We start from the raw sequence: 86,481 nt of genomic DNA on the forward strand, positions 1-86,481 counted from the left end.
GAATATTTGTCCGTGATGGAATCCAGTGTCACAGGGACGATTGTTAGTTTAGTAGTTGACATAAAGAAGCACCCCCAATAATTGATACGTCTATCGTACTGGAAGTGCCTAGTTATTTATATGCGTTATTTGAATACGGGCTTACGGAGTGTCTAGTGCATATTTACACTAACACTCCTTTTATGTTTATTCTAAAACACCCTTGTCTTTTAAATCAGCAATTTCTTCTACACTAAAGCCAAGAGCAGATAACACTTCCTCATTATGCTCTCCAAGCTTGGCACCTACATGCTTATATTCAGGTTGGGCTCCGTCAAATTTAAAGGCAGATGCAATTTGTTGTTGCGTCGTACCATCGCTTTTGGGAATATCAACAATCATGCCGCGAGCTTTCAGTTGTGGGTGCTCGCACGCTTCAGGAAAAGTTAAAACGGGTTCCACACATCCCTCGAAGTCCGCGTTGAACACTTCTAGCCATTCATTATAGGTTTTTGATAAAAAAGCATCATGAACTGCCTCTTTAAAACGAATTTGTGTATAGTATGAATCATTAAAAGTATTATCAATGAGCTCAGGAATATCAAGTGCTTCACATAGCAGCTTGCGGAATTGAGGCTCCAGACTTCCTACTGAGAAAAATCTGCCATCTTTTGTTTTGTAAAAATCATAGTAGCTGCCACCATTTAAAATTTCCTGCTCTGGCTGAGGCACTCGTCCACCTCCAATGTATGCAGCTCCATACATAGCATTAAGTGAAAATACAGCATCTGTCATACTAATATCGATATATTGCCCTTCCCCTGTTTTTTCACGATGTAATGCAGCTGCTAGTACGCCGATTGCAGCATGCATGGTGCCTCCTGCAATATCAGCTAGCTGAATTCCCATTGAAACGGGTTTTTTGTCCTTATGGCGAGAGTAATCCAGTAAACCAGCTAATGATAGATAGTTATTGTCATGTCCTGGACGATTGCTATAGGGTCCCGTTTGACCATAACCTGTAATTGCACAATAAATAACCTTTGGATTGATTTCCTTAAGTGTCTCATAGCCAATGCCAAGTCGTTGCATAACGCCAGGGCGAAAACCTTCAATAATAACATCGTACTCTTTAACGAGTGACTTGACGATTTCCACAGCCTCTGGCGATTTTAAATTTAACGTTAATGACTTTTTAGAACGATTTAAATGTTGGTGTATATATGCCTCTTGATTTTCATCATAAGGAGGCATGATTCGTGTTAAATCCACACGTTTCGAAGATTCCACGTGAATAACCTCCGCACCTAAATCAGCAAATATCATTGTCGCCATTGGCCCTGGTAGTAATGCAGAAAAATCGAGAATTTTTAACCCCTTTAAAATACCCAAATCTCCCAACCCCTTTTTGTGTAGGCTGCTAATGCCATCTATTTAAAGATGCCTAGCAACACTTTTCTCTTAACCCCATTTTGTGAAAAAAGCCTGTATTGTATCTGTATTAATACAGTGTTGTATAAATTTATCAGTATTATAACAGAAGAATCAATGGCTTGACTATGTTAAATTTTATTATAAAATAATTAGTCTGAAAATTATATGTCAGAATAACAATAAAAGTAAAAAAATTTTGAATATAGATTTACTGTCAAATTTCAGAAAATAACCACCTTTTGTTTGAAAATTCCGTAAATATGAAGGCGAAAAAATCTCTATGCAATAAATTACACATAGAGATTTTTTAGTGTTAAAAGTAACATAGTCAAGAAAAAGGTAAGTTTCGTTTCAAGCCATTACACGAACGTTGAGAGCCATTCATTTAAGAAATATTACGCTATGACTTTGAATAGAAATTCACTGTAAAATAAGGTAAACCATTGTTTTTAAAGCAGATGCCAACAAAAACATGCGTAAATTCTTTTCTTAAAATATTCCTACGATGTCCTGTAGAATTCATCAGTGCCTCGTGAGCAAAAATGCTATTGCATTGACCAGAGGCGATATTTTCACCATACCAAAAATAATCTACATTACCAGCAGTAAGTCTATCATTAGAATGATGACCTATATGATCCTCATGGCTAAAAAATTGATAAGTTATCATATTACTACTATGCTGGCGAGCAATAGGATTGTATCTATTATCATAAATAAGTGGTTGCAATCCTTCTACGGCTCGTTCATGATTAATGAGTTCAACCATTAAATCTTCAAATCCTGTACGTAATTCATTGGAAGGTTCTCCATAGAATCCGTTTTTGTTTAATTCTGTAGCAGCACGGATCCAAAGAACGGAGCGAACTATATTGTTTTTGTGTAGATCATAGAAAAAAGTGACATAGTGTTGATTAATTAAATAGGTACCATGTGCTTCATTGTCTGTACAATCCATATAATTTAGCAAATAACTTGTTTTTTGATAGTGAATAGCTTTGAGAGGAGACCCGTATTTTTTAGTGACCTCTATTCGATTAGCACCTATTTTAATACCAAATGCTATATGCTCTAACCTTGTCTCGTATCCACCAACGACTTGAGAATTATGCCTTCCTACAAGAGAGAATTGGGAATCATCTGTCCCTATTCGATGCCATTCCATTTTGTATTCACTTTGAAAGCTGCTCTTCGAGAAATCTTTTTGCGTAAATGCACTCGAATAAGTTTTTTTATTTAAGTTGATAGAGGCATTAGCCCATAATCCCATACCGAAGCCCAATAAAATTGGAGCTGTTTTATAAATCAACATACTTCAATCCTCTTCTGTTTAAGTAAAAAATCTATCAGAAAAATTGCGTTTTATTACTATAAAAATACTACATTTTTTATCAAAAAACGAGAGGATAAATTTAGTTACTTACTCTATAATGTTACTTTAGATATAATATATCTTTAAAAAATATACTGTTTCAACAAATTATTTCTAATAAAATAAGAAAATGTACTCATTAAGAAAAATAGGGGTGTGAAAGTTGAAATCAAATCAGTTAAAGTTAAAACATTTAATTATGGGAGTAGCAATGGCTGCTTTTTTCCTTACAAGTATTGGTAGCCTATGGAGCGGTTATCGAATGAATGTTGACTCAATTAAGGAAAATACATTGGAAACAAATCGAGTGTATGCACAAAAATTAGCATCTACCGCAGATGCTTACCTAGAGGAGGCTTTTCAAATTTTAGGTTATAGTGCTGGCAATATGAGTTCAAAGATGGATGATGAAAATGCATTGGATCAGGAAACGGATCGTTTAAAAATGCAAAATAGTATGTTTAACTCTGTCGTTATAACGAATGCAGATGGCCGTGTGCTTTCTATTTCACCTCCTTCTATAGAAATAAAGGGTGATGTTTTAACATCAGTTGGTGCTAAAGATGCTTTAACTAAAAAGGAGCCGCTTATATCAAAACCTTATGAGGCAATTACAGGACGTCTAATTATTTTTATATCCTATCCTATATTCTCAGCGTCGAATGAATATCTAGGAATGGTAGCTGGGACCATTTATTTGAAGGAAAAAAATGCTTTCAATACTTTATTGGGAGAACATTATAGCCATGATGGTTCTTATGTATATGTAGTAGATGAAGATGGTCGAGTTATTTACCATCAGGACCCAAGTAGAATCAATGATATTGTTACTGATAATAAAGTCGTGAAGGCTGTGATTTCTGGAAAGAATGGCGCACAGCTAGTAGAGAATACAAGAGGCATTGAAATGCTCGCTGGCTATAGTGCAGTATCTTTAGCAGGGTGGGGAGTTGTTTCTCAAAGACCTTTAGATGTAGCATTAGCGCCTTCTTTTGACCGGGTACAGGATGTGGCTATAAAATCAATACCACTTATGCTGGTTTCAATCTTTATTGTGCTTTGGGCGGCAGCACGTATCGCTAGTCCTTTACAGCAACTAGCTACTTTAACAGAGGAGAGCCTAGATACTAAAAATGTTGAAGGCCTAAAATCAGTTCAGGGCTGGTATTTTGAAGCGTACTCTTTAAAAAGTGCCTTAATAAGGAGCTTGTCCTTTTTACATGGACAGGTAATGTTTTTTAAGGATCAATCTACCACTGATCCACTAACAGGGGTAACAAATCGCCGTACGATGGATGCAATGCTGACAGAATGGCAAGAAAACAAGTTACCTCACGCGATCATTATGTTAGATTTAGATCATTTTAAAAGTGTGAATGATACATATGGTCATGCTGTGGGGGATAAGGTTTTGCAATTCTTAGCGAAGAATATGGAAGCTGTAGCTCGAGAAGGAGATGTGTGTTGCCGTTATGGTGGGGAAGAATTTGTTATGCTATTGCCTAATACTGCAGCAGAGGAAGCTGCTTCTGTTGCAGAGCAGCTGCGTAAGGTTTTAGCTAACACGATTAGTCCTTGTGGCCGACCAGTGACATTATCGGCAGGTGTGGCTGTCTATCCTCAAATGGCTGACTCAACTGAAGCATTATTTGAAGCCGCTGATGGTGCATTGTATCTTGCTAAGCAAGCAGGGCGTAATCAAGTAATGGTAGCTGGGCAAGAAAACCAGTGAAAAATTTATGACAGATAGGCATACATTGCTATTTTTAGGGTACATGATTAATGTAGAAATCATTTGGGTAAGCTACTCTTAAATGATTTGACATATAACCTCTAAATCATGTTCAACTAATATGCAAACTCGGGACACATCTCTTGATCGACTTGACAAGACGTAAGGTTACCCCCCTTTTCCCTTATGACATTTACAAGAACGACTAGATGTATGCCTATATATCGTTAAAGCCAAGAGAGCACCGATGCTCCTTGGTTTTTTTATGCAGGAATCTCATTAAACAATGAATGATGCTCATATGTGAAGGAAGAGTATTTAAAAAAGGAGTAAATAGCCATCAATTGGAGAGGGGAAATCTCAAAGAGGTGTATTCACTGCCCAAACGTACACTTTAATTTCACAAAGCACCGATTAATGCACGACTTTCTATTAGTATTTTAGAATTACCTATGAAGGTTTTCTAATTACCTGTCGATATAAAGGGTATGATGAAATTGATATTTGTACGTATCAAAATCCATAAGTGAAAGGATGAGTGGGATGGATAAAACAAAAATCCAAAAAGTGAACAAAGCCCTTATTGCAACTGTCTTTGCTACTAGCGGAATCGCTTTAGTAGTGCCACCACCGCAAAAGGCAGAAGCAGCTACTTCACCGTTTAAGGATATCGATCAATATTCAAGTCACTATGATAATATTTTAAAATTACATTCTCAGGGTGCAATTAGTGGGTTTGCAGACAATACCTTCCGACCAAATCAAAATGTAACAAGAGGTCAGGCAGCGAAAATGCTGGCTACTGTATTAAAGCTAGACTTAAAAAATGTACAGGACCCTTATTATAAGGATGTTCCAAAAGGTAGTGAATATTACAAATACGTAGCGGCATTACAAAATGCAGGGATCATGTCTGGATATTCGAACGGAACATTTATGCCAAATGAAGTTATTACACGTGGCCAATTAGCAAAAATGCTGGTGCTTGGATTTAAATTTGAGGTAGCTTCAAATTATAATCATAGCTTTCAAGATGTTAATAGCCAAACGAGTAATGCTATTTATATCCAAACGTTAGTAGATTTAAAGGTTACAGATGGAACTACGGCAGTTACATTTTCTCCATTTAATCCAGTAACACGTGGTCAGATTGCCTCTTTCATTGTTCGCGCACAAGATAAAAAGGGTAATGCGTCCTCTTACAAGATTACGGGTGTTGAAGATGATGTAGTCTACATAAATGCGGAGCCTTACACTGTACCTGAAAATTTAGCAAATGTTTTTAATGAGTATAATGCACCGGTTTTACAGGGAGCAATTATTGAGGGTAATTTATCTGGGAAAACCATTCAATCCGTTTCTAAGCTAACATTGAATGCAAGCGGCACAAGCTCAAAATTTTTAGATTTTGATGGTGAGTATGGTTCATTTAGTGCAACCATCGTTGTCAATGGAAACTATATTGGATTTTCTAATATCACATTGACTGGCACAATGCTAGTAAACGAAACAGTGCGACCACCTTTACATTTAAATGCTTCCAGCTATAAGCCATTATCGATGGGGCGCACAGCAAGTACTAATTTTTCATTTATCAACTGGTCAAATCCAGAAAATTCAAATGGGGAAAGCTCGTCCTCGTCCAATAGCAATTCATCGTCTGATCTTCAAAATTGGACAAATCAAAACTCAGAAAAGAATCCAGATAAAAACAAACCATTCGAAAACTGGTCTAAAGAAAAAGTGACCATGAAAAATGTGGAGAAACATCTGGAATTTTATAACAGTACTGTATCGCGTTTAGTTGTATCTCAAAGCGGTACAAAAATCGAAACGAATACTAAGCTACCACGTGTGGATATTATCGGTAGTGTTCGAGAATTTGAGATTCAAGGTGATATCGGAACACTAAACCTTGATACAGAGACAAAGCTGACAATTTACGGAGATAGCAATATCGACTGGATTAACTACAATAGCTTTACAGATTTAGAGCTTTATATAGATGGTCGAGTAGGCACACTATATGTGGATAATGTATACGGCTGGGTGGATATTGGTGACTACACGTATATTGACAAAGTTATTATACCGAAGGGTGAATCGCCAAATAATATTTTCGATGATTTCCTAGAGGATAAAGATAATGTTGGCAGTATTACAGATCCAGACGGCAAACCAATCGATAAGGATGATATTGAGAACCAAAAGCCTGCAGATAAAACTAAGCCTGTCGTTAATATCACAAAAGTATCTGTATTGAATGGTAGTGATGTACAGGTAGATTTTACTTCAGATAAAGTCGGCACGTATTACTATATAGTTCGCGAAAAGGATGTTGACCCACCAACAAAACGAGAAATGGTTGATCGTATATCTACTGATAATGTCGCAAGTGGAACAGGCTCAGCGCTATTAAATAACAACACCTTTAAAGTGACAAATTTAGGTGAGAAAAAAGAATATGTTGTTTATATAATGGTCGTTGATGGCGCGAAAAATGTTTCTGATCTTAAATCAGAATCCTTCCAGATGAAGGATGCTTCACCGCCAGCAGTAAAATCTCTACAGGTGAATCCTTTACATGGTGGAAAACGAGCAGAGTTTACATTTACAGCAAGTGAGCCTGGAGATTATTACTACTATGTTCGTAAAAAGACGACTGCAGCTGATCCAACAACTGCAGATATAGTAGCAAAGCCAACAGGTACAGGTAAGGCTGTTGCAGGAAAACTAGGAATTACGGAGATTTTATCAGGCTTAGAGGCAGAGGAAGTGTACCAGCTCTATGTGGTGATGAAGGATGCATCGGGTAACTATTCGGTAGATCCTATTCCAAAAGAGGCTATCAAAGAGTTTACGACAAGTGCATTGGATAATATTCATCCTTATGTTGAGCAAACAAAACTGGAACAAACAGGAAAATCAAATCAATTTTACTTATATTTAAACGAGGCATTAGATCCTGAAAGTGCTCGTAATATAAATAACTATGATTTATCAGGGACAGTTATTGTTAACACAACAGGACAAAATAAAATTAAGCCTTCTGCAGTAGAATATAAAGAAGGAGATAAAAAAGTATTACTAACGATCCCTTCTGAAACAGGCTTTGTTTACGGTGATACATTACGCGCTACTGTTTTACCAGGTGTAAAGGACTTAGCGGGTAATGATTTTGAAAATGTGAATACTGTTGATCCTGGCAAACCTGTGCGAAACTATGCGGAATATATCCATGAAAAATTTGATATGCCTGTCATAACGATTGAAAATGTAGTTAGTAAGCCAGATCAAAATGATAACTTTAGACGCTCTGAAGTAGAGTTTAAGCCAAGTAAGGCCGGAACTTATTATTACATGGTGTTGCCTGATACAGTTGAAGACAATGGAGAAGTAAAAACGTTTAAGCAATATTTAACAGACAAGGGCATTACAGAACGTGATTTTGTGAATGAGTTTGCAAATGAAGCATCATTAAAATCAGGTTATTTCCAAATTGGTGGGAAGGATATATATATTGATCGTGGATCAGGCCCAGCTGATTTAGAGGAAGCTACAAAAAAATTCCCAATAACGATTACAAAAGACAAACTAAATCCATTCTTAAGCTATTCCGTGTATATGGTCTTAAAGGATCGTGGTGGGGAAATTTCGAAAATTACCTCTAAGGAAATGATTGGTGATACAAGAGCACCGTTAATTAAAAATTTAGTAGTAAAACCTAAAGAAAATGATGATACGAAAGCTATGATTTCCTTTGATACTGATGAAACAACAGAGCTTCATTATTGGTTTGTACCGAAGAAAAATGCAGATGGCACAACAAATGATTCAGCAAATCTAAAAATTGATACACCTGCTGAACGTAAATTCCTAGAGGATAAATTAAGAAATAGCCCAAGCGTTAAGAAAAGTGGAAAGGGATCATTCCCATTATCTGAAGCTGCAGGAGTAACTTTAGAGCCACACAAGGATTACGTTGTGTATTTTGGTGCAGCAGATACGTATGGAAATATAACAGTGTACAGATCCAACGCTACTTCTGATGGATATGATGAAACAAGTACAGGTTGGATGAGAGAAAATATCTATTCTGATGGCACAGCTCCAAGAGTAGAGGACCCTATTTTTAAACGAATTGATGGAAAAACTTTTGAGGTTACATTCTCAGAAGCTGTCGGAGACCCTGCGAATCCAGGAAGCGTTATTAAAAATAATCAGTCATTCTTTAATTTTACAAACTTAGATGGTACAACTGCGACATTACCAGGCTATACATGGGCATGGGAAGATGGTGCAGATGTAAAAGAGACATGGAAACCTAGAAAAATGATTATTACATTTAATAATCAAGTAGATCAAAGCTTTGCATTAACAGTAAATGCGAATATTACAGATAAAGGCAGTGCAATTATCGCCAATACACAAATACCGTTCACAAAAGGTAAGCCTAAAGCATCTTATATCTATAGAACTCTTACAACCAATATTGAAAGTGCTAAGCTTCAAGAGCCAATAACTGTGGATAGAAGTAATAAAATTAATGCAACATTCGACTTTACGTTCTCAGATCCTTCAGTGGAACCTGGAGAAGAGGTCAACTACTATTACACAGTATATAGTAAGACATATGCATCTACAGATATAGATAATGTTAAACCAATTGAGGTAATTGATCCAAGTACTTCTGGAGCATTAACAAGCCTTAGCCATGGTAATGGTAAAACGCAGCTTAAGAACGGACGAACAGTGCAACCAATTACAAATAATACCTTCCCATTCATTGAGGATGATTATATTGTAATTGTTATAGTAGATAAATATGGAAATAAGTATCTTGTAAAAGGTAAAATTTCTAAATAATCATGTGAGTAATTTAAAAGGATTAAGTTCAGTGTTTTACTGGACTTAATCCTTTTTGTGTGAATGCAGAAAAGATTACGTTGTATGAGGATGTTTGTGATGTAGTTCAGGTGGAGAACTAAATGATGTTATTAATTTTAGTTTTACATGCTAGAGTCTCAGATTTTTGTATTCATTAGAGTATTACAACGTCAAAATTCATATATCTGTTTTATAATTGATAATTATTATCACTTATAATAATTAGTATATAAGTCAATTATATTAGGAAGGTAGGAACGAAATATGGATATAGAAGATTTATTACTATGGAATCATGCTTTAATTAAGGTACTAGATGTTCGCCATAGGATACTGAACATTGGGGAATCTTTGAGATCATACAAAGTTCCATCGAGTATGTTTATCGTTGTCACGCGAGGAGATGCTCAAGTACGACTTGATAATATGGATTATCATGTGCAACAATTTCAGATTATACATAGTGGAAAAGGATTAAACTTAGATATTTATTTTGTAAATGAGGAGCTAGAGTATTATTTCATTTTTTATAAGGCTTCTTTTTCTTATCCTGTTCGTCAGGAAATAAACTACTTAAAGGAAAAGAGAGACATTTTTCAAACGCAATATAGCTTTATACCAAATTATCCATTTGTTATTCATGATAAGGTACAGTGTATGTACAAGAGCTGGCACCAATCACAGTGGCTTGAGCGTTTTCAAGCAAAGACTTTATTTTATCAAATTGTTTTGAGTATCTATCAACAGTTAAGCAAGCAAGGAATAGAAATACAACAAACAGATCTTACAGAACAAATAAAGCTGTACATTGAGGAGCATTATACACAACCAATTCGTTTAGATTCTATTGCAGATCGTTTAAATTACAGTGTATCTCATCTATCCGCATTATTTAAAAAGGAGACGAGTTATAGCCTTATAGAGTATGTAACACATATAAGAATGGAAAAAGCGGTAGCTAGTTTAAGAGCAACTAATATTGCATTGAAAGAGATTGCAAAAAGTGTTGGTTATAATGATGTCCATTATTTTAATCGACTTTTTAAAAAACATACAGGCATGTCTCCAGGTAAGTATAGAAAGTTCATCACAGAAAGAAATATAGAAGATTCTCCACAAAACATCATGGAATCGTCTATTGATGGGGAGAGCCTCCAACGATATATTGTTAGTGATAATCATTATCAATATAAGCGAGAGGAAGATATACATATGCATAGAGGTTCAAGGGCTTCATTTACAGCAATGGTGCTACTTTGCATTACTTTATTATTAGGGGCATGTACGGGAGGGACTGTCAGTTTAAACAATGAAACAACGGGACAAAATCAGACTGTTACAGAAAACCAGTCTGCTAGCTCGTCTGAGACAAGAATTTATAAGGATAGTCAAGGAACGGAGGTAAAAATTCCTACAAACCCAGAAAGAATTGTACTTCAGGGTAATGCGATTGGTGATTTACTTGCATTAGGTATAGAGCCTGTTGGGGTAGACCGACGTTTTATTGAGAGCGGTGTTTTAGAAGATAACGGGAAAATTAATTCAATAGATATCGGTTTTCCAACAAATTTGGAGAAGGTACTTACATTAAAGCCAAATTTAATCATGCTGTCATATGTTATGGATAATGAGGTTGAAGAAGCTTCTAAAATTGCACCAACAGTTGTTTTTGATGGTATGCAGCCATTAAAGAACCGATTACCAGTCATTGCTGATATTGTTGGTAAAAAGGAAGAAGGAGAGCAGCTACTGAAGAAATATAATGAAGATGCCGATGCAATGTGGGAGCAGCTTCGTGCAGATGGCAATGTGGCTGAAGGTGAAACGGCTGTGGTATTCCAATTTTTTTGGAATAAAAAGATGTTTGTGATGAAAACAGGCGGGGTAGCAGGTTTACTGTATCAACCAAAAGGATTTGCCATGGACAAAAAGGTGCAGGCACTACAGCCAAATAGTGGACCATATATCGAGATTACTAAGGAAACGCTACATGAGACACTTAAAGGCGATCACTTATTTGTATTAATCTCAGGGAATAAAGAGGCTCAAAAGGCCTTTTATGAATTAAAGCAAGAGCCACTGTGGAAAACTTTGCCTGCCGTTAAAAACAATAAAGTACATTTCATTGAGGATAAATGGAATTATGATGATATGACAACAAGTAACATGCTGCTAGAAGAATTTCCAAACATGCTAAATAATTAATCATTTATCATTTTGATGCTATAAATAACCCCAAGTGTGGAGAAATTGCCACCTGGGGTTTTCATTGTCATTAGGAATTTAAAAATCGAGGGAGTCGGCTAAGCATACAAGGAAGAACACTAACATGATCCTCCTCAACGAACTTCACATAATGAGTGTGAATGTTTTGGTCGCTTAAACGCTTCATTCGTTCTGCTGCTTGATCAGCTCCTTCGAGCATATCTGGCAGCTCGTTAGCACCGATTGTAAGTAGGAGATTAATAGTATGCTGACTGTTCCAAGCTTCAGCAAATCTATCTATTTCTTTTAGTACGGCATTGTTAGCCCACCAAACAGAGGGACTTCCGACTACTATATGACTAAATAAATGGGGTCTTGCACATAAAGCATATAGTGTGAAAAGTCCGCCTAAGGAATGACCAACAATCGCTTGTTTCTTTTTATTGATAGGCCATTCCTTTGCGACAACAGGCATGAGCTCATGTTCAATAAAGTCTAGAAACTCATTGGCTTTGCCGTTTGGAGGCCAAGGCGTTCCATCTGGACGTGGCGGCAGATGTTCTTCACTAACAGGTAGTGTAAAATCACGGCATCGTCGTTCCATATCAAATGGCTCCTTCGAGGGATAGCCGATGCCAATAACAAGAATAGGGTCATAGCCCTTTGGTTTACGTGTTTGTAATTTCACTGCCTCTGCAAGCGTTGGAAAAAGTGCATCCCCATCTAAGGCGTAAATCACAGCATAGCCATCTGCTGGTGGCCCATCTGCTGGTGGTGCAATCAAAATTCGATAGTCTAACTGTTGTTGGGAAGTCATCGCGTATTCAAAATAGCCTTCTGATACATAGGGTTTTTTTGTCATAATTTTCATGGCGTTATAAACTCCAATACATCGTCTATGACTTTTCCTTGTGCATGAATGCCCCCATTTAGCCAATAATCTCCTGATGTTTCGTATACTTGATTGTTTTTGAAGGCAGCAGTACTTTGCCAAATTTTACTTTCCTTAAATTCCTTTAAAAAATCATCTCCAAGATTGCCATCATTGATGAGGAAAATATAATCTGCATCAAGCTCTGGTAAAATTTCTAATGACACTTCGAAGGCACCATTCTTCACTAAGCTGCTTTGTTCAAACCCTAATTCATGTGTTAATACATAACCACTGAAATACTCATCAGTCATAAAGAACATTCCTTTCGCATTAAAGCGAATTAACGCCACTTTTTTCCCTTCACTAACGGCAGCCAGCTTCGCTTTTGCAGTATCCACCTTCTCTTGATAACTTTGTAATGCTTGCTCAGCCTTATCTGGTTCATTCAACAGCTGTCCTAATACTTTAATAGAACCTTCTAAATCACTCGCTGCATTTTTGAACACATATGTTGGTGCGATCTTTGCATATTTTTCATATGTGCCATTTTCAGCATAAAAAGAGTTGTGCAAAATAATTAAATCGGGTTTGTTAGCCATAATTGCTTCGGCAGATGGGGGACCACTTGCAAAGCTAATTTCTGGTACATCTTGTAGCTGATCTTGTAAATAGAGCTGTGGCTTCATGCCATTTGACCATTGCATCATGGGTTTAGTGCCTAAAGCAAGCAGCGAATCCTCCATGACAGGCGCAAATATTTTTGTTGGCTTAGCAGGTAATGTCACTTCATTGCCAAGCTCATCCTTTATTGTTAATGGATAAACCTCTTTTTGCTCCCTCGTGCTTTCTGGGGCTGCCTGTGTTTCTACCTTATTACTTGATTGAGCATTGCAGGCAGTAAGTACGCCAATAACAAATAATAAAGAGGCTAACACAAAGATAGATTTAAAAATTGTTTGACAGTGATTATGACAGTTTTCGTTCATTGTACATCAAGGTCTCCTTCTACTGATAATGATTCTCAAACAGAATTATAATTCAGTGTTAGATAGGATGCCATGGACGGGAGCGGGAAAGAGATTTGGATTTTTTCCGGTCAACATTAACAATGTTTCATCTAACATTCGATTAATGGCAATAGCAGAGTACTCAAACCAAGGATTCGATGGCAAAACATAGACATGTCCATTTTTTATAGCCTGCAACTTCTTCCAACTGTCTAGGTATTGTAATGCGAGCCAATAATTTCGAGTTGCTGCATCAGGGCAAATGATGATTAGCAAACGGTCTGGATTTATGGCTAAAAGCTGTTCAAGAGTGATAAGCTCGTTACATGTTTGTTGTTGAGCATCAATAGAATGAAGCTGCAAATCTGTAAAAAGAACATCCTGAATTCCTTTATTACAATATAAAAATAGTTGATCTCCACATAATCGGAGTACAGCAAAAGTATCCTTTCCAACAGCGCGTTTAACCTCAAGCTTTGCCTGCAATGCTTTTTGCTCGTATGTTTGAATGAAATATTTACAAGTGCTTTGTTTGTTGATGGCATCAGCTACTTCTGTTAACTGTGTTTTCCAATTATTTGCTTTAATATACACGTGTTTGACGCCAATTGATTCAAGCCAATTTAGCATGGATAGAGATGGCTCGTCCTGGAAAATATGAATATCTGGCTTTGCAGATGCTAGTTTTCTGAAGTTGTCCTCTGATTCCGCATCAAATATATTTAAATGTACATGAATTTTATCCTGGTAATGGTTGTAATAATATGGACTCCATTTAGCATTGAGTGGCGCTGCGACAGGTATTATTCCTAGTGCTAATAAATTCCCGGTAGTGGACACAGAAAAGGTGGAAATGCGCCGACGAGCTATTTTGCTATAAGAGGATGGTGAAACTCCAACCTCCTTTTTAAATTTTCGACTGAAATAAAATTCGTCACTGTAGCCAACTTTTCTAGCAATATCACGTAACAATAAGTCAGTATCGCGAAGTAATTGTTTGGCATGTCCGATGCGTAGCTCTGTTAAATAATCAGTAGCACTTTGGCCAAATGCCTTTTTAAAGGCCTCACCAAAATAGCTGGAACTAAGACCAGAAATGAAAGCTAAATGATCAATCGTTAGAGGCTGATGATGGTTTTTCGCAATATAATTTCGGATATCCTTTAATGATATTTGAGTTGTCATTATATCTGTAGCACTTTCCGTTTTCATGTTAACATGTCACCTCTTGTATGTTAGTGTGAAAATTACTTTACATTAACCAAAAGTTTCGGTAATGCACCCAGTAATTTCTCTCTTGTAAAGGCATCGCTGTAATTCCATTTTGTTGCGTCAATTAAATAAGCGTGGTTATTTTGTACAGCAGAGAGTTCCTTCCAACTATCACTATTGAGCAACTCCATAGTAGCTTTTTGCGATTCAGGCTTGTCAGATAATAACATAAAGATTCGATCACCAGCGTATTGAGGGAAGTGATCAATTGGTATTTCCTTATAGCCCTTTCCTGCTTGTAGTAATTTATTTACTTGTCTATGAGGCTGGAATCCATATGGATGAAAAAGAGCGGGCGATAGACCTGTACAGCCCATAACAAAAAGTCGCTTACCATGATCAAAAGTAAAAACAGTAGCCGTTTCACCAGGCTTTACGACTGTTTGCAGCTGCTGCCACATTGAATTTTCTTGTATTCTAAACCGTGTTAGCCAATTTTCTGCTCGTTGTTGTTGACCAAGCCACTCCCCTAGTAGAAGAATGCGTTCATCCAAGGAATCCCAAGAATTTAGTGTAATGGTTGGAGCAATAGATGATAATGCCTGATATTGTTGCTCGTCATTATTTGTAAAGATAATTAAATCTGGATTCAGCTTCGAAGATTTTTCAACGTTAATTGGAAATGCCACATCTTGCACATAGGGAACATGGTTTTTATAAAATGATTTACTAATAGATTTTTTGTCACCGCCTATTGGCTGTACATTAAAAATCAACATATCCCCAAATGTTTCTCCATGATAAATAATTCGATGAGGTGACGCAGGAATCTCTACTTCATGCCCTGTCCAATCTTTAACAATAGTCCTTTGCTTATATTGACGAGCAAACTGCTTTGGCGGAATGCCAACGACCTGTCGAAAGCGACGATTAAAATAATATTCATCATCAAATCCCACCTGCTGGGCAATATCTTTTAAAGGTTCATTTGTTTGTAGCAGTAATTCCTTTGCATTTTTTAGGCGTAAATCTGTTATATAATCCAATGGCTTTTTCCCGGTTAAGGTTTGGAAGATTGCACTATACTGCCATTGAGCTATATGGGCTAATTCAGCGAGTTTTTTAACTGGTAAAGACTGCTGATAATACTTATGTATATAGTCAATTGTTTGTTCGACAGCCTTTGTAATATTTTCTTGGTAATCCATATGAAGCTGATGTTCAAACAATAAATGTAATAATTCATACAAGACTACTTGTTGTTTAAGATAATCCGAATGAGGCTTCATAGTATGCAAATCTTCTGTTAGGCGAGTAAAGCGGGTAGTTGGGTATAACGTATATTCCACTTGCCCAGAAAAAATGGGTCCTACATATGGAGAAGGGCCTTTTATTAGCTGAAAAGCTGAAAAGGAAATTTTATAGAAACGGAAACCATTAGTTACATCCGAAAAATCAATTATTGAATGAGGCTGTACAAGAAAAATCTTACCTTTAGTCACAAGATAGGGAATTTCATCAATCGTTAACGTTCCATTACCATCCGTAAAATGGATTATAGTATGATGAGTGGTTGAAATAAACGGATAGCTCTGTGAAATACAGTCAATAGTTTCTAAATGAAAAAGTAAGTCTTTGGTAAAAGAAGTTGAATTTTTGTCTTCCATTAGTTGACTTCCTTTCTAAATGAAAATCATTATCAATTAAATATATTGTATAAAAAGTAAAGAGACATTTCAACAAAGATGAAATGTCTCTTACTATTTATTTCTTTAGCATATTTGGTAGTTCAGTTAGTAGCCATTCTCTAGTTGAAGCATCGCTATCAGCTTTTCGAATGTCAATTGTGTAAACATGTCCATTTTTTACAGCAGGGAGGCCCTTCCAAATTGGACTTTCCATCATTTCCTTTGTAGACTGTTTCGCTTCATCAGGTACTGGCGTAAGGATGAAAATTCGATCTCCCGCATACTCAGGAAGAAGCTCTGTGGAGATTTCAGCAAATCCAGTTTCTTCATCAAGTATTTGTTGTATTTTTTCACCTGGCTTTAAGACATTGGAGTCGTAAAGAACCTGTGAAAGCCCTGCACGTGCCATCACAAACAGTCGATCCCCAGGATAGTATGTTAAAACAGATGCCGTTTCATTTTCTTTTAAAACGCCTTCGTCAACTAAGGATTTCCACATTGTTTCTGCCTTCGTTTTATAATTGCTGAGCCATTTTTCTGCCTCTTCCTTCTTGTTTAATATATCTCCAAGCTCTGTTAAGCGTTGCTCAATAGGTGCAAAGGTATCGAAAACAATGGTTGGTGCCACTTTGGATAGCTGCTCATAGATCTTTTCATCTGAAGTCGCAACAATAATAAGGTCTGGTTTTAGTTCAAGTGTTTTCTCAATATTGATTGGAAATCCAACATCCTCTACATTTTGTACCTCTTTCTCCCATGCATAATCAGTAATCCAAGAGAAGCCTGCACCTACTGTTTGGGCATCTAACGCGACAATATCACCATAGCCCTCGCCATGATAAATCACTCGCTTTGGCTCTACTGGGATTTCCACCTCATGATTTAAATAGTCTTTATAAACACGTACATTGCTTTCTGCCGGTTGTTCTTCCTCTTTTTTTGATGTTTCATTTTTCGAGCTACAAGCAGCTAGTACTAATCCTAAAGTTAGCAGTACGCTACAAAGAAGCATATATTTATTAAACGTTTTCATACCTAGTCCTCCGAAATAGTATTTAACAGATAATGAGAATCATTATCGATACTAGTAAGCATAAGGGAGCATCTTAACTTTCACAATGGAGAAATCAAAGAAGCCCATTTTATATTTATCCAAAACTCATTTGATAGCAAAGATGTCTTAAATAGGGGCGTCTTTTTTTGTGTAAAAGATTTCATCCAGCATTCAGAAATAAAATCCGTCTAACCGTTGAAATATCCGTCAATTGGTGGAGAGCGATATTTAAAAAGATTAAACTAACCATGTTTCTAAATGATAATGGTTATCAATAAAAGGAAGGATGATACATTTTGAAAAAAATAGGGCTTAGTTTATTCGTTTTAATCATGTTCTGCCTTTATGGCTGTGCAGACGATACAGAAAAAAGGAGTGCAGCTTCAGATGACTTAAGCAATGCTGCGGAAACCAAAATAGTGAAAGATAAGATTGGAAAAGTGAAACTACCAAGTAATCCTTCACGAATAGCAGATCTTTCAGGTTCAACCGAGGAGCTGCTGGTTATCGGCATCAAGCCAGTGGTTAGCTCCAATACGGATATTGAAGATGCGTCTAGGTTTTCACCCATTGTTCGAAAGGAATTAGGCACAACTACAGTAAATGCCGGATGGTATGCATCGGATATTAATATTGAGGCAGTAGCTTCTGCAAAGCCAGACTTGATTATTGCAGGTGCAAGACATGAAAACCAATATGAGCAATTACAAAAAATAGCCCCAACGGTGATGGTTCCATATGATTTTAATGCCTTTCAGGAGCGCTTTAATTTTATTGCTAATCTTTTTGATAAGCAAGAAGAGCTGGAAAAATGGTATGCAGCCTATGAAACAAAGGCACAGCAATGGGCAATTGATATTAAGGAAAAAACAAAGGATGAGACCTTCGCTATTATTGAAGCTACTGCAAAGGAAATTCGAATTTACGCTGCTACAGGAGTTGCAGATATGGTGTTTAATGACTTACAGCTATCAAAGGCAGAGGGAACCCCAGAGCCAGATCCTTGGGGTGGCAAGGTAACTAGTGTGGAGGCATTAGCTTCTTTTCAACCTGATCATATCATTCTGATGGCTGACAACGGACCTACTATATTAGATGACAATAATGTGTGGGACAGTATGAATGCTGTAAAGAATAAGCACATTTATCGAATTACCAGTGCCAAGAACTATAATTATGCCTTTACAGCGATGGGGAAAATGGAGCTAATAGATGAGCTAGGTAAGATTATCGTAAAAAACTAATTAACATTCAGTATGGGGGGAAGGGAAATGAGAAATTTTTGGCTGTTTGTTACAACCGGTATGTTATTGATTGTAACAACGACAGGGTTTGCGCGTATGGCCTATGGGATTATCTTACCCTTTATGCAGCAGGGGCTGTCACTGTCAACAACACAATCTGGGCTACTAGGAACAATGCTTTTTCTAGGCTATTTACTAACCGTAGGGCTTTCGGGAATGCTAACAATGCGTATTGGTGCAAAAAATGTTCTGCTTGTTGGGGGTGGTCTTGTTATTTTAGGCTTGGGAGGTCTAGTATTTGTCACAGGCTTTTGGTGGGCTGCTATCGCTTTGTTCTTAGCAGGAGCAGGAAGTGCATTTGTTTATACACCTCTACTATCTATAGCTGTTAGCCTATATCCAAAGAAACGAGGCACTGTGATGGGACTGCTAATGAGCGGAGCTGGTATTGGAATGCTATTATCAGGTTTACTCGTGCCATTTATGCTACAGCAATTTCCAGAGCTAGGTTGGAGGGGAGCTTGGTTAATATTCGCAATCATGACCATTGTAGTAGTGTTGTTAGCATTTTGGGTAATAAAGCAACCACAGGCTATAGCTGAAAAGGGTACTACTTGGGATAGTGACGCTGCTTGGCGAAGTAAGGAGCTGTATATGATTACAGGTATGTATTTCGCTGTTGGACTAGTCTATCTAATCCCTAATTTATATCAAACAAGCTATATGAAGGAGCTTGGCATCTCAACTGCTACAGCAGGCTCTATCTATGCAATTGCAGGCATCGTTTCTATTGGCGGAGCTCCATTTTGGGGAATGTTGGCTGATAAAATCGGTGTGAAAAAAGCTTTGATAGCAGCATTGCTATTATCTGTTATAGGAGATCTCCTTCCAATTATGCGAGAAAATACAGGAGGGTTTATATTATCCTCCATTATATGGGGCTCTTCACTTGGTGGAGTTCTTGTTTTGATTCAAATGAAGGCTAGCCAGCAGGTGTCACCTTCGTATGTAGCATCCGCTATAGGTTTTATTTCCATTTTCTATGCGGTTGGTCAAATGATGGGACCAGGAATTGCAGGCTGGCTTATTGAGTATGCAGGAGGATTTAAAAAGGCTTATGGCTTTGGTGCAATCGTATTCTTTATCACACTACTTCTGTCAACTGTTCTTAAAGGTGAAAATATACAGGAACAATAGTCCTAGCGGATGTCACGTATTCACGCTAAGGCATAATTGATAGCTAAAAGTAAATCTGTTTGCTATACTTTGGTTAGTTATTGATAATCATTCTCAATAAAGAGCTGAAAGATGGTGACAACCTCTATGAAAGTTGATTTTCATCAAAATTTTAATCATTTTTATCATGCATTCGAAATACTAAGTTTACAGGAAATACCACAGGATTACATGTCTTTTCAGTCAAGTGTAAAAGATGGAACTATTCATCGACTTAGCCCTCGTAAGGATTTGGAAGTGGTCGTTTCTAATTATTCATTTTATAAAGAGCATCGAATGGATATGCTCACAGCAAAGCCTATGGTAGAAATTAGCTTCTGTCTACAAGGAACAAGGGGAGTTCAAATTTCGGATTGTGCCTATGAAATAACTGCTGGGACATGTTCATTACAATTTATTGAACAAGTAGAGGCTAGCTTTTTATTCAATAAAAATGAATCTTATCAAATGGTTGGTATTGGTATTCCAGTTTCCACCTTTAATCATTATATGAATAAGATAGATGGCAATGGTGAGAGTTCTATGAATTTTGATGAAGTTCTTAAAGGAACCTCCTATCGCCTCTTTCAGGAAAAAATTAATGCTATAGATACGCTTATTTTAAAGCAAATGCTGCATGGTATAGCTGCTAAAAAAATGACAAATTTAGAGCTTGAATATACTGTTTTACAACTGTTAATGAGAACATTTCAAACCTTTCTTAGCCACCCAATTCATCTAACGGAATTCTCAAATAGTGACAGGGAAAAGATACGTCAAGCACAGACCATTATAATTGAAAATATGATGAATCCACCCTCCTTAATGGAATTGTCGCGTTTAATCGGGTTAAATGATTTTAAATTAAAAAAGGGCTTTAAAGAAATGTTCGGCACAACAGTATTTGGCTATTTACGTGAAAAACGTTTAGAGAAGGCTAGTTATTTACTACAAAATGGCTCAATGAATGTAACAGAGGTTGCCAATGCAGTGGGCTATTCCAATCCAAGCTATTTTGCTGAAGCATTTAAGGGGAAGTATGGAATAAATCCTAGAGAGGTATTAAAGAAATCTTCTCAGCCATTTGCCGAAGGGAACAATCTATGAAAAATGTAGAAGATCAGCTTAAAATGTGGGAGCAGAGGGATAGCCTACTTTCCCATATTTTTTATCAGCCTATACAAATAATTCAATTAGAAGATATGCTAGAACCCTATAAACACTCCTCCCCATTACCATGTATCATCATTGTTTATGATGGTAGTGCTAACTATACTCTTCAAAATCAGCAAATTGAGCTTCATGCTAAAACCATAATGTTTTGGGATTGTATCAGTAATTTTCATATTCCCGATAATAGTGATGTGAGTGGAATAGTCATCGAGTATTGCCCGTTCGGAGTAGGAGAATCCAGCTTGTTTCAAAAAATCACCATGATACAAGATTGTTCCTATAAGATTATGAGTCTGACATTGAAAATAGAGAAGGAAGCAAGGGCTATTAAAAAAACGCATCCATTCCGCCTACAGAAATTATTCTCTGACTTGTTAGAGACACTTTACACAGAATTAAATCAATCTAGACAGCAAAAAGAAGAATCATGGATTGAAATTGCACTAGAATATATTCATTTACATTTTCAGGAGGAAGTGACTCGTGAACAAATGGCGGAAAAGGCCCAAGTGAGTCCAGAACATTTTTCGCGCACATTTCTTAAGCATACGGGTTATCCATTTACTAAATACTTAACTTTACTAAGAGTCCGTGAAACACAAAAGAAGCTATTGTATGAAATGCCTAAATTAGATGACCTTGCACGAGATGTTGGCTATCGAGAAGGGAACTATTTAAGCAGAAAATTTAAACAGCTCGTGGGTTTATCACCTTCCGTCTATTATCAAAAGCCGAAGCGTGTCATTACCTTGAATACAAACCATACAGCATGCTTATTAGCGCTTGGGATTATACCTGAATTGGGTGTATTTTCACCATATATTGAGAGTTTACAGTCGGTTCCTTCAGTACATAAGCTAAAAGGCTACGAGCATGATGTTGCCACAAATTATGAGGAAATTATAGCGGCATGTCCAGATGTCATTATTAACTATAGTGGTGAAAGAGAGAGAAAGGCATTGCTTTCATTGGCACCTGTATTCGAGCTTCCATGTATGCAGTTAAGCTGGCGAGAACAGTTTCGTCTAATTGCCAATATTGTTGACAAACAGGAACTATTTGGAGAATGGCTATATCAATATAATGAACAAATAGTGGATTGTAATCATATCCTTGATCAACGGATTGGCCAAAGAGGTACTGCAATTGTATGGGAAATAGGTAGCAATGCAGCCTATTGTCTAGATAGTAGCTATGGTAGGGGAAGTCAAATATTATATGATGATTTAGGGTTTAGTCGACCAATTTCGATTGTTGCTCAAAGTATTAGGGAATCTGGTTTTTTTTCAGCAGAAATTGAAGAGCTTGTTCATTTTCCAGCAGATCATATTTTTATCACGGCTATACCTAAGCATGATTTGGGTAAAAAACGCCTTATGCAGGTGCTACACTCAGAACAATGGCAGTCAATGGAGGCTGTACGTAAGAAACAAGTGTATTTTATCAATCAGTATGAATTATTTTATGGATATGACCCATTGTCTACAGCAGCTCAGTTGGAAGAATTGATGAGAGTATTGACATCATAAAAGTGCATGGTGACAGATCACTTTCATGCATGGACATTTATAGTATACTCTTCTACAATGAATGAGAATTATTATCATTTAAGCTGTATGGAGGGATAAGATTGCTATTACAAAAAAGAAAAATCATTGTTTCACTTTTTCTTGGATTACTGCTTTTATTAGCTGCTTGTGGGAATACGACAACCTCAACCACTACGAATAAAGAGAGCAAATCAGCAGATACAAAAAAGGTACAAACTATGAATGGAGAGATTGAAATACCCATAAACCCGAAGCGTATCGTTGCTGAAGAATATATTGCAACTTTAATTGTGTTAAATGTAGAGCCTATAGGTGCACCTGGATTAACGCTTGAAAATTTTTATTTAAAGGATTCCTTAAAAGGAGTTGCAAGCATTGGTACTTATGGAAAGCCATCCACAGAAAAAATTATAGGCTTAAAACCAGATTTAATTATTACAGGAAATGGAGATAATTATGAAGCTTTAAGTAAAATTGCTCCAACTGTTGTGATCCCTTATGGTGAATTAAAAGATGCACATGAAGAACTTACATACTTTGGTCAATTATTAGGTAAGGAACAGGAAGCAAAGGACTGGCTAACAAAGTATGATCAAAAAATTGCTGATGCTAAAGCACAAGTGGATGCGATAATCCCAGCGGATGCAAGCTTTTCAATTATTGAAGATGCGGGTAAAAAACTGTATGTTTATGGTGATAACTTTGGTCGTGGTGGACAGCCAATCTATCAGTCACTTGGAAGAAAGCCGCCTGCAAAAATTGCAGATGAAATTATGGAAAAGCAGTGGGCAGAAATTTCAGAGGAAATGCTAACAGAATACGCAGGTGACTATATTATTTTGACAGCAGATACTCGAACGCTTGAGGATTTTAAGAAAGATCCCATTTGGAGTAGCTTACCAGCAGTAAAAAATGATCATCTTTACATCTGGCCTGAGGAACGTTCTTGGTATTATGATCCAACTGCTGTCCTTGCTCAAGTTGAAGAATTAACCAAATGGCTTACAAGTAAAAAATAAGAAAATGCTACTTCCTTGTTGATAAAACAGGGAAGTATTTTGCATATTACGAAACTAATCTTCTATGAAAATAAAAAGTGACACCTTTCGTTGGTACAGATTCCTGTAGAGAAACCATTCAGAAATATTTTTTATTATCGTTGAGAATGTTTATCATTTATAATGAAGACAAAAGTAATCACCTAATTTTTCTATGTTTTCATTAGAAAGGTGTGGAAATCAACAATGAAAATAGAGGATCATTTACTTTTGTGGAAATCTGCCTCTCTTCGCATATTTGATATCCGTTATACAAGGATAGAGCAAGATGAACAGCTTGCCTCATATCGGTTTCCTGCAAGCAGTTTCCTATATGCCAAGAAGGGAAAAGCAAATGTTTTATTGGATGGTAAGAGCTATAGGCTAGAAAGTTCTCATATATTACATAGTGGTAAAGGGGGATGCCTACATATCGGCTCAGTAGAGGAAGCCTTTGAGTATTACCTGATTCTTTATAAAGCAAGTATGTCTTTTCCTTGTAAAACGGAGATACTTGCATTAATGGAACATGATAATCCATTCCAATACCAATATGCGTTTCAAGTTTACCATGCATTGACTTTACAAGAAAAACTTGAAGCCATGCATAGTGAATGGGAAACACAAGGGAACTTAGAGCATTTCCATGTTAAAGCATTGTTTTATCAATTTGTTTACGAGCTTTTACGACAGCTCTATAAACAACAGGTGCATGTTCATAAACCTGATCTAGTTGAGCAAATTAAAGGTTATATTGAAGAATATTATAGTCAGCCAATTACGAGAGAATCCATTGCACAAATTTTAAATTATAGTGTGCCCTATCTAGCAAAGCAGTTCAAACGTAAGACAGGTAGAAGTATTATTGATTATCTTATTCATATAAGAATTCATAAGGCACAACAATTATTACTACATACCCAAGCAAGCTTGCAGGAAATAGCTTTCAGTGTTGGTTATGAAGATGTTTCCTATTTTATTCGTATTTTTAAAAAATACAATGGGTTAACCCCTGTGCAATTTAGACAACAAAATCAGCATAAACGGAATGAATCGTATCGTCCTATTCATTGGCTCTCTTTGTCTAATGACAAGAAGTTACTGCAATATTATATTGATAATGATAATTATTATCAATATATACAAAAAGGAGATTTACCCATGAATAAGAAAGCAAAGTCTTCTATAATGGCGACTTTATTGTTATGCTTCACTTTATTGCTTAGTGCATGTTCTGGTACTACCATTACTGCTTCTAATAATGGAGAGACAAAAGCACCGACTAATCAGTCTACAGACGTACAATCGACAACGAAAATCGTATCTACGGTGAATGGTGATGTAGAAATTCCTATTGACCCAAAACGTATTGTGACCGATTATTATCCAGGTTTTTTATTAACTATGGGCATTAAACCAATAGGAACACAGGAGCTTTATATGAAGAGCCCTTATTTGAAAGAGCATAATAAAGGAATTGCTTATTTTGAAGAATCTCTTGAAGCAGTAGTTGACTTAAAACCTGACCTTATAATTACTGGAGATGAGAAGAAATATGAAGCATATGCCAAAATAGCACCTACTGTCTTAATACCATTTACTTTAGAAATGGATGCAACATTGGAGGAGTTTAGTAGAATTTTAGATAAAGAGGAAGAAGTGAAGTCTTGGTTAGATGACTATAATCAAAGAGTAGCTAAAGCCAGACAAACTGTTCAAAATATTATTGGTAAGGATGAAACAGTTACGATTTTAGCTGGTGGAGCAAAAAATGACATAACATTATACGGTAATGGCTATACAGGGCGGTCATTTTATGATGGGCTTGGACTAACTGCACCCGCAAAGATAGTAGAGGATATTGATCCTGAAAAGCCTTGGCTGCAATTATCACCTGAATTGCTTACAGATTATGCGGGTGATTATATTTTTATGGCTGTTGATAAAGCTGTGGAAACATACGATTATAAAAACGAGCCAATTTGGAAAACACTAGATGCTGTGAAAAATGACCAAATTTTTGAAATTGATGGATGGAGCTTCTGGTTTTCAGACCCTATCTCTATATTAGGGCAAATAGAGGAAGTAACAGAGTTGTTAGTACAGCATGCCCAAGATAAATAAATGAAAAGACATCACTCAAGCATTGGATTGTTTGAGTGATTTTTGTTTTGTGTACTATTGCTAGAAAATTATATTGAGAACCATTATCAATTGTAATAAACTTGGAGGTAGTGATGAATTGGAAGGAATGATGTAGGGTGGTACCAGAAGAGGAGTTTCTATTTCTTTGGAATCATGCAACGATTAAAGTGCTCGATATAAGATATGAGCTATTCAAACCTGAGGAAATAGGAAAATCATATAAATTACCTGCTAATATGTTTCTTTATTCCACAGGTGGTGGTGCAGAAGTCCAGATCGATTTAACAAAATACACACTAGAGGGCTTTCATCTTATTCACGGTGGGAAGGGTTCCACTCTAAAAATCGTTGCTACAGACAAAGGGTTTGAATACTATTTGGTATTTTATCGAGCCTCCATCCCTTTAACCTCTAATAAACTAATAGCAAGAGCCATGCAAAGAAATAATCCTTTCAAATATCAATACAGTCTTGTCCCTAACTCACCTATTACAATGTTCGAAAAAATACATAATATGTATATGAAATGGGAAAATGCCAGTCACCTCAGAAGATTTACCATTAAATCACTATTCTATCAATTATTAAATGAGATTTTCATGCAGTTTGAGCAGGAGAGTGTCGACATTAGAAAGTTAAATGTCTCTAGTCAAATTAAAGCCTATCTAGAAGAAAACTATGCGAAGCCACTGACTTTAAAATCTATTGCGAAGGCATTACGCTACAGCCCATCTCATTTATCCATTCAATTTAAGCAACAAATAGGTTGTAGTCCTATTGAGTATTTAATACAGCTTCGCATTGAAAAGGCTACGATATTACTTGTAAAGACAGATGCTAGCTTACGTGAAATTGCTATGAATGTGGGATATGGTGATGTTTACTATTTTAGTAGATTGTTCAAAAAAAGAGTAGGTATTTCACCCACGCAATTCCGTCAAAAAGAGCAAGCCATTGGTTTTGTAAAGGATAGTCCTTCAATGTGTGAAAGATACTCCATTGTCGATTTTAGTTTCCAACATTATATTGAGAATGGTTATCAATATACAGAGAGGAAGTATGAATCGATGAATAAAAGAGGAAATTCAACTATTGCCACACTTTTATTGTGTCTTACACTTTTATTAAGTGCCTGTACTGGCGGAGCTGTCAGTAATACTTCAAGTGAAGAAAACCAAGCACCTACTACGCAAACAGAAGCAACTGCATCACAGACGAAAATTGTCTCTACAATTAAAGGAGATGTAGAAATACCAATTAATCCCGAACGAGTAGTTGTGATGTATTATATTGGCGATGTGCTAGCTTTTGGTGTAACACCTGTTGGTTCTTCAAAAATCCAAGAGGGAGCTGCATTTGAGGAGGAATTAAAAAATACTCAAAATTTAGGTGAATGGTTTGAGCCTAATGTCGAGGCAGTGATACAACTAAAACCAGATGTTATTATTGTACCAAGTAATGAAGAACTATATGGGCAAATGGAAAAAATTGCGCCTACAATCGTCATAGATGATGCCACAACATCATTAGATGAACGCTTAACAAAGATTGGTGAAGTGCTAGGTAAAGAAAAAGAGGCAAAAGAACTTTTGGCTAATTTTTATGAAAAAGTAGAGGATAGTCAAGAAAAGCTAAAAGAGGCAGGAATTTTAGACAAGACCGTTAGTATTATGGAAGGCGGCAAGGGAAAAATGTCAGTAGTGACAAGCTATACCTTTGGACGAGGCTCACAAATAATATATGAGCATTTGGGATTGAAAGCTCCAGAAATTATTCAACAGAAGATTGATGAGAAGAATAATAAACAGCAGGCAATGGATGTTTCTTTAGAGACATTAACGGATTATGCAGGTGATTATGTTTTTCGTTCATCCTATGAGGGAATGGCAGATTTAACGAACCATCCAGTATGGGCCAATATTCCGGCTATTAAAGAAGGTAGACTTATTGAAATAGATTTTGGTTTTTGTTATTACAATGACATTTATTCATTAAATAAACAACTAGATTTCATTGAGGATCGTTTATTGGCAACGACAAAATAAATATGATAAAAGCTGCTTACTAGTTTTTAAGTTACTAGAAAGGCAGCTTTTTTGGATAGAAATGATGCAATAATTATACAAGAGATGCTTTGTTTTCTCTTGTCTCTTTCTTTGCAGTATGATCAATGACTAAGCCTTTATGTGAAGAAAATACATATATAATTAGTAGAAGACTAATTGTAATGCAAATCCAATAAGGTGTATTTGGATGTATACGATATAATTCTGTCCCAACAATTGGTGCAACTAATGAACCAACTCCAGTAGCAACGGCTGTTAAACCGCCAGCAGCACCTTGATTTTCCTTTCCAGCTGCCAAGGAGATGCCAGCTGTATAACCTGACATTAGAAAACCTCCACCAATGCCAAACAGCATGAAGGCAATCACAAATCCGGCTAAATGATTCCACTCGATTAATAGGACAAAGCCTAGTAGAAGTATTGGCAAGCCGATACGTACCAGCCTACGTGGTGAATACTGACGTTTTTGAATAACTGTCATTTGTACAAGCGCCATCATTATACCAACGGCAAACATACCAATACCTACCCAGATTGCTGTTTCCTTAGAATCTAATGAAAAACGATCCTGTATAAAAAATCCAGATGTTACTTGAAGCATAACAATCATTGACATAACACTCGTAGCAATAAGTAGATAGGGACGAAGACCACTAGTTGTTAATTTAATTTTAGTGCGTTTATTGGCTACTATGGTCGGCTCTGTTTTAGGAATTTGTATAGCTATTAAAATGACAGCGATTAATGCAAGGACAGCTGTGATAATAACTGGGAAAATTAGATTGATTGTTGATAGAAGTGCTCCTAAGGCTGGACCAATAATAAAGCCAATTCCTGTAGCTGCTCCTATCATGGCCATACCTGCTGATCTTTCTTGCACAGATGTGAGATCTGCCATCAATGCCTGTGAGGATGATGAAATCGCTGGGAAAAAGAAGCCAAACAAAATCCTTGAGCTAAGTAATAGCATGAATACAACATTGATTGGTAATAAATCCTTCATGCCTATCCACCCTAAAAAGGCGAAAAAGGCTAAACTAAATGAGAAGCCAACAAATCCAATCACCATGACCTTTTTCCGACCTATACGATCACTTTGTGTTCCCCAAAAAGGAGCCGCCAGTAATAATACTAAGGCAGCAATAGAAATAACAATTCCAGCATGCCTTTCCTGAAGTCCTATCTCTCTAATTAATGGTGCAAGGATTGGAATAATAACTCCGAATCCTATATAACAAATAATCATTGATAAAAAAATAACTTTTTTTGGTTGCAAGTCAATTCCTCCTTTATTGATAATAATTATCAATGTGTATTGTATGAGCTGCTACTCAGTAAGGGATTTTCTTTAACGGCAAATGGATTTTTTAACAACGGTTTTGACGAAAAAAATCCGTCTACTAGTATAAATAATCCCGGAAATGGTAGAAAGATAAAAATTTTTATATAAACTTAATAATGAAATTGATTATCATTTTCAATCATTGAGGAGGAATAGATAGATGTGTAGATTGAAAAATTATAAATGTATTTTTGTTTTTCTTTGTTTACTACTCATGGTGACAGGATGTTCTAGGAACACAACAGAAGTAGATATGAAGAAGGAGGCTTTTAATTCTACAGTGGAACAGACTCAGTATCCAAAAATAATTCACCATTTAGAAGGCAGTACAACTATTGATAAAAAGCCCGAAAGAATTGCGACACCCTACATATCCTTTGTAGATTATTTAGCTGTTTTAGGTGTATTTCCAATTGCTGGTCAAGGGATTGGTACTATTCAGAGAAATTTCCCTTACTTAAATGAGTTAATAAAAGATCATACAATTATAGATCTTGGTCAGGAAGTAGATATTGAAAAGGTACTTGCTGTTAAACCAGATTTGATTATTGCAGCAGATGATATGAGCGACAAATACGAACAATTATCTAAAATAGCTCCAACAGTGATTTTGCCACAAGCAGGCGATTGGAGAGAAACATTAATGCAAATTGGTGAAATTGTTGGAGCTGAAGAAAAAGTAAGAGAAGTACTAGTAGATTTTGATGAAAAAACGGCTAGGTATAAACAAGAACTTAGTAAGCATAGTAATGAAACTGTATTGTTTACAATGTACCAGGGGAAAGAAAAATTTGTCACATGGGATATAGAAAGATTTGAACCCTTTTATAATGGATTAGGATTAAAGCCAGTTCCAGAGGCTGAAAAAGGGGGAACCATAAGTCTAGAAGGCCTAGGTAAACTAAATCCAGATCATATTTTCGTTGTGAATAATTGGCAAACACCAATTGCAGGTGGTGTTGAAAAAGATTTGGAACATAGCGCCGTTTGGTCAAGTTTAAACGCAGTTAAAAATAAGCAAGTTTATTACTTAGATGATCCATCTTTACCTGGTCCATTAGCTCTTGCCAAAATAAAAGGAATTGAAGATATTTATAATGCATTAAAATAGGACAATGTAAAAATTCTCTCAATGATTGAAAAATCTTGAGAGAATTTTTAAGAATGACTATTTTTTTAATATTTCACTAGGGTTATAACCAAATGTTTTCCGAAATAATGTAGCAAAATGACTTAAATTTTGATACCCAACCATTAGCGCTGTTTCGCTGACATTTGCCTTTCCATGCTCTAAAATTTTTCGAGCTTCTACCATCCGCAAATCTCTAACATAGCCGAATACGGTTGTATCAAATAGTTCTTTGAAGCCATATTTTAATTTATAGTCATTTAAGCCAATCATTTTGGCTAGTCCTAAAATACTTGGAGGCGTTCTCCAGCAGTTGTTTAAAATTTCCTTAGCATGATAGAGAGCATGAATATCAGTTTCATTAAGCTTCGTGGCGGCTTTTTTCTTATTCTCTTCAAGCTCTATTCCGTTTAAATGAAGGGTTAATAATTCAAGTGCTTTTCCCTCTATATAGAGCTGTTTCAACATACCAGTATAAGGACAATTCTTTATTTGCTCGATTAGTCTATGAATGTAAGAGGGCTCGGATATTTGCTGACAAAAAAATGACTGCTCAAAAAGATGTTTATTTTCTAATAATAATTGTTTAAAGTGCCTTAAATCTATACGTAATTCCATCATGACTACCTTTTCCTTCGGCGCCAGCTCTGAATATATTTTCGTGTCTTGAACAAATAGAAAATTGGAGGTGTTGGCAGCTAAGCTAAATTCCTTGCCATTTGTTCCCCAAAAACCATCCCCAGATAGTGGATAGAACAATTCAAGGTGAGGATAACGAACGTCGCAGCTTAAAGATATAGGTTCATTTGTTTGAGCCTGAAACCAATTCATTTCCATACCTACTCTTAAAAGCTGTCTTTCAATAATGCCTGAGCCATTATGGATTGATAAGTTGTAAGTTTTTTGATTAGATGGCAAAATCAACTGTCTGCATTCAATTTCGCTATAGAGTGAGTCTAAATCATTTGTATCGATGTTTAAATTCAATTCTTGAACGCTCCTTAAGTAATAAGATATGTTAAAAATTTCTTATTATATCCACTATAAATGAGAACGATTTTCATTGCAAATGAAGGGGCTGTATAACTTTTTAGACAAAAAGTAAACAGCCCTCTTTTATCATACCCAGCCAAATGCTCGAACAATTGTTGCAATTAGCCATGTTACACCGATAGCGATAGCAGTTGGAATTAAGAATGACATAAATGTCCATTTTGAACTCTTTGTTTCTTTGTAAATATTCACCAAAGTGGTTCCACATGGGAAGTGTAGGAGTGAGAAAAGCATCATATTTAAAGCTGTCAGCCACGTCCAGCCTTGATCGATAAATACTTGCTTAAGCTTCGATAAATCCTCAATTTCAAGCATAGCTCCCTGAGATAAATAAGCCATGATAAGGATAGGTATAACAATTTCATTAGCGGGTAGTCCCAGAATAAAGGCAGCCATAATAAAGCCATCCATACCTAAAGCCTGACCAAATGGATCTAAAAAGTTCACAAAGTGCATTAGAATACTTGTATCACCAATGTATATATTAGCGAAAATCCAAGTCAAAATAGAGGCTGGTGCTGCAACGATAACCGCTCTTTTTAACACATTCCATGCTTTATCGATACTTGCTCGCAAAATCGTATTCCAAAACTTTGGTCTTCGGAATGGTGGAAGCTCTAGCGTGTAATGAGTAGGTACACCTTTTAAAGCCGTTTTAGAAAGTGCCCAAGATACCGTTAATGTTACAACTACGCCAAGCAAAACAAATCCTATTAAAATGGCCGCTGTCATAAATGTGCCAGCTGCTCCTGTAAAACCAGTTACCATAAAGAGCGAGGCTAATAAAATTAGCGTTGGCCATCTCCCGTTACAAGGAACAAAATTATTGGTTAAAATCGCTAACATTCGTTCACGAGGGGATTCTATAATTCTAGTAGATAGAATGGCTGCCGCATTACAGCCAAAGCCCATAGCCATTGTTAAAGACTGCTTTCCATGTCCACCTGCTCGTTTAAATAAACGGTCCATGTTAAATGCAACCCGAGGTAAGTATCCATAGTTTTCTAGTAATGCAAAGATAGGAAAGAAGATAGCCATTGGTGGTAGCATCACACTAATCACCCAGCCAGTTCCTCTAAACAGCCCAAGGACTAAAACACCATGGAGCCACTCAGGCGCGTGCATTGCTTCAAAAAGGTATGTGAGCTTACTCTCTAGGTAGCCAAATAAACTTGCTAGCATATCGGATGGAATATTTGCCCCAGCAATCGTAATATAAAAAATAGTGCCTAGCATAAGCAGCATAATTGGGAATCCCCAAATACGAGATGTGAAAATTTCATCTAATTTATCGGATCGGTAAAGAGCGGTATGCTGTTGTGACACCACCTTATTACATAAGGATCTACTTTTTGCATATATATCGCTAACGATCTCATCCCGAATGTCCTCGTTCGAAACTTCCTTTACTTCAGCTAAAATCTCCTTTAAGGAGCTATGATTTAACACTGACCGGGATTCCATTTGTGCTCACCTCTCGCTGTCTATTATTGCTATGATTGTGTAGCTTTACTATTAAATCCTCATCTCCATCAAGTAAGCGAAGGGCAACCCATCTTGAGGGATATTTATCATCAAAATAGCCATTAAGTTTAGATTCTATTTTGCATATTGCTTCCTCAATCTCTCTTGAATAGGTCATACGATAAGGAGTTGTAATGATCTGCCCATTGACGAGCTGATTTAATGTATCCAACAATTGATCAATTCCTTTTTTATTTCTTGCTGATATTTTGACAACAGGGACTCCTAACTCGCGTGCCAATTTCTTTTCATCAATCCGAATACCCTTCTTCTCAGCTTCATCTATTAAATTGATACATATAATGACATTGTTGGTCATTTCTAATACCTGTAGTGCAAGATTTAAATTTCTTTCTAAAGAAGTTGCATCAAGCACGACAATCGTTGCATCAGGCTGATCAAAAATAATATAATCTCTTGCCACTTCTTCATCTGTTGAATTGGAGAATAGAGAGTAGGTTCCTGGTAAATCAACAAGTACATATTGTTCCCCTTTGTGTTCAAAGGAGCCTTCAGCATGAACAACTGTTTTTCCTGGCCAGTTTCCAGTATGCTGTTTCAATCCTGTTAAAGTATTAAACAATGTACTTTTGCCTGTATTCGGATTACCTGCTAAAGCTATTTTATTTACTCTCATTATTGTTCCCCCCTTACAATTACGCCCAAAATCTTAGAGCTTTCATCATTACGTAAAGCAATAGTCGTATTACTAACACGGTATGCGACTGGATCTCCTAAAGGACTTTTGCGAAGAACCGAGATTTCGGCTCCTTTCACAAAGCCTAAATCTAGTAATCTTCTTCTTAAAGGACCCTCGATATTGATTTCTTTTATTAAAAAGCAATCGCCAAAAGTGCATTTTGAAAGTGATGTTAAGTTTTTAGTCATGGGCATTTTTTGTTCCCTTCTATAATAATATTTCCCGAATTATATATTGTTTCTTTAAGGAAACTTTATCAAAGCATATGCCTATAATATGTATAATGTCAATGATTTTCTAAATTTTTTTTGAAGGAGGTAATTTTGGGATTTTCTAATTCAACATTTTTATATGTTGTATTAGTAAAGGTAAGATTACGTTACAGGTTTTCCCTATTTTTAATGGTTTTTTAACATGAAGGAAAGATCAAAATAAAATGAATTCCTACCTATGGTATAGCCTGTTAAAAAATTTAATATTTTACTTATAGACGTAATATTCGTGCTCATTTTTCTTTCCTAAATTCATTAGTAATAAATCATTCTTATAAGCAACAAAATTGTATTGTTATTTTGAATTAAATGGTAGGTAAATTAATCTATTTTGGAAAATATTCTATTTTTTAACCTAATTTTAACCTTGTAACTGTAATGTGTGAGTTAAAGCAATATTTTTTGAAGGAGGTTTTAAGAATGGATCAATATGTCGGAGAAATTCGATTGTTTGCTGGAGATTATGCACCAGATGGCTGGGCTCTTTGTAATGGTCAACTACTATCTATTTCCGAAAATGAAATGCTTTTTTCATTGATTGGCACAACTTATGGGGGAGACGGACAAACGACCTTTGCTTTACCCAATTTTCAAGGCAGGGTTGTTGTACATCAAGGACAGAATCCAATGACTGGCACTACCTTTGTCAATGGTCAAATGGGAGGAGTGGAATCTGTCACTTTAATCTCATCACAGCTTCCTGCACATACACATCAGGTAAAGGCATCTTCTCTTGATGGCACAACACCCAGTCCAGAAAATGCTGTTTGGGCAAAAGATATACAATATTCGACACAACCACCAAATGGCACAATGAATGCCGCCATCATTTCAAGTGTTGGAGGAAATACACCTCATGACAATGTAATGCCATTTTTGACAATTAGTTATATTATTGCGCTTTACGGTATGTATCCAATGGAATAGGAGGTATGAAGGATGAGCGAACCATATGTAGGTGAAATTCGATTGTTTGGCTTTGGTACAGTTCCGAGGGGCTGGGCACGATGCGATGGGCAAGTATTGCAAATTAATACAAACCAAGCTCTATATTCAATTTTAGGAGCAACTTATGGTGGTAATGGAACATCGACCTTTGCATTACCTGATTTAAGAGGCAGAGTTCCAGTTCATGTAAGTAGTAGTATCACACTTGGAAAAAAAGCAGGAGAAGAGGTACATGTATTAACAACTAATGAAATGCCAGCTCATACACATGTTGTCAATTGTAGCTCGGTAGGTGCTACGTTGAAAGAAGCTACTGGTAATGCATGGGGAACATCCACTAATAATATCTATTCAGTCAATCAACTGAATACTAATATGAACGCGCAAGCTTTGTCAGCGACAGGAAACTCACAGCCGCATCAAAATATGCAGCCTTACACTGTAGCAAATTACTGTATAGCTTTAGTCGGAATATATCCATCAAGAAACTAGGGACGAAAGGAGGTAGGAAAAAGTGTCAGAAGCATATATTGGAGAAATTAGAATATTTGGTGGTAATTTTGCACCGAGAGACTGGGCTTTATGCAATGGTCAGCTTATAAACATTGCTTCGAATAGTGCATTATATGCAATTTTGGGTACCAGATATGGAGGAGATGGAAAAACAACATTTGCTTTACCTAACTTAAATGGTAGGGCAGCTATTCATCAAGGAACTGGAGCAGGATTAACACCGAGAAGTGTTGGAGCATCTGGGGGTTCAGCTACTGTTACACTATTAACGACTCAAATGCCTAGTCATAATCATATAGCTACTTGTAACAATACTCAAACAACAAATAATGAGCCAACTGGAGCAATATGGACCGAACAACAAGGTAGAGGTTCTCTCCCGGTATACTCAACTTCTTTGAATACATCAATGAACGCCTTAGCTATTGATCAAACTGGGGGAAGTCAACCACATAACAATATGCAACCATATTTAGGACTGAGTTTTATTATTTGTTTATATGGGGATTGGCCTCCTAAGAGTTAATGATTAATTAAATGAAGGGTGTGAAACAACCAAGAAGGAGAATATTAAATGGGAAAAAAGATATTTACAATAACCTTATGTTTGATGTTAATCGCTTTTAGCCAATTGACAGGAATAGGGTTCGTATCACCTTTAAAAGTGGAGGCAGCCGCTTGCGATTCTCCCGATTTCCCGAAGTGTATACAGGATTTAACACAAGCTTCGTGGAAAGATGATACAAATAATGGCTTTGTAGTGAGTGGTATTCCTGGTGATGATGGTATTAATATATTCAAGTATAGCAATGGATCACAATTTCCAGCTGGTTATTATTTTGATGCAGATGAACATTCCCCACCAAAATCAATTAGAATTTCTGCTGGAGAAAGCTTTGCAGGTGGTATCTTCGATTTAAAATCATTAAAAATTAATACGATTAATAAACATCCTGAAAACGATGCATTGTCCTTAACAATTCAAGGGTATGATGGAGCAGGAAACCCAAAAGGAAATCCAGTAACTTTTAAGACAGTTGCAAATCATGAGCCTATATATGATATTCCTATTAATATAGAGGGTATTAACTCATTTGTAATAACTGCGAGTGTTAAATTTATACCCGTTGTAAATGCGGGACTATGGGATTTAACTTTTACTCAATTTACGATTGATATCCCAAATAATAATCCGCCAACAATTACAAATGGTGCTATTGCTACCTCAAACATTACTACATCAGAAGTACAGTTGGGCTGGGCTAAAGCCTCTGATGATATAACAACACAAGGGGACTTAGAATATCGAGTCTATCAATCTAGTAGTAATAATATTGGTACGGTTAGTACAATTGAATCGAATGGGACACCGTTAGGCGGCTACACCAAAGATATTACTTCCTTTAATGTGGCAGGTCTTGCTGCCAATACTACCTATTATTTTAATGTCATTGTCAAAGATACTGATGGCAATAAGAGCGCATATATGATGCAGCAGGTAACAACCCTAGCATTAAATAAGCCACCGACATCCAGTAATGGAACCGTAAATGTAAATGAGGGTCAAGTGTATACATTTAATAGTACTTCCTTTGCTTTTTCTGATGAAGATGCTGGAGATACTTTGCAACAGATTCAAATCTCTACAATCCCAAATAGCGGGCAGCTCTTCCTCGATAGCAATAATAATCAGCAATTTGATGGTGGGGAAGCTATTACAAATGGAATGACAATCAGTAAGGCTAATTTAGATGCTAGTAAATTAAAATATGTTACTGAAAATGGTTCTAATTCATTTTTTACATTTATGGTAAGCGATGGGGTTAATTATAGTACTAACTATACAATGAATCTAGTCGTCAATGCGCGTCCAGCCGTGATAATTTCATCAAATAATTCTAGTCCAACAAATAGCAATCCAATTCTTATAACTATGGTATTTAGTGAGTCAGTGACAGGCTTTACGGTTGATGATATAGCTGTTACAAATGGAAATGCTACATCACTGACAGGAAGTGGTACCACATATACGGCCCAAATATCACCTAGTGCGGATGGAGCTGTGAAAATCAAAATTCCAGAAAAGGTTGCTGCAAATAGCGGTGGTGCATTGAATAAAGCATCAAATGAATTACAAATAATCTATGACGGTACACCACCAACTAATATTGGACTCAATAATACTACTGTACAAGAAAATAAGCCGATTGGTACAACTGTTGGTACATTGACAGCAACAGATTCAGGAAGCTCACAAACATTCACGTATTCATTACAATCAGGGGATACGAGCTTCTTTACGATAAATGGAAATGTATTAAGAACCAATGCGCTGTTTGCATACGATACGAAAAATAGCTATAAGATTACAATCAGAGTAACAGATGAGGCTGGCAATACGTTTGATAAGGAGTTTACAATCCAGATTACTAAAAATCACGCACCAACAGGCTCTATCATTGTTAACAGTGGGCAAATCTCGACAAGTTCTATAAATGTTACCTTAACTTTGACGGCAACAGATTTAGAAGGAGAAGCGATAGAAATGCGCTTTTCGAATGATGGTATTACTTGGTCCAGTTGGGAGTCAAAAGTATCTACGAAAAGTTGGACATTGTCAAATGGAGAAGGTAGTAAAACAGTTTATATGCAACTAAGGGATACTGCTGGCAATATATCAAATGCATTCTCAGATACAATTGTTCTAGATACAACACCACCAGTCATAACAGGGGTTACAAATAACGGTGTTTATAACACTGACGTAACAATTAGTCTTAATGAAGGAACGGCTACCCTGAATGGAGCAGCTTTCACAAGTGGAGCCACTGTAAGTACATCTGGAAATTATACTTTAGTAGCAACAGATAGCGCAGGTAATACCACAACCATTACATTTGTGATTGATAAAACTCTGCCAAAGGCTGTAGAGGTGAAGATTAAATCTAATAATCTAGATCCGACAAAGGCTAAACTAGGAGATACTATCACATTAACAATGAAAACAGATAAAAATATCCAAGCACCGACAATTACCATTGCGGGGAAAACTGCAACTGTAACGGGAGCCGCCACAAACTGGCAGGCAACATATGTTATAGCGAATGGTGATTTAGAGGGAACAGCACCTTTTACAATTAACTTTAAAGATTTGCTAGGCAATTCAGCAACGGAGGTAACTGGCGTAACTGATGGAAGCTATGTCATAGTCGATGGCATAAAGCCAACTGTGAAGAAGGTGGCAATGGCTTCAAATAATGCTAATCCAGCAGTTGCTAAGGTAGATGATGTAATCACAATCGACTTTGAGACAAGTGAGGACATTCAATCACCAGATGTAACAATCCTAGGACAAACAGCAAATGTAAATGATAAAGGTGATGGGAATGCTAAAACATGGCAAGCAAGCTATACATTGAAATCTGGAGACGCAGAGGGACCCATTATCTTTACAATTGATTATCAAGATATAGCGGGGAATGAGGGCTTACAGGTAACAGAGGTTTCATCAGGAACAATTGTGATGTTTGATAAAAAGTCTCCTGAAATAACAACCTATTTCCCAGCGCATCAGGCAATTAATGTACAGCCTACAGATAATCTTGTATTAACATTTGATGAAAAGGTCTTACCTGTAACTAGTAAAAATATGGTCATTCGAAATGCTTCGGATAATCAAATTGTCGAAACAATTGGTGTTACACAAGCAAATGTTTCTATCGTTGATGAAACTGTGACAATTAATCCTTCAGTTGATTTAGCCCATAACACGGCTTACAGCATTCAAATTGATGCAGGAGCATTTACTGATTCAGCGGGCAATGCGTATATAGGTATTACTGATAATAGTACATGGAATTTTACCACTGCCATACTATCGACATACACAGTTACGTATGATGGTAACGGAGCTAGCGGTGGGAAAGTACCAACCGATTCGAAGCAGTATAAAACTCAGGAGACAATCACAGTACAGGGCAATACAGGTAATTTAATGAAAACAGGCTATACATTTGTAGGGTGGAATACGAAGGTTGATGGAAAAGGTGTTACTTATAAAAATGGGCAAACAATTCAAATGGGGAAAGAGAATTTGATATTGTATGCTTTATGGTCTAAAAATAATGTACCAGGAGATGGAGGATCATCAACGCCGAGTCCTACTCCAGCACCTGACCCAAGTCCTGAACCTGTTACGCCAAATAATCAATTAAAGGTGAATGTTGTCGATCCAAGTAAGCCAGACGAGGTGCTCGTACAAACCGTTTTAACACGTGTATTTAGTAATGGTAGCTTCCAGGATACAGTAAACTTTACAGTAGCAAATGCAAACGAGTTTCTTCGAAAATTAGCAAATAAGGATGAAAAAAGATCTAGACTTGTGATACCTAATATGGAACAGCCGGCAAGTGAAACAAAGGTGATACTTGCTAGAGAGGCTGCTAAACGATTAACGGAGGGCAAATCACATTTCGGTATAGATATGGGAATAGTCAAAATAGATGTTCCTTTTGCTTCAATGAATGATTTCCATGAAGATATTTATTTCCGAATTGTACCGATTAAGGATGCAGTGCTGCAGAAAGCTATCGAAGACCGGGCTAAACAAACAAAAATAGTGTTACAACAGAGTAATGGCGCTAATGTAAAGCTCGTTGGTCAGCCAATATCTATTGACACAAATCTACAAAATCGTCAGGTAACATTGCTACTACCATTACCAGCGAATCTCACATCAGCTCAACGAGAAAATATGATGGTCTACGTAGAGCACAGTAATGGAACAGCCGAAATAATACGTGGGCGTTTTGCAGAATTTACGAAAGGGCAAACAGGTATTGTCTTTGACGTACAGCACTTTTCTACATTTTCTTTACTTTATGTAGAACAAGTGCAGGAGGAAGAACAACCTGAGGAAGAACCAATAGAGGTAGACGAAACATTTGCCTCATATATTCAAGGATACACAGATAGCACTTTCCGTCCGAATGCAAATGTCACACGTGCACAAATGGCAGCGATGCTGGCAAGAAACCTAAGTAACAATCATGTACCAGATGCATCTAATCTATTTTATGAGGATACAGCTGCTTCTTGGGCAAAAAATGATATTGAGTATATTCGTACACAAGGAATCATGCAAGGACGTCATGATCGTTCATTTGGTCCGAATGATATGATTACTAGAGCCCAAATGGCGGTTATTGCTGTGAGGTGGATTGATAAGCAATGTGTAGAAGAATCTACAGATACCCCATATTGTGAAGTGACGGCAAGTGGCGAAACATATAGTGATGTGGCTTCTACGCATTGGGCGGCAAAAGAAATCGATCGCATAAGCGCAATGGGAATAATGGTTGGCTCAGGCAATGGTGAATTTAGACCTGAAGAGAAACTAACACGTGCACAGGCAGTAAAGGTACTAAATCGAATCTTTAATCGTCCAATACCGACTGAGGACACAGAACAAATCTTCAAGGATATACCAAAAGAGCATTGGGCTTACTTTGAGATTCAAGCTGCAGCAAAATAAGATCAATAAAATAAGCATATTAGGTGGAAAATGCCTAGTGTGCTTTTGTTTTACCGAAAACATAAGAAAGTTTTAATTTTGAGGGGGGATTGCTGAATTGAAGGGAATATATGCACGATTGACTAGTATTCATGCTAGATAGAAAACTATTTATGCTAATAAAGTCTATGGTCATTTGCCTTTTACAAGACAACTGTGGTAGTAACAACAAAAACGCCTGAGCCATCTTCATTAAACATTTATTCCCATTGAAAAACTTTATGGACTTAATAGTTTTTCAATGAAAAGAAACACGCTAGGAGAATACTGCCTAGCGTGCTTTAAATTCGAGCATAAACATCAATTAATTTCTTACAATTTGGAATGTACCAGATGTAGTTGTTTGAATATAAATTCGATTGCCATCAATTGTATAGTCAGCTGGCATTCTTTCTCCGAATTCATCTATACGAACAATATAGGAGTTGGAAGGTATATTTTCAATAACAATTTCCATATCAGCCTCGTATTTAACAGGTTTTTTATTTAATGTTGCCTGGAAATTGATACGATTCAAACTTCGTGTAACTTGAATATCCATCACGCCACTATCCTCATTTAGAAGAGTTTCTAGCGGTGGAATGATGACCGTCATATTGGCTTTAGTTGTTAGCACGTATCGTTCTGTATCTATTTCAGAGTCAGCGACATTTATTTTAGCTTTATAGGTATTTTTGCTTTTAGTCATTTCTGTAGTTTTACCTGGTACAGCGGCTGTATCTGATAAAGTCGGCGTTTTTGTCCCTTTTCCATTCGTTGATAGTGAATATTTGCCATTTACATAGTCTACTAATGTCCAGGCATTTGGAACAAGCTGCTGTTGTACAGGTGTCAGGGCCTCGAATGTTGTTTTGACTGTTTGAACATCCTGAGCAGTGGAAGTTTTAGGTGATAGACCTTTAATGGCATTTTCTACTTCCTTCGCTACAGTTTTATCTTTTGCAACAAGTTGCTCAGCATCTAGTAAAAGCTGTTCGATCCCAGAAGGTAAGGAAATGTTCGAATATTTTCGTAACGCATTCAGCTCAGCTCTGGCATCAGCGACATCTTTATGGAAGTTAGTACGAGACGAGTTTAATAATTTAATTTTATTGACCACTTTATCGGTGGAAGTATTCGGCAAGATAGAAGATGTCAATGTCTTTTGTGTTTGTGCGCTTACATAGGTTTTTTGTGCAGCATTCAACGTATTATACCAATCTCTTGTTTCTAAGACATTTTGATAATAATTTACAGAAGTCGATTCAACAGAAGCTAATTTCTCTTCAATCTGCGCAGCAAGCCTGCGATACGCAATTCTCGTTTGTTGATGAGCAGAAAGCGTAGAATAATTAGTAACATATTGTTTTTCGTTTTCATTTAAGGCGTTATAGGCTTTAAGAGCAGATTCTAACGACGTTTGGAAAGAAGCTGTTGTGTTATTGATATTTGAAATAAGGTGAATAACATTGGCGACATTTGAGTTATAATTTGCAACATTGTATATGTAGGCTGCTGTAGGCTGGTTTGAGAAATCGGTTGCAGCAGCTGTTGTAGCAGGTGTTGTATAAATAAGTGAAGGGACTGCAACTAGGGCTAGTAATGCTAGTCTTTTTTTGTTTGTCATAATATAAGAAAACCTCCTATTGGAAAAGTTGGATGGCTGATTAGTCCTAAGTGAAAAACTGGGCCTTGGATGTTAGAATATTATTCGATGATTGAATTAATCTATAAATACAAATTTTCCAGCCTAAGTTATGATGTTAAACCAATTTTATCATAGTTTAGGATTTTTTTATGTATATTTTGAGCGAATAGGTCAATAGGCTATACGTTTTTAATTGACTTCGTGTCTTATGTACTTAATACGAAGAAGCAAAGGCAGGCTAGGGGGAACCTTAGCCTGCTTTTTTTAATAGGGACGGATAGAATCTGCAAAGTGGTGGATAGAATGATCGAACTGAAGGATAGCCCAATGTCCTTGCAGAATTCGTTTGAGGTTTGTTCAGAAACTGTTTAGATTGAAATGTTAATATATAAATATTAAATGATAGAAAATGTTCCATTTATTCATTAATTACACAAAAATGGAGGATTGAAATGGAAGTATTTATCGGTAGACAGCCAATTTTTAACCTTCATGAACAAGTTGTTGCATATGAATTATTATATCGTAGTAAAAACGGAAATACTTTTCCGATGGTTGATTCAGATGCGGCCACAGTTGATGTACTAGTAAACTCCTTTCTTTCAATTGGTATTGAAGAGGTAACAAAAGGTAAGCCTTGTTTTGTGAACTTTACTGAAAACTTGCTCATGGGCTCGATTAATGAATATTTGAATCCATCAGAGGTTGTTATTGAGATATTAGAGGATGTTCCGCTTACACTACAATTAGTAGAGAGAGTAATCGAGCTGAAATCGAAAGGATATAAAATAGCATTAGATGATTTTATATTGGATGAGCATGTACAAATTTATGATGAACTGTTCGCCCATATTGATTATATAAAAGTTGATTTTTTATCGTCACCATTACTCAAGAGAATGGAAATTGAAAATAAAGTGAAGGAAAATTTCCCACATATTAAGCTGCTCGCAGAAAAAGTGGAGACACGTAATCAATTTGAAGTTGCAAAACACTCAGGCTATGAGTTATTCCAAGGCTATTTCTTTGAACAACCCCAAATAATTAAAGCTACAGATATACCAGCGAATACCCTTCAATACTTCTACATTATTACTCTACTAAAGGAAGAGGAACCTAATATACAGTTACTAGCTGATAATATTGAGAGAGATCTTTCATTAACGTATAAATTATTGCAAATGATTGACAATTCTTCTAGACGTTCTAAATCCAAAGTGCGCTCTATAAAACAAGCGATAGTACTGATCGGGATATCAAATTTACGCAAGTGGATTTACTTATTAGCTATGCGAGAAATTGATATAAATACTGATACGGATCTCTTTAAAGAGGTCATGCGTACATCATTATTCCGTGCGAAGGTATGTGAAAGATTGGCGAAACTCTCCAATAAGCAAAACTTCTCAGAATACTTTTTGGTAGGCATGTTTTCATTAATAGATACTTTGCTACAAAGACCGATCGATGTAATTTTACAACAGCTGCCATTTTCAGAAGACATAACGAACACTATTTTTGGTCATCAAACTGAGATGACACCGTATCTTGAATTCAGTATTGCCTTGGGTAAATTAGATTGGTCTAACCTTGAGGAATTAGCTCCTCAATTAAATATTGATTTGGCAAACATCGATCTTTTATACCATGAAGCAATGGAATGGGCGGAAAAACCATTTTAAAAACAGTAGAAATCAGTTGACTTCGATATGCTGACTGAAGTCATCTTTTTTATTGTCTTTTGTTTTCGTGTTTGGTTGTAATGATCCATGTAGGTTCAGCCACCGAATTTAAAGGTACAAAAGCATTGAGCAAATCGCGCGGTAGGCATTATTAATGGTCTCCAGGGCGGCAGCTTTGTACCAACTGCGTGCCCTAACACATGAGCAAGCCGTTTTGTTGATGAACCGTATATTGAACGCGGTACATTAAATGGCGTGAAAGCACCAAGTTTCCCAGATGTAAAAGCAATTCACCAGGTGTTTGATGAATGAAGAGGCAGCGAAATCTCACGCATATTTTATCGATGAAGATGAGAATGAGCAGTTATCGAAATAGAATTAATGAGGAGGCATCTCAATACATGGGATGCCTCTTTCTGTTTGCTTCAATGAAACCACGTTTTTATCAGTTGTATATGTTTTGTATATGTCCATTTCTTATAGTTAGGATAAGGAATTCTGTAAATGACTATGAATCTATTGAAAAGGAGCGGATTACAGATGAAAAATAGTACAAAATTATATGATAAATTATTTAAAACAGCAATGGCAACAGCAATTGCTACAAGTGCGATTGCTGTTGTAGTACCTGAAACTACAAAGGCAAGTACAGATGAGGAAGTTTTTAGTGATGTAAAAACAGCCTCGGACTATTATCAATATGTCAATGAGTTATTTGAACGTGGCTTTGTTAGCGGCTATCCAGATGGCTCATTTAAGCCAACAGGTCTATTAACACGTGCCCAAGCGTCAAAAATACTAGCACTAAATCTAGGACTAGATGTGACAAAAACGTTTAACCATACATTTAACGATATACCTCAAAACGATTGGGCCTATCCATATGTCGCTGCTTTAAAAGAGGCTGGGGTTATTGATGGCTATCCAGATGGAGCGTTTAGACCAAATGCACCGATTACACGTAGTCAAATGGCTAAGATTATTGTTAATGGCTATGGGCTCAAGCCAGCTACAGAAATCACGTTCCCATTCACAGATATAGCTACTGATGACTGGGCGGCGCCTTACATTCAAGCATTATTTGATGCAGGAATTACAATTGGTCAAACAGCAACAACTTATGGTGGGTATGCGACGGTAACACGTGCTAATATGGCGGCATTTACTATTCGCTCTGAGATAACAACAGAGTATCGTGATAACCGCAGTCCTGATGAAAATATTATATCCTCTATTAAAGATAATAAGATTACGATTGGTGGACAAGAATATTATATTAAGAAGGAACTACAGCCATTACTTCATGAGCGTAATCTAGCTGTTTTAAATGAAGCTAACCTAGACTTTATAAAAATTGGAACTAAAATTGTAGGAATTCGCAATGTTGAATTATTAAATGGTGGAACAGCCGAGCAACCACTTGTATTAGATTTAGCAGGTGGTGCAGTGGATACAAATATCACGATTGCAGGCGACTATATAAAAATTGTAAATGCCAATGTTACTGGAGATATTACAGTAAAGCAAGGTGATCAAAAATTAGTCGAATTTAACGGTCTTGACTTAAATGGTCGTTTAATTATCGAAGGAGACACTAAACACCAGCAGGAATCGGTTGTGAAAATGACAGACACAACGGTAAATGAAGTGATTGTAAATCGTGATCAAACCAAAATTATTACAGATAACTCTACACCTACTATTAAAATCGATAGCAATGTCTCTCAGGTAGAAATTGCCGGTAAAATTAATGCTATTGATTTCATCGGGAAACAAGATGTATTAGTAAAAGGAACATTGGAAACACAGGAATTAACGATTGAAACGCCAATTAAAGTAACTCTTGAAAATAAAGTACAGCTACCATCAGTGGAAACACAGCAATATGGTAGTCAACTCATCGTGCCAACTGATAGTACGATTGGCAGATTAACGAAACCAAGCAATGTCAAGCCTGAAGAAGCGGTGAAGTTGCCTGAAGGTGGTACACCAAAAATTGGTATGGTTACAGATAAAGCAGAGGTAGAGCGTCCAACAACACCTGTCACACCTCCAGTTACCCCACCAACAACAGGCGGTGGTTCAACAGGTGGCTCGGGTGGTGGAACAGTTACTCCATCATTTGTTTCTCAAGTTACTACAGCCAACAATATAATAGATGCAGAAAACAAAGATGCATCAGCAGTGGGTATGGTAGGCACAAAGGTTACAACAAACAACTCGAATGTAGCAACAGCGACAATAAAAGATGGCAAAATTCATATTACATCTGTAGGACCTGGAACGGCTACGCTTATAGTGAAAGAGGATGCACCGTCTACAAAAGAAGCACAAATCTTTGTGGTGGTAGATGCTTACGGTAAAATTAGCTACACAATTAAACGCCCAGAAACGGATTCATTTGTTTCGGAAACAGCAACAGCTAACAATATTGTAGATGCAGAAAACAAAGATGCATCAGCAGTGGGTATGGTGGGCACAACAGTTACAACAAGCAACTCGAATGTAGCAACGGCGACAATAAAAGATGGCAAAATTAATATCACATCTGTAGGACCTGGTACAGCTACGATTACAGTAAAAGAAGATGCACCTTCTGAAAAAGAAGCACAGATTCTAGTGACAGTAGATGCGAATGGTAAAATTACGCAAAAAATTAAACGGCCAATTGAAGTAGCACAATATAAATTAACAGCGAAGCCTACACCAGCCCCAGCAGAATTAGTAGAAATTTATAAAGCCATTGATATCAAAGGTATTACGCCAGAAAATGTAACAGATGTAACAAAGGCTGTGAAAGATGCCATTACAGCTAAAGGTGGTAGCTTAACAGAGGAAGAGCTAAAACTAGTAGTGGACACAGCTTTACTACCATATTTGATTAAAAAGGATAATGAAAGCTTAGAAAAAGTATCTACACCGCTTGAATTAATAACAACAGGTCCTAATGGTACAAGCTTTACATGGCAATCTGTAGAAAAAATCGGTAACCATAATGGCGATATCGACCTTGCAACAGGCAATGTAACACGTGATGATGCAGATGATAACAATGACAAGGTAAAATTACATGTAACAGCAACAAACGGTGCAGCAACAAAAGCAGAGGAAATCGACACTACTATTTTAGAAATGAAAAAGCCATATTTGATAAGTGCTACACTACAGGATAACGATGGTGATGGCGACACATCCACTGGCGACCGTATCATATTAAAATTTAGTGAGCGAGTTGGTATTACAGATAATATAAATATGGATGGTATTGATGCATCATTGTTCGGAGTAGATGGCATCTTTGGTGTAACAAACGAAGGCTCTTGGTCTGAGGATGGCACAACTTTAACGATGGTAGTTGGTACGGGCGCTACCCTAAAGGTAAATAATGATATTACATTACAAGCAGGCAAAGTGATAGATAAAAATGGTACAGAAAGTGGTACAAATACAGTGCAATTACAGCTTGCACCCTATGAATATACAATTGTTACACCAAATGTAACAGGTGAATTCTATTATGATAACTCAGGTAAGATTGTGAGTGAAGCTGCTGAACAGGTTCCAAATACAATTACCTTCTCACGTAATGGTCAACCAATAACGGATGCTACTGTTACTTATGGTGATGAAGATGTAGCGACAGGTACAATCGCATCAGGTTTATTTACATTAAAATCTATTAATGTAACTCGAAATGGTAAGACAGAAAAGGTAACATTTGCAAATGGTGAAAGTATTTCAGTTAATACGGCACCAGTGCTAAATATTATTAGTGCTACAGAATTTACAGCTGGTGTAAATAGTTCCTATGTACAAAATGGTTATGTAAAAACAGTGAAAGTGGCAGATACTGTTGCAGCCCCTATTATTGTAAGTGCAACACAAACTTTAGCTCATCCAGTTATCATTGATGGGAAAGACAAACTAGAACTGACTAGTGGAGTAGCCGTTACTGCTACAAAAGATGAGGTGCAATTAAAAAATCTAAAAGTATCAGGTAATCAGAATGGTGCTCAGACTGCACTTGCTAGAGGTTCAATTAAGTTAGCTGGAGAAACAAAGCTCACACTAGACAATGTTGATGTAAAAGGGATTGATACTGGTGGATTTGGTTTTGCAGGTATTATATTGTCAAAGGACAATGCGCAACTTGCTATCAAGGATTCAAATATTGCTGTCCAATATTCACAAGGTGGCGATAATTCAATGTCTGCATATGGTATACGTGCAGATGGCGAGAATGCTAATATTACAGTTGTTAATTCCACTATTTCTTCAAATTCGAAAGCAGGAGATGTTGGAGCATACGGCATTAAAGGTGGCGAAGGTACTACAGTTTCCATTACAGATGGCTCAGTAGGCGTGGAGGCAAATGCTTCTTATACACGTACAGTACATGGTATTCATTTAGGGAATAGCTCAAATTTAACAATAGAAGGTACAAGCACAATTAAAGTTGTTGCTCCAAATGCAAATGGTTTTGGTGTTGGAAATAATGATAAGTATGCATCTCAAAATGTCTCAACAGGTACGATATTTGATATTGATGGCTCTGCTAATGGAAAACGAAAAGCACCATATGAATATGATTTGGATGCGCTAAATAAAATCAATGCGGCATTAGCTCAAATTGATGAGGCATTGATTAAAAAAGCGAACCCTTCATTGCAAGAAGTAACAACGGATTTGAATTTACCAACTATCATGGATGATCTAGCAGTAACATGGTCAGCAGATACAGTTAATGGGGCAACAATTGCTCAGGACGGTACAGTAACGAGAAGTGCGAATGATGATATAGATGATGAGGTAACATTAACGGCAACCATTATCCAGAATGGTATGACCAAAACAAAAACGTTCCAAGTAATTATCAAAGAGAATAAAGTGCCTACGATTGTAAAAGTAGAAACAGTAGATTCAGATTCTAACGGCAAACTAGATGGATTGAAGATTACACTTAGTGAAAGTATTAAAGATTCTACGGTTGATGTAAAAGATTTCGTTATCGCTGGATACAGCAATTTAGGATTTAATACAGGAAGCACAGCAGATGATGATGAAATCTACATTACATTTGATGAAGGAGAAGTTTTCGATACAGATCAGACACCTACTCTAACATATACTGAGGGAACATTAAGTGATGTTGCTGGAAACCTACTAGGTACTGATTCAAAATTGTCAGTAGACAAGGCCAATCCAATTCTTATTGCTGTGTCCATTAATGATGATTTGTGGAGTGAATTAGGTGATATAATGACCTTGACATACAGTGAAAAAGTCATTGTAGATACTAGTAATAATTTTAAAGACAGATATACAACTGATACTACTGATGGGCATCAAATCTATTTCCCACAAGTAGATGCTATGCTTGGGTTAGACAACAATTCGTCTAACATTCTGAAATCAACATTTGAAATTGTAACTTACAACTCGAATGAAGATGCGGCAACTGTAGGCTCAAGAATTACAGTTCCAGAAATTCCGAATTCGTTGCCAAGTAATATACTTCGAATTGAAGTATCACATTCATCATTTAGATCAGGTGGAGTTCCAAATCAATCGACAATTGCACTAAAAGATTTATTTATATCTGAAATTACAGATTTAGCAAATAACCAATTAAAACATACGTCAAAAACAATGACTATTACAAAAAATTGATACACGTGTTATAGCAACAAAATGAGTGAAAGCTTCAGTAATTTCTGCAGGAACATCTGTTACTTGGACAGTCGATCAATCAAAATTTATAACACCAACATTAGATGACAAGGTTTGGTACGAATTTAATAGAGTGAAGGTTTCATTAATCAATAATGATAGAAGTAAAATGAAGGCTATATTAGAAGGTGGCCTGTCAATGCCTTAATTCTCGTTAAGGAGCAAGTTTAACATTTACAACAACTGCAGCTGAAGCAGATGTAACAGTGATGGTACAATAATTTTTTAGGATTTAAGTTATAACGATAATACTTTAAAAAGCTCAATGTGGAAGATAAATAGTTCTCTACATTGGGCTTTTCTCCTTGCTAAAATTATGTAAGGATCTATTGCCAGTTGTTTTTATTTAAACGAATAGAGCCCTTAAACATAGGGTAGAGTTTGTTATAATGATTCTAACGAATGGAGGTGTTTGATTTGCAGCAAAACTGGGAGAAAGTAGTTGTAGAAAAGCTAGCATTAGCTGTTAATCCGGCCTTTGTTATTGTTTTTGGTTCGTATGCGCAGGGGTCGGCACGGGAAGATAGTGATTTAGATATTGCGTATTTTGCAGAAAAACAGCTTTCGGCTTATGAACGTTTTATATTAGCAGGTGAAATTGCACAGTCTTGTAATGTAGATGTTGATTTAGTTGATATTAAAACGGTTGATACAGTGTTCGCAGCACAAATTTTTTCAAGTGGTAATGTCATTGATTGCAAAGATGAAAACACCTTTGTTAAAGAACGTATGAAGGCATTATCAATGTATGTGACATTAAATGAACAACGTGCGGAAATTCTAAAGGCAATTGAAGAAAGAGGTAGTGTCTATGGTGAATAATGATGTTGTTTTAAATAAAGTCGCAACAATCGAACGATGTGTGAATCGTGTTAGGGAAGTGTACGGCGATAATCCTGAAAATTTAATGGATTTTACCAAGCAGGATAGTATTATTTTAAATATTCAACGAGCATGTGAAGCTAGTATTGATTTGGCCATGCATATTGTTAGTGATTTAAAGCTAGGTTTGCCTAAAACAAGTCGAGAAGCATTTAAGTTGCTCGAGGAAAATAATATTATAAATCATGCATTAGCAAAAACCTTAATGAATATGGTTGGATTTCGCAATATTGCTGTACATGATTATCAAACAATTGAATTAAATATACTTCAAGCAATCATCGAGAATCATTTAGATGATTTTAAGGTCTATACAGCAGCGATATTGCTTGTATAACATAAAATCAACAGGCAGTAAAAATCTATGCCTGTTGTTTTGTTTGTGAAACGGATAAAATGACCGAACTGATGGATAGTAGTTTAAAAGTGATGGATAGAACCTCCAAACTGACGGATAGCCCTTCAAAACTGAAGGATAGAGCAGACTTCGCTCTATCCTTATTTTTTAGGAATTGGGAATGAGATGGTTGTGCCTTGTCCAACTGCACTTTCTATAGTTAGTTCTGCATTAAATAATTGTTTTAGGCGTTGTTGTGTATTGACAAGACCAACGCTTGTTTTCTTTTGCGGTATGGTATTATCAAAGCCAACGCCATTATCGGAAATGGCTATAGTATAATATTGCTCTACCTCTGTAATGCGAATTGTCACGTTTCCGCCTCCGCGTTTTGGTAAAATACCATGCTGGATAGCATTCTCCACGAGTGTTTGAATGGATAGAGGGGGAACCGACAGCTCCATATTCTCTGGTATATCCCAAATAACCTGAATTCTATCCCCAAAGCGAATTTGCTCAATGGCTAGATAAGAGCGCACAAGCTTTAATTCATAGTCAATAGGTACGGCCAAATCGACATTTTGGAAATCGAAGCTCATTTGTAAATAATCACTAAATGCTAATAATAGCTTCTCCATTTGCTCATTATCCACGCCATGCAACGAAATAATCGAGCTCAGTGTATTAAAGAAAAAGTGGGGCTGAATTTGTGCCTGTAGCCAAGCTGCCTCGATTCGTAGGCGTTCCTCACACGACTGCTTTACGCGAACGAGTGCATGGACCCTTGACTTAAGCTCCACATATTCCATTGGTTTTTTGACATAGTCATTCGCTCCACTTAAAAAGGCGAGCTGTATATCCACTCTTTGCTGACGTGCTGTTAGGAACAAGATGGGTAATTCAGAAATGGAGAATTGTTCACGAATTTTCTTCGCCAATTCATAGCCTGACATATGCGGCATCATAATATCGGAAATGACCAAATCAAAGCTATTATTCTGTAGCTTTTCCAGCGCTTCGGACCCACTTATTGCCGTTTCAATATCATAAGCCTCCGTAGAAAGCGCATTGGCAAGTACCTGCAGGTTTACTGCATCATCATCAACAATTAAAATTCTCGAATGGCTAGTCACTAGCGTTTCTTTTTCAGTAACCGCTGCTATTTCGTCTTCAAATTTTGAGAGACTACTTAGTAAGGAGGCATATTTAGAAAGAGAAGCATCGTTGTCAACGTTTATTTTCGTATCATTGTCCACTTGTTCATTCGTTATTGGTAATGAGAAAGTAAAGGTAGAGCCTTTGCCAACAGTGGACGACAATGACATTTTTCCTCCATGAAGGGTTACTAGCTCATGGCAAATACTTAAGCCTAGACCAAGCCCACCTCCAATAGATGTCATGCTGGAATCCGCTTGCTCATATGGTTCAAATATTCTTTCCTGTATGTCTTTTTCAATACCGATTCCCGTATCTGTAACTGAAATATACATTTTTTTACCGACCAATTCAGCATCTATAGTAATAGATCCCTTTTCTGTAAATTTAATAGCGTTATGAATTAAATTGGTGAAAATCTGAATAAGCCGAGTTTCGTCCGCTAAGACAGGCGGTAAATCTTTTGACATTTTAATAATAAGCTCTATAGGCTTTCCTTTTAGCATAAAAAGGAATATATTACTTACGCCACTTGCTAGATTATGCACATTAATGGCCTTTGGATGAAGACGGAGTGTTTTCTCTTTTAATTGCACTAAATCGAGTAAATCATCCAGCATGTAGGACATATGATTGCCAATTGTTAGAAGTAGCTTTACATCATCATTATTTTTTTCGGGAAGATCAGAATTTTGCTTCACCAATAGTGTTTGGGCAATACTCATCATGCCATGAAGCGGATTGCGAAGCTCATGTGAAGTATTTGCCAGAAAATCATCCTTTGTATCTATTTCCTTTTGGAGCTTAACAGAAAGCTTTTCGGTTTGCAGCGTTGTTTGGAAGTAACGTGTAAACCAATAAGCTGATAATGCTGTGATAGCGATCAAGAGATCAAATGGATAATGACTGTAAGGTAAGGTAGTATTCTGCCTTATTGAAAAAAATAGTGAATTACCAGCAACAGCGGTACCTGTTAATAATAAAAATACGATTCCTTTTTGTCCTTTTATTACTATATAAAGTATGAAAACAGTTATAATAATAGGAGAAACAATAAAGATTGTTGTGAAAATAATTTTGGTTTTAAAGATATACTCGATTGGGGATAGGATGATAAATACTAAATAAGTTATACATAGTATTGGAACAACATTTAATATTTTTGGTGGTTTTGAATATTCCTTCACTAATTCTCGTAGAAATAACACGAAAAATAACATATTAATAATATAGGAAAAATAAAATAGTTTATTTGCCCAAATCCAGTTAATGGGTAAGTAATTATAAATAATTTTGTTACTTGAAACGAGTACAGTTATACAAGTAAAGATAATAATCATGGCAAAATAGATGAGTGATTTACTTCGAATACCGATTCCAACAAGTAAAACAGCAAAGAGAAGATAAAATAAAAAAACTAGACATACAGCTATTTGAGTAGCGAAGGAAAAGAACTTTGATTTTTCCATTGAGTGCAAATCACCCAAAATAACCTCTTTTGTAAATCCACCCTGTGAATAACGATTTGTTTGAACGCCCTGTATAATAATCTCACTTTCATTCGAGTCTAGGGTAAAATAGTAGGTAACAGGTCTACTAATCGGGGCAGTTCGTTCATTGTCTGATTTCAGATTGCCTAGTCCACCAATTAGTTGCCCATTTACATACAGTTCGTAAGGTGCTAAACCTTCAGGTATTGTCATACCATACATCTGAGGTGCATTGTGTTGTTTTAGAATGATTAAGCGATAAGAACCATATTGGCCATCACTAAGCTCTTTAAAGTATTTATTCCAGGACTCGGGTTGGTTGGAATAAACTTTTTGTTCATCATGTACAGATGATTTTTCTGATGCGAGTAAAGTATCTGGATATAACGCCCATTCTCCTTGTAGTTTAATTTTAAAATCATAGCTTGTATCGATAGCTCTTAAATCAACGGTTCCTTGTTTTGCAGAGACTCTATCCGGAACATTTGTGAAATCAAACCAAGCAAAACGGAGTAAAGTAAGTAAGCAAAAGAATATACCAGCAATTAGAAAAATCATTAAATTTTTTGAGAGTATTTTCTTCTTCATCATAAAGAATTAATTTCGACAAAACGTTTAAAACCCCTTCAAAAGTAACGGATTTTCTATCAATTTTTTCATAAATATAACGATATTAATACTATGACTAGTTTTTAAGGAGGAGATGTCATGAGGATCGTGTTAGTAGATGATGAACATTTACCATTAACGAGACTGAAAACCTTACTTGAAAAGAGTAAAGTCCCGAAAATTGATATAGTTGGGGAATATACAGACTCTCTAGAAGTCATTGCTCAAATACAAGCGCTGCGACCTGATGTTGCATTTCTAGATATTGTCATGCCAGATATGGATGGTCTTGCATTAGGAGAAAAGCTACAAGAGCTATTGCCAAATGTTGAGATTGTCTTTACTACGGGTTATGACAAATATGCTATAGATGCTTTTAATTTGCATGCAATAGACTATCTATTAAAGCCTGTGCAAGAAATACGCTTGCAAAAAACATTAGAACGGCTCCAAAGGGTAATCGAAAATAATCAGCAAATGGCAACGAAGCAAAAGATGATTCAGCTGCTGGGCGGCATTAAAGTTATTACACCTGAAGGTAAGGTGCAATTAATGAAATGGCGGACATCGAAAGCAAAAGAGCTATTCGCTTATATGCTTAGCAATCGCAATGAAATAATTTATCGTGATACTATATTAGAGCTATTTTGGCCAGAATCGGATATGGATAAAGCGTCCAAGCAACTTTATACAGCTATTTATACCATCCGTCAAACATTAAAAAATTATGGATTAGAGGGCGTTCAAATATCAAGCCCATTGTTAAATTCGGGTTATAAATTACTGGTGGAAAATGTAGTAATTGATGTAGAACAATGGTTGGATCATTTAAAAGCTTTACCCCCTCTACAAGAAAATACAGCAGATAAACATGAATGGGTGTCCCAAGCCTATACAGGAGATTATTTAGGGGATAGCGATTATCTTTGGTCTGAGGGAGAAAGGGAACGGCTCAGACGATTATGGTTGCGCCACGCACAGCAATTAAGTGAATTTTATATAAGTAACAAACAATATGCTGCAGCAGTGAGAGTACAGGAGAGGATCCAAATAATCTCTCCAGATGAAGAAGAAAGCTATTTCACCTTAATGAAGCTATATGATTTGCTCAATAATGCCGCTGCCGTAGAAGAGCAATATGGGCAACTTAAAAAAATGCTGCAAGAGCAATTAGCAGTAGAGCCAAGTATGGAAATTGAAGGATGGTATAGAAATTGGAGAAAGATCAGTATGATTTCACAGGTTGATGTGTTGAATTGAAGTTGAAAGGGACTCTGTTTTGTTGGAGTCCCTTTCATTTTAAGTAAATCTAAAGGTAGAACATAGATCTTATCTTTTAATATTACCAATACTTATAAGCACTTTTGTAAGTGGAAATAGCATCCGTCAAACGGTTAGTTGCATTTTGAATATCAATATAATTAGAATAGTTATTATTTACCACTGCCTGAGCAGATGCTACAGCAGATACCAATGCATCTTGTTCATTTTGATATGTCCAAGGTTTTGAATAATATCCATTATTATAAACAGCTACATACTGAACAGAATTGATAAGAGCCTGTAATGATGCTTTATCTCCATAATATCCATTCGTCCTATTTCTTTGAGCATTTGTGTAAGTCGTAATAGCGCTATTTAAATTATAGATTGCATTGGAAATTTCGTTTTGAGTAGCGTAATAATTATTCACCACTGCTTGAGCAGATGAAACTGCTGACTCCATTGCATTCTTCTCTGCTTGGGTTGTCCAAGGTGTGTTATATATGTTATTACCTTCCCAAGAAACTGTAACATACTGAACAGAATTGATTAGTGCTTGTAATGATGTTTTATCTGTACCGTATCCAGCAGTCCTATTTCTTTGAGCATTTGTGTAAGTCGTAATAGCATTATTTAAATTATAGATGGCATTGGAAATATCGTTTTGAGTAGCGTAATAATTATTTACCACTGCTTGTGCAGATGAAACGGCTGACTCCATTGCATTTCTCTCTGCTTGGGTTGTCCAAGGCGTGTTATATATGTTATTACCATCCCAAGAAACTGTAACATACTGAACAGAATTGATTAGATTTTGTAATGATGTTTTATCACCATTTCCATACCCATACTTCGTTCCATTTTTCTGCACAGCTTGATAGTTTGCTAATGCAGTTTTGTATTGTGTAAGAGCATTATTCACTTGCTCGTGTGAAGCACTCGCATTATTAGCTACTGCTCTAGCATTTGTAACGGCGGTTTCAAATGCTTTGCGATCCGTCTGTGTTGTCCACTTTTCAGTTGTTAAAACGTCATTTCCATAAACAGACACAGCAACATATGGAAGGGCAGTTAGCAATTTATTTAATTCAGTTTTATTTGCTATAGGCAATGTTACAGAAGCTTTGTTATCATCTACCTGTACTTTAGTAACAATATGTCCTGAATCTAATGCTACCTTTGCACCGCCATTAACCGTTATCTGCTCAATTTTACCTTCCCCATAAAGGCTAAAATCTTTCTCAACATCGATGATTAGTTTGTCAACATTCGATGAAACCTCAAATGCAGCCACTTTATCAACGACTTTGATAGTTGAAATTGTTTGATTAGAGGACACATCCACTTTTGTACGTTCTACGTTTAGTGTTGCTGATTTAACGTCATTTAGAGAAACATTGAGCCAATTAATTTTTCTTGCTGTAAGAGGTTTAAAGGTAATTTCATCCCCAATTGTTACTTTATCGAGTGAGAATGATTTTTTTACACGACTTGTAACAATCAGCTCATCCTCGATAGCGACATTTTCAACCTTCACATAATCTGCATCGACAGTAAGGCTTCCTTCAATCTTCGCGTCTCCACCATCAAAATATACCGTCTTTTTGTTAGTGCCAGCTTTTTTCAATGTTAGTGATGTCACGCTAGTAATTTCACCCTTTTTTACGACAATTGTAGCTTGCGCATTTGTTAATGCCGTGCTATTTGCAGTTTTAAAGAGTGATTTAAGAGAGTCACTAATATTATATTGTCCGTTAGAAGTACGTACTTTATCTTTTGTAATATTAGTAATGGTAACTGCATCTCCTGCTGGCACCTTTGTTTTAGTAGCAGCCAATCGTTCCCCAATTTGAATTGACTGGTTTACAGATGAATCACTAGAAGCAGCGTTTACAGGCGCTACAGGCAATACTAAAGTTGCTGTAAGAGCCGTTGCCATAAAAGTTGATAACGCTTTATTTTTCATTTTGGTCACTCCAATCATCGTATTTAGTAGCTAATATATCATATATTTCAATAATTTAGTATCCAAAGGGCATGTTTTACTAGGTTTGATATGTAAATAAACCAATAGTCCTTTTTTTATCTTTCTTGTTTTTTGTGATAAAATCCTAATATTTCTCTATAAATATGTAAAATTCTACTTTATTCGATAAATCTATTGTTGTGATACAATGTTCCATCCATTATTATTATGTATAAAAGAGGGGTGTTGTGATGAAAAAATCTAGAAGTATTGCTTTAAAGCTATCTTCTCTAATAATAGGAATATTTTTACTATTATTTTTTGCTTATACGATGATAACAGGCATTATTTTAAAAAATCAGAGTGTTGATGATGCAGAAAATGCAACGCTTGAAACTGCTGAATTTTCTGCAGCAAAAATGAGTGAGCGCTTTAAGAAAGCCAATACTACTTTACTTACAACGAAACGTATTGTTGAAAGTATGGAAAAGAAAGGTGAGGTTTCCGCACACGCTATTTTAGATATCATGGAAACCAATTTAGTGAATAATGATGATCTGCTTGGGGTAGGCGTTATTTTAGAGCAAAATATTGCAAACGTAAAACCGATAGCTCTTACGACTTTATTAGAACAGAATACTATGAAAATAGATTCATCTACATATGCTGCATTAACTGATTCAAAAAATCGCTTTATACCTTACTTAAGTAAGGATGGCGGCGGTATTACTGCTGCTGCTATTGAAGGGATTGATGATAAAAGTGTGTCCGAATGGTATTGGGTACCAAAAGACGAAGGACGATCAGTTCTAACAGAGCCCTATGATTATAATGTGAATGGAAAGACAGTCCTAATGACAACTATTTCTGTTCCATTAGTGAATGCTTCAGGGAAATTTTTCGGCATAATGACAGCTGATTTATCCATCGATTATTTAAATGGATTGACAGAGTCGGTCAAGCCAGATGGTGGTTATGCGGCGATTATTACAAATAAAGGTATTTTAACGGCGAATAGCCTTGGTGCTACATTAGATGGATTAAATATGCAGGATCATTTGGATTGGACAAGCATTAAACAAACGATGGATAATGGTGAAGTAAAAAGCATGTATATGGACTCTGATGAATTGAAAGAAAATTCTTTTAATGTTTTTTCTCCAATGGTATTAGAGGGAATTGATGAAACATGGACTGTCCAAGTGGTGCTACCTAAATCAAAAATTTTAGAGACCTATAATCAGGTGTTTATTTTTACAATTGCTGCATCTATTATTATAGTGGTTTTGATGTCTGCTGCTAGTGCACTATTTATTTATAGACAATTAAAGCCATTAAAGTTTTTACGTGCATCTATTGAAACAGCAGCTGATGGTGATTTAACACAAAGAGTGGATGAGAAATATATTAAAGCTGATGAGATTGGTGCTGTTGCACTGGCTTATAATAATATGTTGGATCAAACAAATAGTGCCATAAAAACAGTGCTAAATTCTACAACACTACTGAATCAATCATCCAATCATGTTCATGAGGCATTTAATGAAATAGTGGCTTCAAGTCAAGAGGTATCTGTAGCTATTAATGAAATTGCTCAAGGGGCGTCTAAGCAATCGGAGGATACAGAAGAGACAAACTATCGAATGATTGATTTATCCGATCAAATTGATGCTATTACCGCTTTATCGAATGAAATGGATGAGTTATCAAATAAAACGAGACTTACTACTGACAAAGGCATGCAAGAGGTTGAAAGCTTACGTGACCGTAACGCAGAGACAAATGCCATGAATGGTCGTATTCAGCAGCAAATGGAGTCTCTGGCATCTAATATCGCCAATATTAATCAGATAATCGCATCTATTCAAGGTATTACGGAGCAAACGAATTTATTAGCTTTAAATGCAAGTATAGAAGCGGCTCGTGCTGGCGAGCATGGCAAAGGCTTTGCAGTTGTTGCAGAGGAAGTGCGAAAGCTAGCAGAGCAATCAAAAAATGAAACAGATATAATTAAGCAAACAGTGGATAGTATACTTGCAAACTCTCAGCAAACCGTTGCTGTTATTGCTTCAAATGCAGGACTTATGCAGTCACAAAATGAGTCTGTACAAGGGACAGAGGTAGCATTTAAAGATAACAGTGAGCTGTCACGCTCTATCGCTTCTTCGATCAATAAGCTAATGGATAAGCTGTCGTATATGCTGGAGCATAAAAATCAAGCAATTATGGCAATCCAAAGTATCTCTGCTATTTCAGAGGAGACAGCTGCATCAGCGGAACAGGTGAGTGCTTCTGCTATCGATCAACAAGCGGAGCTGCAAAAGGTGGCAGAATCCATCAATAATATGAATGAGATTTCAAAGGAATTACAAGAGGTTGTTAATCAATTTAAACTAGCTTAATCATGAAGGACTGCCTAAGAGGTATTGAGTGTTACCTAGGGCAGTTCTTTTTTATTGGGAAAGGCTGGCTCTAAGCTATTCTCTCTTTTGAACAGATTGACCTGGCGAAAAAACAGCACTACTATAGGAAAGGAAAGGAGGGCACATTATGATGTATCTCGGTATGATTTTCTTTCAGATCGTTGCTCCTATCTTAGTGCTTCTTGTGCTTGGCGCGATGTTGCAAAAGAAATTTTGCTTCAATCTAAAAGCGCTCTCTCAGCTTATTACCTATTGCTTCATGCCAGCTGCTGTTTTTGTTAATTTATATGAAACAAGCGTGGAGCTCTCTGTGCTTGGAGAAGTTGCGATATTTATTGTACTTTTTATCGGCAGTCAAATGGTGCTAAGCCATTTTTTAGCGAAAGGACTTGGTTTAGTTAAAACAGAGGCTGCAGTGTTTAAAAATAGTGTCGTCCTTATTAATTCAGGAAACTATGGGATTCCTGTTGCGCAAATGATATTCGTGACACAGCCAATCGGCGTAGCGATACAGGTTATTCTTGTGATATTCCAAAATATGACTACCTATACATATGGCTTATACAACTTAATTTCCTCTACAAAATCAGGTATATCTATTGTAAAGGATTTCCTTAAGATGCCTATTATTCATGCCCTTATTATAGGGGTAGCGATGAATTATTTTGATATTGCAGTGCCACAATTTATTAAAATTCCAATAGATCATGTGGCAGAAGGTTTTATTGCTGTGGCATTAATCACGTTAGGTGCCCAACTATCACAACTTGAAATTAAATCCATGTTTAATAAAACCGTCATTATTAGCTGTTTTACACGACTAATTTTAGGACCAGCAGTTGCTTTACTCATTATTTATTTACTCGGCTTAGACGGGGTAGTGGCACAATCATTATTTATCGCTAGTGCTTTTCCAACATCCCGAAATAGCTCTAGTTTAGCATTAGAGTATGATATCGAATCAGCAACAGCTGCTCAAACTGTTTTATTTTCAACAATAGTGAGCTGTATTACAGTAACAATTGTTATTTATCTAGCAGAACTATTATTTCTTTCATAACATATGACGTAAAAAAAGGAATAGGCTTATGGCTTATTGCTTTTTTTTATGCTCAAAAAGTAAAATGAAGAAAATAATTAGAAAATATAAGGAAGTTTGTTAGTTATTGTAATTTTTAATATATACATAGGGTAAATAGGTGTTTAATCATAATATTGAAAGGGGCGTTCATAGCTTTGCGTAAAGGAATAGAGTTATGGAAGAAATTCATCATCTTATTAATAGTTATTATGGTTGCTTTTAGTGTTGCTCTTGGGCTTATTGTCTATAAGAGTACAAAAAACATAGTGGAGTTGGCATTAAAAGAGAATAGTATGATTTTAGCAAGAAATGTTGTGGGACAGCTTGATTCAGAGAGGTATGAGCAGCTAGTTACAAATCCAGATAACCGTTCACTGTATCTTGATTTACAGAAGGAGCTGACAACAATACTGAAAACCAATTATGTAACGTATATCTATGTGTTCAAGGGAACACCTGATGGTAAACAATCAATGGTGCTGGTGGATGCAGGAGATTTAAATAGTGAGGAAACCTACCAAATTGGAGATATTATGGAGGATATACCGTATGAAAGTGTTGTAAAAACAATTTCTAATAATGAGGATGGCTTTAGTGAGTTTGTTTCTGTAGAGGGGTGGGGAGATTTTATTTCTGCTTATGCACCTGTCAGAGCAGAAAATGGTGAAATTGTTGCATATGTTGGATTAGATATTGAGAGCTCCATTATTTACGGCATTCAAAAATCTGCTGTATCGAAGTACTTGCCTATTCTTTTAGGCATAGTCATTTTATTGAGTGTCGTTATGATGACGACATTGTATTTGTATATGCGAAAATCACTGAAGCCGATATTTATCATGAAACGAGCAACAATAGCCTTTACAGATGGAAATATGGCAGAAACTCAACATATATTGGATGAAATAAGCTTTGAGTCAAATGATGATATTTCAGATTTTAGTAGCAAATTTAAAGAAATGATGCAATCTATGCATCAAATTATCTCTAATCTATCGGGGATTGGCACAGATATTTCTAAGGCAACTGATAGTTTACAGGAGGTAGGGAATAATGTGCAGCACTCAAGTAACAAGCTCATTGAAAGTGCAGGAGGGATAGAGGAGAGTGTAGATCGACAAAGAGATCTAGCGACACATTCCTTTAAAACAATCGAAGAGATGACGTCAGGAATTATGCAGATTTCAGCATCTGTTTCTTCCGTTATGAAAAGCTCCTCCAATACAGCCGATCTTGTAAAGCAAAGTCAATCAGAAGCGGCAATGATTACGAATCGTATGAATGACGTGGCAGATTTGGTAACTCATACGGCAAATAATGTGAATGTTCTTGGTGAAAGATATAGTACAATCGAAGAAATGATAAGTGTTATTCAAAATATTGCCGATCAAACAAATTTATTGGCATTAAACGCGGCGATTGAGGCAGCGAGAGCAGGTGAGCATGGTAAAGGCTTTGCTATTGTCGCGGAAGAGGTGAAAAAGCTGGCCGAGATGACGAAGTTGTCAGCTGAGGATATTCGTCAGCATATATATGAATTTAAAATAGTAACAGAGACTGTGTTAAAAGAAATGGACCATAGTACTGTTGAAGTTAAAGAAGGAGCTCATTTAGTGATGGCCATTAGTAATGAGCTGGATCATTTGTTTGAAGCAGTAAAAGTAGTTGAGGAAGATGTTCAAAATGTTTTTGAGGTTACAAACACAATGTCCAAAAACACGAACGTCGTTTTATCGGCATTAGAGCAAACGAATGAGGCATCCGAGGCTGTCTTGTTGGAAACAAAAGAAGTAGCCGATGCATCAAAGTTGCAAGAATCATCATTGAGTCAGCTAAGTAGAACGATTCATGAATTAACGGAGCAGGTAAAGCGTTTAGAGTTTATGAAGCAAAAATATAAACTCTAAAGGAAAAATAGTGATGAAGCTTCCATCTCTTAGCAATATCTGTTACACTAGCATCAAACTTAATAGCATTAACTAGGGGAGTCTGATGAGTCAGGCTGAGAGGGAAACGCATAGAGGTTTCTTGACCCTTTGGACCTGATCTGGCTCATACCAGCGTGGGAAAGTTAAGAAATTATTGCGAGCTCTTTACAATGCGATAATTATACCTTATACAATCATAGCCGGATCCAAAAATTTTTGGATTCGGCTTTTTATTTTTTGGGGTGAGCTAGATTCGGTCCTTGTATGAATTTTCTATAAGGGAGAGAAGTAGGTCATGACAACAGTTAGCGAAAAGAACATTACCATTATGTCGAGCTTTGAGGGGAGCAAAAAGGTTTATGTAGAGGGATCAAGACCAGATATTTTAGTGCCGATGCGTGAAATTGCATTAAGTCCAACGACAGGAAGCTTTGGAGAAGAGGAAAATGCACCAGTTCATGTGTATGATACGAGCGGTCCATATACTGACCCTGCCTATAAGGTAGATATTACGAAGGGCTTACCAGCGTTGCGAAGTGAATGGATTAGAGAACGAGGAGACGTGGAGGAGTATGTCGGGCGTACTATTAAACCAGAGGATAATGGTTTCCGCATAGCTGATGATCCACGTATAAAAGAAAATATATTTCCTGATTTATCTAGAAAACCTCTACGTGCAAAAAAAGATAGAAATGTAACACAGCTTCATTATGCACGAAAAGGAGTAATTACTCCGGAAATGGAGTTTGTAGCTATTCGCGAAAATATGGACCCTGAATTTGTTCGCTCTGAAATTGCAGCTGGGCGTGCAATTATGCCTTCTAATATTAATCATCCTGAGGCTGAGCCAATGATTATAGGACGTAATTTTCATGTGAAAATTAATGCCAATATTGGGAATTCAGCAGTATCATCTTCTATTGCAGAAGAGGTAGAGAAAATGACATGGGCAACACGCTGGGGCGCTGATAATATTATGGATTTATCGACTGGAAAGCACATTCATACCACACGTGAATGGATTATCCGTAATGCCGCGGTGCCAGTTGGAACAGTGCCAATTTATCAAGCGCTTGAAAAGGTAAATGGTGTGGCTGAGGATTTAACGTGGGAGGTGTATCGTGATACGTTAATTGAGCAAGCAGAGCAGGGTGTTGATTATTTTACGATTCATGCGGGTGTACTATTACGTTATGTGCCATTAACAGCTAATCGTGTGACAGGCATTGTGTCACGTGGAGGTTCAATTATGGCACAGTGGTGCTTATATCATCATCAAGAGAATTTTTTATATACACATTTTGAAGAAATCTGTGAAATCATGAAAACATATGATGTTGCCTTTTCATTAGGGGATGGTTTACGTCCTGGATCGATTGCAGATGCCAATGATGAGGCTCAGTTTGCAGAGCTTGAAACGTTAGGTGAATTAACACAGATTGCATGGAAGCATGATGTACAGGTGATGGTGGAGGGACCAGGACACGTGCCAATGCATTTAATTAAAGAAAATATGGACAAGCAGTTAGAGGTGTGTAAGGAGGCTCCTTTCTATACTTTAGGACCACTGACAACAGATATTGCACCAGGCTATGACCATATTACATCAGCTATTGGTGCTGCAATGATTGGATGGTTTGGTACGGCAATGCTATGTTATGTGACACCAAAAGAGCATCTGGGCTTACCAAATCGAGAGGATGTTCGTGTAGGGGTGATTACGTATAAAATTGCTGCACATGCGGCTGATTTAGCGAAGGGGCATCCTGGAGCACAGCAGCGAGATGATGCGCTTTCAAAGGCACGCTTCGAATTCCGCTGGCGCGATCAATTCAACCTTTCTTTAGATCCAGAGCGTGCAGTTGAATACCATGATGAAACATTACCAGCAGAGGGAGCAAAAACTGCGCACTTTTGTTCAATGTGTGGGCCCAAGTTCTGTAGTATGAGAATCTCCCAGGATATTCGTAATTATGCAAAAGAAAAAGATGTAAATACGACGGAGGCAATACATCAAGGAATGCAGGAAAAGGCTGAGGAATTTAAGAAAGCAGGCAGTCAGATTTATCAATAATATTGTCATGAAAGGTTTGTGTTTATTTAGGCACAAACCTTTTTCGTTGAATAGAAAACTCCACGTGAAATGTTGCTCACATGGAGTTAAAGTTGGATTTGGATATCAATAATAGATGGAAAAATTAAACGTTAGTTGGTTGTTTTACGTATGGGTTAGTAAGATCCATACCTTCTAATGAAAGACCCATTGCTTTTGCTACACCCTCACCATATGCTGGATCAGCTAAATAGCAGTGAAGGATGTGGCGACGTTTGATGAACTCTTCAACAGGTGCCATATCATTTGCTGTATTTTCGAATAGGCGTTGTTGTTCTTCAGCAGTCATTAGGCGGAATAGTTTTCCTGGCTGCTCGAAGTAGTTGTTATCATCTTCACGGAAGTCATGGATACCTGCGTTACCATCAATACGTAATTCAGGCTCTTTATAGTCTAAGTTGTGCTCCCATTCGCCATAGCTGTTTGGTTCATAGCCTAATGTTGAACCAAGGTTGCCGTCAAAACGCATAGCGCCATCACGATGGAAAGTACGGAATGGGCATTTTGGTGCGTTTACAGGAAGCATATAGTGGTTCACGCCTAAGCGATAGCGTTGTGCATCTGCATATGCAAAGATACGGCCTTGTAACATTTTATCTGGAGAGAAGCTAACTCCAGGAACAATGTTAGACGGTGCAAATGCTGCTTGCTCAACCTCAGCAAAATAGTTGTCTGGGTTTTTATTTAATTCGAATTCACCTACAGGAATTAATGGGAAATCTTTTTTATACCATACCTTTGTTAAATCAAATGGATTATATGGTAGTTCACGAGCTTGTTCTTCAGTCATTACCTGAATGTACATTTTCCATTTAGGGAAGTCACCTTGCTCGATAGCACCATATAGATCACGTTGTGACGATTCACGATCTTTACCAACTACTTCCTCTGCTTCAGCACCTGTTAAGTTTTTAATACCTTGCTCTGTGCGGAAGTGGAATTTTACCCATACACGCTCATTTTCAGCATTGATAAAGCTATACGTATGAGAACCAAAACCATGCATATTGCGGTAACCAGCTGGAATACCACGGTCAGACATCACTATTGTGACTTGGTGAAGAGCCTCTGGTAGTGAAGTCCAGAAATCCCAATTTGAGTTTAAGTTTTTCATATTTGTACGTGGGTCACGTTTTACCACGTGATTTAAATCTGTAAAGTGTAATGGGTCGCGGAAGAAGAATACAGGCGTATTGTTACCAACTAAATCCCAGTTACCTTCTTCTGTATAAAATTTAAGGGCAAAGCCACGAATATCTCGCTCAGCATCTGCTGCACCGCGTTCACCTGCAACTGTAGAGAAGCGTGCAAACATTTCTGTTTTCTTTCCAATCTCAGAGAAGATTTTTGCTTTTGTATATTGAGTAATATCATGCGTTACAGTGAAAGTACCAAATGCACCTGAACCTTTTGCGTGCATACGACGCTCAGGAATAACTTCACGGTTGAAGTTCGCTAATTTTTCAACTAGCCATACATCTTGAAGTAACAGAGGACCTCTTGGACCTGCTGACATGGAGTCATGGTTACTTACTACTGGAGCACCACCTGCTGTTGTAAAACGACGGCTACGATCATTTGCGTTTGTCATAATAGTTTACCTCCTGAAAAAAATTGTGAGTCAAACTCTTCATCAATAACTATAACAAATATAAACTAGAATTGCTAGTACATTATAATAATTATCGTTAAAGAATTTTTATTGTAAGATATAAACTATTATTATATGTGTAAAGAAGTAGAATTATGCATAATTTCACTACCCAAAACAGTGCTTTTCAAAACATTATTAGGAGTACGAAAGGGAAAATAAAAGCTTTTTCATTGATTTTTTCTCTATCGTGCTCAATTAAAACATCCAGCAAACTCATTCTATTGAAATATCATTCCTGAATTATAGGGATGAATCAAAATGCTTGTATATTAAATATAATGTAAATAAATCACTGTTTTCTTAGACAGAATTGAAAATAAGGTATGCTAAATGAAAATTCATTAATAGGATTTTCGATAGCGATTGGGTGTCATGCCTATCTGCTGTTTAAAAATTTTAATGAAATAATTTGGATCTTCAAAACCATTTAATTGTGCAATCTCGCTAATAGCAAAATCTGTTTCCACAAGCATTTTTGTAGCATTATGAATTCGAGCCTGTTGTAGGTAGCGCTTAAAGGGCAATCCTTGCTTCTTCGAAAAAATCGTACTTAAATAATTGGGACTAATCCCTAATTTATGGGCAACGAAGGGTAAAGATAATCTGCTATCCTGAAACTGTTGATAGATAATTTCTATTGCCAGCTCTACATAATCTGTTCTTTTTTCCATTCGTGCCTCACGAGCCAGCTCAATAAGCCTTTGTGTAAATAAAATGATGCCATTTAGTATGGTATAAAAAATAGGATGTTCGATAATTAAATGAAAAAGCTGTCGGTAATTTTGCTCAATAGCAGCTTTCTCATGCAATTTATACTTCAGCATGAAGCGGCGAATTTGAGCTAAGACACTAGTTAAATGAATACGTAAGTCATCTTGCTCGTAATAAATTCCTTCATTGGATAGCTGATATAAAAATGTTTTAACGGCTTCAAGATTGCCTTCCTCCAAACTACTAATTAGTAATTGCTGCTCCTCTGGTGTTAACAAAGGATCAAATGGCTGAGTTTCAAATTGTTTACTTGCATAAAAAATATGCCCGAACCCCTCGTAAAAGCTTTGATGAAGGGCACGCTTTGTGAGGATATACATATTCTTAAGAGTTGTAGGTTCTCCATCATATATCCCAATATTTAAAGAGCTATTGCTTGTTAAACGCCATTCCTTTAACAGTGTTCGTACATCCTTTTCCACGATTTTTATATCATTTGTTTGAAATAAGCAGACAATACTATCAGATAATGGGTAGACTTGCATATGATAGTGAATTGCTGTTTGTTGTAGCCAGTTAAATAGCTTGCTTAATGTTTCTGAATGCTCAGGCTCAATCATTGTAAAATGTCTAGCCGTCTCTATGGAGCTAGGCTTACTATCTATAAATAACTGATAATAAAAGGATTCGTCTGTAGCCTCCTCAACAGCATTAAATTCTTGTGGTGTACGAAGAGAGAGAGTTGCAAGCTTTTGCTTTAATACTTCTAAATCAATGGGTTTTACAAAAAGGTGCTGCACCTGTAAATTAATGGCTTTTAAGGCATTTTTAAATAAGGGCTCTGTAGTTATTGCTAAGATCGCCCCAGAATATTTCTGAAAAACATGATTTAGAGCAGTTAAACGATTATTTGGGAATAAATCAATATTCAATAGGATTGCGTCAGGCTCGAATTGCTGGATGCTTTGAGGTGCCTCAGACATAATCGTACACATTTCAATTGTTACATCTCCGGGAAAATACGTATGTAAAAACCAGCGAATACCAGAAAGCTCAGCAGGATCTCTATCTATTAATAACAGCCTCATCACAATCAACCTTTCGTAAAATAATCTTGTTTCGTAAAAAAGTACGATTATATTCATAAAAATAACATAAAAATCTGAAGAAAATCATGTTTCTTGCATTAAAATTCTCTATTTTCTGAAAAAAGTAGTTAGTACAATGTAAATAGAGTAATCTCCATTAATCTTCTTGCAGAAATCGTTTTCAGCGTGAAAGTGAAAAGAGTTAATGGATTAAAAATATTTTTACATAGCCATAAAGGGAATAGGGGGATGTCATATGAAGTCAATCATCGAGCTTGATGGCAATACATTAACTAGAAAGCAAATAGAGGAAATTGTTAAAGGTCATGCAACGGTAACGCTATCTACAGAAAGTATGGAGCGTATCCGTTTAAGTAGAGAGCGTATTGAAAAACGTTTAGCTGAAGGGCAAACGATTTATGGTGTTAATACAGGATTTGGAAAACTAAGTAATATAAAAATTGAAGAGGAAGATATTGAGCATTTACAGCTAAATTTATTGCGCTCAGATGCAACAGGTGTTGGTGTACCGTTTCCAACAGATGTTGTACGTGCAATGATGGTTCTGCGTGCCAATGCTTTAGCGCGTGGTTTTTCAGGTATTCGTCAGGAAACAGTCCAACTATTAGTGGATTTTATTAATAAGGGTGTGCATCCGATTGTACCGTCTCAGGGTTCAGTAGGAGCCAGTGGAGATTTAGCACCATTATCGCATCTGGCTTTAGTGCTTGTAGGTGAGGGTAAGGCTGAGTTTAATGGAGAGGTACTGAGTGGCGGTAAGGCATTAGAGAAAGCTGGATTAACACCTGTTCGACTACAGGCGAAAGAAGGGCTAGCGCTTGTGAATGGCACTCAAGCAATGACAGGTATTGGTGTTTTAACCGTTAACGAAGCTGAACGCATAGGGCTAGCAGCGGATATGGCTGCAAGTTTAACACTAGAGGCCTTAAAGGGGATCACATCAGCTTTCGATCCAGCGCTTTTAGCAGTAAGGCCACATCCAGAATTAGAGCTGGTAGGTGGAAGAATCCGTAAGTGGCTAAATGGAAGTAAACGGGTGACAAAGCAGGGTGAGATACGTATGCAGGATGCCTATTCATTGCGCTGTATCCCACAGGTACACGGTGCCTCCTGGCAATCATTCTTCTACGCTCAAGATCGTGTGCAAACAGAAATGAATGCAACGACAGATAATCCGATTGTTTTAGAAAATGGGGAGGTATTATCAGGGGGACATTTCCATGGTCAACCAATTGCCTTAGCAATGGATTTCTTAAAAATTGGTGTGTGTGAGTGGGCTAATATTTCTGAACGCCGAACAGAACGAATGGTAAATCCACAATTGAATGAAGGCTTGCCACCATTTTTAGCCACAAATCCTGGTATAGAATGTGGTTTAATGATTGCTCAATATACAGCAGCTTCCATTGTATCTGAAAATAAAGTGTTAGCACATCCTTCAAGTGTGGATTCTATTCCAACGTCTGGTAACCAAGAGGATCATGTAAGCATGGGAACAACATCAGCTCGTCAAGTTCGACAAATTGTCCATAATGCTGCTCGAGTAATTGCAATAGAAATGATTTGTGCGTCACAGGCTATTCATTTAGATCAAGCAGAGGAGCAATTATCACCGACAACACGAAAATACCTAGAAAAAGTGCGTGAATTTTGTCCACCGTTATTAGCGGATCAACCAATTGGTGATGAAATTGAGGCATTAGCGAAATATTTATTAGATAGCGATGATTTAGTGGAATTATCTAAATAAAATCTAAGGGGATGGATCGTTATGAAAACAACAACAAATATTCGTGCACCACGGGGAACGACTTTATCGTGTAAAGGCTGGACACAAGAAGCGGCAATGCGTATGCTAATGAACAATCTCGATCCAGAGGTAGCAGAGAATCCAGATGAACTAATTGTTTATGGTGGTATTGGTAAGGCTGCTCGCAATTGGGAAAGCTATGAACAAATTATTGCTTCTTTAAAAGTATTAGAGAATGATGAAACGCTTCTGATTCAGTCAGGGAAGCCAGTAGCTGTGTTTCGTACACATGAGCATTCTCCACGTGTATTAATTGCCAATTCGAATCTAGTACCTGCATGGGCAAATTGGGATCACTTCTATGAATTAGAAGAAAGAGATTTAATGATGTATGGTCAGATGACTGCGGGCAGCTGGATTTATATTGGTGCTCAAGGAATTTTACAAGGCACTTATTTATCATTCGTAGAAGCAGGGAAAAAAGTATTTGGCACTGCGGATTTACGCGGTAAATTCATCCTTACAGGCGGTATGGGCGGTATGAGTGGTGCACAGCCATTAGCTGGGAAAATGGCGGGTGCTGTGATTCTAGTTGTAGAGGTGGATCGTGCCCGCATTGAGCGTAAAATAAAAGAAGGTTATTGTGATTACATCGTGGAGACAGTGGACGAAGCGATTGCATTAGTCAATAAATTACGTGATCAAAAAGAGCCAGCTTCTATTGGTCTTATTGGTAACTGTGCAGACATTAATCGTGAGCTGCTGAATCGAGGGATTATTCCAGATTTTGTGACGGATCAAACATCTGCACATGACCCAATCAATGGCTATGTACCAAACGGCATGACATTTGAGGAAGCGCTAGAGCTTCGCAAAACCGATGTGAAAACATATGAGCGAAAAGCGAAGGAAACGATGGCAGAGCATGTTCGTACAATGCTAGAGTTCCAAGAGGCTGGTGCAGAAGTATTTGATTATGGCAATAATATTAGAGCATATGCCAAAGAAATGGGTGTAACAAATGCCTTTGATTTCCCAGGCTTTGTACCGGCTTATATTCGTCCACTGTTCTGTGAAGGAAAAGGGCCATTCCGCTGGGCAGCGCTCTCAGGAGACCCTAAGGATATTTATAAAACAGACGCACTTGCAAAAGAGATGTTTGCTGAGGATGAAGGTCTAGTCAATTGGATTAATATGGCTCAAAAAATGGTGAAATGGCAAGGGCTACCGGCACGTATTTGCTGGCTGGGCTATGGAGATCGTCACCGTTTTGCATTAAAAGTAAATGAAATGGTCGCGAATGGAGAATTATCAGCACCGATTGTCTTTGGTCGCGATCACTTAGATTCAGGATCAGTGGCATCGCCAAATCGTGAAACAGAGGGAATGTTGGACGGTTCAGATGCTGTGTCAGATTGGCCGATTTTAAATGCCCTTGTTAATACAGCGAGCGGTGCAAGCTGGGTAAGTGTTCATCATGGTGGCGGTGTAGGAATGGGTTATTCCCAGCATGCAGGTCAAGTGTTAGTAGCAGATGGAACAGAGCTTGCTGCAGAGAAAATTGCTCGTGTGTTAATTTCAGATCCAGGGATGGGTGTTGCCCGTCATGCGGATGCAGGCTATAACATTGCGATTGAAACAGCAAAAAACAAAGGTGTGCATATACCAATGTTAAAGGATGATGAGAAGTGACCATTTTAATCAAAAATGCCAATGAAGTCATTACATTAAAAAGTAATGTCCAAGGACCACGCACGAAGGAACAAATGCGAGAAATTGAGGTCGCTGAAAATGGTAGTATTCTTATTGAGGAAGATCGTATTATAGCTGTTGGGGCATTTGAACAGCTGGCAGTAGATTTCCCTGATTTAGTCAAAAGAGCAGATATTATTGATGCTACTGGCAAGATTGTGATGCCTGGCTTAGTGGATTGTCATACACATTTAGTGCATGGTGGAACACGCGAGCAAGAGTTTAATATGCGACTCAATGGTTCTACCTACATGGAAATTATGAATGCAGGTGGCGGGATTCACGCCACAACAAAGCGTACACGTGAAACTAGCTTTGAAGATTTATATGAAAAGACGATGCAGCACTTAGATGTATTTTTAAAGCATGGTGTCACAACAGTCGAAGCAAAATCGGGCTATGGCTTGGATTGGGAAACGGAAAAGAAACAGCTAGAGGTAGCCAAAAAATTACAAGCAACTCATGATATTGATGTCGTTAGTACTTTTATGGGAGCACATGCAGTACCGCGAGACTATAAGGGGCGTGAGGATGAATTCGTTGATATTGTGATCCATGACATGCTACCAAAAGTAGCGGAGCTAAAACTGGCTGAATTTAATGATGTATTTTGTGAAAAAGGCGTCTTTACACCGGAGCAATCACAGCGTATTTTAGAGGCTGGAAAAGCACTTGGTTTAACACCAAAAATTCATGCTGATGAAATTGAGCCGTATAAGGGAGCAGAGCTTGCTGCAGAGGTAGGAGCAATTTCAGCCGAGCATTTGTTGGTTGCTTCTGATGAGGGTATTCAACGAATGGCTGAGGCGGGTACGATTGCCGTATTGTTGCCAGGAACTGCATTCTTCTTACGTGCACCGTTTGCAAGGGGGCGTCTAATGATTGATGAAGGGGTACCTGTAGCGATATCAACAGATTTTAATCCTGGATCATCGCCAACAATGAGTCTACCATTTATCATGAATTTAGCTTGTATGCATATGGGAATGACGTTGGAGGAAGTATTAACTGCGACAACGATTAATGCCGCATATGCAATTAATCGAGGCAATCAAATTGGTTCACTTGAGGCAGAAAAGCAAGCTGATGTTGTTATTTTAGATGTTGCTAACTACAAACAACTACAATATTTCTATGGCATGAACCATACAAATACTGTTATTAAAAATGGGCGAATTGTTGTGCGAGATGGTATTCTTTTAAATTAATAAAAAAAATGGAGCATTGGTTAAGTACGTTCCCTTTTTACAAATAATAAGATGTATTAATCCCTTCAGTTTACTAATGGAGGGATTTTTTTAATGATTAAAATTAAAAAATAACTATAATTATTAATGTACCATGTTCAGTATAAAAGTATACCTTTATGGATACTTAGTATTATAAGTATTTGTAAAAATAATGAATTATAGGGTATTATATTCTAAAAAGAAGTGGGGTAGATGATTATTCAAACGAAACCTGCATATCAGAAAATTTATGACACAATTAAGCAAGAAATAGCAGAGGGTAAATATCTTGTTGGAGATATTTTACCTTCAGAGGCTGAACTGGAAAAAATATTCAATGTAAGCCGTACACCAGTAAGAAATGCGCTAAAGCAGCTTGAAAATGACAAAATAATTCATAGAGTTCAAGGGAAGGGTTCTTTTGTCAGCAACCAACAGCCAAAACAAACATGGACTAGTATGTCTGGCTTTAGAAACCATTATTCAAACGATTGGGAAAAAATATCTGTACGGACAATTGAAATTAAAAAGGTGGTCAATCCACACTTTGCTAAGTTATTAAAACTAGAAGAGGATACAGAAATCATTTATTTAAAAAGAATTCGATATTTAAACAATCAACCAATGTTTTTTTTAGAGCATTATATCCGCCCTGTAGTACCCTCTAATGTTTATCAAGAAAATACAGCAATTTCTTCTGTACAACAACTACTAAAAGAGCAAGTCAATATCGATATCGTTGAAGTAGAGGATGAAATAGAGGCGGTTATTGCGACTCCTTATATTGCAGGTGCTTTGCAAATACCAGATACAACAGCCGTGTTAAAAGGGACAAGAATATCTTATGCAGAAAATAAGGTTCCTATGGATTTAAATATATTCTATATAAATACAAAAAATTGGAAGTACTATTCTTATTTTAGATACTTATGAATTAACCATCCCGTTTGATATTGGTAAATTAAGGATTTAAATTATTATGATACTTAGTATTATAAGTTGTTGACATCCTTAGTGCTATAACTTAATATTTAATTATTCGCTATTATCAGAATTAACAAAATAAATGCGAGTAAAGGGGATGACGTAATGAATAAGATGAAAAGGTTGTTATTTGTATTGGGGACTATTGGGTTGTTGTCCATAATTCTCGTGGGGTGTAGTAATAGCAACTCTGAAGCGGGTACCGGTGGTGGCGAAAAAGTAAGCGTAGCTGCTTTAAATAACTATCCACCTCTAATTTTTAAACAGGATGGTAAATTAACTGGCTTCGAATATGATTTATTGCAAGCGGTTGCAGAAGTAGAAAATTTAGAGCTGGAATTTAAAGAGATGAAATTTGATGGCTTTATTCCAGGCTTACAATCTAATCAGGTAGATATCGCTTCATCACTATTAATACGTGAAGAACGCAAGGAAGTTGTAGATTTCTCAGATATCTTTTTAAATTCTGGATTAGTGCTTGCTGTAGCAAATGATAGTTCCATCCAATCCTTTGAGGATTTAAAAGGAAAAACAATTGTTGCTACACAAGGTTCTACAACTTTTGAAAAGGCAAAGGAATTAGCAGATAAATATGGTGGAAAAGCGAAGCCACTAAAAGAAACAGATGCGCTGTATTTAGATGTGGAAAATGGGAATGCAGATGCGCTTGTGCTTAACTCCCCTACAGTTGAGTATCGTTTAGCAGTAGATGGTGACAATGTGAAGTTCCGAATTGTGGGAGAGCATATGACAGTCGATGAACATGCTTTTGCTGTTAAAAAAGGGAACAAAGAGTTAGCAGATAAGATTAATGCAGGTTTAAAAACAGTTAAAGAAAATGGGGAGTATGACAAAATCCATGAAAAATGGTTTGGTAAATAAACATAGTTAATGTGAAGTGAGGTGTTTTTATGGAAACTACATTCAAAGTTATGACAGATGCACTGCCTTATCTTCTGCAAGGGTTATATATGACGCTATTAATATCCATTTTATCAATAATTTTCTCACTTATAATTGGGCTAATTGCGTGTTTTATGAGGATGTCAAAGTATGCAATTTTACGATATCCTGCAGCAATATATGTTAATCTTATTCGCGGAACACCAATACTAATTCAAATATTATTTATTTACTTTGGAGCACCAACAGCTTTGGATATACATCTTTCGGCTTTTACAGCAGGACTGATTGCCATAAGCTTTAATATTGGAGCTTATAATACAGAGATTTTCCGTGGAGGAATCGAATCAATTGGTAAGGGGCAAATGGAAGCAGGAAGATCCTTAGGTTTCTCTTATGCTCAAACAATGGCTTTAATCATTTTACCACAGGCTGTACGACGTATGATTCCATCATTTGTGAATCAATTAACGCACGCAATTAAGGATACATCGATGCTATCAGTTATCGGAATAGCTGAATTAACAATGGTTGGACAATCCATCTATGCGATGAATTTTAGATCCTTTGAAATATTAACGATGGTAGGATTATTCTACTTTATCACCATTTATACTGTTTCGCTTATTTCTACTAAGATGGAACGGAGGTTTGTTATTACATGATAAAGGTTAATAGTCTATCTAAATCCTTTGGAGATTTACAAGTTCTAAAAAATATTAGCACAGAGATTGCAGCAAAAGAGGTTGTTTGTATTATAGGTTCATCTGGTTCAGGTAAAAGTACATTTTTAAGATGCTTGAATCTTTTAGAAGAACCGAGTGGTGGCGAAATTATTGTAGAAGGCGAAAATATTTTGGATAAAACCGTTGATATTAATAAGCTTCGGCAAAAAATGGGGATGGTTTTCCAGCAATTTAATCTGTTTCCGCAAAAAACAGTTATAGAAAATATTACATTAGCACCAATAAGACTCAAAAAGAAAACGAAAGAAGAAGCTGAAAAACAAGCGATGGAGCTGTTAAAAAAAGTAGGCTTAGCAGAAAAAGCAACTGCTTATCCCTCTAATTTATCTGGTGGACAACAACAGCGTGTTGCTATTGCAAGAGCCTTAGCAATGGAGCCGCATGTAATGCTATTTGATGAGCCTACGTCTGCACTGGACCCTGAAATGGTTGGAGAGGTTTTACGGGTTATGAAACAATTGGCACAAGAAGGGATGACAATGGTCATTGTCACACATGAAATGGGATTTGCTCGTGAAGTAGCTGATCGAGTTGTTTATATTGATGGTGGTAATATAGTGGAAGAAGGAAATCCTAGAGACATATTCACAAACCCATCTCATGAAAGAACAAAAGCATTTTTATCAAAAGTATTATAAAAACAAATGGAGTCTTTAGGTTGATAAACAAAGACTCCCATTCTATAAATTTTTTTACATCAACTTAGTATACTAAGTATCATAACTATGTTTTTAGTGGAGGAATTACATGACAAAAACAGTCCTATTAATTGAACCAACGATTCGACCGAATGGTGTTGAGTACTTAACCAATCATTTTAATGTAGTGTTGGCACCAAATGGTTCAGAGGTGACCATTATAGACTATATAAACAAACATCAGGCACATGCAGTTATTGTTAGAACAGAAAAAATTACAAGAAATATTTTAGAAAGCTGCCCCTCCCTTGAGGTAGTTGGAATGCATGGAGTCGGGCTAGATAATATAGATGTTCCAAGTGCAACAGAAACTGGAATAGTCGTATTGAATGCACCGTCCAGTAATTACACGTCTGTTGCAGAGCATGCGATGATGTCAATTTTAGCTTTAAGTAGAAACTTAAATATTAGTGATTCTAAAGTTAGAAACAATGAATGGCAATATAGAGAAACCTATTTTCCTATGGAAGTGAATGGGAAGACACTGTTAATCGTGGGAATGGGGAGGGTTGGACAGGATTTAGCTAAAAAAGCAAAGGCATTTAATATGAATGTTTTAGGGTTTGATCCATTTGTTACAGAATCAGAGATGCAGTTACATGGTGTTGTTAAAATCGATGACTTAAATATGGTTCTTCCAATATGCGATTTTATCTCTTTACATGCGCCGCTAACGAAAAGCACATATCATTTATTTTCTGCTAAGCAATTTGAGTTCATGAAAGATTCAGCATTTGTTATTAATTTAGGGAGAGGTTCTTTGATAAACGAACAAGCACTATATAGCGCAATAGTTACTAAAAAAATAGCTGGTGCAGCGTTAGATGTTTTAGAACAAGAGCCTCCAAATAGTGATAACCCTCTTTTTACATTGGAGAATGTAATTTTTACACCGCATTTTGGTGGCGATACATTAGAGGCAAAAGATAGATGCTCTGAATCGATAACACAAGAAGTTGGTGTTGTGTTAAATGGAAAAATATCAAGAAATGTAGTAAATCCACAAGTATTGGGTAATGCAAAGGCTTATAAATAATATTTAAAGGAGACTTTTAAAATGAAATTTAATGGAATTATGACAGCGTTAGTAACACCTTTACATCAAGATGGGTCTGTTGATAAACAAAGCTTTGCAAATTTAATCGAGGATCAACTAAATAATAATGTCCATTCATTGCTTGTATTAGGTGGAACAGGAGAATATGCTGCGCTCAATATGGAACAGCGAAAAACTGCTATTGATGTTGCATTAAGTACTATCAATGGCCGTGTCCCAGTAGTAGTAGGATTGCTTTCTCCAGGATTAGGTGACAATGTGGAATTAGGAAACTATGCGAAACAAGCTGGTGCGGACGCTGTAATGATTGTGACACCATATTATGTAAGTCCGACTAAACAAGGTTTTATCCAATATTATGAAGCGATTGATAAATGTTTAGATATGCCAATTATCCTCTATAACATCCCTTATAAAACAGGCATTCATTTGGCAAATGATACAGTAAAAGAGATTGTTGAAAATGTACCAAATGTAGTTGGAATGAAAGTTTGCTCGGATAATATAGGTGATGTCCTTGAGCTACTTCAAACTGTTGGCGATAAAATTTCCGTTCTTTGTGGAGAGGATTTCAGAGCGGTTTCTTCATTTATTGCAGGAGCACCAGGGGCAATAACAGCTAGCTCAAATCTTATTCCAGATGTATGGGTGAAGATTTATGATTTAGTTCAAGAGAAAAACTATGATGAGGCAGTAGAACTGCATAAAAAGTTTTTCCCATTAATGAAGACGTTATATAAAGAAGGAAATCCAGGGCCTTTAAAAGCTGCATTAAATTTAGTTGGTATACCTGTTGGTTCAGTTTCAGTGCCGTTAGTAGATGCTTCATCTAGTGTTGAAGCAGACCTTAAAAATAAATTAACAGAGCTGGTTGTACCAGTAAGATAAGGATAATAATTTTTTCTAGCTCAATATGTAGAGTGGATAACAATAATTGGAGGTATATATGGTAGTAGCATATAAGCATGAGCCGTTTACTGATTTTAGTGTTGAGGCTAATCGAATAGATTATTTGAATGCTTTACAAACCGTTGAAGGGTACTTAGGACAAGATTATGATTTAGTGATTGGTGGAGAGCGAATTACCACAGAGGATAAGATTGTTTCCTACAATCCTTCCAATAAAAGAGAAGTGATTGGACGTGTATCGAAGGCGAACAAAGAGCTAGCTGAAAAAGCTATGCAAGTAGCTGTTCAAGCATTCAAAACGTGGAAAAAAGTGAAAGCTGAGTTTCGGGCAGATGTTTTATTTAAGGCTGCGGCAATTATTCGCCGCCGAAAGCATGAATTTTCAGCATTGTTAACAAAGGAAGCTGGTAAGCCATGGAAGGAGGCAGATGCAGACACAGCAGAAGCCATTGATTTCTTAGAGTATTATGGTCGTCAAATGCTTTTAATTAAAGACGGCGCACCTGTTCAAAGCCGTCCAAATGAATTTAATCGTTATGACTATATTCCATTAGGAGTGGGGATTATTATCTCGCCTTGGAACTTCCCATTCGCTATTATGGCTGGAACTACAGTAGCGGCAATTGTGACTGGCAATACAGTATTATTAAAGCCAGCTTCTACTACTCCGGTGATTGCTGCTAAATTTGTTGAAGTGATGGAGGAAGCAGGTCTGCCTAAAGGTGTTCTAAACTTCGTCCCAGGAAGCGGCTCAGAAGTGGGAGATTATCTGGTCGACCATAAAGACACACGATTTATAAGCTTTACAGGTTCACGTGATGTTGGCCTTCGTATTTTTGAACGTGCTTCGAAAGTACATGATGGACAAATTTGGATAAAACGTGTGATCGCAGAGATGGGTGGAAAGGATACAATTGTTGTTGATAAAGAAGCAGACCTTGAATTAGCCGCGACTTCGATAGTATATTCTGCGTTTGGCTTCTCTGGTCAAAAATGTTCAGCATGTTCTCGCGCAGTTATTGTAGAAGATGTATACGATCAAGTTCTGGAACGTGTAGTAGCATTAACAGAAGAATTGACACAAGGTGATCCAACTGACTATTCAAACTACATGGCAACAGTAATTGATCAGAATGCGTATAATAAAATCATGGATTATATTGAGATTGGTAAGCGGGAAGGAAGGCTGTTGACAGGTGGAAAAGGCGACGATTCTATAGGCTACTTTATTCAGCCTACTGTATTTGCTGATCTTTCTCCAGATGCAAGAATTATGAAGGAAGAAATTTTTGGACCAGTAGTCGGCTTTACTAAAGCAAAGGATTTTGATCATGCAATTGAAATCGCCAACAACACAGAATATGGCTTAACGGGTGCAGTGATTACAAATAACCGTGAGCGTATAGAAAAGGCTCGAGAAGAATTTCATGTCGGAAATCTTTACTTCAATCGAGGCTGTACAGGTGCTATTGTTGGTTATCAGCCGTTTGGTGGATTTAATATGTCAGGAACAGACTCCAAGGCTGGTGGACCAGATTATTTACTTCTTCATATGCAAGCAAAAACAAGCTCAGAAATGCTTTGATAGCAAGGCTTTATAATGACAATGCCAACCAATTGTCAATGATTTATAGGCAACTGGTTGGTTAATTTTAGTTATAAAAGAGTTGCAATTATTAGTATTTACGAGTATTATTTTATTAAATAGTAATTATAGAATTACGAATTACTTAGATGGAATAAAGGAGTTATACAATGTCAAAATTCCGTAGTGAAGAAGAAGTGCTTGCAAACTATGATTCTTCAAAATACCAAACACCTGATGGCTATACAGCAGATATTGCTATTTTTACAATTGTCTCAGAAAAAAAAGAGGAAAAAGCACCGCCGAATATGACACTAAAGATTATGCTCATCAAGCGTGGAGAAATGGATGCTGAAAGAAATCCCAATATTGAAGGAGGCAAATGGGCGCTTCCAGGAGGATTTATAGATGCCAGTCAAAAGGAAACAGCTTATATCGCTGCGAAAAGAGAGTTAAAAGAAGAAACAAATGTAGACGGTCTGCATATCCAACATTTTGGTGTTTATGATGGAATTGATCGAGATCCTCGTGGTTGGATGATTTCAAATGCCTTTTACGCCATTGTTCCAGAAATATTTATTGAGCAACGACAGGCAAACGATGACGCTGCCGAGGTGGAGCTATTTGATATTGAGGAGGTATTTACCCTTCAGCTAGCATTTGATCATCGCCAAATTATTACCGATGCTTTAGAATTTATCAAAAGAGATATGATACAAACAACAGTTGCTAGAAATTTTTTACCACAAGAGTTTACTTTGTCTGAATTACAGCGAGTAATTCTGACAGTTGGAGAAGATTCTCGAATTTCAAATGATTCCGTATTCTTTACAAAGGTACCCAAACTACCTTTTATCGAAAGGGTACTGGATGAGGAAGGGAAGCCGAAGAAAACGAAACGAAATTCTTTCAGGCCTTCACAACTATATACATTTAATGATTTTGAAATTGTTGAGTCCATTTACCATTAGGAAAGATCCGTCTTTCCTGTTTATTTTAATGATAGTAATTTGTAATTTAATTATTACTAATTAAAGAAAAGGAGTGTTGAAATAATGAGAAAGCGAGCATTAATTAATATTGATTACACGATGGATTTTGTTGCGGCAGATGGAGCTCTAACTTGTGGAAAGCCTGGTCAGCTGCTTGAGCAGGCAAATTGTGAATTAACAAAGGAATTTATTGTGAATGGTGAGTTTACTGTATTTGCTATAGATGTTCATGAAGAAGGAGATGTTTATCATCCTGAAGCAAAGTTATTTCCAGCCCATAATATTCGAAATACTAATGGAAGAGATTTATATGGAGCTTTAAAAGCGTTATACGAAGCAAATAAAGATCGGGATCATGTCTATTACCTAGATAAAACACGCTACTCCGCTTTTACAGGAACAGATTTGGATTTGAAATTACGTGAAAGAGATATTACTGAGCTTCATTTAATTGGGGTTTGTACAGATATCTGTGTTCTTCATACAGCGGTAGATGCTTATAATAAAGGGTTCAAGATTGTAATTCATAAAAATGCTGTGGCATCTTTTAATCAAACAGGGCATGAGTGGGCGTTAAGTCATTTCGAGCAAACACTTGGTGCTACTATTATTTGACCAAATAGAATGGAGGGATGAACATGAAATATGCAGATGATAGCTTCATGTTACACACAGATTTATATCAAATTAATATGGTTCAAACTTATTGGCAAGATGGTGTTCATCAACGTAAAGCTGTTTTTGAGCTATATTTTAGAAAACTTCCATTTGGCAATGGTTATGCGATATTCGCTGGTTTAAAAAAAGTGATAGAGTTTATAAATAATTTTAGATTCTCTCAAAGTGATATTCAATATTTGCGAGAAGAGAAGAAATATCCAGAGGAATTTCTACAGTACCTACAGGATCTTAAGTTTACAGGAACTATTAAGGCGATGAGGGAAGGTGAGCTAGTTTTTGCCAATGAGCCAATCCTACGAATTGAGGCACCATTGGCAGAGGCCCAATTAATTGAAACGCCGTTGTTAAATATTGTGAACTACCAAACACTTATCGCGACAAAGGCATCACGTATAAAACAGGTGACAGGTGAAAATGTCGTGATGGAGTTCGGTACCCGACGTGCTCACGAATTTGATGCAGCAATTTGGGGAACTCGTGCTGCTTATATTGGTGGATTTTCGGCAACAAGTAATGTACGTGCTGGAAAATTGTTTGGTATCCCAGTGTCAGGAACACATGCACATGCGATGATTCAAACTTATCGAGATGAGTATACAGCATTTAAAAAATATGCAGCGGCACATAAAGACTGTGTTTTCTTAGTAGATACCTATGATACATTACGCTCAGGCGTTCCAAATGCTATCCGTGTAGCAAAGGAACTAGGAGAGCAGATTACTTTTATTGGTATCCGTTTAGACAGTGGAGATCTAGCCTATCTTTCGAAAATGGCAAGAAAAATGCTAGATGATGCAGGCTTTACGGAAGCGAAAATTATGGCATCCAATGATTTAGACGAATATACTATTATGCATTTAAAGTCGCAAGGAGCACAAATTGATGCTTGGGGAATCGGGACGAAGCTGATTACAGCCTATGATCAAGCTGCACTTGGTGGGGTATACAAGTTAGTCTCTATTGAAAATGAAAGTGGAGAAATGGTCGATACGGTTAAAATTTCAGCAAACCCTGAAAAAGTAACTACTCCCGGACGTAAACGTGTTTACCGTATTGTTAATAATGAGAATGGTCATGCTGAAGGTGACTATATTGCATTAGATGGGGAAAACATACAGCAAATAGAGCGATTAAAAATGTTTCACCCTGTTCATACGTATATCAGTAAATTTGTTACGAATTTCACAGCGATAGAGTTACATGAAAGCATCGTAGAAAATGGGAATGTTGTTTATGAAGAACCTACTATTCAAGATATACAATTATACGCGAAGGAAAATTTAAAACTGTTATGGTGTGAGTACAAGCGAACATTGAACCCAGAAGAATATCCTGTCGATCTAAGTCAGGCTTGTTGGGACAATAAAATGGCAAGCATACAGGCTATAAAAGACAAGGTTTCTTACAGAAAGAATACTTAAATGTAAAAGAAAACGGAAGGAGGGAGATATGATGGCGAGGATAGGTATTTATGGTTCATCCTTTGATCCTATTACTAATGTTCATCTTTGGACAGCTAGCACGGTTGCGCACCGCTGTAAATTAGATAAGATCATTTTTTTGCCTTGTTCGAATAAACGGAAAGATAAAACTATAAAAACAGGGAATAATCATCGCTGGAATATGCTAAAGTTAGCAATTGCTAAGGATGATCGTTTTATTGCGGATTCCTATGAAATGAATCAAGAAGGATGGAATATTTACACATATGACACCATGAAATATTTTAGAGAAAAGCTCCCAGAGGATGAAATTCATTTTATTATGGGCGCAGATTTATTAGTAGATATTGGTGCTGGATTGTGGAAGAAAGGGGACGCGTTGGTAGCAGAAAATAAATTTATTGTAATGGCAAGGCATGGAATTGATATGCTATCAACGATTAGTCGTTCTCCGATTTTAAGAAATAATGATGATGGGAGATTTCATCTTATAGATAAGGGGTTAGCTATGGAGATAAGTTCAACCTACATTCGCGAAGAATTTGCGATGGGGGGTGAACCAAGATATCTCTTACCTAATGCATGTTACGATTATATTAAAGAGCATCATCTTTATCTTAAATAACTAATGTTTTTTAATAGTGTGGTTAAGTGCCACACTTATTTTAATTTTGAAAAAATGGTGAATTTTATCATAAATGCTCTCTCGTAAGCTATAATAAAAATAGCAAAGAAATAAAACTTTTTTGCTGTCAATAATAATGATTAATGTTAGAGAAAGGAATTCATGGATGTGCAACTTACATTAACATTTCTTATTTTAGGAACAACAATTTTCGCATTTGTGACCAATAAAATACGAGCAGATCTTGTAGCGATTGTGTCACTACTAGCATTTGTCATTACCGATATTCTAACACCCGCAGAGGCATTATCTGGTTTTTCAAACTCTGTAGTTTTAATGATTGCAGGGCTATTTGTCGTGGGTGCAGGAATTTTACGTACAGGTCTTGCGGGAATGGCAGGACAATTATTACTTAAATGGTCTGGCAATAGTGAGTTGAAATTATTTGTATTATTGCTCATTATTGTAGGTTCTGTCGGTGCCTTTATGAGTAATACAGGTACTGTAGCATTAATGATGCCAATAGTTGTAAGTATAGCGATTAGTATGAAAGTCAGCCCTTCGAAGTTTCTATTACCACTTTCATATGTAGCAAGTCTGTCTGGTCTTATGACACTAATTGCATCACCAACCAATTTAATTGTTAGTCAGTTATTAGTGGATAAAGGCTATAACAAACTTGGCTTTTTTGAAATAACACCTATTGGTATTGTTGGAATGATTGCGGGTATTACTTATTTAGTGCTTGTACGCAATATCCTATTACCTAAGGAACAAAATCGTACCCAGACAAATGAAGGCTATAAACTTTCGCCGAAGAAAATCATTAAGCAGTATGATTTAAATAATCGTCTATTTAAAATCTCTGTTCCAGAAGAATCTCCTATTATTGAAACATCATTAGCAGAATTAAAGCTGCCAGCAAAGTATATGCTTTGCATGATGAAAATTCATCGCAAATCACAGGAGGGCATCAATTTGCTGCCGATGACTTATCAAGAAATGGCAGGTCCAACAAGTGTTATTCATGCTAAGGATGAGCTGTATGTTCAGGGAGAAGAAGAGGACATTCACCGTTTTGTTGAAGATTATCATCTTGAGATGCAAGGGTTAGTAGAAGGGGAGGCCGATGAATTGGTATCGAAACATCTCGGTATTGCAGAGGTCTTGCTCACACCAAATTCAAGCTTTATCAACGAAACTGTTAGCTCACTAGGCTTCCGAGAAAAATACAACCTAAACATTATTGGTATTAATAGAAAAGGTGGATATAAGCTTCAAGATATGGTTTCGCACAAATTGAAATTTGGAGACGCTATATTAGTACAAGGCGCATGGGATGAAATTCTTTTGTTAGCAAGAGAGACCCAGGATGTCGTAGTTGTCGGTCAGCCGAAGGAACATGCAAGTGTAGCGGCTGCTACAGGTAAAGCTGGTCTTGCTGGTATTATTATGCTGTTCATGATTATTTTAATGGCATTCGAAATTTTCCCAGCCGTTATTTCTGTAATGATTGGTGCAGTTCTAATGATTTTAACAGGTTGTTTAAGAAATATGGAAGATGCCTATAGCAATATGAATTTTGAAAGCATTGTGCTGGTGGCCGCAATGCTACCAATGGCAACAGCATTAGAAAAAACAGGAGGCATGGCTATTTTATCTGATGGTATCATCAATGCCCTTGGTGATTTTGGACCTTATGGAGTGCTCATAGGTGTTTATATTTTGACAGCCGTTTTTGGTCAATTTATTAGTAATACGGCAACTGCTGTATTGTTTGCACCTATTGCAATGAGTGCTGCGATTGCAATGGATGTTAGTCCAACAACATTTCTGATTGCAGTAGCAGTAGCAGCAAGCATGGCGTTTGCTACACCAATTGCATCGCCTACTAATGCGCTGGTAATGACAGCAGGGGGCTACAAATTTATGGATTTTGTAAGAATAGGTATTCCGTTACAGATTGTTATGTTTATTGTTATGATGACAGCCATCCCATTCTTTTTCCCATTTTAAAACTCGGTTTTTATACCGAGTTTTTTCGTTCGTTCTTCTAAAAAATCTATTAATTTTTTATCAGGAAACTATGATAGAATTATATTTTAGATTGCGGTAGTACTATTGAAACAATTCGTGTAAAACCCAAAATATTATATAGTTATTAATATAGGAAGTTTTTCTGGATTAATAAAAAAGTTAAATTTTTTTCTGTAAAAGTGTTGACCTTTTTAAAAAAGGGGTGTAGTATTATACAAGTCGCCACGGTGACAAGCTAAAACAAAGCAAAACATGAACCTTGAAAACTGAACAGCAAAACGTAATCAATAAAGTTTTTAGTAGCTAGCTTCCACTAGTGAACAAAACAAAATTTTGGACATCAAAATTGATGCCAGCAAAACAATTTGAGCTAATCAAATTTCTTTTATGGAGAGTTTGATCCT

At 36.8% G+C, this 86,481-nt stretch carries 57 protein-coding genes and 1 riboswitch; of the genes, 40 read left to right on the forward strand and 17 right to left on the reverse strand.

Features of this window, described 5'->3' with window-relative positions:
• Window positions 1–186: 186 nt before the first annotated feature.
• The gene (locus tag AC1RNS_RS18275) at window positions 187–1,371 is read right to left on the reverse strand and encodes a CaiB/BaiF CoA transferase family protein (RefSeq protein WP_492994726.1); all 1,185 of its coding nucleotides are present in this window, start codon (window positions 1,369–1,371) and stop codon (window positions 187–189) included.
• Between the two features lie 442 nt (window positions 1,372–1,813).
• Window positions 1,814–2,725 (reverse strand): CAP domain-containing protein, encoded by a 912-nt coding sequence (locus AC1RNS_RS18280; RefSeq protein ID WP_492994727.1) that lies wholly within the window; start codon window positions 2,723–2,725, stop codon window positions 1,814–1,816.
• 223 nt (window positions 2,726–2,948) lie between these two features.
• Between AC1RNS_RS18280 and AC1RNS_RS18285 the strand changes: the two genes are divergently transcribed.
• From AC1RNS_RS18285 to AC1RNS_RS18295, 3 genes are all read left to right on the forward strand, one after another.
• Entirely contained in the window at window positions 2,949–4,517 is a 1,569-nt protein-coding gene (locus tag AC1RNS_RS18285; protein WP_492994729.1) for a sensor domain-containing diguanylate cyclase, read from the forward strand.
• 543 nt (window positions 4,518–5,060) lie between these two features.
• Window positions 5,061–9,383, forward strand: a complete 4,323-nt coding sequence (locus tag AC1RNS_RS18290) for an S-layer homology domain-containing protein (protein WP_492994731.1) — start codon at window positions 5,061–5,063, stop codon at window positions 9,381–9,383.
• A 285-nt stretch (window positions 9,384–9,668) separates the two neighbouring features.
• Complete coding sequence (locus AC1RNS_RS18295; RefSeq protein ID WP_492994733.1) at window positions 9,669–11,609, forward strand: helix-turn-helix domain-containing protein; 1,941 nt, start codon at window positions 9,669–9,671, stop codon at window positions 11,607–11,609.
• A gap of 70 nt (window positions 11,610–11,679) precedes the next feature.
• Here AC1RNS_RS18295 and AC1RNS_RS18300 read toward each other — a convergent pair whose 3' ends face one another.
• From AC1RNS_RS18300 to AC1RNS_RS18320, 5 genes are all read right to left on the reverse strand, one after another.
• Entirely contained in the window at window positions 11,680–12,480 is an 801-nt protein-coding gene (locus tag AC1RNS_RS18300) for an alpha/beta hydrolase (protein ID WP_492994735.1), read from the reverse strand.
• A complete protein-coding gene (locus tag AC1RNS_RS18305) occupies window positions 12,477–13,469 on the reverse strand; it encodes an ABC transporter substrate-binding protein (protein WP_492994737.1) in 993 nt (330 codons plus the stop codon). Before AC1RNS_RS18305 ends, AC1RNS_RS18300 begins: the two co-directional genes overlap by 4 nt.
• A gap of 45 nt (window positions 13,470–13,514) precedes the next feature.
• Entirely contained in the window at window positions 13,515–14,702 is a 1,188-nt protein-coding gene (locus AC1RNS_RS18310) for an AraC family transcriptional regulator (RefSeq protein WP_492994738.1), read from the reverse strand.
• A gap of 35 nt (window positions 14,703–14,737) precedes the next feature.
• Window positions 14,738–16,369: a helix-turn-helix domain-containing protein gene (locus AC1RNS_RS18315; protein ID WP_492994739.1), complete on the reverse strand. Its 1,632-nt coding sequence runs from the start codon at window positions 16,367–16,369 to the stop codon at window positions 14,738–14,740.
• A gap of 97 nt (window positions 16,370–16,466) precedes the next feature.
• Window positions 16,467–17,423, reverse strand: coding sequence for an ABC transporter substrate-binding protein (locus tag AC1RNS_RS18320; protein ID WP_492994741.1), 957 nt, complete (start codon window positions 17,421–17,423; stop codon window positions 16,467–16,469).
• 317 nt (window positions 17,424–17,740) lie between these two features.
• Between AC1RNS_RS18320 and AC1RNS_RS18325 the strand changes: the two genes are divergently transcribed.
• The 7 genes from AC1RNS_RS18325 (at window position 17,741) to AC1RNS_RS18355 (ending at window position 27,853) form a co-directional block, all read left to right on the forward strand.
• Complete coding sequence (locus AC1RNS_RS18325; RefSeq protein ID WP_492994743.1) at window positions 17,741–18,688, forward strand: ABC transporter substrate-binding protein; 948 nt, start codon at window positions 17,741–17,743, stop codon at window positions 18,686–18,688.
• Window positions 18,689–18,700: 12 nt separating this feature from the next.
• Window positions 18,701–19,885 (forward strand): MFS transporter, encoded by a 1,185-nt coding sequence (locus AC1RNS_RS18330; RefSeq protein ID WP_492994744.1) that lies wholly within the window; start codon window positions 18,701–18,703, stop codon window positions 19,883–19,885.
• 126 nt (window positions 19,886–20,011) lie between these two features.
• Window positions 20,012–21,010 carry an AraC family transcriptional regulator gene (locus AC1RNS_RS18335; RefSeq protein ID WP_492994745.1) on the forward strand — a complete coding sequence of 333 codons (999 nt, stop codon included), beginning with the start codon at window positions 20,012–20,014 and terminating at the stop codon, window positions 21,008–21,010.
• The gene (locus tag AC1RNS_RS18340) at window positions 21,007–22,605 is read left to right on the forward strand and encodes an ABC transporter substrate-binding protein (protein ID WP_492994747.1); all 1,599 of its coding nucleotides are present in this window, start codon (window positions 21,007–21,009) and stop codon (window positions 22,603–22,605) included. The genes AC1RNS_RS18335 and AC1RNS_RS18340 overlap by 4 nt, the downstream gene beginning before the upstream one ends.
• Before the next feature lie 101 nt (window positions 22,606–22,706).
• Entirely contained in the window at window positions 22,707–23,645 is a 939-nt protein-coding gene (locus AC1RNS_RS18345; RefSeq protein WP_492994748.1) for an ABC transporter substrate-binding protein, read from the forward strand.
• Window positions 23,646–23,870: 225 nt separating this feature from the next.
• Window positions 23,871–25,787, forward strand: a complete 1,917-nt coding sequence (locus AC1RNS_RS18350) for an AraC family transcriptional regulator (protein ID WP_492994750.1) — start codon at window positions 23,871–23,873, stop codon at window positions 25,785–25,787.
• Window positions 25,788–25,924: 137 nt separating this feature from the next.
• Window positions 25,925–27,853 (forward strand): ABC transporter substrate-binding protein, encoded by a 1,929-nt coding sequence (locus AC1RNS_RS18355; protein WP_492994752.1) that lies wholly within the window; start codon window positions 25,925–25,927, stop codon window positions 27,851–27,853.
• 73 nt (window positions 27,854–27,926) lie between these two features.
• Here the strand turns inward: AC1RNS_RS18355 and AC1RNS_RS18360 are convergent, their stop codons facing one another.
• Window positions 27,927–29,150: an MFS transporter gene (locus tag AC1RNS_RS18360; protein WP_492994753.1), complete on the reverse strand. Its 1,224-nt coding sequence runs from the start codon at window positions 29,148–29,150 to the stop codon at window positions 27,927–27,929.
• Between the two features lie 226 nt (window positions 29,151–29,376).
• Here AC1RNS_RS18360 and AC1RNS_RS18365 point away from each other — a divergent pair, with 226 nt between their 5' ends.
• Window positions 29,377–30,327, forward strand: coding sequence for an ABC transporter substrate-binding protein (locus AC1RNS_RS18365; protein WP_492994754.1), 951 nt, complete (start codon window positions 29,377–29,379; stop codon window positions 30,325–30,327).
• Between the two features lie 57 nt (window positions 30,328–30,384).
• On the opposite strand, the gene AC1RNS_RS18370 is transcribed toward AC1RNS_RS18365, so the two are convergent.
• The 4 genes from AC1RNS_RS18370 to AC1RNS_RS18385 form a co-directional block, all read right to left on the reverse strand.
• The gene (locus tag AC1RNS_RS18370) at window positions 30,385–31,332 is read right to left on the reverse strand and encodes a helix-turn-helix transcriptional regulator (RefSeq protein ID WP_492994755.1); all 948 of its coding nucleotides are present in this window, start codon (window positions 31,330–31,332) and stop codon (window positions 30,385–30,387) included.
• Between the two features lie 132 nt (window positions 31,333–31,464).
• Window positions 31,465–32,862, reverse strand: coding sequence for a nucleoside recognition domain-containing protein (locus AC1RNS_RS18375; RefSeq protein WP_492994756.1), 1,398 nt, complete (start codon window positions 32,860–32,862; stop codon window positions 31,465–31,467).
• On the reverse strand, window positions 32,834–33,559 hold the full coding sequence (locus tag AC1RNS_RS18380; RefSeq protein WP_492994758.1) for a FeoB small GTPase domain-containing protein: 726 nt from the start codon (window positions 33,557–33,559) through the stop codon (window positions 32,834–32,836). The genes AC1RNS_RS18375 and AC1RNS_RS18380 overlap by 29 nt, the downstream gene beginning before the upstream one ends.
• Window positions 33,559–33,816, reverse strand: coding sequence for a FeoA family protein (locus AC1RNS_RS18385; protein WP_492994760.1), 258 nt, complete (start codon window positions 33,814–33,816; stop codon window positions 33,559–33,561). The genes AC1RNS_RS18380 and AC1RNS_RS18385 overlap by 1 nt, the downstream gene beginning before the upstream one ends.
• 498 nt (window positions 33,817–34,314) lie before the next feature.
• On the opposite strand from AC1RNS_RS18385, the gene AC1RNS_RS18390 reads away from it, so the two are divergent.
• Genes AC1RNS_RS18390 through AC1RNS_RS18405 form a run of 4 tightly spaced genes read left to right on the forward strand, consistent with a single transcriptional unit; the run spans window position 34,315 to window position 40,888 of the window.
• Entirely contained in the window at window positions 34,315–34,821 is a 507-nt protein-coding gene (locus AC1RNS_RS18390) for a phage tail protein (RefSeq protein ID WP_492994761.1), read from the forward strand.
• Window positions 34,822–34,833: 12 nt separating this feature from the next.
• The gene (locus tag AC1RNS_RS18395) at window positions 34,834–35,334 is read left to right on the forward strand and encodes a phage tail protein (protein WP_004227740.1); all 501 of its coding nucleotides are present in this window, start codon (window positions 34,834–34,836) and stop codon (window positions 35,332–35,334) included.
• Window positions 35,335–35,356: 22 nt separating this feature from the next.
• Entirely contained in the window at window positions 35,357–35,881 is a 525-nt protein-coding gene (locus AC1RNS_RS18400; protein WP_009373329.1) for a phage tail protein, read from the forward strand.
• A gap of 48 nt (window positions 35,882–35,929) precedes the next feature.
• Window positions 35,930–40,888: an S-layer homology domain-containing protein gene (locus tag AC1RNS_RS18405; RefSeq protein WP_492994763.1), complete on the forward strand. Its 4,959-nt coding sequence runs from the start codon at window positions 35,930–35,932 to the stop codon at window positions 40,886–40,888.
• 343 nt (window positions 40,889–41,231) lie between these two features.
• On the opposite strand, the gene AC1RNS_RS18410 is transcribed toward AC1RNS_RS18405, so the two are convergent.
• The gene (locus AC1RNS_RS18410) at window positions 41,232–42,533 is read right to left on the reverse strand and encodes a hypothetical protein (protein WP_492994765.1); all 1,302 of its coding nucleotides are present in this window, start codon (window positions 42,531–42,533) and stop codon (window positions 41,232–41,234) included.
• A gap of 473 nt (window positions 42,534–43,006) precedes the next feature.
• Between AC1RNS_RS18410 and AC1RNS_RS18415 the strand changes: the two genes are divergently transcribed.
• From AC1RNS_RS18415 to hepT, 5 genes are all read left to right on the forward strand, one after another.
• The gene (locus AC1RNS_RS18415) at window positions 43,007–44,236 is read left to right on the forward strand and encodes an EAL and HDOD domain-containing protein (protein WP_492994766.1); all 1,230 of its coding nucleotides are present in this window, start codon (window positions 43,007–43,009) and stop codon (window positions 44,234–44,236) included.
• A gap of 540 nt (window positions 44,237–44,776) precedes the next feature.
• Complete coding sequence (locus AC1RNS_RS18420) at window positions 44,777–49,906, forward strand: S-layer homology domain-containing protein (protein WP_492994767.1); 5,130 nt, start codon at window positions 44,777–44,779, stop codon at window positions 49,904–49,906.
• Window positions 49,907–49,931: 25 nt separating this feature from the next.
• Window positions 49,932–50,114 (forward strand): hypothetical protein, encoded by a 183-nt coding sequence (locus AC1RNS_RS18425; RefSeq protein ID WP_492994768.1) that lies wholly within the window; start codon window positions 49,932–49,934, stop codon window positions 50,112–50,114.
• A 260-nt stretch (window positions 50,115–50,374) separates the two neighbouring features.
• Complete coding sequence (mntA, locus tag AC1RNS_RS18430; RefSeq protein ID WP_492994804.1) at window positions 50,375–50,788, forward strand: type VII toxin-antitoxin system MntA family adenylyltransferase antitoxin; 414 nt, start codon at window positions 50,375–50,377, stop codon at window positions 50,786–50,788.
• Window positions 50,781–51,185, forward strand: a complete 405-nt coding sequence (gene hepT, locus AC1RNS_RS18435; protein WP_492994806.1) for a type VII toxin-antitoxin system HepT family RNase toxin — start codon at window positions 50,781–50,783, stop codon at window positions 51,183–51,185. Before mntA ends, hepT begins: the two co-directional genes overlap by 8 nt.
• Before the next feature lie 161 nt (window positions 51,186–51,346).
• On the opposite strand, the gene AC1RNS_RS18440 is transcribed toward hepT, so the two are convergent.
• Entirely contained in the window at window positions 51,347–54,421 is a 3,075-nt protein-coding gene (locus AC1RNS_RS18440) for a hybrid sensor histidine kinase/response regulator (protein WP_492994769.1), read from the reverse strand.
• Window positions 54,422–54,538: 117 nt separating this feature from the next.
• On the opposite strand from AC1RNS_RS18440, the gene AC1RNS_RS18445 reads away from it, so the two are divergent.
• Window positions 54,539–55,699 carry a response regulator gene (locus AC1RNS_RS18445; RefSeq protein ID WP_492994770.1) on the forward strand — a complete coding sequence of 387 codons (1,161 nt, stop codon included), beginning with the start codon at window positions 54,539–54,541 and terminating at the stop codon, window positions 55,697–55,699.
• 82 nt (window positions 55,700–55,781) lie between these two features.
• Here the strand turns inward: AC1RNS_RS18445 and AC1RNS_RS18450 are convergent, their stop codons facing one another.
• Complete coding sequence (locus AC1RNS_RS18450; RefSeq protein WP_492994771.1) at window positions 55,782–57,668, reverse strand: S-layer protein; 1,887 nt, start codon at window positions 57,666–57,668, stop codon at window positions 55,782–55,784.
• 251 nt (window positions 57,669–57,919) lie between these two features.
• Here AC1RNS_RS18450 and AC1RNS_RS18455 point away from each other — a divergent pair, with 251 nt between their 5' ends.
• The 4 genes from AC1RNS_RS18455 to thiC all read left to right on the forward strand — a co-directional run bounded on the left by AC1RNS_RS18455 (window position 57,920) and on the right by thiC (window position 65,174).
• Complete coding sequence (locus AC1RNS_RS18455) at window positions 57,920–60,070, forward strand: methyl-accepting chemotaxis protein (RefSeq protein WP_492994772.1); 2,151 nt, start codon at window positions 57,920–57,922, stop codon at window positions 60,068–60,070.
• Window positions 60,071–60,218: 148 nt separating this feature from the next.
• A complete protein-coding gene (locus tag AC1RNS_RS18460; RefSeq protein WP_492994774.1) occupies window positions 60,219–61,151 on the forward strand; it encodes an AEC family transporter in 933 nt (310 codons plus the stop codon).
• 176 nt (window positions 61,152–61,327) lie between these two features.
• Window positions 61,328–63,079 carry a methyl-accepting chemotaxis protein gene (locus tag AC1RNS_RS18465; protein ID WP_492994776.1) on the forward strand — a complete coding sequence of 584 codons (1,752 nt, stop codon included), beginning with the start codon at window positions 61,328–61,330 and terminating at the stop codon, window positions 63,077–63,079.
• A gap of 64 nt (window positions 63,080–63,143) precedes the next feature.
• A riboswitch (TPP riboswitch) is annotated at window positions 63,144–63,258 on the forward strand.
• A gap of 137 nt (window positions 63,259–63,395) precedes the next feature.
• Complete coding sequence (gene thiC, locus AC1RNS_RS18470; RefSeq protein WP_492994777.1) at window positions 63,396–65,174, forward strand: phosphomethylpyrimidine synthase ThiC; 1,779 nt, start codon at window positions 63,396–63,398, stop codon at window positions 65,172–65,174.
• A gap of 124 nt (window positions 65,175–65,298) precedes the next feature.
• Here thiC and AC1RNS_RS18475 read toward each other — a convergent pair whose 3' ends face one another.
• Window positions 65,299–66,804: a catalase gene (locus AC1RNS_RS18475; protein ID WP_492994778.1), complete on the reverse strand. Its 1,506-nt coding sequence runs from the start codon at window positions 66,802–66,804 to the stop codon at window positions 65,299–65,301.
• Between the two features lie 404 nt (window positions 66,805–67,208).
• A complete protein-coding gene (locus AC1RNS_RS18480) occupies window positions 67,209–68,666 on the reverse strand; it encodes a helix-turn-helix domain-containing protein (RefSeq protein ID WP_492994779.1) in 1,458 nt (485 codons plus the stop codon).
• A 256-nt stretch (window positions 68,667–68,922) separates the two neighbouring features.
• Between AC1RNS_RS18480 and hutH the strand changes: the two genes are divergently transcribed.
• The 15 genes from hutH (at window position 68,923) to AC1RNS_RS18555 (ending at window position 86,056) form a co-directional block, all read left to right on the forward strand.
• Complete coding sequence (gene hutH, locus AC1RNS_RS18485; protein WP_492994781.1) at window positions 68,923–70,437, forward strand: histidine ammonia-lyase; 1,515 nt, start codon at window positions 68,923–68,925, stop codon at window positions 70,435–70,437.
• Window positions 70,438–70,458: 21 nt separating this feature from the next.
• Complete coding sequence (gene hutU, locus AC1RNS_RS18490) at window positions 70,459–72,129, forward strand: urocanate hydratase (RefSeq protein WP_492994782.1); 1,671 nt, start codon at window positions 70,459–70,461, stop codon at window positions 72,127–72,129.
• Complete coding sequence (gene hutI, locus AC1RNS_RS18495) at window positions 72,126–73,397, forward strand: imidazolonepropionase (protein WP_492994784.1); 1,272 nt, start codon at window positions 72,126–72,128, stop codon at window positions 73,395–73,397. The genes hutU and hutI overlap by 4 nt, the downstream gene beginning before the upstream one ends.
• Before the next feature lie 234 nt (window positions 73,398–73,631).
• Window positions 73,632–74,351 carry a GntR family transcriptional regulator gene (locus AC1RNS_RS18500; protein ID WP_492994786.1) on the forward strand — a complete coding sequence of 240 codons (720 nt, stop codon included), beginning with the start codon at window positions 73,632–73,634 and terminating at the stop codon, window positions 74,349–74,351.
• A gap of 156 nt (window positions 74,352–74,507) precedes the next feature.
• The gene (locus AC1RNS_RS18505) at window positions 74,508–75,284 is read left to right on the forward strand and encodes a transporter substrate-binding domain-containing protein (protein ID WP_492994788.1); all 777 of its coding nucleotides are present in this window, start codon (window positions 74,508–74,510) and stop codon (window positions 75,282–75,284) included.
• A 29-nt stretch (window positions 75,285–75,313) separates the two neighbouring features.
• Window positions 75,314–75,970: an amino acid ABC transporter permease gene (locus tag AC1RNS_RS18510; protein ID WP_286927221.1), complete on the forward strand. Its 657-nt coding sequence runs from the start codon at window positions 75,314–75,316 to the stop codon at window positions 75,968–75,970.
• Window positions 75,967–76,689 carry an amino acid ABC transporter ATP-binding protein gene (locus AC1RNS_RS18515; RefSeq protein WP_492994790.1) on the forward strand — a complete coding sequence of 241 codons (723 nt, stop codon included), beginning with the start codon at window positions 75,967–75,969 and terminating at the stop codon, window positions 76,687–76,689. Before AC1RNS_RS18510 ends, AC1RNS_RS18515 begins: the two co-directional genes overlap by 4 nt.
• Window positions 76,690–76,798: 109 nt before the next feature.
• A complete protein-coding gene (locus AC1RNS_RS18520) occupies window positions 76,799–77,785 on the forward strand; it encodes a hydroxyacid dehydrogenase (RefSeq protein ID WP_492994792.1) in 987 nt (328 codons plus the stop codon).
• A gap of 21 nt (window positions 77,786–77,806) precedes the next feature.
• Window positions 77,807–78,694 (forward strand): 4-hydroxy-tetrahydrodipicolinate synthase, encoded by an 888-nt coding sequence (gene dapA / locus AC1RNS_RS18525; protein WP_492994794.1) that lies wholly within the window; start codon window positions 77,807–77,809, stop codon window positions 78,692–78,694.
• Window positions 78,695–78,752: 58 nt separating this feature from the next.
• Window positions 78,753–80,300, forward strand: a complete 1,548-nt coding sequence (pruA, locus tag AC1RNS_RS18530) for an L-glutamate gamma-semialdehyde dehydrogenase (RefSeq protein ID WP_492994795.1) — start codon at window positions 78,753–78,755, stop codon at window positions 80,298–80,300.
• A 170-nt stretch (window positions 80,301–80,470) separates the two neighbouring features.
• Window positions 80,471–81,271, forward strand: coding sequence for an NUDIX domain-containing protein (locus AC1RNS_RS18535; RefSeq protein WP_492994797.1), 801 nt, complete (start codon window positions 80,471–80,473; stop codon window positions 81,269–81,271).
• Window positions 81,272–81,355: 84 nt separating this feature from the next.
• Window positions 81,356–81,907: a cysteine hydrolase family protein gene (locus AC1RNS_RS18540; protein WP_492994799.1), complete on the forward strand. Its 552-nt coding sequence runs from the start codon at window positions 81,356–81,358 to the stop codon at window positions 81,905–81,907.
• A 17-nt stretch (window positions 81,908–81,924) separates the two neighbouring features.
• Window positions 81,925–83,394, forward strand: a complete 1,470-nt coding sequence (locus AC1RNS_RS18545; protein ID WP_492994801.1) for a nicotinate phosphoribosyltransferase — start codon at window positions 81,925–81,927, stop codon at window positions 83,392–83,394.
• Window positions 83,395–83,425: 31 nt separating this feature from the next.
• Window positions 83,426–84,040 (forward strand): nicotinate (nicotinamide) nucleotide adenylyltransferase, encoded by a 615-nt coding sequence (nadD, locus tag AC1RNS_RS18550; protein WP_492994807.1) that lies wholly within the window; start codon window positions 83,426–83,428, stop codon window positions 84,038–84,040.
• 162 nt (window positions 84,041–84,202) lie between these two features.
• On the forward strand, window positions 84,203–86,056 hold the full coding sequence (locus tag AC1RNS_RS18555) for an SLC13 family permease (protein WP_492994803.1): 1,854 nt from the start codon (window positions 84,203–84,205) through the stop codon (window positions 86,054–86,056).
• Window positions 86,057–86,481: the final 425 nt, after the last annotated feature.

The sequence above is a fragment of the Lysinibacillus sp. GW821-FHT14F06 genome (assembly GCF_058803665.1).

Bases quoted from the DNA above. Each gene is read 5' to 3' on its own strand.
- AC1RNS_RS18280 (WP_492994727.1), bottom strand. From the start codon at position 2,725: ATGTTGATTTATAAAACAGCTCCAATTTTATTGGGCTTCGGTATGGGA.
- AC1RNS_RS18290 (WP_492994731.1), top strand. From the start codon at position 5,061: ATGGATAAAACAAAAATCCAAAAAGTGAACAAAGCCCTTATTGCAACT.
- AC1RNS_RS18295 (WP_492994733.1), top strand. From the start codon at position 9,669: ATGGATATAGAAGATTTATTACTATGGAATCATGCTTTAATTAAGGTA.
- AC1RNS_RS18300 (WP_492994735.1), bottom strand. From the start codon at position 12,480: ATGAAAATTATGACAAAAAAACCCTATGTATCAGAAGGCTATTTTGAA.
- AC1RNS_RS18305 (WP_492994737.1), bottom strand. From the start codon at position 13,469: ATGAACGAAAACTGTCATAATCACTGTCAAACAATTTTTAAATCTATC.
- AC1RNS_RS18310 (WP_492994738.1), bottom strand. From the start codon at position 14,702: ATGAAAACGGAAAGTGCTACAGATATAATGACAACTCAAATATCATTA.
- AC1RNS_RS18315 (WP_492994739.1), bottom strand. From the start codon at position 16,369: ATGGAAGACAAAAATTCAACTTCTTTTACCAAAGACTTACTTTTTCAT.
- AC1RNS_RS18320 (WP_492994741.1), bottom strand. From the start codon at position 17,423: ATGAAAACGTTTAATAAATATATGCTTCTTTGTAGCGTACTGCTAACT.
- AC1RNS_RS18330 (WP_492994744.1), top strand. From the start codon at position 18,701: ATGGGGGGAAGGGAAATGAGAAATTTTTGGCTGTTTGTTACAACCGGT.
- AC1RNS_RS18335 (WP_492994745.1), top strand. From the start codon at position 20,012: ATGAAAGTTGATTTTCATCAAAATTTTAATCATTTTTATCATGCATTC.
- AC1RNS_RS18340 (WP_492994747.1), top strand. From the start codon at position 21,007: ATGAAAAATGTAGAAGATCAGCTTAAAATGTGGGAGCAGAGGGATAGC.
- AC1RNS_RS18350 (WP_492994750.1), top strand. From the start codon at position 23,871: ATGAAAATAGAGGATCATTTACTTTTGTGGAAATCTGCCTCTCTTCGC.
- AC1RNS_RS18365 (WP_492994754.1), top strand. From the start codon at position 29,377: ATGTGTAGATTGAAAAATTATAAATGTATTTTTGTTTTTCTTTGTTTA.
- AC1RNS_RS18375 (WP_492994756.1), bottom strand. From the start codon at position 32,862: ATGGAATCCCGGTCAGTGTTAAATCATAGCTCCTTAAAGGAGATTTTA.
- AC1RNS_RS18380 (WP_492994758.1), bottom strand. From the start codon at position 33,559: ATGAGAGTAAATAAAATAGCTTTAGCAGGTAATCCGAATACAGGCAAA.
- AC1RNS_RS18385 (WP_492994760.1), bottom strand. From the start codon at position 33,816: ATGCCCATGACTAAAAACTTAACATCACTTTCAAAATGCACTTTTGGC.
- AC1RNS_RS18390 (WP_492994761.1), top strand. From the start codon at position 34,315: ATGGATCAATATGTCGGAGAAATTCGATTGTTTGCTGGAGATTATGCA.
- AC1RNS_RS18395 (WP_004227740.1), top strand. From the start codon at position 34,834: ATGAGCGAACCATATGTAGGTGAAATTCGATTGTTTGGCTTTGGTACA.
- AC1RNS_RS18405 (WP_492994763.1), top strand. From the start codon at position 35,930: ATGGGAAAAAAGATATTTACAATAACCTTATGTTTGATGTTAATCGCT.
- AC1RNS_RS18410 (WP_492994765.1), bottom strand. From the start codon at position 42,533: ATGACAAACAAAAAAAGACTAGCATTACTAGCCCTAGTTGCAGTCCCT.
- AC1RNS_RS18415 (WP_492994766.1), top strand. From the start codon at position 43,007: ATGGAAGTATTTATCGGTAGACAGCCAATTTTTAACCTTCATGAACAA.
- AC1RNS_RS18420 (WP_492994767.1), top strand. From the start codon at position 44,777: ATGAAAAATAGTACAAAATTATATGATAAATTATTTAAAACAGCAATG.
- AC1RNS_RS18440 (WP_492994769.1), bottom strand. From the start codon at position 54,421: ATGATGAAGAAGAAAATACTCTCAAAAAATTTAATGATTTTTCTAATT.
- AC1RNS_RS18445 (WP_492994770.1), top strand. From the start codon at position 54,539: ATGAGGATCGTGTTAGTAGATGATGAACATTTACCATTAACGAGACTG.
- AC1RNS_RS18450 (WP_492994771.1), bottom strand. From the start codon at position 57,668: ATGAAAAATAAAGCGTTATCAACTTTTATGGCAACGGCTCTTACAGCA.
- AC1RNS_RS18455 (WP_492994772.1), top strand. From the start codon at position 57,920: ATGAAAAAATCTAGAAGTATTGCTTTAAAGCTATCTTCTCTAATAATA.
- AC1RNS_RS18460 (WP_492994774.1), top strand. From the start codon at position 60,219: ATGATGTATCTCGGTATGATTTTCTTTCAGATCGTTGCTCCTATCTTA.
- thiC (WP_492994777.1), top strand. From the start codon at position 63,396: ATGACAACAGTTAGCGAAAAGAACATTACCATTATGTCGAGCTTTGAG.
- AC1RNS_RS18475 (WP_492994778.1), bottom strand. From the start codon at position 66,804: ATGACAAACGCAAATGATCGTAGCCGTCGTTTTACAACAGCAGGTGGT.
- AC1RNS_RS18480 (WP_492994779.1), bottom strand. From the start codon at position 68,666: ATGAGGCTGTTATTAATAGATAGAGATCCTGCTGAGCTTTCTGGTATT.
- hutH (WP_492994781.1), top strand. From the start codon at position 68,923: ATGAAGTCAATCATCGAGCTTGATGGCAATACATTAACTAGAAAGCAA.
- hutU (WP_492994782.1), top strand. From the start codon at position 70,459: ATGAAAACAACAACAAATATTCGTGCACCACGGGGAACGACTTTATCG.
- AC1RNS_RS18500 (WP_492994786.1), top strand. From the start codon at position 73,632: ATGATTATTCAAACGAAACCTGCATATCAGAAAATTTATGACACAATT.
- AC1RNS_RS18505 (WP_492994788.1), top strand. From the start codon at position 74,508: ATGAATAAGATGAAAAGGTTGTTATTTGTATTGGGGACTATTGGGTTG.
- AC1RNS_RS18510 (WP_286927221.1), top strand. From the start codon at position 75,314: ATGGAAACTACATTCAAAGTTATGACAGATGCACTGCCTTATCTTCTG.
- AC1RNS_RS18515 (WP_492994790.1), top strand. From the start codon at position 75,967: ATGATAAAGGTTAATAGTCTATCTAAATCCTTTGGAGATTTACAAGTT.
- AC1RNS_RS18520 (WP_492994792.1), top strand. From the start codon at position 76,799: ATGACAAAAACAGTCCTATTAATTGAACCAACGATTCGACCGAATGGT.
- dapA (WP_492994794.1), top strand. From the start codon at position 77,807: ATGAAATTTAATGGAATTATGACAGCGTTAGTAACACCTTTACATCAA.
- pruA (WP_492994795.1), top strand. From the start codon at position 78,753: ATGGTAGTAGCATATAAGCATGAGCCGTTTACTGATTTTAGTGTTGAG.
- AC1RNS_RS18535 (WP_492994797.1), top strand. From the start codon at position 80,471: ATGTCAAAATTCCGTAGTGAAGAAGAAGTGCTTGCAAACTATGATTCT.
- AC1RNS_RS18540 (WP_492994799.1), top strand. From the start codon at position 81,356: ATGAGAAAGCGAGCATTAATTAATATTGATTACACGATGGATTTTGTT.
- AC1RNS_RS18545 (WP_492994801.1), top strand. From the start codon at position 81,925: ATGAACATGAAATATGCAGATGATAGCTTCATGTTACACACAGATTTA.
- nadD (WP_492994807.1), top strand. From the start codon at position 83,426: ATGGCGAGGATAGGTATTTATGGTTCATCCTTTGATCCTATTACTAAT.
- AC1RNS_RS18555 (WP_492994803.1), top strand. From the start codon at position 84,203: ATGGATGTGCAACTTACATTAACATTTCTTATTTTAGGAACAACAATT.